Below are 115,343 nucleotides of genomic sequence, written 5' to 3' on the forward strand. Positions count from 1 at the left end.
AATAAGAATAACAAAGCGTAATCGATAAAGATAAGTCATAGAGTTTCGGATTATGTCTTAATGAACTTCAAAGCTACCAATAATAGTATTGTGTACAACTAATAGTACAATTATTACCTGCCTGTATATAGGTCACGATCAATCAATAGCCGTTTCATTCACAAACTTATCTCCGGCTTTTTGCAATTGTTCTACACTTCCCGAACCAGCTTTTGGTACTTCTCCTACCTGACCGCGATGATGCGAATCGGTCCAAATCGTTCGGGTCATGTTTACTCCATTTTTTCAATACCATCCGGTTCGGAGCGCCAGAAAACCCGGCAACCAACTAGGGCGCAAACCCGATAACAGTCCATGAATTAAAAAATATAGTCGAACCCTTGGAACTCATATACCGATCGGTATATATTTGCAATATGAAATTCACCCCACGATCGGAAGCAACCCGTCAGTTCATTATTGAGACTACCGCCGGTATTTTCAACAAGAAGGGCTATGCCGGTACGTCGCTGTCGGATCTGACCGAGGCAACCCGACTGACTAAGGGAAGCATTTACGGGAATTTCGAAAACAAGGAAGAAGTTGCCGTGGCGGTTTTTGCTTTCAACGCGGCCCGTCGCCGGGAAATTATCCAGAAAAAACTAAGCCAGGCCACCACCAACAAAGACAAACTACTGGCTTTTATTCACCTGTTCAGCAGCGCCGAAATTCAGGTATTTCCGGAAGGAGGTTGTCCGCTTTTAAACGCTGGAACCGAAGCCGACGATACGCACGAACCATTACGGCAGCGGGTGGCCGACGAGTTGCGGGAAACGCAGAATGATTTGACGGCACTCATTCAGGCAGGAATAGCCAGCCAGGAGTTTCGCGAGGATACCGATGCCCGACAAATTGCTTTATCGATTCTGGCCCTTATTCAAGGGGGTATTTTCGTGGCCCGAACAACCCGAAATGCGGATAGCCTGGACACCATCATCCAAACCGCCAGGAACCTTGTTCAACAAATTTCGATAAAACCGTTAACCTAATTTTTTTACCCTATTATATACCGATCGGTATATGACTTATCTTGATTCTTTTACCAATAGATTTAAAATGAAAACGAAACACAACACCGTTTTGATCACGGGTGGAAGCGCCGGAATCGGTTTCGAAATCGCCAGACTTTTTGCTCAACAGGGCAATCAGGTCATTATCACGGGCCGCGATGCCGACCGACTGCAACGGGCGGTGGCCCAACTCCCCAACACCTCGGGGATCGTGTCTGATGTCAGCCAGCCAGCCGATGTCGATCGGTTGGTCACCCAACTTCAGCAGTATTTTCCGACACTGAATCTGGTTGTCAACAACGCCGGACGGGCTTTTGCCTATACCCTGTCCACCGACGGCATCAACGCGATGGCGAAAGCCACGGAAGAAATTACGACCAACTACCTCGCCATTATAGGGCTGACGGAAAAACTTCTTCCTCTGCTGAAACAGCAACCCGAAGCGGCTTTGGTCAACGTCTCGTCCATTGTCGCTTTTGTGCCCGGTTCGCTGACGGCAACGTACTCGGCCAGCAAAGCCGCGCTGCACTCTTATACCCAGGCACTGCGCTACACGCTGGCAAAAGATACCTCCATCAAAGTATTCGAATTGATGCCTCCGCTGGTCAATACCGACTTCTCGCAGGAGATTGGTGGCGCCAACGGTATTTCACCTACTCTCGTAGCCGAAGCATTGCTCCAGGGGCTTGAAACCGATACGTTCGAGATTCATGTTGGTAATACGGTGAACCTGTACAAGCTCTTTCTATCGTCGCCCGCCGATGCTTTGCTCACGTTGAATAACGGTCGATAAAAGAAGTTACGTTGCCGTTTTCCGACCCCGGTTTGTTCCTATCTTTGAGGCTATATTACCTGCATCGTCATGGAAAAACCGTTGGTCGACGGGCCGTACCGGCTGAAGAAATTTCCGGGCAAAGGGGGCTGGACCTATGCCGAACTACCCGAAGTTTCGCCGGACAAAAAAGCTTACTTCAACTGGGTAAAGGTCAGGGGCCTAATTGATGATTACGAGATCAAAAGCGCGCAGTTGATGCCGATGGGAAACGGTAGACTGTTCCTGGCGGTCAAGACCGAAATTCGGAAGCAAATTGGCAAACAGGAAGGGGATTGGGTACACATTACGCTGTATCCCGAACAGCTACCGGTGGACACCCGGAAAGACCTGCTGATCTGCCTGGAAGATGAACCCGCTGCCCAGCGGGCTTTTCTCAACGCTACAGCTGACGAGCAAAAGGCTTATATCGACTGGATTGATGCGGTGAAAAGCGACGATGCCAAAATAGAGCGCATGGCTCAAACCATAGAACGCTTGTTGAAAAGGCAGAAGATCTAAAATTGGTATACGGTTTTCGGTTTACAACCGAAAACCGTATACCCTACACCATTAAATTTTCACCGCCTGACGAGCCAGCAGTTTCCACTCGCCTTTTTGTTTTACCCAGACCATCAAAACCGCTAGTTTGGCCGTGCCGGGAACGCCCTTGTTATTCGTGTTTCCCGCCAGCTTGTGGCGCACCCAGGCCGCATTATCCACCACCGTCACGGTTTGTTCCGTTAAATCAATGGATGTAAAATCCGACTCACCGCTTGTTAATGCTTTGACAAAAGCCGCTTTATCCTCCACCAAACCGTTGGAGTGCCCATACGTCAGCTGATCGGTCGTGATGGATTCCAGAACGGTTTTATCGGCATCGACGATGGCTTTCCGCAATTTTTCAACGGCTTGTTCCACCGCCTGTTTTTCATCTTTTTTGACAGGCTCGGTCGCCATCACAGTTCCGGTAACAAGCAACAACAGAATGAGGCTTCTCAGGATTTTCATAAGTAACTGAATTTGAATTGATAAAAGGATAGATAGAGCCGCAACGGCGGACCATTGAGAAAAGCGAATAAAGATTTCGTACGATACCTTTACCGGCCTCTCTTGTCTAAAAATTAGTTAGTTTCCAGCAATACCAATACATATTCCTTACCGGATTCGGTGGCCAGGTCGTACAGCCAGACGCCGTTGGCGGGCGTTTCCGGTGTAGCGGTTTGGAATTGGTTTTCCGGCTGCTGGTAAAAAGGGTTCGTATTCTTACCGCTGGCGGTTTGCAGACGGGTTTTTCCATCGCCTTTCAGTGCGTTCGTCACCCGCAACCGACAGTTGCCGCCCAGCGCCGAACGAACAGCCACACGGGTTAGCTTTCCGGCTTTCCAGCTGAGGTCCAGTTCGAAACCACCCCGCGCTTTCAGTCCTTTCACCTCGCCCGTGGCCCAGGCATCGGGCCGGGCGGGCAGCAGGTTCAACAACCCGTCGTGGCTTTGCAGCAGCATTTCGCCAATGCCCGACGTACCACCAAAATTTCCGTCGATCTGGAACGGTGGATGAGCACAGAAAAGATTCGGATACGTGCCTCCCCCTTTGGCATAATCGGTGCCCTCCATACCGGTCAGTTTCAGCAATTCGCGCAGCAGTTTGTAGGCATGATTGCCATCGTGCAGCCGCGCCCAGAAGTTAATTTTCCAGGACTTGCTCCAGCCCGTTCCGCCATCACCCCGGATTTCGAGCGTTTTGCGGGCAGCATCGGCCAACGTTGGTGTTGTCAACGGAGAAACTTCCCGGCCCGGATGCAACACGTACAGGTGCGAAACATGACGGTGCTGCGGGTCTTCGTCTTCCCAGTCTTTATACCACTCCTGCAAATTGCCTTTTTTCCCGATCTGCAACGGAAATAACTTGCTTTTTTTTGCCGCCAACTCGTTGCGAAAATCCGCATCCACGCCCAACTGAGACGACGCCTGAATGACATTGGAAAACAAATCCCAGATCAGGCCCATATCCATCGTGGTGGCCACCGAAACCGATTGCTTGACACCCTGATCGGTGATAAAAACGTTCTCGGGAGAGGTTGCCGGTGCGGTTACCAACCGTCCCTGCTTGTCTTCCACCAGCCAGTCGAGGCAAAACAAGGCAGCGTCTTTCATCAGCGGATACGCGTAGTCGCGCAGGTATTTCTGATTGCCGGTATAAAGATAGTGGTCGTACAGATGCTGACAGAGCCAGGGACCGCCCACGGCCCAGTTGGCCCACGACGGACTGCCTTTGCCTTTGTCGCCCACCGGATTGCTGGTTGCCCAGAGATCGGAGTTGTGGTGAACGGTCCAGCCGCGGGCGTTGTAAAAGTTCTTCGTGGTTTCACGACCGGTGACTGCCATATAACCAATCCAGTCCAGCAGCGGTTGATGCAATTCCGACAGATTGACCATTTCTGCCGGCCAATAATTCATTTCGGTATTGATGTTGGTGGTGTAGTTACTGCTCCAGGGTGGGCGAACCATCGGGTTCCAAAGCCCCTGCAAGTTGGCCGGTATGCCACCGGGCCGCGAACTTGAGATCAACAAATACCGACCGAACTGAAAATACAACGCTTCCAGTTCGGGGTCAGCCCCGCCCTCCGCGTAGCGTTTCAGCCGTTCGTCCATCGGCAAAGTAAGCGCTGGCGACGCGCCCAGCGAAAACGTCATCCGTTTGAAAAACCGGTTGTAATCCGCCACGTGATCCCGCCGAAGTACAGCAACGGTTTTGGTCAGGGCTTTTTTCAGGTACTTATCGGCCAGTTGCTTTTCATCCCGTCCGTCACGATCCGGGCATTTATCGAAACCGTTGAAACTCGTGGCCGCCGTCAGCAGCAAAACCGCTTCGGTCGCGTTCTGAATCCGGATGCCAGCGGTGTCGGCCGAAACCGTTCCATCGGTCGAACGGACCTTTACACGCCAATCGAACCGCATGCCCCGGCAGCCCGTTGGGTCATTATAGCTGACTGGTTGCGCATTGTAATTGACATAATTGGGGTCAGCGTGCGCCGGTGCTTTTCCGCGAACAATTACGCCATCGCGTCCGGACACGGTTTTTGTAATTGGGTGAACACTCCGCACCGCGGCTGTCACGTTGAGTGCCCCTTTTTTACTGGCCGTCAGACGCAGCACAATGACTTCATCCGGTGCCGAAGCAAAAATTTCGCGGGTGTAGGTGACGCCATCGGATCGGAAACGGGTGGTTGTGCTGGCGTTTGTGATGTCCAGCTCCCGGGTATACTCCGTGGGCGCACCCGTCACGTTTTGTTTCAATACCAGATCTCCCAGCGGCTGGTAGGCTTCGGTATACAAGCCCTGTACTTGCTGCGTTAGCGTAGCCGCCTTGGCATAATCTTCCCGAAAAAGGGCTTCTCGGATTTGGGGCAGGTAGTTGGCCGCGCCGGGGTTGGGGTTGCGGTTGACCGGCCCGCCCGACCAGAGCGACGATTCGTTCAGCTGAATCAACTCATCCGTCACCCGTCCAAACACCATAGCACCCAGTCGGCCGTTCCCCACCGGCAACGCTTCATTCCAGTTTCGGGCGGGCTGGCGGTACCAGATCGGGGCTGTTTTTTGGGCAATAACCGGAAAAACCGTCAGTCCGAGCAGACTAATGCCAATCGTTTTCCGGATCAGGAATAACAAGGTACGCGTTCGAATAAAATGCATGATTATAAAAGCGGCCAGATCAACAGAATTACTTGCATCGCGCGCACGCTCATGCTTTGTTATATACTTTCAAAATTGGCTCCCGCAGCATCTTTCCGGCTCCGAAGGTTACAAAATCCACCAATTTGGCAATGTCATCGGGGCTAACCCAATCGGAAGGATTGGCATCCGGCATGGCTTCCCGGTTGGCGGGCGTATCGATGACGCTCGGTACCAGAACCGTTGAAACAACATTCTTATTCTTTCCGGCAGCGTTGAGAATTTCGGACAACTGAATGACCAGCGCTTTCGATAAAGCGTAGGCCACCATGTGTTGCCCCGCCGATGACACGAGCGCCGGACGAGCCCCCACCAGCACCAGCCGTCCGCCGTCCGGTTGCCGGCTCATCTGATCAAAAACCGGGCGGGCCATCTGATACGTTGTCTGAAAATTCAGGCGGATCATGTGGTCGATGGCCGAAAAATCCGTTTCTTCCAATGAACCCATTGCAAAACCGCCCACCAATAAAACCGCAGCATCGATGCTTCCGTAGTCGGCCGTCACTTGCTCCACCAGCGACCGGCAACCGGCTTCGTCAGTTAAGTTCAGTTCGTGCGTAACCAGATTGGATTGTGGTTCGAGCGAACGCCCACCGGGTTCGAGGGTTGCCACAACGTTGTGCCCGTTGTTCAAAAGGTTTTGCGTAATGGAGCGCCCTAGCCCACCGGCTCCGCCGGTCAATAAAACGGTAGACATGTGCTTCGGATAATGGGTGAAAGCTCAAAATAACGGACTTCTCGCCAAATAAAAAACCAGACCTTTGTGGTTAGCGTCCCGGCCAAACAAACCGTTAATACATTTGGCCGACCCGGTTTCAGCAGAAAATTGACTCTTCTACCGGTCCCGGCTCTCGCTTCGGTGGAGTCCGATACGGAGAACCGAGACCAAACCGTTCGTCCCTATTTACCCGTCACTTTTCCAGCTTACTCAGGCCGGAATCACCGTAACGACAATTGACTTGGACGTGGGCGTCAGACTACCTTCGGCCATGTGGTTGAGCGGCAACAGCACGTTGGTTTCCGGAAAATAAGCCGCGGCACAGCCACGCGGAATATTGTAAGGAACCACCAGAAACCGTTCGGCCTTCCGGACTTTTCCTTCGTACCGGCTTTGCAGGTTCACCACCTGCTGCGGTTTCAGGCCCCGTTGCGCAATGTCGTCGGTGTGCATAAACACAATCCGTCGCTCGTTGTGAATTCCCCGGTAGCGGTCATCAAGACCATAGACCGTTGTATTGAACTGATCATGACTCCGGATGGTCATCAGCAGCAATTCATCGGGTTGTAGTGCGTGCTTCTCGGGCACGTTCACCGAGAAGTGTGCTTTGCCATCTTTGGTCGTAAATTTCCGTTCGCGGGGACCATTGGGCAGGTAAAAACCGCCCGGTTTCCGGACGCGCTCATTGTATTGGTCAAAACCGGGGACAACCTGTTCGATCAAATCGCGGATGTGGTCGTAGTTGCCCATCAGCTTGTCCCAATTGACGGTATTTGGCCGCCCCCGAAAAACCGCTTTAGCCAGCTCCGCCACGATTGCCGGTTCGCTTTTCAGATGCCGGGAAACCGGTTCCAACGTTCCGTGCGATTGCTGCACCACACCGGTGGTGGCTTCGGTTGTCACAAACTGATCGCCTGATGCCTGGGTGTCGCGGTCGGAGCGCGCCAGACAGGGCAAAATCAGCGCCGTTTCGCCGTGAATCAGGTGACTGCGATTTAGTTTGGTTGAAACATGAACGGTCAACCGACATTTCTGGAGCGCTTCGGCGGTGTAATTTGTATCCGAAACCGCCATCAGAAAATTCCCGCCCATCCCAACGAAAACCTTGGCTCGCCCCTCGTGCATGGCCTGCACGGCATCAACCGCACTAAAACCGTGCTCGCGGGGCGGCTCAAAACCAAAGACGGTTTTCAATTTATCCAGAAACTCGGGTTTTGGCCTTTCCCAGATGCCCATCGTCCGGTCGCCCTGCACATTGCTGTGCCCCCGAATTGGAGCGGCCCCGCCCCCTTCAATGCCAATACTACCTTTCATCAACAGCAGGTTAATAACCTCGTTGATCGTCTGAACGGAATTGCGGTGCTGCGTGAGCCCCATCGCCCAGCAAATAATGATTTTCTTTTTGTGTTTGATGGCATCCACCGCCTGTTGAACCTCTTCCAGCGACAGGCCGGTTTGCCCCACCAGGTCGCTCAGGTCGAAGTGCTCCAGGCTGTTGACAAAGTCGTCGTAACCCGAGGTGTATTTTTCGATAAACGGTGCATTAATCACCAGCCCCGGCGTTTTCTTTTCTTCCTCCAGCAGGAGCTTGCAAATCGCCTTCAAAAAAGCCAGGTCCGAGTTGATCCGGATTTGCAGGTACAGATCGGTTAGTTTCTGCCCACCCAGGATCATGTCACGGGGACTTTGCGGGTATTTAAAAGCCAACAACCCCGTCTCGATCAGCGGATTGACGGCGATGATGGTTGCTCCGTTGCGCTTGGCCTGTTCCAATGGAGTCAGCATACGCGGAGCGTTGGTGCCCGGATTTTGCCCCATGATCATGATCACTTCGGCTTTTTCCAAATCCTCGTAAACAATCGAAGCCTTACCCAGACCGATGGTTTCGGCCAGCGCCACCGAGGTCGATTCGTGACACATGTTGGAGCAGTCGGGCAGGTTGTTTGTTCCGAACTGCCGCACGAAAAGCTGGTACAGAAAAGCCGCTTCGTTGCTGGTCCGGCCGGAGGTATAAAACGCGGCTTCGTTGGGCGAATCAAGCGCGTTCAGCTCGTCAGCAATTAGTTGAAAAGCATCGTCCCAACTGATCGCTTCATAGTGTGTTTGTCCTTTCCGAATCACCAGCGGTTGCGTCAACCGGCCTTGCTGCCCGAGCCAGAAATCGTCTTTTTGGAGCAGTTCCTGCACAGCGTAACGCTGAAACAAAACCGGAGAGGCCGTGTGCCGGGTCATGACCTCGTCGGCGACGGCTTTGGCCCCGCTTTCACAGTATTCGGCAATAGAAGATCGATGACCGTCGGGGTCAGGCCAGGCACAGCTTGGGCAGTCGTACCCGTCTTTCTGATTCAACTCAATCAGTGCTTTCCACCCCCGCACCAATTCTGTATTGCGAAAAACATGGCGAAACGATTGAGTGATGGCTGTCAGGCCAGCAGCGGTTTCGGTGGGCTTGGTAATTTTTAAGCCCGTTAAGGTATCAGGAGCAAGTTTCATCAAGTTTGTGGTCTGGAAAAAAAGGGTCGGCTGGGTAGCAGCCGGGCTTCTTCAGGAATGAACACGGGTAGGTAAAAGCGTATACTGATTGTACCGATTGTCGCGAACAAAACCGAGCAGGGTGATACCCGCTTCCTGGGCCAGTTCAACGGCCAGGCTCGATGGCGCGCCCACAGCCGCCAGCAACGGCACGCCCGCCATCCAGCATTTTTGCACCAGTTCGAAGGCCACGCGCCCACTAACCAACACACCAAACCGGCTCAGGGGCAACCAATTTTGCCAGAAAGCCGCCCCGATGAGTTTGTCCAGCGCATTATGCCGGCCAATGTCTTCCCGGACCAGTAGCAACGCTCCCGCTTCGTCAAACAGGGCCGCTGCGTGCAGCCCGCCCGTGTGAGCAAAAGCCCGCTGTGCCTGCCGAAGTTTTTCGGGTAACCCGTGGATCACGGCCGAATCCACCGAAAAATCGCCGGGTAACGGCCCTGAACAAACCGTCTGTACGGCTTCAATCGACGCTTTGCCGCAGATACCACAACTGGATGCCGTATAGCTGTGCCGTTCGAGCCGGTGCCAGTCAACGTCGACGTCCGGTTGCAGTTCCACCCGCAGCACGTTTCCTTTCTTTTCGGAATCGGTAACACAATGTCGAATCGATACGATCTGAGACGGTTTTTGGACGATGGATTCGGTAAAAAGAAACCCCAGGGCCAGTTCTTCATCGTGCCCCGGCGTTCGCATGGTAACGGCTACGCTGCGCTGCTGTCGGTCATTGAGCGGTCCGTACCCCAGCCGGATTTCCAGCGGTTCTTCCACCGCCAGCAAATCAGCGGCTTCCTGTGGCTCAGCATCTTGGGTGATTTTATGGAGCGTTACGGGGGAGACGGCCTGCATAATTGTATGATTTATACTAAAAACTCCGTTTGTAAAAAAGAGTTTACCCGCGTCTGAATGATGGTGGAACTCAATACAATAACGGAATTAACCGTCATAAAAATAATTTTTCGTGCACAAAATAGGACAGTACATGAAAGTCAGCCTATGATTCGCCTTTATCTTTGGGTATAAGTTCGATAAAATCATCTTATAGGATTCGATATAACGCTCAGAAGAATCAATCGCGTCGGCGTTCCGACATCAATTCGATATGCTCAGTACGAACAACACACGGCAGGCGAACGAGTTTCGTCATGTAAGTTATTTGTGGGACGAAGCCAAAGCCGCCGAACTGGCCGGTGACGAAGTGGCCCTCCTTATCTATCGTTCCAACCTCTTAGGAGCCGACCTCCGGCTGACCAATTACGGTGGAGGAAACACGTCCTGCAAAACCGTGGCGAAAGATCCACTGACGGGCAAAGAAACCGAAGTGATGTGGATCAAAGGATCGGGTGGCGACCTGGGTACGATGAAGCGTAGCGGTTTGGCGGCCCTGTACGTCGACCGGTTGCGGAGTCTGAAAAATATCTACCGGGGTATCGAATTCGAAGATGAGATGGTCGAGTTGTTCAACCACTGCATTTTCGATCTGTCGTCCAAAGCGCCATCGATTGATACGCCCCTGCACGGTTTTCTGCCGTTTGCGCACATCGACCACCTGCACCCGGATGCGGCCATTGCCATTGCAGCCGCTAAAGATGGTAAAAAAATTACGCAGGAGTTGTTCAACGGTACCATCGGCTGGGTTGACTGGCAACGTCCGGGCTTCGATCTGGGGCTGAAGCTGGCCGAATGCCTGGAGCAGAACCCCGGCATCCGGGGCATCATGCTGGGCTCGCACGGTTTGTTCACCTGGGGCGATACGGCGTACGAAAGCTACATCAATACGCTGGAAGTCATTGAGCGTTGCGCAGAATACCTGGAAGAAAACTACGGTAAAAACCGTCCGGTTTTTGGCGGAGCCAAACTGGAGAGTCTCGAGAAAGAAGCCCGTCTGCAACAGGCCGCTACACTGGCGCCGGTGCTGCGCGGTTTCTGCTCGAACAGAACGTCGATGATCGGCCACTTCACGGACGATGAACGGGTGCTGGAATTCATCAACTCCAACGACCTCGATCGGCTGGCTCCGCTCGGCACCTCCTGCCCCGACCACTTCCTGCGGACCAAAATCAGCCCGCTCGTGCTCGATCTGAAACCGGACGAAGACGTGACGGATACCAAAGCAATTCAGGAAAAACTGACCCCGGCTTTTGAAGCGTACCGGGCGATGTACGAAGACTATTACGAAACCTGCAAACACCCGAACAGCCCCGCCATCCGCGACAAAAACCCGGTGGTGATTCTGTGGCCGGGCGTGGGCATGTTTGCTTTTGCCAAAGACAAGCAGACGGCACGTGTGGCGGCTGAGTTTTACACCAATGCCATTAACGTGATGAAGGGTGCCGAAGCTATTTCGGAATACACCTCGCTGCCCCGTCAGGAAGCGTTTGATATTGAATACTGGCTGCTGGAAGAAGCAAAACTGCAACGGATGCCGAAACCCAAACCGTTGTCGGGCAAGATTGCCCTGATCACCGGCAGCGCGGGCGGTATCGGCAAAGCCATCGCCAAGAAATTTGTGGCCGAAGGTGCGGTGGTGGTCATTAACGATAACGACCCCGAACGGCTAAAAGGTGCTGATGACGAATTCCGCCAGCAATACGGCCGGGATACGCACACGGCGGCCACGCTGGATGTAACCAGTGCCGACACCATCAGCAAGGCGTTTGACGCGGCTGCGGTATCGTTCGGCGGGGTTGACATTGTGGTCAACTGCGCTGGTCTGTCGATCTCGAAACCGATCGAAGAACATACCGAAAAAGACTGGGATCTGCTGTACGACGTCCTGGTGAAAGGCCAGTTCCTGGTGACGCAGAAGGGCGTCGAAATTATGCGGAAGCAAAAACTCGGTGGCGACGTGATCAACATTGCCAGCAAGAACGGGCTGGTGTCCGGCCCGAACAACGCGGGATACGGTTCGGCCAAAGCCGCTCAATTGCACCTCAGCCGCCTGAATGCCGCTGAATTGGGCAAAGATCACATTCGGGTTAATGTAGTGAATCCGGATGCGGTGATTTCCGACAGTAAAATCTGGGCGGGTGCTTGGGCCGAAGGCCGCGCCAAAGCATACGGTGTGACGGTGGAAGAACTGCCGGCTTACTACGCCAAACGGACCTTACTGAACGAAATCATTCTGCCCGATGATATCGCCAATGCTTGTTTCGCGCTGGTGGGCGGTTTGCTGAACAAATCTACCGGTAACGTCCTGAATGTAGACGGCGGAGTAGCGATGTCATTTGTGAGATAAAACAAGTTGTTACACAGGGTTAATCAGAGACCATCAGAGGTTACCAGGTTTTTTCTCTGATTAACCCTGATCAACTCCGATTAACTCTGTGTAACAACTCCCCTAAACCCCTAACCTCGTATGCAACTCGAAGGTTATCAGATTGCAGATCATAACAACAAGCTTCAGGATGCGCACCAGCGCAAACTTTCCTACTGGACGGATGAAATCGCCAATGCCGAAACGATCATCCAGAAACTGATTGATTTCCAGATTGCCATTCCAAGCTGGGCGCTGGGAACGGGTGGCACGCGCTTCGGCCGCTTTCCGGGCGGTGGCGAACCCCGTTCGCTGGAGGAAAAAATTCAGGATGTTGGTTTGCTGCACGCGTTGAACAAGTCGAGCGGGGCTATTTCACTGCATATTCCGTGGGATATTCCGAAAGACGGGGAAGCCATCAAGAGCCTGGCCGCCAGCTACGGGTTGCAGTTTGATGCAATGAACTCTAACACGTTTCAGGATCAACCCGACCAACCACTGAGCTACAAGTTTGGCTCGTTGCAGCACGTCGACCGGGCGGTTCGGCAACAGGCGATTGAGCACAATATTGAGGTCATCAAACACGGTGTTGCGCTGGGGTCCAAATCACTAACGGTTTGGCTATCTGACGGTTCCTGTTTCCCCGGTCAGTTAAATTTCCGGAAAGCGTTCGAACGCACGCTGGAAAGTTTGCAGGAAATTTACGCGGCTCTGCCCGACGACTGGAAGGTCTTCGTGGAATATAAAGCCTTCGAGCCCAATTTTTATTCGATGACTGTTGGCGACTGGGGTTCTTCTCTGTTGTTTGCCAACAAGCTCGGCCCAAAAGCCTACACCCTGGTTGACCTGGGTCACCATTTGCCCAATGCCAATATCGAACAGATTGTTGCGTTGCTGCTGATGGAAGGCAAACTGGGCGGCTTCCATTTCAACGACTCCAAGTACGGCGACGATGATTTGACCGTGGGCAGCATTCGCCCTTACCAGCTCTTCCTGATCTTCAATGAACTGATCGATGGAATGGATAGCAAAGGCATGAATCATGCAACCGATCTGGGCTGGATGATCGACGCAAGCCACAACGTCAAAGACCCCCTGGAAGATCTGCTGCAATCGGTTGAAGCCATTCAACTAGCGTATGCCCAGGCCTTGCTGGTCGACCGGGCCGCGCTGGAAGAAGCCCGTGAAGCCAACGATGTGGTCCGGGCTCAGGAAATTTTGCAGGAAGCGTTCCGCACAGACGTCCGCCCGCTGGTCGCCGAAGCCCGACGCCGGGCCGGTGGTGCCCTGCAACCCCTCGCTTTATTCCGCCAACTGGACGTTCGCCAGCAACTCATTGGCGAACGCGGACTGAAAACTATTGCAACAGGTCTTTAATCAAAGAGCGAACGAATGAAAGAGTGAAAGAGCGGCAGATTAACGCGGCAGCCACTCTTTCGCTCTTTCGCTCATTTACTCTTTCACTTTATGAAAACGCCAGTTATTGCCATCTTTGACATCGGGAAGACGAATAAGAAACTGTTTCTTTTCAACGAGCGGTACGAAATTGTCTGGGAACGATCCGAACCGTTTACCGATATTGTGGATGATGACGGCGACTCCTGCGAAGACCTTACCCGTTTGACAAACTGGGTACAAACGCTGTTGCGGGAGGTACTCACCTTGCCTGAATTTGAGGTTAAGGCGCTGAATTTTTCAACGTACGGCGCCAGCTTTGTGTACCTGGACGAAGAAAGCCGCCCAATTGGCTATCTTTACAACTACCTAAAACCGTATCCGGCGACCATTCGCAAAAAATTCTACGATACCTACGGAGATGAAGCAAAGCTCGCCATGGAAACGGCTTCTCCGGCGCTGGACAGTCTGAATTCAGGCCTGATGCTGTACCGAATCAAATACGACAAACCGAAGCTGTTCCGCCGGATCTGGTACTCCCTGCATTTGCCCCAGTTTTTGAGCTACTTGTTTACGGGCCAGGTGCTAACCGATGTAACCAGCATTGGTTGCCACACGATGCTTTGGGATTATACCCAAAACGAGTACCACAACTGGGTTGTTAGCGAAAAGCTCGACAAGCTCTTTGGTCCGATTTTTACGTCCGACAGCGTGCTTAACGCGATCTGGCTCAATCACCCGCTCAAGGTTGGCGTAGGTTTGCACGACAGCTCGGCGGCCCTGATACCGTACCTGGCCTCTTTCCAGGAACCGTTCGTGCTGATTTCAACCGGTACCTGGTCGATCAGCCTGAACCCATTCAACACCGTTCCCCTCACGGCGGAGGAGTTGCAGTACGACTGCCTGTGTTACATGCACTACAAAGGCCAGCCCGTCAAAGCTTCGCGATTATTTGCCGGTTATGAACACGAGCAGCAGACGAAGCGATTAGCCGCCCATTTTCAAACCGCCGACAACTATTACAAACAGATTGATTACAACGCAGACACAATCCACTACCTGCGCGAATCACGCCCCAATGCCGATAACCGGTTCGATGAAGTGAAAGCTCCTCCTCTCCAGGAGTCGCTGTTCCGGCACCGTGATCTGGCAGCTTTCCGGAACTACGAAGAAGCATACCACCAACTCATGCTGGACATTGTTGCCCAGCAGTTGGTCTCAACCAACCTGGTGATGGATAATTCGCCCGTCAAGCGCATTTTTGTCGACGGCGGATTTAGCAAAAACCCAATATACATGAACCTGCTGGCGGCTGCATTCCCGCAAACCGAAGTTTTTGCGGCTTCTATGGCGCAAGCCACGGCGTTGGGGTCAGCCCTGGCCATTCACCACCACTGGAACACCAAACCGCTTCCCGGTGATACCATTGAACTGAAACATTACGCAACCGCCGGGCGATACGCCGTTTGATGGTTTTTGCAGATCAGCAGTCTGATCGTCCGGCTTTCCCATTCTGTTCTGAAAGACCTCTTTTTCAGCCGCGTTTCCACGCGCTAAAATCCGTGGAAACGCGGCTACTACCGTTTATCCCCGCTACTGACCGTATCCTTAAAAAATGCAAAACTTTTTTTGAGAATATTTGGTTGATATATCAACCTATTATAAGTTTGCGACCATGATTACGAAAGTAGAAAATGATATAAAGGAAAAGATCGTCGGTTTGATGGACAAACTTGTGGTGTTCAACATCACCCATGTTTCGCACATGTTTGCCAAGAAAACGAATCGGGATCTGGCAAAATCCGGAATTTCGCTCCAGCTCGAACAACTTCCGGTTCTTTTTGTGGTAAACTGCTCGGTAGACGGTTTGCTGTCTCAACAAGACATTGCCAACATCCTACAAAAAGACAAATCGGGCATACAGCGTTCAATTCGGACCCTGGAGCGCGATGGTTACTTACGAATCACCCCCGATCATGTTGACCGCCGGAAGAACCTGATCCAGATGACACCAGCCGGAAAAATGATTGTCGACAAGATACTCGATACCGCCAAACAGTTTGATCAGGAAGTTACGAGTAAACTCGAACCCGAAGAAGTCGATACCCTATTAAGGCTTTTACGGAAAATCACGGCCCTGATCGAAGCTTGATTTTTTTTGAAGAAATAGTTGACATATCTACTGTTGACATATCCACAATTTAAGTTTTTCTTTTTTTAGTACAATTATGAAAAGGCTATTTGCTTTTGTTGCCTCCTTTCTGCTGACAGCTTCTGCTCCCAGCTGGGCACAGACGGACTGGACGCTAAAAAAATGCATCGATTACGGTCTGCAACATTTTGGCACCGTACGGATTGCGCAGTATCAGGTAGAAACGGCCAACCAACAGGCCCGGCAGGCATTAGGACTTTACTTGCCGCAGGTATCGGGGTCGGCAACCTTTACGGATAACGTCAAGCTGCAAACCTCAATTTTACCGGCAGGACCGCTGAATCCGGAACCGATTCGGATTACTTTTGGGCAGAAATACCAGAATAACATCGTTGCTCAGGCGAGCCAGCCGATCTATGATCGTTCGCTCTTGCTGGGTTTGAAAGCCGCCAAGCCGAATCAGCAACTGGCCGAGCTGAACACGCGCCAAACCCGGGAAGACGTTATTTATAACATCGCCAGCAACTACTACCAGGTTTTTATCAGCCAGCAGCAGATTGCGCTTTTGAAAGACAATCTGGAGCGTACCCAGCAGGTTTTGAACGTGCTGAAACTGCAACGCGATAATGGCGTAATTCAACCCGTCGATTATACCAACACGGAGGTCAGCTTCAACAACACGCGCTCGCAGCTGACGTTGGCCGAAAATGACCTGAATCTGGCCCTGAACCGGCTGAAATACCAGATGGGTCTTCCGCAGGATCAATCCCTAACGTTGTCGGACTCCTTGTTGATGAAAGTGGCACCGGCGCTTGAACCAAGCCAGTTTGACGCTAAAAGTCTGGTTACTTTTCAGCAGGGCGAAACGAATCTGGAATTGCAACGCCTGCAATTGCAACGCATTCGGGCTGGTTATCTGCCAACCCTGAACTTATCAGCGAATTACGGTACGCTCAACTTCGCCAATCAGTTTGAGAATGCGTTTAAAAACTTCCTCGGTTTTGGGAGCATCGGTTTGCGGTTGAACGTCCCCATCTTCGACGGTTTTCAGCGGGATGCGCAGGTTCAGCAGCAAAAGCTAACGGTGTTGACCCAAGAAGAGCAACAACGCCTGAACACGGCGGCTTATCAACTTCAGTTCAACAACGCCCAATCGCAGATTCAACGCGCCCAGGCAAATGTTCAGAACGACGACCGGAACGTGAAACTTGCTCAGGAAGTGTATAACATCACCACTTTGCAGTACAAGCAGGGCACCAAACCGTTGACCGACCTGATCAATGCCGATAACTCCTACCGGCAATCCCAGTCGAACTACATCAATTCGCTCATTAATTTCTACCAGGCCCGGCTGGATTTAGAACAATCACAGGGCACTTTGTTAAACTTCTATAATCAACTCTAAGAATACAACCGAAGCAATATCATGAAAAAGTCAACCATCATCGTTGTACTAGCCTTTGTGGCCATTACCGCGCTCATCGGCTTCCGACTGGCTTCCAACAAGAAGACCATCGATGAGAAAAACAAGCAGCCGACGAACACGAACGTTGCCATTCCGGTGACGATTACACGGGTTGAAGAAGGTGAGGTAAACCAGCAACTCGTTAAAACCGGTAACCTGATTCCCTTCAAGGAAGCCAGTATCACGGCCACCACAGCCGGTCGTGTGACCCAGGTTAACTTTAATCTGGGCTCACAAGTGCGCCAGGGATCGGTTCTGGTGCAACTAGACAACAAACTGAAAGAACTGTCGCTGGAAGCAACCGAGCTGAACATCGGTAAACTGAAAAAAGACGTTGCCCGGTATAACACGCTGCTGGCCGGAAACGCCACAACGGAAATTCAGGTAAACGAGACCAAATACAACTACGAGAACGCGGTCAATCAGGCTGAGCAAATCAAAAAGCAGATTCAGGATGCGAACGTAAAAGCCCCGATTAGCGGTCAGATCGTAAAGAAAGACATCGAACCAGGCGAATACATCTCTCCGGGCACGGTGCTGGGTACGGTTTTGGACGTGAACCGTTTGAAAGTGAACGTACTGGTCAATGAAAGCGACGTGTATCAGCTGCGTAAAGGGCAGTCGGTACGCATTACAGCCGATGTTTTCCCGGGTAAAACCTTCAGCGGCCAAATCTCATACATTGCCCCGCAGGGCACTGAAGAGCACAACTACCCCGTCGAAATCACGATGGCTTCGGCAGGCGGTCTGAAAGCTGGTACGTTTGTCAACGTCGATTTCTCGCAGAAATCCAATCAGAAGGCGCTGCAAATTCCGCGTACGGCTCTGGTAGAAAGCATCAAAAACCCGTATGTATACGTGGTGGAAGGAAACGTGGCGAAACAACGCAAGATTAAAGTTGGCCGGGAGTTTGGCGATACCATTGAAGTGCTGGAAGGCTTGTCGGCTGGCGACCAGGTGGTCGCTACGGGTCAATTGAACCTGAGCGACGGTAAAGCCGTACAAATTACAAAATAAGAGGTACAAATTAACAAGTAAGTGTATGGGCTAAGGCCCGCACGTACCATACAATTACCATTATGTCTATATCCGAAATAGCCGTCAAACGACCCCTGCTGGTTATCACGGTCTTTATCGTACTGATTCTGTTCGGTGCGTTGAGCTACCAGCAGTTGTCCTATAATTTGTTGCCGAAGTTTGAGGCCAACGTAATCAGTGTGGCTACAACTTACCGGGGTGCTTCGGCTGATGAGGTCGAAACTAACGTGACCAAACGCATCGAAGACGCTCTGTCGTCGCTCGAAGGACTGGACCGCATGACGTCAACGTCGCAGGAAGGTGCTTCCATCGTGATCGTTCAGTTGAAAAACGGCGTCAGTACCACGCTCGCTCAACAGGATGCACAGCGGAAGGTCGAACAAATCCTGAACTTGCTGCCCGACGATACCGATCGACCCATTATCAATAAGTTCTCCACCGACGAACTTCCGGTATTGCGGATGGGAGTCACGGCAGATTTGCCCCCCACGGCTCTCTATGACCTGGTTGATGACAACATCAAACCCCAGTTGTCAAACGTAGCAGGTGTGGGGCAGATCAACATCATTGGCGGAAACGAGCGTGAAATCCAGGTCAACGTTAACCAGGAAAAACTCCGGGCTTACGGTTTGTCAATCGGGCAGGTATCGCAGGCCATTGCGGCTGCCAACACCAGCTACCCCGCCGGTCAGGTCGAAACCCGGGATGCACAGTATTCCATTCGCTTTGATGCGTCCGTGGAAACCACCAATCGGATGCGGAATCTGATTGTGGCCCGCCGGGCCAACGGTAGCCAGATTTTGCTGAAAGATGTAGCCGAGGTAGTTGACGCCACCACCAAACCGACCGCCATCAACCACATCAACGCCCAGCCGTCGATCGGCTTGCAGGTTCAGAAGCAATCGGATGCCAACGCCGTATCGGTGAGCCAGCTGACCCAGGAGCGAATCAAGCAACTCGAGAAGCAGTACAGCAACGTTAATCTGAAGTTTAACATTGCCGCCGATCAGTCGGTCTATACCCTGGCTTCGGCCGATGCGGTGGTGTTTGATATGGGGCTGGCCATCCTGATTGTATCGGTCGTGATGCTGTTGTTTCTGCACAGCTTCCGGTCGGCCATGTTCGTTCTGGTGGCGCTGCCTTCGTCCATGATTCCGACCTTTGCGCTCATGTATTTGATGGGCTTCTCACTGAATTTGATGACATTGATGGCCCTTTCGCTGGTGGTAGGGATTCTGGTCGATGACTCGATTGTGGTTTTGGAGAACATCAACCGTCACCTCGAAATGGGGAAAGACAAGCGCACGGCGGCTCTGGACGGGCGGAGTGAGATCGGTTTTACGGCCCTGGCTATTACGCTGGTCGACGTGGTGGTATTCGTACCGCTGGCGATGACGGGGGGCCTGATCGGGAACATCCTCCGCGAGTTTGCGCTTGTGGTCGTATTCTCTACCCTGATGAGTCTGCTGGTATCGTTTACGCTGACGCCGTTGCTGGCCTCGCGGTTTGGTAAAGTTGAAATTCTGAGCCGAAGCTCACTCTGGGGCCGCCTGAACCTGGGCTTCGAAAACATGATTACGCGGTTGACCGAAGCATACGGCCGGATTCTGGCGTGGGTGCTGGGCCACAAACGGTATATTTTCCTGGCGACCATCGCTCTGCTGGTGGGCTCCATAGCCCTGGTTCCTGCCGGTTTCATCGGCGGTGCTTTCATGCCGCAAAGCGATATGGGTGAAATGGCCGTCAACATCGAACTGGCGCCAACGGCTTCGATCTATCAGACCAACGCCGTTGCGCAACGGGCCGAGCAGATCATCATGAAACACCCGGAAGTCACCAACGTCTTCACCAACGTTGGCTATACCAGCAGTGGAATTGCTACGTCCTCAAACAGTAACATCGCGGATATCAACGTAAAACTGACCGACAAAAAAAACCGTACCATTTCAACGGAAGAGTTTGGCCAGATTCTGAAAGAGGAAGTTGGCAAGATTCCGGGCACAAAAGTAACGGTGAGTCCAGTTGGTATTGTGGGGGCGCAACAGGCTCCGATTCAGATTGCCGTAAAAGGAACGAACCTGAAAGATATCCGGGAAGCAGCCGCTCTTGTGATGAACGTCACCAAATCGGTGCCGGGAACACAGGACGTGAAGTATTCGGTGAAAGACCCGAAACCGGAAGTAACCGTGAACCTCGACCGCGAGAAGATGGCGCAACTGGGGATCAATGCTTCCGATGTCGGTATGGCGCTCCAAAATGCCTTCCGGGGTAACGACCAGTCGAAGTTCAAACAGAACGGCAACGAGTACGATATCTTGATTAGCCTCGATAGATTCGATCGCACGAATGCACAGGATATCAGCCGCCTGACGTTTGTCAACAACCAGGGTAAATCATTCGAACTCTCGCAGTTTGCTCAGGTTCAGGAACAGATTGGTGAAAGTGTTCTGGAGCGAATTGACCGGCTATCGTCGGTAACCGTCAACGCCCAGGTTGTGGGTCGTCCGGTGGGCACGGTGGGTACTGATATTCAGACCAAGATGGCGCAGCAAAAACTGCCGGAAGGTGTTTCAATCCAATATTTAGGTCAGCTGCAACAACAGGGCGAAGCCTTCGGTAGCTTGGGTCTGGCGTTGATGATCGCCATCCTGCTGGTGTACTTCATCATGGTAGCGCTGTACGAAAGCGTGGTTTATCCGTTCGTCGTCTTGTTCTCAATCCCGGTAGCCCTGATTGGTGCCTTGCTGGCGCTGGCACTGACGATGGAAAGTCTGACGGTTTTCTCGATTGTCGGGATGATCATGTTGCTCGGTCTGGTGGCCAAAAACGCCATTCTGATCGTTGACTTTGCCAACCAGTTGAAAGCCGAAGGCCACGATGTCATTCACGCGCTGATTGAAGCCGGTAAAGAACGTCTGCGCCCGATTCTGATGACAACGCTGGCGATGATTCTGGGGATGTTGCCAATTGCTCTGGCGAGTGGTGCCGGTGCCGAAACCAAAAACGGAATGGCCTGGGTCATCATCGGCGGTCTGACGTCTTCGATGCTGCTCACGCTCCTGGTGGTACCGTCTATGTATCTGGTCGTTGACCGGCTGATGGCCCGCTTCAGTGGCAAAAAAGTAAAGCCGAAAAAACCGCAGGAACTGGAAGTTGCGAAAGCCATAGACTGATCCTGCACAAGAAGAATAGCTAAAAGCCCGCAAACCGCCCTAAGTGGTTTGCGGGCTTTTTAGTTGGTTTGTAGCTATCCAATGACTGTTTTTTCATCCATCCATCAACTATCTTAGGGTCTGCTTTCTTAACCGAATTTTTAGTTCAACTTATGACAACCCAACCTCTAACCATTCCAAGCCTCAAAGCCCAGATGTACGGCGGCCTCGCTTTTTTAGTAGGACTGCCTTTGCTAATTCTGCCCTTTTACCTGCTTTGGTCCTTTGATCTGTCGGCCTGGAGCCAAGCGTCGCTGGCTGACTATGCCTTACTGATCGTCGGTTTCTTTGTTGGAACCATCATTCATGAGTTAATTCATGGCCTGACGGCCCTTTGGTATGGTCGGTTGAGCTGGGCCGACATCAAGTTTGGCATTCAATGGAAAAGCTTCACACCGTATTGCCATCCCAATAAGCCTTTGCCCGCCCGAATTTACCGGGTTGTGGTTGTGATGCCGCTGATCGTGCTGGGTCTTCTGCCGTACCTGGTGGCCCTGGTTACCGGACACACCCTTCTGTTAGGTCTGGGAATATTTTTCACCCTGGCTGCCAGCGGTGACCTGATGATTTTGTGGCTGATGCGCTCCCTAAATGCTGACGAGTGGGTGCAGGATCACCCCTCCCAAGTTGGGTTGCTGGTGCTTGAAGAACCTCCTCAGTCGAAACTAGGTTAACCTTTTTGATTTTACTGATCCGGCCCGCCGGGCTAACTTTTTCCGATGTTTACGGAAAACTGCTTCCTCCGCTTACCAACAAACAAGCACCCATCATGCAAAAGCGCGGGCTTGCCCAGCAGTAGCAAGCCCGCGCTTTTACGCTCTAATTTTCAAAAAGCGGCTTAATCTTGCCGAACCGTGCTGGAACCCGACAGGCGGGATTTCAGTTCAGGTGCTCCCCGATACCGTACGCTGCTGGCTCCGCTGGCGATTACATCCAGCCGTTTCGAAACCCGAATGCGGGCCGTGCTGGCACCGGATAAATCCAGTTCGGCTTCGTCCACGGGATAGTCGTAAGCTTCCAGTTTGCTGGCCCCCGACAGATCGCCGTATAACAACCCACCCGCTCCTTTCAGATCCAGGTCCGATGCACCCGATAAATCGATATTCGTCCGGGCGGCATCAACATCGAAGCTCGCACGGGAAGCACCCGACAACCGGATATCCAATTCGCGCAACCTCTGAAAACCAATCACCTCCGAACGCGATGCGCCGGAAAAATCAACGCCCCGCAGCGTTGGCATCGTGATCATAAATGACACATCGTAGCGACGGTTGCGCAGGTTGTTCCGGTATTTGGCATACAGTGTACCGTTGCGGGTATAAATATCCAGATCATCCAGATCCCGACGGTTTCCACGAACTTCAATATCGAAACGGCTCCCCTCCTGAACGGTTATCTGGAAAGCGCTTCCCATATCAAGTCGGTCAAAATTGGATAGTCCGTACGAACGCTCATCTTCTTCATAAGGCCCAACCCGTTCAAAATCGCAGGAGGTCAGCGACACCAGGGTTAGAATAAACAATGCGGATAAAATGGACGAAATTTTCATGACTGTCATAGCGGTTTTTAAACGGTATCTGTTGTTTTATGCAGCTATGACCCGCGCCCAGAGCCATACCCCTATCCGGCAAGAAAAAAAATAACAGCCGATAAGGCGAAATAAGAAAAAGGCCCAACTCAGCACTATATGGCTAAATTGGGCCTCTTCGATTAAGCAACGTAATTTGGGACTTGTATCAATCTAAATCTGGTCAGGCAACGGCTTGTTCTGCCCGCCGTTCAGCTTCAAAGATTACCGCAGTTTTGGTAAGGCAGTAGCCCTGCTTTTCAATGGTTTTAGCAAACGTCGATTCGTCCATCAAATCCGCCGAACCAATTTTTTCCAATGACCCCAACTGGGTCCGAACATCGTCAGGTATAACCGTAAAATCGGGCTGTGGTGTGTGTTTCAGCCAAACCTGACATTTTTTTTTCGTACAATAATACCCGCGAATATGCATGACCTAATGAAATTTGGCGCCCCGAACGATAAGCTCCAGGGCATTTATAATTAATTACAATCGATTTCAAGTATCATTTCTGCTAAATCCGCCACCAAACTGCACGCAAACCATTCTCCTCTTCTTTCAGCCTTTATTTATCAGACATTAAATTAAACAAAACAAGTGGTATTTGTTCTCATTTTGCTCAAATAGCACCAGTTAACCTTAATTATCTTTAAATCAGGCAAACTATCCCCCGAATCTTCACAAGGGAAAAGAAATTTCCTTATGAGCTTTGTTTCGGAATAGAACTCTTACTGGGTAAGGTATAACCCGATTGGGACCCAAATGTTTGGAACGATTCTCTATTTTTTCCTCCTTGATGCAATGGACCACACACCTCTGGGACCTATTACGGGCATTTTGTAGCTTCTGATCTCCAAAAGCATTAAAAAGGAATTAAGTGGGCAGAAACGAATTAGAACGTAATTAAAAAAAGAGGCTTTTCAACCTCTTTTTTGATACCCAGGAAGGATTTGGACAAGTTTGTCCCATCAAACACAAACTCCTTGCAGCCATGTCACTCGCCCTCATTATTCTCACCGTCTTACTGGTTATTCTCACCGGCATTGTTCTCGATAGCCTGATCGCTTACCATTTCCGCGTGAAAAATGAAGTCGTCAATGCCATGATACAGGTCTGCATTAAGATGGTTGACGATCCAGGCTTATTGATGGTGCTGACCACGCGGAGCAAAGATTACTCCGACGAGCAGGCCTTAAATCAGATTAACCATTGGCTACAAGCCAATGAAAACCGTTATTTACATACTATAATGAGCCACGCGAAGGAACGGGCAATGTGGTAGGCGACTCGTCACTCAGACCACTCCCGCGCTATTCCATCAGCCAGATGCGATCGGTTTCGGCCCCCTGTTCCGTCCATTCCACCAACACCCGCTGCGATTCCAGCGTATTGACCCGTTTGCCGCTGTAATCGGGTTTGATCGGCAAGTCACGGTTGTAGCGCCGGTCAACCAACACCAGCAGTTCAACGGATAAGGGTCTGCCAAACGCCGTCATGGCATCTAGGGCAGCTCGTACCATCCGACCGGTTGCAATAACATCGTCGATCAGAATCACTTTTTTATTTTCGATCAGGAAAGGGACCAACGTATTGTTGGGGCGCAAGGGTAGTTCGCGCCGACGGAAATCGTCCCGATAAAACGTTGCGTCTAAAAAACCCAGCGGAATTTCTTTCTTTAAGGTTTGATTCAGTTCAGCCACGATACGCTTGGCAAAATGAATACCACGCGGCTGCATGCCTAACACAACGGTATCAGTAAAATCCTGGTGATTTTCAATCAGTTCCTGGCACAATCGGCTGATCACAATCTCCAGCAACGGGCTGGCAAGAATAAGACGTTTCTGATTCATGAACGAAAGATAGTAGTCGGTTTTCAGTTTTCGGTTTTCAATGGGTGTTTTTTGTTGATTTGTTTCTGCGAACTTTGCAGGCTACTAACAGGACCGACGGAAACTTAAAAACCGTTTCTTATGAAATTTCTCATTGCTGGGCTCGGCAACATCGGGCCGGAATATATGTTTACTCGTCACAATGCCGGATTTATGGTAGTGGATCGCCTTGCTGCGCAATACGGTTTCAGCTTTAGTCTGAATCGACTGGCGTACACGGCCGAGTGGCGGCATAAAGGAAAAATCATTCACCTGATCAAACCCACCACTTACATGAACCTCAGTGGGCGGGCCGTAAGCTCGTATTTAAAGCAGTTTGCTATCCCGACTGAGAATCTGCTGGTTGTTACGGATGACAAGGATCTGCCATTCGGCAAACTACGCCTGAAACCCAAAGGTTCGGCAGGCGGCCACAACGGATTACGAAATATTGATGAAGTGTTAGGCTCGCAGGAATACGCCCGGTTACGGTTTGGTATTGGCAACGATTTTATGAAAGGACGGCAAGTTGATTTTGTTTTGGGCAAATTTCCGGAGGACGAAATGGAGCAATTACCCCAACACCTCGACCGGGCCGGTGATGCCGTAATCAGTTTTTGTACTTCCGGACTACAACACACGATGAATTTTTTCAACCAATAATATAAATTTTTGAAGATTTTTCAGAAATTTTGAATAAAAATTTCCTTTGGCAGAATTGTGCATTTTGAAGTATTTTGTTTTAAAATACGCCCTAAAAAGCACACAGAAGACCCTATAAATAGTTACAAATCAATACCATACCGTACCGATAATTTAAAATATTTTAAAAATAAAATTTGTACTCTTAAAATTTATTGCGATATTTGCATTGTCCTTAAACGAAAGGGCAATTGAACAAAATCAGGAAATTATCAGTTAATTTAGAAATTCTGATTTTGATTTGTTACTTCTGAAAACAAGTTACGTCTTAAGTAAGGTTGCCACGAAAAATAGCACCGATTGATGTAAAGAAACAGAAGGAAAACAGTAAAAAGAAGAAAAGGTTAAGGGTTTAGGAATAGTCAGTATAAAGCCTCTCGCAGTGATCGGGAGGCTTTATCTTTTTATAGACATTTGATGACACCGATTAAAGGATAGCCTTGTATTGCAGCAGCGAATCCTAATTCATCCTTTAATCGGTGTCATCTTACAGGAGCCGCCCGGCAGTTCTAAACTAGGACACCGTTCCGCCGTTCCAGACCGCTTTATCCGGGCTGATTAATGACAGGCTACCATCACGGTCTTCGGCCATCAGAATCATGCCCTGCGATTCAAGGCCCATCATCTTGCGAGGGGCCAGGTTCGCCAGGAACGTCACTTGCGTACCGATGAGCTTTTCGGGTTCAAAATGCTTGGCGATTCCACTCAAAATCTGGCGCTGACCGGTTCCGTCATCCACCTTCAGTTTCAGCAACTTGTCACTTTTCGGAACGCGTTCCGCTTCCACGATGGTCCCGATCCGAATGTCCATCTTGGCAAAATCGTCGTATTGAATCACCGGTTTAGCTTCCGGTACGGTTTTAACGGCTAGTTCGTTCATGCGTTTGGCTTCGTGCAGTTTAACTATTTGTTGGTTAATCACATCATCTTCCAGCTTCTCGAACAGCAGCACCGGTTCGCCCAGGGCATGGCCTGCAGGCAGCAAATCTGCCTTCCCTGCGTTGATCCAGTGGAAGGCCGTGCCGGTGGCATCTTCCCGCGTTATATTCGCGGCATTCAGCAGGTTACGGAGTTTTTCCGCCGTGAACGGCATGAACGGTTCGCAAACGATACTCAGATTGGCCGAAATCTGTAGGGCAATATTCAGGATTGTGTTGACGCGCAGCGGGTCGGTTTTGGCAACTTTCCAGGGTTCCGTTTCGGCCAGGTATTTATTGCCCAGCCGTGCCAGATCCAGCAAATAGCCCAATGCTTCGCGGAAACGGTATTGTTCAATAGCCTGCCCAATACGGTCCGGAAACTGCGCCAGTTCGTTCAGTACCGCCTGATCAACTTCTTCCAACTGGCCTTTGGGCGGCACTTTTCCTTCGCAGAACTTCTGGGTCAGTACCATCGCCCGGTTTACAAAATTGCCAAACACCCCAACGAGTTCGCTGTTGTTGCGGGTCTGAAAATCCTTCCAGGTGAATTCGCTGTCTTTGGTTTCGGGTGCGTTGGCCGCCAGTACATAACGCAGAATATCCTGCTTGCCCGGCAATTCCTCCAGGTATTCGTGCAGCCAGACGGCCCAGTTGCGCGAAGTCGAAATCTTGTCACCTTCCAGGTTCATGAATTCGTTGGCGGGTACGTTATCGGCCAGAATATAGGAGCCTTCGTGCATCAGCATCGCCGGGAAAATGATGCAGTGAAACACAATGTTGTCTTTCCCGATGAAGTGAACAAGTTTCGTGTCTTTATCGCGCCAGTACAGCTCCCAGTCGCGGCCCTGCTGCTCGGCCCATTCCTTGGTCATCGAGATGTACCCGATCGGCGCATCAAACCAGACGTACAACACCTTCCCGTCCGTATCCGGTAGCGGCACTTTGATACCCCAGTCGAGGTCGCGCGTCATGGCGCGCGGCCGCAGCCCTTCTTTCAGCCACGACTGACACTGCCCCATCACGTTGGTTTTCCACTCGGGGTGGCTGTTGACGTATTCCTCAATACGCGGCTGCATCCGGTCGAGGGGCAAATACCAGTTTTTAGTTGCTTTCAGCACGGGTTTGGAACCGGAAAGCATCGAGCGCAACGGTTCTTTCAACTCCGTTGGGCTGAGCGTTGAACCGCAGCGTTCGCACTGATCGCCGTACGCATTCTCGTTGCCACAAACCGGGCAGACACCGATAATGTAGCGGTCGGCCAGAAACTGCTTGGCGGTTTCGTCGTAATACTGTTCCGTAATTTCTTCCGTGAAATTGCCGCTCTCGTGCAGCTTCGTAAAAAACTCCCGTGACGTTTCGTGATGAATCGGTTTGGACGTCCGGGAATAAATGTCAAATGAAATTCCGAACTCCTCAAACGACCGTTTGATCTGAACGTAGTATTTATCAACCACTTCCTGCGGAGTGATGCCTTCTTTTTGCGCGCGGATGGTAATCGGGACACCGTGTTCGTCGGTGCCACTAATGAAGGCCACGTCCTTGCCCGTTGCCCGGAGGTACCGCACGTAAATATCGGCGGGCAGGTAACAACCAGCGATGTGTCCGATGTGAATCGGGCCGTTGGCATAGATCAGGGCCGCCGTGACGGTATAGCGTTGCGGATTTTCTAATGACATGTGATTTGGTTTACGGTTTTCGATTTACGGTTTTGGCACCGAAACAACGGCCGGGCCAGCTTGCCACCAGCGTCTGAAGCGTGAATCCCCAACCTATATTTTGGCGCGAAATTAGCAAATCGGCGGCAAACGTTGTTATGTTTACAAATCGGATGATGCGGCCCGGGTCAAAGTGAATGCAAAACAACGGGCCGGTTATGGATAACAACATGGAAACCACGAATAATTTCCTGAACTGGGTTGAAAACCGTTAAATGACTTCATCACTGCCTGACATTACCCTCATCACCGGTGCCAATGGCCTCATCGGCAGCCATATCATTCGACGGTATCTGGAAGCGGGCCGAAAAGTAGCCGCGCTCCGCCGGACCGGCAGCGATTTGCACCTACTGAACGATATTCAGGGTCAGATTACCTGGCTCGAAGGCGATATTCTCGATATTCCGGCGCTGGAAGAAGCCCTGCAAACCGTTCAGGCCCACGGCACCGTCGACGTGGTACACGTAGCCGCCATGATTTCGTACGCACCTAAAGACCGTAAGCGCATGGAGAAGGTCAACGTGGAAGGCACGGCCAATGTGGTGAATATGTGTTTGTCGAAAGGAATTCGGAAACTAGGCTATGTTAGCTCCGTGGCCGCCGTGGGCCGCCCGGCTGTCAAGGGAGATGCGAATAAAACCATGCTGATTGACGAAAAACAGCGCTGGGAGGAATCTCCGCAAAACTCCTTTTACGGGCAAACCAAATACCGGGCAGAACTGGAAGTCTGGCGCGGAATTGCCGAAGGGCTGGATGCCGTCGTGGTCAACCCGTCGCTGGTGCTGGGCGAGGGCGACTGGACGCGCAGCAGTACGCAACTGTTCAAATATGCGTTCGACGAAAAACCGTTTTATCCGGCGGGTATCGTCAACCTGGTCGACGTGCAGGACGTGGCCGAAGCAGTTTTTCAATTGATGCAAAGCCCGATCACCGCCGAACGGTTTATTCTGGCCGCTGTCAGCCTGCCTTACAAATCGTTTCTGGATAAACTGGCGGATGCCTTTCATAAAAAAAAGCCCCAATACGCTGTCTCACCGAAGCTGACCAAACTCTTGTGGCCCCTTGAAGCGGTCCGTTCCTGGTTTACGGGAAAGGCCCCGCTGATCACGCGTGAAACCGCCCGCTCGGCGTCGGGCCTGTACCAATACGACGGCCGGAAGATTGAAAAGATGCTCCCTTTTCGCTACCGCCCCATTGACGAAACGATTCAGCGAATTTGTATGTTCTTCCTACGTAACCACGGCCAAAAACCGTAGGTGTTTGACGGCCAAAATGGTTAAAATCCTGATCACCAATTCGTGTCGAAAAAGGATAAAAACCAGTGGCTACATTTTTTGCCGGAATGGTTGCGAAATAGATTATTAGTTGTATATTTCTACTACATTTCCACGCCCAAGAGAGGTGTATAGTATATACGTAACCCCTGTACGATGTGAATATGGAGCAAGAGTTTGAGGAAAGAGAAAGCGAAATAAAGGCCTCACTACAGCGGTTTGAAAGTATGCTGGAAGGCACTGAATCCCAATTTTTCGACCTGGATGTTTACGAGCAGATGGTCGAACATTACATGGAAGAAGGCGATCTGGAAAAAGCCATGAAAGCCTGTGAATCCGGCCTTGAAAATTTCCCCTACTCGCTGGAACTGATGTTGGACAAAGCCCAGTTACTCGCCACCAACGGCAAGTTTGACCAGGCCCTGAATCTTCTCGATCAAGCCGCCCTGTATAATCCGAGTGATCCCGATCTTCAGTATATGCAGGGTACGATCAGTAACCTGGCGGGCAACTACGAACAATCGGTGGAAATTCTGAGCGATTTACTCGAGCGGGCTGACGAAAAAGACGACATTCATTTTCAGATCGGGCAGACCTACCAGAACTGGGGCAAATACGAGCAGGCCATTGAGAATTACAAGCAATCAATTCACTACAACATTAACAACGAGAACTCCCTGTACGAACTGGCTTTTTGCCTGGACTTGATGGGAGAACTGGAAAACAGCCTGGATTACTACCAGCAATTGATCGATCGGGACCCGTATTCCCACAATGCCTGGTACAACATCGGTATTGCTTACAGCAAGCTCAACCGTTATAAAGAAGCCGCCGAAGCGTACGACTACGCAACAATTATCAAGGAAGACTTTGCGTCGGCTTACTTTAACCTGGGCAACACGTACATGAACCTGGCCGAGTATGTCAAAGCCGAGGAAGCGTACCGAAACACCTTGAAGTACGAAGACGCCACGCCGGAAACCTATTGTTACCTGGGTGCCAGCCTGGAAAAGCAAAACCGGTACGGTGAAGCTATCACCCGCTACCGCGACGCCGTTCATCTGGATAACCTCTGGGACGAAGGCTATTACGGTATTGGCGTATGTTTGAGCGAACTGGGTAAATGGCACGAATCCATTCCGTTTCTGCGCAAAGCCCTCAAACTGAATGAAAAAAACGCCGAATACTGGCTGGCGCTGGCCGAAACCGAATACAAATTAGGCAACGGAATTTCGAGCATTGAAGCGTTTGAAAAAGCCGTTGAAGCGGACCCCACCAACGTGGATGTCTACCTGCAATGGTCGCTGGTGCTGTTTGATCAGGGGGATTTTGGCCGGGCGCACGAAATCATTGAAATGGGCATTGAAGAGCTGCCGCAGGAAGCGGACCTGTATTACCGGGCCGTGATTTACCTCATTCACGCTGGCTCATACCGCGAAGCCCTGGTCAGTCTGGAAGCCGCGCTGACGCTCAATTACGAACAGCACATTCAACTGTTCGATTTTTTTCCGGAGCTGGAAAAACAAAAAGCGCTCTACAAAATCATCGAGCAATACCGCAAAAACTAACATAACGGCAAAAAAGCCACTCTTTTCGGGGTGGCTTTTTTGATGGGCATAGTTTTTGCAATCGACTGGGCAAGACTACTCCCAACATCGTTATGACTAAGACGGTTTGCTCACTTTTCTTTATCTTCCTTATCGGCCTTGCCACTTCACCTTCTCTTTTAGCCCAGAACAGGCTCAAAAAAGTCACCTATTCCGACGGCAGCGTTCGGCAGTTCTTTTATGATGCAACCGGCAAACTAACGCGGGAAGAACTCACCCGCAACCAGGAAGCGTTGAGCCAGATTCAGCACAGTTTCGGTAGCACGGGTAAACTGGCCACCTATTCAATGCAGTACACGCATCCCGAAGCCCCCTGGAACTACGGTTATGCGGAGCAATACAAGTACAGTCCAGAGGGACGTTTGAATGCCAAAGAGCGCTATGTGCTTCGCAAAAACGCACTCTCAAACCAGCCGGATAGAACGTTATTTTTTACCGACTCGCTGATTTACAGCACTACCGGCAAGGTTGTGGGCCGTCAACGATATACCTACGCCGTTCGGGGAGAGGCCGCAGGCTCCTCGCCCATCACGATGGCAACCCACCAGTACCGGTACGATGATAAGAATAATCTGGTTGAGGAAACCATCACCACAGTACCCCTGCAACGCAGCGCAGCTGCCAGCACCCAGACCCGCCGGATTGTATACGACTATGATACCCGGCCCAACCCATACGGCCTGAACGATTGCCCGGTTTTTGACCAGGTGAGCTGGTCGAAAAATAACTGCGTCCGGGCTTCCACTTATCAGGTCAACGCAGGAACACAGACCAAGCCCGAGGTGAGCGAATTCCGTTATGTATACAATAACAACCTGCCGATTAGAAGAGTACAGGCTGCCAACTCAACGGTTCTGGAGCAATACGAATACGAAGCGGTTTCAAAGTAACTACGGCTCGGTCGGCGACTGAGCCCGTTTTTTCAATTCGTACGTGTGGGCCGGAAAAACCATCAGAATATCGTTTTCGTCAAACGCTTTCTTGACGGCTTTGATGGCTTCGCTCAGGGCCCTGGTTGCATCGGCTTTGGTTGGATCGATCCAGAACCACACCAGAAACTGAATCATTTCGAGCGAAACGCCCTTGTAATGCATTTCGACCGGCTTGTCTTTGCGGATGAACGGCAATGCTTTCACGGCGCTGATGGCCACTTGCTGGCCTTGCTCAAATCATCAAGGTGCGAAACGCCCGCGTTCAATTCGATGCGTCGGCCCCCGGTGCGGGAGAAATTGATAATCGGCTTCTGGAAAACATCCTTACTCGGTATTTCAATGGTTTGGCCCCCGCCATTATCGAGCACAATCGAGCGGAGCTTAATGCTGACAACCCGCCCCTGAAACCCGTTCGTGTCGACACTATCGCCGACTTCGATGGGGCGCTGAATGGCGATAATGGTACCTGAAATAAAGTTGGCCGTCAGATCCTGGAAGGCAAAACCGATAGCCAGCGCCAGCACCCCGGCTCCGGCCAGCAGGGAAGCGACGGTTTTTTCCAGCCCCAGAATGTCCAGCGCAATGAACAGTCCAAGGGTCATCACCACCACCTGAGCAACCGTTCCGGTCAGGTTAATCAGGGAGAGGTTGTTGCTAAACCGATCAAAGCCCCGTACAACCAGCCGACGAAAATACCGGGAGATGAAGTTGAAGACAAAAACAACCAACAGCGCCACGATCAGATTCGGCACCAGTACCACGGCCGTTTTCCCCCACCCTTCCAATCGTTCAAAAATGAGTCGCGCTACTTCTCCCAAATTTACCATATGATAAAAAACGTTCTATACGACCTTCACAACGAAGCCAGTACCGATCTGTTTCACAAAGTCAATGCCGCCTACATATAGCCTCAAACCCATTCCAGCAGTTGCTCCGTCCGGATGCCGTGAGCACAGTAAAAATGGCCCAGCGGGCATTTTTTTCGGCCGTGTAAGCTACAGGGACGGCATTCAAGGAGTTCTTCAATCTCAACCAGGTGCGAATCGTCGGCCAACGGCCCAAAGCCAAACTGAGGAACTGTTGAACAAAAGATAGCCGTTGTGGGGGCATTGACCGCCGACGCCAGATGCAGCGGAGCCGAATCGTTGACAAAATTCATCTGCGCCCCCTTCATCAAAGCTGCCGACGCCAGCAACGATAGCTTCCCCGCCAGATTCACCACTTTTTCCCGGCTTCCTCCTTTTCGAATCCGTTCAATAGCCTCCGAATCTGTCGGAGCGCCCAACATATAAACGGTCAGATGCTCCGGCAGCCGTTGCAGGAAATCAATCCAACGGACTTCCGGATATTGTTTCGTATACCAAACCGAAGTAGGGGCCAGACAGATGTAGGGCTCCGACTGATACAGCTCAACCTGGTCAAAATCAGCGGATGACGGGTACAATTTAGGCTTAAACGCGGATCGATTGGTAAACCAACTCACCAGCTCGGTATTGCGATCTACTTCGTGGATGCCGGGTGCAATCCGGTGTTCAATGCGGTGCGTAAAAAAACGGGAAAACGGATTTTTGCTGAATCCGACGGTTTCGGCAGCCCCCGATAAAGCCGTCAGCAAGCCGGTTGCCCCAAACCGTTGAAGATTGATAATTTTATCATACCGGCGGGCCCGAATCAGGCGCAGCAACCGCATCAAATCGCGGTATTTGCCATTTTTTTTGTTCCAAATTAGCACTTCGCTCAGGTGAGGATGATTTTTCAGCAGCCCCTCATTACCCTTACGAAGCAAAAAATCGATGGTCGCATCCGGAAAATGAGCGCGCAGTTTTTCCACCAGCGAAGTGGCCAGAATAACGTCACCAATAAAAGCGGTTTGAATAATTAAAAACCGAGCAGGTTGGTTCATTGGGCAAGTTTCGGAAACGATGGGCTGGGAAACAACCCCTAGCGCCCTTTTAATGTATATTGAACCGACGCAACGCCTTGAATAGGCCTTCGGCCATAAGCCGGAATATAGATAGCCGTATTTTGTAAGTCCGGTTTGTTCTCAAAAAACCGGTTAGCCTGTATACCCACATCTAACGTCACTTGCGGCAGAATGTTCACACGAAAACCGCCGGTAATGCCAGCACTTAGTAAATATTTCCCGGATTTCCCTTCGGCTTCCCAAGGCGGACAAGGCCCTATAATACAATTGATAACGTTCACGGATTTTCCGGCCTGTTCAAGATAGCCAGCAGTTAGATGGGGGCTGATAAAAAAACGGAATCGTCCCGTTGGGTTAAAATACGCTTTTGCGCCCACCCGCAAATACCCCCCCCTGGATTTGCCCTCCCAATAATAGGACCCGCTCTCCCAGTTTGGGGAATGATATTGGGGAAATGTATAGCCCGCGTGTATAAACAACTCCCGTTCGGCATTGCGCAGGAGGGTCGCGTTGAGTTCGATGGTCCGGTCGAACAACGGAAAGAGATTGAGACCGATCTGCGGAGCCATTCGCTGCGCCATCAATCCGTAACTCAGTAGAAAAAAACCGGCGAACAGAGTAGAGATTGTCTTCATCGTTTCTATGTGATGAAATTTTCTTTGACTAAATTTAGTTCTTAATTCTATACCAGTCACGGCACCGTGCGGGAAATTACTCATCGGTGTTTTGTCGTCAGACTCTGTGTATCAAACAGGGTTCATCAGAATGGAAGATTACGAATTATATACATTACCGAACGGAATCCGGATTGTTCATAAACAAGTACCGCATACCCAAATTGCCCACTGCGGCATCATGCTCGACATTGGCAGCCGCGACGAACTACCCCAACAGGAAGGCCTGGCTCACTTCTGGGAACACATGGCTTTTAAGGGCACGAAAAAGCGCAAGTCGTTTCACATTATCAATCGGCTCGAAACCGTCGGGGGCGAATTGAATGCCTACACGACGAAGGAGAAGGTCTGTTTTCACGCGTCGGTGCTGGGTCTGCATTTCGAAAAAGCCACCGAGTTACTGGCCGATATCTCGTTTCATTCGGTTTTTCCCGAAAAACAGATCGAGAAAGAACGGAGCGTGATTCTGGAAGAAATGGCGATGTATTACGATTCGCCCGAAGATGCTCTCCAGGACGATTTCGATCAGGTGGTGTTCAAAAACCATCCGCTGGGTGGCAACATCCTCGGCACGCCCGAAACCGTCCGCTCCTTTACCCGCGACCAGCTTCAGCAATTTATCAGCGAAAACCTGGACACTGAGCGAGTGGTCTTCTCGTCGGTCAGTAACTTGCCGTTTAGCAAGGTCAAGAAAATTGCGGCCAAGTACCTCAGCGACATTCCACACCGAACGTCCGAACGGAAACGACTGGCCCCGGGCCTCTACGAGCCGCAGCGGGTCACCGTTGAACGTCCCATCACGCAGGCTCAATGCGCTATCGGTCGTCCTTCCTACGCGCTGGCCGACACCCGCCGGCTGCCGTTTTTCATGCTGGTCAACCTTCTTGGTGGGCCGGGCATGAACTCCCGGCTCAACATGAACCTGCGGGAAAAATACGGCCTGGTGTATTCCATCGAAGCCAGCTATACGCCTTTTCTGGACACCGGTTTTCTGGGGCTCTATTTCGGAACTGATCAGAAGCACCTCGACCGCAGCATCACACTGATTGGCCGGGAGATGAAAAACCTGCGCGAAAAAACGCTCACTAAATTGCAGTTGCATAACACCAAAGAGCAGTTGATGGGTCAGCTGGCCATGTCCGAAGAAAGCAACCAGAGTTTTATGCTGACGATGGCCAAGAGCATTCTGGATACGGGCAAGCTGGACTCTCTCGAGGAGATTTTCGGCGAAATCCGTCAGGTCGATGCCGACTTGTTGCAGCACCTGGCGAATGAAATGTTTGACGAAACCCAATTGAGCCACCTGATTTTCGTGCCAGAACCGGACGAAAACGAATAATTTTTGTCAAAATCCCGGCGTAAATTCCGTTCACCAGAGCGCCAACAAAATAGGACCGGCGCATTCCCGTTAACAGAATAATCGTACTTTTACAAAACCACCGGATTCGTTTCGCTGGCTCAAAGCAACCCCCGTAAACAGGCATGGATTTTTTGCCACCTGATATTTTAGCTTATTCCGAAGCGCATACCTCCCCCGAAAGCGAGCTATTGCGTCAACTCAACCGGAACACCAACGCCCGGATGCTCTATCCCCGAATGTTGTCGGGGCATATGCAGGGGCGGTTTCTGTCGATGATTTCCCGCATGCTCCGCCCCCGGCGGATTCTCGAAATTGGAACATTTACCGGCTATTCGGCCCTTTGCCTGGCCGAGGGAATGAGCAGCGACGGAACGCTTATTACCCTTGAAAAAGACGACGAACTGGAAGACTTCGCCCGTTCGCACTGGAATCAATCGCCCGTTGGGCATCTCATCGATTTACGACTAGGCAAGGCCGTTGAACTGATCCCCACCCTCGACGGGCCGTTCGATCTGGTGTTCATCGATGCCGACAAAGAAAACTACAGTTTGTATTACGATCTGGTTTTCGACAAAGTGCGAACCGGTGGCATCATTTTAGCTGATAATGTGCTGTGGAGCGGGAAGGTCGTCCGCCCAATTGGCAACGGACGAACCGCAGCCAAACGACGGGCTGACAAAGACACGCAGGCTGTGCTTGATTTTAACCGCAAAGTGAGTGAAGATCCACGAGTTGAGCAGATTCTGCTGCCGGTTCGGGATGGAATAATGATGATTTACAAACAATAACAGCGTATGAAAAAGAGATTATCCCTTCTCTCTCTCCTTCTTTTCGTTAGCTCTTCCCTCCTTTTTGCCGGCTATCCGCCGGTTCCTGCCGATGTGCCCAACTCGGTTCGTTTTGCGGACCTGAACGTCCGTTTCGATGAAGGGGCCCGGCGGATTATCAAACAAGATATGATGGCGTTGATCCAGTCGAATAAGAAATACTGGGATGCCAAGCTCGACCGAGTCCTACTTTATTTTCCGCTCATCGAATCCATTTTGCTGGAAGAAGAAGTGCCGGTCGATTTAAAATACCTGGCGGTGCAGGAAAGCTCGCTCACGCCCGATGCCGTCTCGGCTTCGACAGCCGTTGGCTACTGGCAGTTCAAAAAAGAAACTGCCACGGACCACGGCATGCGCGTCGACGACGAAGTGGACGAACGCAAAAGCATCGTGGCCTCCACCCGTGGCGCTGCTCGCTATTTCAAACGCAACAATACGGTATACAACAACTGGGTTTCTTCGCTGTATTCGTATTACCTGGGTACCACGGGTATCAGCAAACTCGTACCGCCCGATTGGGCGTATGCCAGAGAAGTAACCTTGAATGAAAAAACGGATCGGTACATCCTTCGGTTTTTTGCGCACAAATTTGCCCTGGAAAGCGCCTTACCTGACTACCGCTCCAGCAATGTACTGACCCTGGTGGAGTACCCACACGGCAGTGGAAAAAAGGTCAACCAAATTGCCAGTGACCTCAACATCAATGAAATAGAGCTTCGCAAATACAACCGCTGGATTCTGGGTGATGACATTCCGGCCGATAAGGAGTACGTACTGGCCATTCCGGCCACAGGTGACCAGGCCGCTGCACTCCGCCGTTACGTAAAACAAACCAAACCCGCGCCCGCTCTTCCGCCGAAAGCACCCGTAGCCGCCAAATTTGATACGGGCTTTCCTATTCTGCGGAAGGTGAACTACTCGCGTGGCAAACCGGATGTGGTTCTGTACGAAATTAACGGGTTACCGGGTATCCAGGCGCTGGCAGGCGACAATGCTGCGACGCTGGCACGAAAAGCCCGGATCAGTGTTTCGAGTTTCCTACGTTATAACGACCTGACTGACCGTGATCCGATTACGGAAAATGAAGTCTATTACCTGTCGAAAAAAATGCGGAAAGCAACGGTTCCTTACCACACGGTACAGGTGGGCGAAACCGTCCGCAGTATTTCGCACATGTACGGGCTCCGCCTGAAAAAACTGCTGCGTTACAACCGCATCGACCGTTCTGACCGGTTGCAGGTGGGTCGGGTGATGTGGTTACGCGAACGGCGTCCGGGTAATAAACCGGTTGAAATCATCAAAACGCCGACCAATCCCGCACCCGCACCGACGTCGAGCCCCATTGCATCGCAACCCAGCGCGGATGATTCCCGCTTGAGCCAATCGTCGTCTGCGGAACGGCCCGCCAACACCATTCCCCGAAATGCTTCGGAGCGGAAACGGTACACGCCCAAGCTGGTAGAATCGAAAGATGCACCCGCTCCGGCAAACACAAGTCCGCAGGTAGCAGCCAACAGCCAGCCCGCAGAACCCGTAACCAGCCCGGCTCCCGAGCCTTCCTCTGCCCCGGTAGAACCTGCCACGGTTACCACGCAAACCAGCGGCTCGACGCAACGTGTGGTGATTGTTCGGCCAGAAAAAGCGAATGCAAGCGATTCAGATTGGGGGCCAACTCCGACCCAAACGTCTTCGCCCTCGACTACGGCAAGCCGCCAACCCGCGCGCAAACCCGTCGAGTCGGCCCCGGCAACCGCCAGTGCCCGGCGTCCAGTGAGTGAATCCCCGTCGACGGAGATAACTTCCAGTACAAGCCGTTCTACGTCGGTAACGCCCACGACCAGCCGCCCCGCCAGTTCCCGTTCGTTGACCCACAAAGTGGAACCCGGGCAAACCTATTATAGCATTTCACGGCTGTATGGTGTATCCGTCAATGATCTGCTCGCCTGGAACAACCTGACCCAGAACGACAAACTGGCGGTTGGACAACACCTAACCATTAAGTCAGAAAACGGGGCTTCAAGCTCCGCCCCGGCCGCTGTCAGCACCAACAACAGTCGCTCGGCGGATACGAAGGTATCGGAAGAGATTTTGTACCATACCGTTCAGAAAGGCGAAACCCTGTACCGGATCTCAAAACAGTACGACGTAACGGTTGAGCAGATTCAGACCTGGAACCAGCTATCATCTGGTGGTGTTAATGTGGGTCAGCAATTGAAAATAATTAAGAAATAAGCGTACATGATTCTCATCGACAATACTTGCATCAGTGATGACGTAGCCGAGAAGTTTTTTGTCTGTAATCTCGAAAAGTGCAAAGGAGCCTGCTGCGTGGAAGGTGATATGGGAGCTCCGCTGGAAGAGTCAGAGTTGGCGGTTTTGGAGGATATTTATCCGCAGGTAAAACCGTACCTGATGCCGGAAGGCGTTAAAGCCATTGAAAAACAAGGCATGTACGAATCCGACGGTGACGACGGTTTTGTAACGACTACCATTGACGGCCGTGAATGCGTTTTTGCCACTTACAATGAACGGGGTATTTTGAAATGCGGTATTGAGGAGGCTTACAACGACGGAAAAGTTGAGTTTAAGAAACCGATTTCGTGCCACCTTTATCCAATCCGTATCACCAAATACGATAGTTTTCACGCGCTCAATTATGACCGCTGGCCCATTTGCAGCCCGGCCTGCGGTTTTGGCGAACAGTTGGGTGTTCAAGTGTACAAGTTTCTGAAAGAACCCCTGATCCGAATGTACGGACCTAAGTGGTACGGCGAGCTGGTGCAGGAGATCGAAAACAAGTAATAGTGATTTTGGATGGCCCAGCGCGATTACTTTGCAGATGTTTACGACGTGGTCCGGCTTATTCCGCCGGGCCGCGTAACTACCTACGGAGCGATTGCCCGTTACCTCAGTTTACAGGCGGGAGCACGCATGGTAGGCTGGGCCATGAATGCCGCACACGGCCACGACGTACCGGCCCACCGGGTTGTAAACCGCATTGGGGTCTTATCGGGCAAACATTTTTTTGGCAGCCCAACCGCCATGCAGGATTTGCTGGCAGCCGAAGGAGTGACGGTAAAAGACGATCAGGTTGAGCAGTTTGATCAGGTACTCTGGGACCCTTCCACCGAACTCCTGCAGTAAGGCATCAAAGGAGCTGAGACCAACGCAGACTGGGCACTTCCAGAAAGCAGGTTTGCATACTGATCACCAGGTGATTATAATCGTCCATCAGATTTGGCTTCTGCAAATAACCGTTTGCCCCCAAGCTATAGGCTTTCTGCACCAGATCTTCCTCAATGGAAGTAGATAACATCACCGTCGGAATGTGTTTCAATGCCGGGTTGGTTTTGATGGCTTCCAATACTTCAATGCCGCTGATCCGGTGCATATTAACATCCAGAATAATCAAGCCACATTTGGTTACGTCTTCAGTGGCACCTTCCTTACTAAGCAGACTTTGCATCAACTGATCGCCATCCTCAAATTGAATGACCTGATACTTGGACCCGATATTCTGGAAAGCCCGAAGTATGAACTGGCGGTCGTCTTCGTCATCATCAACGATAAAGACCGAAATTTTGCGTTGTAAAGAAGGGGTGTTCAAATATCTGGCCGATTGTGGCATTATCGTATGATCGTTCAGGGGCGTAAAACCGATTAGTAGAAACAAAAAGGCGTAACTCACTGGATAATGAAATATCGAACCAACCAAATGCGATTGTTCTCAAGGATTCACTAACCTATTTGTTAGAAATGCCTTTACTTAATAACCGTCCCAGTTCCAGTTTGTTTTGAACTAAAAATACAATTATTTCAACCATTTCACAAATTATCCAGGTACTTGCGCCCTCCCAGATACCGCATCTGACGGCTGATCTGACGAGTACGTTTCTGGATATAAGCCGACGGTTTTTTAATCGAGAACAGGCGGGGATTGGGCAACACAGCAGCAATGCGGGCAGCTTCCGGGCGGGTAAGTGTCTGGGAAGAGTGACCGTAATAACGTTGGGAAGCGGCTTCAACCCCAAACGTTAACGGGCCAGTTTCGGCCACGTTCAGGTAAACTTCCAGAATGCGTTTTTTTCCCCAGATCAACTCAATTAGAAACGTAAAATAGACTTCGAGGCCTTTCCGGACGTAGCTACGTCCATTCCAGAGAAACACGTTTTTGGCCACCTGCTGGGAAATGGTACTGGCCCCCCGTGGCCGTTTCCGGCGCTGGTTTTCCTTGATGGCATCCTGAATTTCGTCAAAATCAAAACCCCAGTGGGTGGGGAATGCCTGATCCTCCGATGCAACCACCGCCAGAGCCACTTCTTTGGAAATTTCGTCGTAGGATGTCCAGTCTTTGTATAGCTTGCTATCCTGATTCTCCGACGCGGCTTCCAGTTTTCGCGAAATCATCAGGGGTGTGATCGAAACCGGTAGGTATTTCAATAAAACCACCCAACCCAGCGAGGTTAAAAACAAAAACAGAATCAGTTTGACCACGAAACGAGCCGCCGTTTCCAGCCACGGAAGCTGGCGAATGGCACTACCAGCGCGCAGGGAGCGCCCCGAACGGGGAGGAATCGGATGAGGAGTTGACGAACGCAAGCGATTAACCGGACGAGGAGTATTCATGTAACGTAAAACTAATGAGGAATGATGAGTTGTGAAGGATGATTTTTGTTGAAACCGGTTCCTTCATTGTTCCTCACTCACCATTCGGCATCTATAACCCATCATTTACAAAGAGTTCCGCAGCCACGCGGTCGGCAAAGAGCTTACCCGATTCGGTTAAAGTTAGCGTACGGTTTTCGCACGAGAGCCAGCCCAACTGGTATAAGTTCTGTAATTCGGTCTGCTGTAAAGCCTCAAAACTGGTTCCGGCTAAAACCGTCAATTCGTGCAGATCGCACCCCCATTTGGTTCGCAAACCGGTCAGCAGGTATTCATTCACCCGGTCAGCACGCGACAACACCTCAACTGTCCCGGGAATTTCGCCCTGGCTGATAGCCCTAATATACTGCGCATTGTTGGCAACATTGTACTGACGGCTTCGTCCATTGAACGAGTGCGCACTCGGGCCGATACCGAGGTAAGGGCGTTGCTTCCAGTAACTACTGTTGTGCCGGGCTTCCCAGCCCGACTGCGCAAAATTCGAAATTTCATACTGCTCGTATCCGTGCTCAGCCAGCGTTTTTACCAGCATGGCAAACTGCTCAGCCGCAAAGTCATCCTCGGCCGCCTGAAATTTCCCTTTTTTCAGCCAGTTGCCAAAAACCGTACCCGATTCAATAGTGAGGCAATATGCCGAGATATGCGGCACCGAGAGCGCCAGAGCTTTGGTGAGATCAGCCTGCCAGGTTTCGTGCGTTTCGGCTGGAACACCGTATATCAAATCGATGGTCAGGTTGCTAAACCCGGCTTCCTGCGTCAGTGCCACGCACCGCTCCGCTTCGGTGGCCGAATGGGCCCGATTCATCAGACGAAGCGTAGGCTCATGAAAGGATTGAATACCAATGCTCAACCGATTGACATATTGGCGAAACGCGTACAATCGACGCAACGGATCCGATGGGGGCCCGATCAGATCATCCGGATTGGCTTCGAGCGTGATTTCGGCATCTGGTGCCACGGTGTAATGCCGGTGAATGGTTTCAAAAAGCTGACCAAGCTCGGCATCCGACAACAGCGACGGCGTTCCTCCTCCTAAATAAATAGTTTCCAGGTGCTGAGTGGGCAAATACGTTTTTTGCAGCTCAATTTCCCGGCAAAGTGCATCAACCAGGGCACTCTTCTGCTTCAGGCTCGTACTGAAATGAAAATCGCAGTAATGGCAGGCTTGTTTACAAAAAGGAATATGAACGTACAGATGCATCGGCCCCATTACAAATCTTACGCTCATCCAGTTCCCCAACCACGACTCTTCGCCCTTAATCGAGTTTTTTCTCCAGAATCAGTGTGGTATGGCTGTTGGGGTTAGCGATGGTACCAATGATGTCAAAACCGTGCCGCAGGTTCAGAATCAGCATATCACGCCATTGGTTCCGGGTATGTGTTCGAATGGTATGGTATCCGTTGTTTTTGCACCAGTCGTGCTGCCGGTGCATCAGCTCGCCCGCAATACCCTGCCGCCGGTACGCTGGATCCACGCAACCCAGCCAACTGTAGAAATGCCCCGGTTTCCGCTGGTAGCCCATTTTGTAGCCCACTACGGTTTGTCCGTCAAGGGCCATCTCCGTCAGTAGACTCCGAGTTCGAACGTCTTCAAATTCCTGAAGAAGCTCTTCCGGCTTCTGTCCGGAAAAAATACGTTGATGTACTTCAATAAGGCCCCGGAGCAGGGGTTCGGGAGGAAGCCCGTTGTAACGTTCATATCGAATTTGCATGCTGCAAAATTGGTACAAATCGGCTACGATTACCTTATCGAACGGTCCTAAAAAAGTATTCTGACTGGTGTAGCAGCTTACTTATCGGGACATTTTTTGCAGTGTTTCCCCTTCTTCTTCCACTTTTTGCAACACTTTTTGAACACGCAGTCGGTGTCACCCAGAAAAGGATTGAAGCCCAATTCTTTGGAAGAATCTGTCAATAAGGAAAATTCAGGCGATTTTTCAAGTATTTCGTTCATGGCGCTTTCAACATGGCATAACAAAAGTAGTGCTTATTTAGAATAAGTACAAATATTGTTTTCCACGAATGATTGCTAAAAGGCACCAACTTCAGAACTACAATTCAAATTCGCCCTTCATGTACAACCTGACCTGACCGCCAATTTCGACCCGCTCGTCGACCAGCTTGCACCGCAGGTAGCCTCCACGTTTGGACACCTGGCGCGCCGTCAACTCCGTCTTGCCCAGCTTCTGCGCCCAGTACGGAATCAGGGTGGTGTGCGCCGATCCCGTTACCGGATCTTCATCGATTCCTGATTGCGGACCAAAAAACCGGGAAACGAAATCAACCGGATTCTCTTCGGTTGGGTCACCGGGAGCGGTCACAATGATGCCGCGCGCCGGAATGGTGGCCAGCTCCCGGAAATCAGGCTGCATCTCCTGAATCGATTGGGCATCCTCAAACACAATCAGGTAATCGGTTTTTCCTTTCAGGACCTCAATAGGCTTGCTCTCGCCCAGACTCGTTTCCAGCGCGGGTGGTTGAATGGCAATGTGGGTGCTATCAATTGGAAAGTCCAGAATCAGCCAGTCTGCTTCGCGCCGAACGTTCAGGACCCCACTCCGAGAGTCAAAGGAAATAAAGTCTCCTTCCTCCGTTTTTTCGAGGGAAAAAATCACGTGGGCCGTTGCCAGCGTCGCATGACCGCACAAATCCACCTCCACCGTGGGCGTGAACCAGCGAATGTGGTAGCGGGAACTGGCCGGATCGACCGGTACGTAAAAAGCCGTTTCAGCCAGGTTATTTTCAGCCGCAATGGCCAGCATGGTTTCGTCGGGAAGCCAGTCAGTTAACGGACAAACGGCCGCCGGATTGCCACCAAAAAGCTGATCGGTAAACGCATCAAGTTGATAAAGGCGCATGGGCATAAGGTTGTGTGATGGTGTCAGCGAGTTGCCAATGACAGTTGATTTTCTAGATCCCGCAACCGGGACAGGGTAAACTCTTTCAAAGACGGAATTTTAAGCGTTGCCAGCGCAAACTTCGGGTCATCGAATTCGTAGTCGGCTGGTACCGACACGGTCAGCATCTCGGCGGCATGCGCGGCTTTCAGGCCATTACCGGAATCTTCAAACGCCACGCAGGCCCGGGGATCGACACCCAGTTTGGTAGCGGCTCCCAAATACACGTCTGGATGCGGTTTGTTGCGTTTTTCCAGCGTAGCCGAATGCCAAACCGTAAAATACGGTCGAATATTGAGCCGATCAATGACCACTTCAATCAAGTGCATGGGCGACGCCGACGCAATGGCCATCGGAATACCCTGCTGCCGAAACAACTCCAGCACTTCCGGAACACCCGGCATCGGTCCCGCATGTCTGCCAATGGCGTCATACGCCCCCTGAATGATATCCGTATTTACTTCTTCCAGAGTACGGTTACTCCACGGGTGTTTTTCGTACCAATACCGAACCACGGTATCCGTCGGTAACCCTGTCGTTCGTTTGCACATTTCGTCGTCCATTTCCAGGCCAACCGTGCGAAATACCTCAATTTCTACCTCCCGCCAATACGGCTCTGAATCGACCAACAGGCCGTCCATGTCAAATATCGCTGCTTGAATCATTTCTTTTACTATACGCTGTTTACGGTTTTTGGTTTGCAGTTGACTATGAATTCGTGCACGAGCCATCCCGTATGCCGCAATCCGTAAACCAATCCTTGGAATTTAAACGTCCGCTTGTCGAAACGGTTTTATGTCGATCCGCTCCCAGACTTTATTTGTAACATAAACTTCATTTTTCAGCCAATCGTTTAGCTGCTCTTCCGAATCAAAGTCCAGCAGCAGCATCGAACCAATCATTTTGCCGTCGGGGTCCAGCAAAGCACCGCCCAGGATGAACTGATGGCTGGCTTTTAAACGGCGGGCTCCCTCAAAATGGCTTGGCCGAACCGCCATACGCCGATCTATTGCCTGATCATCCGTGTAATCATAAGCGTGCAGTACGTATAACATAAGTGCAATCAATTCTCAAAAAAGGGTACATAAACCAACAAACTGCCTCTGTTTCTGATCAAATCTAATCCTTTTCCCATTTTCTCGCTAATTTCATCATCGAAAAGCCAACAAGCGTCTCACTCATCAATGAAACAACATTTAATTGTCCTGGGTTGCCTGCTACGTATCACCGCAACAGCCCAAATGCCCCCGAATACTTCACCCCAACTTACCGTTGAAAAAATTATGCAGGACCCCAAGGGGTGGATTGGGACATCGCCCTCCGCTATTTTCTGGGCGGAGGATTCGAAAACCATTTATTTCAACTGGAATCCGGTGCAAGCCAAAGCGGATTCGCTGTATAAAATAACGCTGACGGGCAATCGTCAGCCCGTTAAAGTTTCTCCCGCCGACCGAACCGCTCTCCCTCCGGCTACGGGCGGAACGTATAACCGTGCACGTACCCGTAAGCTGTATGAAAAAGACGGAGACCTCTTTGTACTCGACTGCAAAATCGGCAAAAATAACTCATCCACGCTGCGTCAGCTCACCAATACCGTAGAACGGGAAAGTAATCCTGCATTCAGCGGTGACGAGAAAAAAGTCATTTTTACGCGGGCAAATAACCTGTTTGCCATCACACTGGCAACCGGTAAATTGACGCAACTCACCCACCTCGATCCGGGAACCAAAAAAGCCGACCCAAAAGCCAATGACCAGGAAGCCTGGCTCCGACGCGATCAGCTAGCCTTGTTTGACGTTCTGAAAGAGCGCAAAGCCAAGAAGGACGAAGGCGAAAAAATCACCAAAAATGGCCCGCCGAAGCGTCCGAAACAATTCTATACGGAAGGCAAAACCGTGCAAAACCCTCAACTCAGCCCCGACGGCCGGTTTGTCACCTTTTCGCTCGTTAAATCGGCGCAAGGAGCTAAAACTGCCATTGTTCCCAACTACGTAACCGAATCGGGGTTTACGGAAGACCTCACAACCCGCACCAAAGTGGGAGCGCCATTTTCGAGCGCCGAGCTATATGTTTATGACATTCAACGCGATACCATCCAGGCGGTTTCTACCAAAACGCTGCCCGGTATTACGGATCTGCCAGATTACCGCCAAACCGCAGCATCACCCGTTCCCGACAGTAGCTTCCGGCGCAACCCGGCAAACCGTGGAACGACTCTCACCGACACTACCCAAAAAAGTCAGAAACCGTCGGAGCGCAGCGTTACAATCAGTGGGCCAATCTGGTCGGAAGACGGAAAATACGCCGTTCTCATCGTCCGTGCCCACGACAACAAGGACCGCTGGATTGTGCGGCTCGACCCGGTGACCCGGACCCTTAAAGTACTGGATCGACAACGCGACGAAGCCTGGGTGGGCGGCTTTGGAGCTTCCATCGCAACAACGGGCTTTCTGGCTGACAACCAGACGTTGTATTTCCTGTCGGAGGTAGATGGGTACTCCCATGTTTACACCGTCAATGTCGAAACGGGAGCGAAAAAGCAGCTTACCAAAGGCAAATTTGAAGTGCAGCAAATCCAGCTATCCAACGATAAAAAACACTTCTACCTGACTACCAATGAAGTGCACCCCGGTGAGCAGCATTTTTACCGTATGACCGTCGACGGCGGAGCGCGCGTGAAACTCACCACCATGACCGGTGCCAACGATGTGACATTCTCGCCCGACGAAACCAAGCTGGCCATCCGCTATTCCTACAGCAACAAACCGTGGGAGTTGTACGTAATGGACAATCAAGCCGTGACCACGAAGACAAAACAACAGAAAGCGGAAAATGCTACGCAACCGGTTCAGTTGACACAGTCCCTAACGCCGGAATTTAAGGCGTATCCCTGGCGAGACCCCGAACTGGTGACTATTCCGGCCCGCGATGGGCAGACTATTTACGGACGGCTTTACAAACCCGCCAAACCTAATGGCAAAGCCGTTCTGTTTGTGCACGGAGCGGGGTATCTGCAAAATGCCCACAAGTGGTGGAGTCAGTATTTTCGCGAATACATGTTCCATAACCTGCTGGCCGACAAAGGCTATACGGTTCTGGATATCGACTACCGGGCCAGCGCGGGCTACGGACGCGACTGGCGAACGGGGATTTACCGGCACATGGGCGGAAAAGACCTGACCGACAACGTGGATGCAGCTCAGTGGCTCATCAAAACGCAGGGTGTCGACGCGAAACGGATCGGCCTATACGGCGGTTCGTACGGCGGTTTTATTACACTCATGGCCCTATTTACCACCCCTGATGTGTTTGCCGCCGGGGCCGCGCTACGTCCTGTTACCGACTGGGCGGCCTACAACCACGGGTATACGGCCAATATTCTGAACGAACCCTACGCCGATACCCTATCCTACCGACGCAGTTCGCCAATTTATTTTGCAAATGGTTTGAAAGGCCACTTGCTGATCTGCCACGGCATGGTTGATGTCAATGTGCATTATCAGGATGTTGTTCGGCTCACCCAGCGGCTGATCGAACTGCGAAAAGAAAACTGGGAAGTTGCCTCGTATCCCGTTGAAGATCACGCCTTTGTTGAGCCAACCAGTTGGATGGATGAATACAAGCGCATCCTCAAATTATTTGAAGAGCGGCTTTGACGGGCACGAACTAAGCTCCATGTAGCGTTGTTATAAAAATAGGCGTTTCGAAACCGGGAACGCCCTTTTTTTACCCTTTTTCCACTCAACTTTTTCGCATGACCATTAACCGCAAGGAGTTTCTGCTGTCACTCCTCCTGTCCACCACGCTCTTTCTGTCGGGGTGCAAGACCAACGCGCCCGGAAACGAACCGGACCCCGAACCGGATGCTTATCTGGTCAGCAGTTCTGAGGTTCGTTCCTTGACCCGGGCACAGTTGCAAGCTCAAATTGGTCAGCAGCTTCCGGCCCAGCTAAATGCTCTTATCGGAAGTTTTCTGCGCAACGATGTAAAGGTTTACAAGCTGGTTTATAACACCAAATTACCCGATGGCACGGCCACCAAAGCATCAGGTGCGGTGATTGTTCCATCGTCTACAACCGCCGTTCCCATGCTCAGCCAGCAACACGGCACCATTCTGAGCGATGCCGATGCGCCGTCCAATTTTGGCCCGAACAGCGATGCCGCTTTTGGCGGTACGTTGTTTGCCTCAACCGGTTTTATTCTAGCTTGTCCGGATTACATCGGCTACGGTGAGTCGAAGGACGTTCCGCACACTTACGAACACCGCGAAGGGTTGGCCAAAGCCTCAATTGATATGCTCCGGGCGACGAAGGAGTTTATCAAGAAAAATAATATTAAGTGGGATGAGCGTCTGTTTTTGACCGGCTACTCCGAAGGGGGCTATGCGACGATGGCGCTGCAAAAGAAGATTGAAGAAGAATTTCCGTCGGAATTCAACCTGGTGGCTTCCAGCGTCGGAGCGGGTGCCTACCACAAATCCGCGTTCATGAAGTACATCATCAACGAAAAAACGCACGGCATTGCGACTTATAATCGCCTGTATCTGTGGACCATGCTGACGTACAACACCCTTTACAAGCTCGGCAAACCGATGAGCTATTACCTGAAAGAGCCGTATGCGTCGCAGGTGGCCCAGAACGGTACGAACGTCAATATCAATGTCAGCATCAGTGACATCTTTACCGATAGTTTTAAGAAAGCGATCAACGACGGAACTGACAAAGGTTTTCTGGATGCGGTGAAGGACAATGATGTGCACGACTGGAAGCCGAAAACGCCAACTTACCTGTACCACGGAACTGCCGACAATCTGGTGTTTTATTTCAATTCCAAAGATGCCCACGATGCCATGAAAGCCCGGGGGGCAGCAACGGTTGAATTAACCCCACTTGACGGGAAAAACCACAGCACGGCGGTCATGGACTATTTGAGCTACACGTTTCTGAGATTTAGCAGCCTCCAGTGAGTCTACCTGCTAGCCTAATTCTTACCAAAAACCTTCCGCAGCCGGAAGGTTTTTGTTTTTTTACCCAACAATTCACCACGCAAGCTGGTTATAAGCGGAGACTCATATATCATACCAACCATTAGTCATGAAAAAATTGTGGATAGCAGCATTGCTGGTCACCTTCGGGTTTGCCGCCAATGCACAGACGGTGAAAGAGGAAGCAAAAGAAAGCGCACACCATGCCGGCCAGGCCGTAAACAAGGCTGCCGATAATGTTGCCGACGAAACGCGCGAAACTTCGCAGGAAGTAAAACAGAAAGCGAAGAAAGCCGGGAAGAAAATAAATAAAGCCGCTGATGATGCGGGCGACGAGATTCGGGAAACCTCGAAAGAAACGAAGCAAAAAGCCCGTGAAGCCAAACGCAAAACCGGTAAAAAAATAGAAGAAACCGGCGAGAAAATGCAGGAAAACTAAAAGTAGTTGAATACTGAAAGGGAGAAAAAGAATTTGGGAGGAGTGTAATTACCTTCCCTGGATTCTTCTTCTCCCTTTCGCTTTTTAATTCCTTTTACCCGTCATCTTCTTGATAAACGCCGTTTCAGCCGGAATATAGGGCTGGCCGTTTTCGCGGAAGATATCGTGGAACCAGACAGGCGGCTCAGCCGTGTATTGCTTCTGCCACGAATCCCACGGATAAATAGTATTTGACTTACCGGAGACAAAGCCCCAGTTCATCATTCCTACTTTTTCGGTTTTCGCAATGGGCAGGAAACCTTCAAATGTGCTGCCCGCCGGACGTGCCATGTACTCCGTACAAATCAGGGGTCGCCCAAACTTCTGGAGATCCTGCACCCGTTTTTTAAATTCTTCGGGCTTGCCATAGTTGTGAAACGTGATGACGTCGGAGTTTTGAACCAGAAACCGGTTCATGTCATCCATTTTTTCGAGCGACGACCAATCACCTTTCCAGGGACCGGCGGTAATGGGTTGCGTTGGTTTCGCTTCGCGCGCCCAGCCAAAACCCGCCTTGACCAGTTCAACGCCCAGTTGGGCCTTGTTGGGTAACTCGGTTTTGATTTTGCCGTTCCGACCGTAGCTGTTGGCATTGTCATTATCCGGTTCGTTCACAATGTCCCAGGCCAGAATTCGCTGGTCATTGCGGAATGTGCTGACAATATCCTTCACGTAGCTACGAAGACTTTCCCACTTGCTTTTGTCGCTCAGGATAGCCGAACCCGGGCCCTGTACCCAGCCTGAATTGTGCCGTCCCAAAATGGGTTCGCGCTGTTTGCCAAGTTTCGGCTGTGGATCCCAGCACGAATCGAACAACACCATCATCGGTTTGATTTTGTGCTTGGCGCACAGGGCCAGAAACTGGTCAATCCGCTTTTTGAAACCCGCAGCGTCCTGACGCCATACCATATCGTGCAGGAAAACCCGCATGGTATTCATGCCCAGTCCTTCGGCATAGCCCAATTCTTTGTCGATTGTTTTCGGATCAAAACTTTCGGCCTGCCACATTTCCAGCTGGTTGATGGCCGTAGCCGGCATGTAGTTGCTCCCAACCAGCCAGGGCTGGCGGTTGTACCAGTCATTAGCCTGTTTCACCGTCCATTGCTGAGCTGTCGCCGTCAAAGACCAGACCGTCAGGAGTGCGACCAATACGGTTTTTATGCTAAATTCTATTCTGTATTTCATTCTGAAGCAGCAGGTTCAAACGACAAATTTATTTCACCGAAAAGCGGTATTCTGTGGTGGTTTTATACGTTTCGCCCGGTTTCAGCACCGTGCTGGGAAACTTTGACTGATTAGGCGAATCGGGAAAATGCTGGGTTTCCAGGCAGAAAGCATGCCGCTTTTCGTACGATTTTCCAGCTTTGCCCGTTACTTTCCCGTTCAAGAAGTTACCACCGTAAAACTGCACACCGGGTTCGGTTGTCAACACGTCCATGCTGATTCCCGTTTGCGGAGATGTGACGGTTGCAATCAGGCGCGGCTCGGCGGTCTGTCCACCATTCAACACAAAATTATGATCGAAGCCTCCGCCGTTTTTAATCTGCGGATGGTCAGCATCCTGACGCTCGCCAATAGCTACCGGTTTGCGCAGATCAAACGGTGTTCCGGCCACGGGTGCCAGCTCACCCGTCGGGATCAGGGTGGCATCTACCGGTGTGTAGCGGTCAGCATTGATCTGGATCAGGTGGTCGGCAACCGAGCCGGCCCCTTCGCCGTTCAGGTTGAAGTACGCGTGGTTGGTCAGGTTGACAACGGTGGCTTTGTCCGTTGTAGCCTGATAGTCAATCCGGATACCGTTATCATCGGTCAGGGTGTAAGTGACGTCAACAGTCAGCGTTCCGGGGTAATTTTCTTCCCCATCGAGCGAGACATAACGCAGTTTTAGGCTGTTGTTTCCGGCCGGTGTAGCTTCCCACATTCGGGCGTTAAAGCCTTTTTTGCCGCCGTGCAACGAATTCGGACCGTTGTTCGTGGCCAGCTTGTACGTTTTGCCATCGAGCGTAAACTGACCTTTGGCGATCCGATTTCCGTACCGTCCGACCAGTGTGCCGAAGAACGATTCATTCGCCAGGTAATCATCAATGCTGCTGTGGCCCAGGTTCACATCCACCATCTTACCGGTTTTATCCGGAACCAGGATACTTACAATCCGTCCGCCGTAATTGGTGATGGCGACCTTCATGCCCTTGGCATTGGTCAAGACGTATAAATCATTGGATTTGCCATCGACCTCTTTCTGAAAACGCGATCGTTCGGGTAAACCACTGGCAGAATCAGCGGCCGCTGTGCTTGTACTATCCGACATAGTTGAGGATTCTTGTTGCTTTTGAGAGTTATTACAACCGACCAGCATGCCCAGCAGGACGGCGGAGAGAATATATTGTTTCATAGTAAAAGGTATTGGATTATTGGTACGACGGCCCCGCGAAACCGTTGAATCGATCCGGAAACCAAGCGCCAAATATCCAACTTATTTTATAAAATCTACAATCCTAGTTCGTTTGGGTTGACGCCGGTATCGCGGGCCGACATCCGGAAAATCGCCAATATTTCTTCGTAGCTAACCAACCGACCGCTGATATAATCCTGTTCTTCAGGATCGGCAAAGCCCTGCTTTTCGTGCAAATCCCGAATGTTGGCGTAAACCGTTATCAGCACATCCTGAAAAAAATCCTTGAATTGTTGCTCCGTTGCCATGATACCAAAAGGAAATTTTAGACAAAATTACTCGTTTCGCCCCGGTGGATCTTCAGCTGAACGGGATTCGTGAATCTAGCGTTAGACCAGTAGCAACAGCCGGACAACCTTCCGGTTTATTTCGTGGTCATTTCCCATTCCGTTTGTATCTTTGAGTATGAGCAACCCCGTTTCTGTTCAACTTTTTGGAATTACCCGTGAGATTGTCGGTGCGTCCGCGCTTACGGTCGACCTGCCCGCGACTGGTCAGGTTGGCGGTTTATTGGCGCAGTTAAAAGAACAATACCCCGCCCTGACAGGCCTCCGTTCGCTGCTGGTAGCCGTCAACGGCGAATACGCTGAGATCGACCAACTGATTCACCCCAACGACGAAATCGCCCTCATTCCTCCCGTCAGCGGAGGCTAGAATCAATTAAAAATTAAGAGTGAAGAATGAAAAGTTGGCTGACGCACGAGCGGCCCGGATAATCTTTTCTTTTAACTTTTAACTCTTCTATGGTTACAATTACAACAGAGCCTATTGATATGAATGCGGCCTACCGACAGGTCTCGTCGGATGCCGCTGGGGCCATAACGTTCTTTTTCGGAACGGTTCGCGACAATACCCAAAATCGTCCCGTTGAACGGCTGGAATACGAAGCCTATGACCGAATGGCGCTGGCCAAAATGCAGGAAATTGCCGACGAAGCCTGCCAGCGCTGGGATGTCCGGAACTACGTAATCATTCACCGCAAAGGCAATCTGGCGATTGGCGACATTGCTGTCTTGATTGCCGTCGCAACGCCCCACCGGGCCGACGCTTTTGATGCCTGCCGCTACATTATCGATACCCTCAAACAACAGGTGCCGATCTGGAAAAAAGAGATTTTTGAAGACGGTCAGGTCTGGGTGGATGCTCACCCCTGACCTGCCAGCAGCAACGGTTTAGAAATCAAACTCAATATGGGTTCGGGGCGTCCGGTCTTTGCTGACCTCACGCGGCTTGATGGCATAGCGCGCCATAATCGGATAATGATCCGAGTATTTAACATCCTGGTAAGTGACGAAGTTGACGGGTTCCAGAAACCGTGCGTTATAAAACTGATTATCAATGCGCAAGTATCCCGGAGCCTTGTTGTAACTGAACCCAAATCCCTGGCCAGCATCCTCAAAGGCATTGCGCAGCAGTCGGCGTAATTTGCCGTATGTATAGCTATAGGGCGTATCGTTAAAATCACCACAGATGATAACGGGATGCGGGCTGTTGCGATAATATTCTTCGATGCGGGCAATCTGATTCCGGCGATGGGTGAAGCCCTGCCGCAGCTGGCGCAGAACGCCCTGCGTATTTTCTTTTACCCGATTGGTTTCCCGTTCGTTCAGCATACCGCCCACCCGGATTCCCATCGACTGCAAGTGAACGCTGATGACCCGAACGGTATCGGGGCCCACTTTTACATCGGCCCAGACCAGGCCGTTAAAATTGTCGAAAACCTCATCTCCCCGCTTTACGATCGGGTACCGCGAGAATAAGGCAACGCCGATAAACTTACCGTCTTTTTCTTTCAGGTCTTCCCGCTCGGGTGAGTGCAGAACGGCGTAATACGGATAACCGGCCCGTTCCAGCCGCCGGATGGTCTTAAATACCACCGACGAACTGTTGTCATAAAACTCCTGAAAGCATTTCACGTCCGACGGTTCTTTCAACACCCAGTCAATCATGCGGTTGGCATCGTCGGGGCGCTCGGTATCCACCAGATCGTATTTGTTAAAGCCCATGACGTTGTAACTCATGACCTGCAACGTCAAGCGTTTTTCTTCCTTCCCGCCCGATTTCCCCAGCGCGAAAGTACGTCGCCAGAACGGAATGCCGATCAGCATCGTAACGACGGGCAATAACACCCGCCAGGGATGAGTCAATGCCCAGAATAGGATAAAAACCAGATTGACCCCCCACGCTATCGGCAACGAAATCATCAACACACTTGCTGTCCAGTGACCGGTTGGCACTTCATAGAGTAAGTAATAAACCAGCAACGTATACAGGAATAGCAACAGGTTTAGAGACCAGAACAGCGATAAAAAAAACGAAGAAACCAGTACGCCAAGCCTAAGCGAAAATTTCATACGAACGAATCAGATGGGTGCGGATCACGCAAACCGAACTATTTCAGTAACGACGGATCTAGGGCGTAGAGGTACAAAGGTACGAACGTTTGTTCGGAAAACAGCCCGTTTGCTCAGGAGTTAAAATTGTTCTGATCCGATCTACAAAAATTGATTGGGAAACAATTTAGAAAATTCATATCTTTGCAAGACTTAGCAGCATTTATGCATGTCAGGGAGTTATTAACTCCCTTTTTTGTTAATTTATGGATGTAAAGGCGAAAGTTAACGAACTGTTACAGCCGTATCTGAACGAAGATCAGTATTTTGTCGTTGATATCCAGGTATCTCCTTCCCGTACTCGTGCTAAAATAACCGTTTTGCTGGACAGTGATACCGGGATTACGATTGATGAGTGTGCATCGATCAGTCGTCGGTTAGGCAACCAATTGGAAGAGCTGGAAGTTTTTGACGGCCAAGCTTTTACGCTGGAGGTATCGTCGCCGGGTGTGGATGAACCCCTGGTGATGAAGCGGCAATATCTGAAAAACGTAGGTCGGGAGATCGACGTGTTACTCCATGATGGCCAGACCCGGAGAGGGAAATTGGAAACCGTTGCGGACGATCACATCGTGATTACGGAAAAACTGCTTAAAAAGCCCAAGAAGAACGATCCGCCGATTGAACCAACGGCCATTCCGTTTACCGAAATAAAGAAAAGCACAATACAAGTTTCATTTAAATGAAAGGCGGTTTTCAAGTACGTTTTCAGTTGGTTTTTCTGTTCCCTCTGACTGAAAACCCGTAACTGATTACTACAAACTGAAAAAACTGAAGACTGAAATTATGGATAGCGGAATACTCATTGAGTCGTTTGCAGACTTTGCACGGTCGAAAAATATTGACCGCCCGACCATGATCAAAATTCTGGAAGATGTTTTCCGGACAATGATTCGCAAAAAATACGGTACCGACGAGAACTTTGATGTCATTATCAACGCCGAAAGCGGTGACCTCGAAATGTGGCGCACCCGCGAGATTGTAGACGACAACTCGGAGGATATCTGGGATTACGACAAAATTCCGCTGGCCGAAGCCCGCAAAATTCAGTCTGACTTTGAAGTAGGCGAGGAAGTAGCCGAAGAAGTAAAACTGGAAGATTTTGGCCGCCGGGTAGTGCAAACCGCCCGTCAGACGCTCATTCAGAAAATCAAAGATTTAGAAAAAGAGCTTCTTTACGATAAATATAAGAATCAGGTAGGTGATTTGGTAAACGCTGAAGTCTACCAATTGCTAAAAAATGAAGTAATTTTGCTCGACAATGAAGGCAATGAAATCAGCCTTCCGAAGAATGAGCAGATTCCGAAAGACCGCTATCGCAAAGGGGAACCCACGAAAGCCGTTGTTCACCGCGTGGAAATGATCAATGGTACACCCAAGATTGTTCTGTCACGCACGTCGCCCGTGTTTCTGGAGCGCTTGTTCGAAAACGAGATTCCGGAAATCTACGACGGCCTGATTTCGATTCGCCGGATTGTTCGCGAGCCTGGCGAACGGGCCAAAGTTGCCGTTGAATCGTACGACGACCGGATTGACCCGGTAGGTGCCTGCGTTGGGATGAAGGGATCCCGGATTCACAGCATCGTCCGGGAATTGGGCAACGAAAATATTGACGTCATTAATTATACCGATAACTTTGAACTCTTGATCAGCCGGGCGTTGAGCCCCGCCAAGATCAGCACGATGCAGGTTGACCGCGATGCCAAACGCGTATCGGTTTTCCTGAAACCCGATCAGGTGTCGCTGGCCATCGGTAAAGGTGGTCAGAATATTAAACTGGCGGGCCGCTTAGTCGGAATGGAAATCGATGTCTTCCGGGACGTTGAAGGGCAGGAAGACGACGAAGATGTCGATCTGTCTGAATTCAGTGACGAAATCGATACCTGGATGATCGATGAGTTGCGCCGGGTTGGTCTGGATACGGCCAAAAGTGTGCTGGCCCGTACGAAAGACGAGCTAGTTCGGATGACCGATCTGGAAGAAGACACGATTGAGGAAATTCTGGCCATCTTACGCCAGGAATTTGAGTAATAATGATGAATGATAAAGGGTGGAGGATGAATTAAGTTGATCCATTCATCGTTCCTCATATAGATGCATCATTTAAAAGTTTTTTTCATTCTAAACCATTTGTATGGCAGAAGATAAATCCATGCGCCTTAGCCAAGTGGCAAAAATACTCGGAGTAGGTTCGTCTACTGTGGTGAGTCGTCTTTCTGCCAAAGGGATTAAGGTTGATAGTAACCCCAATGGCAAGATTTCCAATGAACAGGTGGAAATCTTGGCAAAGGAATTCGGTAATACTGAACTATTGAATGGTGGAACGGTCCGCAAACCCGCTCCTGAACCTGTTGTACCCGAGCCCAAACGCCGGGACGACGATGATTTGCCGCAATATTTCCGTAACGAACCCGTGCGGCCGTCGCAACCGACTCCTCCTGTGCCCCCCCAACCGGCACCAGTACAGGAGGCCCCTGCGGCACCAAAGCCCCAACCCGTTGTTCAGCCCCAAACGGTTGTAGCGGAAAAAGTTGAGGCCCCGGCTCCAAGCCAACCCAAGCCTGAACCGGCTCCAGCACCGGCCCCTGTGCCTCAACCCGCTCCGGCGCCCGTTGAAGCGCGTCAGCAGCCTGCGCCTGTGCCACCCGCTCCCGCGGCAGAGCCGCGTGAAACACCCGTGGCTAAACCGGAAGCAACAGCACCGATTATTGAAAATAAACCGGAGCCGACGCAGCCAGCGGCTACACCCCCGGTTGCAGAACCAACGCGTCCGGCTGAACCAACTCAGGCAGAAACACGTCCGCAAGTGACTCAACCGGAAACCAAGGAACCCGCTGCGCCGGAATTATCCTCTCCCCGATTACCAGGATTAACGGTATTGGGAAAAATCGATCTAGATCGAAATAAACAGAGTCAGCAACGTTCGAACGACCCCAATGCTCGTCAGCAGCATCCTAATCGGGGAGACGGCAATCGGCCTCATGGTGGTCGCCCGGATCGTCCGGACAACCGATCTGGCCAGGGCCCCAATCGGCCAGATGGCGGTTCACGCGACCGTCGCCCCGACCGTCCGAACGATAATCGTGGCGATCAAAACCGGAACCGTCCGAATGATAACCGCGGGCAGCAACCTGCCCGTCCGGCAGAACCACGGCCCGTTGTTCCCCCAACTCCCCCACCACCGGTTCAACCGGAGCCGGTTACGGAGTTGCAGGAACCGGTTGAAACCATTCGGGCACGCGGTGAGCAACTGCGCGGTCTGACGGTTCTGGGAACCATTGAACTTCCTTCTGACCGTAATAAGCGTCAAAATGGCCCGGTGGCTTCTACCGACGACCGGGATAAAAAACGGAAGCGGAAACGGCTCCGTCGTGATCCAGTAGGCGGGCCTTCAACCGGCACGCAACCACAAACGGGTCCGGGTGGAGCTCCGCGCAACCGCGATGCCAACGCCCCCAACAATCGGAACCAGCAACAAGGGCAGGGACAAGGCCAGGGCAATAAGCCAGCTACCCCAGCAACCGGTGGTGGTGCGGCTAATGCAAACAAAGGAAAAACCGGTCGGAACAACCGCGATCGTCGGGAGGAACCAACCGAACGCGAAGTAAAAGATTCGATCAAAGCGACGCAGGCCCGGATGACCGGTAACAGACCCAATCGGGGTGCCGATCGTCGCCGGGATCGTCGTCAGGAGCGGGCTGAACGCGAACGCGAGCGGCTTGACCTCGAAAACGAAGAAGCAAAAATCCTGAAGGTGACGGAGTTTGTGTCGGCCAACGACCTGGCTTCACTGATGGATGTTTCGGTCAATGAAGTCATTGCAACCTGTATGAGTCTGGGGATGTTTGTCTCCATTAACCAACGACTGGATGCAGAAGCCATTACCGTTATTGCCGATGAATTTGGTTACGAAGTACAATTTGTATCAGCAGAAGAAGAGATCGAATCAGGTCTGGTTGAAGAACCGGATGCCGAAGAAGATCTGGTTACCCGGGCACCCATTGTTACCATTATGGGTCACGTTGACCACGGTAAAACGTCGTTGCTTGACTATATTCGCCGGACGCGCGTTGCCGCTGGTGAAGCTGGGGGTATTACGCAGCACATTGGTGCTTATAGCGTAAAAACCGCCGACGATCGGATGATTACATTCCTTGATACGCCGGGTCACGAAGCCTTTACGGCTATGCGGGCACGGGGAGCAAAGGTAACCGACGTTGTTATCATCGTGATTGCGGCCGACGACAGCGTCATGCCTCAAACCCGGGAAGCCATCAACCACGCTCAAGTAGCGGGTAGCCCAATTGTCTTTGCTTTTAGCAAAATTGATAAACCAGGCGCCAATACGGAGAAAATTCGGGAAGAGCTGTCGCAGATGAACATGCTTGTTGAGGAGTGGGGCGGTAAATACCAGACGCAGGAAATCTCATCGAAATCTGGCCAGGGTATTTCAGAACTACTCGAAAAAGTACTGCTCGAAGCTGAATTGCTCGAACTGAAAGCCAACCCGAACAAGCGGGCCTCCGGTACGGTTATTGAAGCCGAGTTGGACAAAGGCCGGGGCTATGTTACCACCATGCTCGTGCAGACCGGGACACTCCGGCAGGGCGATATCGTGCTGGTAGGAGCTCACTTTGGCCGCATTCGGGCTATGACCAGCGACATCGGCCTGCGCATGAAAGAAGCGGGCCCATCAACACCGGTCCAGATTCTGGGTTTACCCGGTGCACCGCAGTCCGGTGATAAGTTTAACGTGATGGAAACGGAGCGTGAAGCCCGCGAAATTGCCAACAAACGGGAGCAATTGCTGCGTGAACAGAACCTCCGCACTCGCAAGCACATCACGCTGGAAGAAATTGGCCGCCGGAAAGCGATCGGTAACTTCAAAGAACTGAACGTGATTGTCAAAGGTGACGTAGACGGCTCAGTGGAAGCCCTGTCCGACTCGTTGCTGCAATTGTCAACGGAAGAAGTACAGGTCAATATCATCCACAAAGCGGTGGGTCAGATTTCCGAATCGGATATTCTGCTTGCCTCGGCATCGGATGCCATTATCGTCGGCTTCCAGGTGCGCCCCTCCGTCAGCGCCCGTCGCCTGGCCGAACAGGAACAGATCGAGATCCGCCTGTACTCAATTATTTACGACGCGATTAACGAAGTTCGGGATGCCATGGAAGGTCTGTTGGCCCCCACTACTGAAGAAGTCATTGTGGGTAACATTGATGTTCGGGAGGTCTTCAAGATCAGCCGTATAGGAACTGTAGCGGGTTGTATGGTAACGGAAGGGATTATCCGCCGAAACAACAAAGTTCGGGTGGTTCGCGACTTTATCGTAGTACATACCGGCGAAATCAGCGCCTTGAAACGTTTCAAAGACGACGTCAATGAAGTCCGGAACGGTTACGAATGTGGTTTGAGCATCAAAAACTTCAACGATATTCAGGTCGGTGATACGATTGAAAGCTTCGAACTGAAAGAAGTAAAACGGACGCTGTAAGCGCTTCCATTATAATTGCTGAAAAAGCCTTTATCCCGTTTGGGGTAAAGGCTTTTTTGATATATTGATTCGATGAAGATTATAACCATTTCGGATCTCCACGGCCGTACCAACTGGCGCCAGATCAATATCGATCAGCATGATAAAGTGATTTTTCTGGGGGATTATACGGACAGTTATAACCTGGACGATGCGGTAATTCTCGAAAACTTACAGCATATCATTGCGCTCAAAGAAGCTCATCCTGAGAAGGTTATTTTACTCATTGGTAATCATGATGCCCAGTACCTGCATTTTCCGCTTTACCGTTGCTCGGGCTTCCGGGCCGCCATGCAATCTGCCCTGACAGTGTTGTTCACGACCCATAATGATCTGTTTCAGATTGCCCATCAGGAAGGACCTTACCTGTTTACCCACGCCGGACTATCCGGAGGCTGGCTAGCCCGGCTAAACATTCCCGGATTTAATTTAAAACTGGAATTAAATTTGCTGGCTTGGGGTCAGTGGAGTAAGTTAAACCAGTTGGATCAATTGTTAAATACGATGCATCAGGACCGAATCAAGCAAACCGCGCTCTTTGATGTGAGTTACCTGCGGGGCGGTTTCCAAAACTCGGGAGGACCACTCTGGGCCGATAAGCAAGAAACTTCAACGGATTATATAATGGGTCTTCACCAGGTTGTAGGGCATACTCCCGTTCCGGATTTTTTAACTATTGGAAACCGATTGGGCTCCATCACGTATACGGACGTTTTGCAAACCAAAGAGGATTTTTACACGCTGGTTATTGATTAACACCAACGCTTTTTCAAACGTTTAACTGGTAATTCTATTTAAATCATGTAATCCGTATACGATTCTTGCTAAATTCGTTACTACCGCCACAACATTGTTTTGTTTGGCCGTTATAAAAGAAAATAATCGTTCCAGCGAACCGTCTGAATGAGTTTCCTATATCCTTCGTTCCTGTTTGGGCTACTGGCGGTCTCTGTGCCGGTGGCCATCCATTTATTCAATTTTCGTCGGACGCGCCGGGTATTTTTTACCAATGTCGCGCTGCTAAAAACCGTACAAACCGAAACCAAGTCGTTCCGGCGGTTGAAACATTACCTGATCCTGCTGTTTCGGTCGCTGTTTATCATTTGTCTGGTCCTGGCTTTTGCCCAGCCCTTTATTCCCAGCAAAAGCAAACTGGGCTTATCCCGAACGGGACTCACGAGTTTGTACCTCGACAATTCATACAGCATGCAGAATGAGTTGAACGAGAAGCGCTACCTGGACATTGCCACCAGCAAACTCGACCAGCTTCTGGGTCTGTTTCGCAATGCAACTTCCCTGCAACTGGTTACGAATGATTTCAGCAGTCAGGAACAAACCGTTGGAACCGCCGACGCCCTGCGCGACCGCGTCACAACCATCCGGTTTGCTCATACTTCCCGTACACTGCCCGATGTTTACCGGCGCCAGCTCAATCTACTGGCCACCAACAACCCCACCGGACCGAACCAACTCTTCTGGTTTTCCGATTTCCAGAAAAGCACGGCGGGCGATTTATCCCGGCTGAAAATCGACACCACCAACCGGCTGTTTCTGGTTCCGCTGGAAACGCAGCCTACCAAAAACGTTTTTGTGGATTCCGTCTGGTTGAGTACGCCCTTTATCCGGGAACTCCAGAATAATACGCTCAACGTTCGGGTCCGCAACAGCGGTGAGGAGTCCGTGCGCAATTTACCCATCAAACTCTTTATTGATCAGACGCAGGTTTCTACCGCTTCGGTTACCCTGCCGGGCAAAGGGGCCGCCACGGCAGCGCTCAATTTCAACGTCACCCAAAAAGGATTCCGGCGTGGACGCATCACGTTTGAGGATTACCCGATCACCTTCGACAATGAATATTATTTTGTTATTCAGGCCTCCCCTTCCATTCAGGTATTACACCTGTTTGGCCAGAAAAACGAAGCCAATTATGTCGAGAACGTGTACGGTAACGACAGCCTGTTTGTCCGCCGGAGTTTTAACGCCCAGAATGTAGACATTGGTCAGTTGAAAAACGCCGATCTGGTGGTGTTGGAAGGGCTTGATCAGGTGAGTGGCACTTTGCGAAGCGAGCTGGAACGGTTTGTTCGTCAGGGTGGCAGCCTGATCATCATTCCACCCAAAACCCCAAATGCCACGGCCTGGTCGTCATTCCTGGCCAGTTTGGGCGTTGGCGGTCTGCAAACGCAGACGTCTCCCCTGCCCGCTTCGCAGCCGCTTTCACCCCCTAATCGCCAGAGTCCATTCTTTCGTGACATTTTTGAGCAAACCAGCCAACAGGGTATCGAAAATCTTCCCAATGCCGTGCCGGTCTGGCAATGGCGGGTGGTGGGTGACCGGCTTTTGACGCTGCGCAACGGTACCCCTTTCCTTACCCAATCCCGCATCAGCGGCTCAACAACAGGACAGGTATACATTTTTGCCAGCCCGCTTGATACCGACTATGGCAACCTGGCCCAACACGCGCTGTTCGTTCCGACCATGTATAAAATTGCCGCGCTGAGCGTCCGGCCCGAACGTACTGCCTATTCGTTTGATGACAATACCGTTGAAGTACCCGTCAGCAATGTCTCGCCCAATGCGGTCTATAAACTGAAGCGTGATAAACTGGAAATTATTCCCATCCAGCGCATTAACGGTAACCAGTTGCTGATGGAGCTTCCAAAAAGTAACCAGCTGAACGAAGGCCAACAGCTGACATCGGGGTATTACGAGCTACAGCTAAACGACAAAACCGAGAAACTGCTGGCGTTTAATCATGGCAACCGGGAATCGCAAATGGACTTTTACAAAGCCGACGACCTTCGGCGGATTTTTGCCAATCAACCCAACGTTCAGATTTTCGACAGCATTCAGGATGATGACTTTGTCGAGGAACTGCGGCAGCAAAACCTCGGCACCAACCTCTGGAAGTATTTCGTCATTGCCGCACTGGTGTTTCTCCTGGCGGAGATTGCCGTTATCCGGCTAATGAAAGGATAACCTCGTTGGAGACAACGGTTTTTGAGAGAATAAAAACCGTTCAAAATGGATGATTGACGGTTCGAAGGACCCAAACCGTCAATTCAGTTATACCTTTTCGGCCAGTGAGCGGCCTATTTCCGCTCCCAAATTACAAAATCAAAAGGAACGGCGTGTCGTTCGTCGGCAGGATGAGGCCGTCGGCTGAGTTCTTCCCAATCGGATTGATTGAAATCCGGAAAACGAGCGTCGCCCTCAAACGAGGCTTTCACTTCCGTTAGGTACAGTCGGTCGGCGAAGGGAATAGCCTGGCGATAAATTTCGGCACCACCAATGACAAACGCTTCAGCAATGCCGGTTTTTCGGGCTTCTTCGAGGGCTTTGTCCAGCGAATCAACCACGATAGTGCCTTCCGGTTGGTAGTTGGCATTGCGGGTAATCACCACATTCAGCCGGTTCGGTAACGGTTTTCCGAGCGACTCAAACGTTTTGCGGCCCATCAGGATTGGGTGACCAGAGGTGGTTTGTTTGAAGTATTTAAAATCATCGGGCAGCAGCCAGACCAAATCATTATCGCGGCCAATAACCCCGTTTTCGGCTACAGCCGCAATTAGACTAATTTGCATTCGCTCAAATTTTATTTCCCCTAAAATAGTCCTCAATGCTCATTTTCCGCTTTCCTTCGGCTTGCAACTCATCCACCGATAACCAGCCGTCTTCGGCTTTGATCAGGAGCGTCTTTTTTCCATCGGAATACGCTTCGCCGGGTTCAGCCGAGAAAGGGGACTGATCGACCACCGAAACTGCGTATAATTTATACGATTTCCCATTGATTTTTGTCCAAGCCGCCGGGTAAGGCGACATACCCCGTACAAAATCGCGAACGGCTTTGGCCGGTTGAAACCAATTGATTTCACAGGTTTCACGGTGAATTTTCGGGGCCATTTTTAGCTCGCTAACCTGGGGTTGCGGTTTCCGCGGATACTCGCCCGCTTCAATGGCCCGAACGGTTTTTAAAACCAGGGCAGCCCCTTTGTCCATCAATCGGTCGTGCAATGTTCCGGCAGTATCCGTAGGATGGATAGGTTCTGTATCCTGAAAAATCATTTGCCCGGTATCGATTTCCTTTTCAATAAAAAAGGTCGTTACACCGGTTTCTTTTTCGCCATTAATAATGGCCCAGTTGATGGGAGCGGCTCCCCGATACTGCGGCAGCAACGATGCGTGCAGATTGAACGTACCGATCCGGGGCATGGACCAGACTACTTCGGGTAACATCCGGAATGCCACCACTACCTGCAAATCAGCCTGATAGCTCAGCAATTGTTCCAAAAAAACCGGATCACGTAGTTTTTCAGGCTGAAGCACCGGGATACCGGCAGCCACCGCAGCTTGTTTTACCGGCGACTCCGTCAATTGTTGTCCACGACCGGAAGGCCGGTCGGGCGCTGTCACAACCGCAACGACCTGGCAGCCATCATCCAGCAGTCGACGCAGGCTGGCTACCGCAAAGTCGGGCGTTCCCATAAATACTATCCGAAAAGAATCGCTTCTCAAAACCGTAAATTGTTATTTGCTCGAAATGCTACTTAGGGCATTGGGAGAATGCTACGGAATTGTTATTTTTGTTCTCCTGAGTTCCACTATGAGTAGTCGAACAGCTATACATACAATTCCGCAGAAAGGCTCCTGACGCTTCCTACAAAGAAACACTATTTTGTATGGAGAACGGTCAGCGAACCGTTCTTTTCTTTTTTGTAACCAATGCCAACGCTGGCATCGGTTGTAGTGGAACTTGTAGGGTCTTGGGAGCAATGAAACCAAAGGCAAAAGACATTTTATAGAGTAGATGTAACATGGGTAAAATTTCGTATTACACCGAAGAAGGACTTGCGAGGCTAAAAGCCGAACTAAATGACCTCAAAACCAAAGGCCGGACCGATATTGCCCGCCAAATAGCCGAAGCCCGCGACAAAGGTGATTTGAGTGAGAACGCCGAATACGATGCGGCCAAGGATGCGCAGGGATTGCTGGAGATGAAGATTTCCAAGATGGAAGAAATCATTTCCAACGCCCGACTTCTGGACGAATCTTCCATCGACACATCGCAGGTATCCGTTCTCTCGACGGTTAAGATCAAAAACCGTAAAAACGGAGCTACCGTTACCTACACGCTGGTTTCGGAGGAAGAAGCAGACCTCAAGCTTGGTAAAATCTCCGTCGGTTCGCCAATTGGCAAAGGCCTTCTGGGAAAGAAAGTGGGCGACACCACCGAAATCAAAGTACCCGCCGGTACCATGGAATTCGAAGTACTGGAAATTGGACGTTAAGGGTTATAATTAACCGTGAATAATGCACAATGAATGATTGCTTTCATTGTGCATTATTTATTAAAACCACGCTATGGCTTCTATCTTCTCCCGCATTGTCAACGGTGAAATTCCGGCGCATAAGATTGCTGAAACCGACAACTACCTGGCCTTTCTAGATGTATTCCCAATTGTTAAAGGGCACACACTCGTGATTCCCAAAAAGGAGATCGATTACCTGTTTGATCTGGATGATGAGCTGTATCTCGGCCTGATGAAATTTGCCAAACAGATTGCACCAGCCATTGAAAAGGCTATTCCCTGTCAACGGATCGGTGTTTCGGTCATTGGGCTGGAAGTGCCGCACGCGCACGTTCACCTGATTCCGATGAACAGCATGGCCGATATGAATTTTAACAATAAACTGAAAATGAGTCCGGAAGAACTCGCCGACGTGGCCGCTCACATCCGGAGTTTTCTTTGAAATCGCTACAAGCCAGCGTTTCGGGGCGTATCACTTCAGGACGGTTTTCAACGCATTTGTCGCCAATACCGGCGACATTTTTTCGTATAACACCTGATAAACCATATCCACAATCGGCATCAAAACATGGTGTTGCTGGTTAATTTCGTGGATGCTTTTCACGGCGTAATACCCTTCCGCAATCATATTCATCTCCATTTGGGCGGCCTGAACGCTATAGCCCCGGCCAATCAAATGTCCGAATGTCCGGTTGCGACTAAACGGGGAGTACGCCGTCACCAGCAAGTCGCCCAGATACGCCGACCCGCTGAGATCGCGGGGCATGGGATAAACTGTGTCTACAAAACGTCGGATTTCCTGCATCGCGTTGGAGACCAGCACAGCCTGAAAATTATCACCGTACCCCAGACCGTGCGTAATTCCGCAGGCCAGGGCAATGATATTTTTCATAACTGCGCAGTACTCGACCCCATAGATATCATCCAGCGGAGAAGCCTGCACAAAGCGGCTGTTGAGCAACCGGGTCACGTCCGCTGCAAAGTCCAGGTTCTGCGAAGCAATGGTCAGGTAGGATTGTTTTTCGAGCGCCACTTCCTCGGCATGGCACGGTCCGGCAATAACGGCAATCCGGCTCGCCGGTACATCATATTGCTGCTCGGCCCAATCCGTTATGAGCAGATTATTCTCCGGAATCATGCCTTTAATGGCCGAAATCACGCTCTTTCCGGCCAGCTGCGACGGTTTTACACCCTGCAAGGCATCTCCGATAAAAGCCGCCGGAACGGCCAGAATAATGTGATCACTCACCCCCAGCGCGTCTTTGATCCGGGTGCAGACCCGCACCTTACGCGGACTGATCTGAACATCGCTCAGGTAACTGGGATTGTGGTGAAATTTCTTGATGTGCTCGGCATCGCGCGGACTCCGCAGCCACCAGCGAATCTGGTTATTTCCTTCCGACAGAATTTTAATGAGTGCTGTGGCCCAACTGCCACCGCCCACGACGGTAATCCGAGCGGGTTGATTCATGGTTATGAGAAAATAGATACGAGAATAAAGAGAAAAAGATTTTTGACTGCCAAATAGTTATTTCTCTATTCTTATGTCTATACGCTTGCATCTCTGAATTCGAGAACGCAAAAATACAAAAAACGCCCGCACCTCTCAATTGGGCGAGCGTTTTCGCTTTCTCAACCTTATCGCTTATTCAAATCTTATTCGCCGGGCTTTTCCGCTTTTTTCTCTTTTTTCGGATCTTGTTTGGCCACCGGATCGCCATCTTTCAGGCGCTTCGAAACCGCAATGAAGGGCCCGGAAACGACTACATCGCCTTCTTTCAATCCTGACCGAATTTCAATGTTGTCAAAGTCACTGATCCCCGTTTTGACTTCGCGCTGAGCAACTTTGCCATTCTGGTGAACAAACACAATCTCTTTCACCACTTCTTTTTTAGGAGTTCCCTGATTAGCGGGGGCTCCAGCGTTGTTAGCATTGTTATTGCCATCACCGGGACTCTGATTCATGGCTTCCTGAGCGGCTCCGCGCGTTGTAACGGCGGCAATCGGAACGGCCAGCACTCCCGGTCGGCGGTCGGTAATTACCTCAACGGAAGCCGTCATGCCCGGCTTTAGCGGATAGCTGCGCTTGGCCCGCTGCACCATCAGGTCTTTGTACGAACTGTTCAGCACCTTAATCCGAACCTCGAATTCGGTGACGGCGTCCGTTGACATGCTGGAGGAGGCACCACTGGTCGTACCAGTCGCTGCCAGGCCGTTGGCGGTGTTTGAAATCTGGGTTACGATGCCCTTGAATTTGCGGCCCGTCGTGGAGTAAGAATCAACATCAATATCGGCCGTATCGCCCATACTCACGCGGATAATGTCATTTTCGTTGACGTTAACCCGGACTTCCATGTTATTCAGGTTCGCTATCCGGAGCATTTCCGTACCCGCCATCTGCGACGTTCCGACGACGCGCTCGCCCAACTCAACGTTGAGTTTGGAAACCGTTCCGTTTACGGGCGCATAAATAGTCGTTTTACGAAGGTTTTCTGAGGCATCCCGCAATCCGGCTTCGGCACCGGCTACATTAAATTCGGCAGCTTTGATATTGGCCTGAGCGGACTCTATTTCCTGCCGGGCTACGTTGTAATCTGCTTCGATCTGCTCAAAATCGGAAGTCGAAATAACTTTGTCAGCCAGCAATTTCCGATTTCGGTCGTAGGTGGCTTTGGCCCGAATCATCCGCGCCTGAGACTGGGCCGCTACTGCTTTGGTCTGTTCATACTGCGCGCGGCTGGAGTTGACGGTTGCGCGGGCGCGGGCCAGCAGCGATTCGTAGTTGTCAGGGCGAATCTTGAGGAGCAACTGCCCTTTCTTAACCGAGTCACCTTCGGCAACATAAAGAGCAATAATTTCGCCTGATACGTCCGGACTAATTTTAACTTCTACTTCGGGTTGTACACGGCCCGACGCACTGACCCGTTCGATGATGTCTACTTTTTTGACGGTGGTCAGCTCAACCTCCGTTGGTTTGGCCTGACCGATCAGCCCGGCTTGCTTGGCGGCTACCAACCCACCAACTAACAGAACAACAATAATACCTAATATCCACCAGAGACGGTTCGATTTACGTTTCATACACGAATGGTCAAGAATGAATAATGAATTTGAGTTAATGTATAGACGATCAACCTGTTACAGTATACGTCTACAAATTATTCATTCGGAACTATCCGCGTCATTCATTATTCGTTAAAAAGATAACGGTTTATTTTGGTAAAAATCAAGGATTTTCGTCCGGAAAATATAATCAAACTTGGCCAGTACCAGATTAGCGCGGGCGGTGTCCAGGTTATTCTTGGCAATATTATAATCCACTGAATTAAGCGCTCCGGCATTAAAGCGGCTTTCAGCAGCCTGAAAGGCTTTCTCCAATGACTCCACCTGAATCTGGGTGGCCCGATAGCGATTGGCGCCCGCCAGCATACTTGTGTAGGCGGTTTCGATGTTCTGACGCAGCGTCAGGCGAGCATTATCAGCGGTAACTTCCGACGTTTTTTGGGTAATGATCGCTGTTGTTATCTGGTTCCGATTTTGGAAGCGGTTGAAGAGCGGTATCTGTAACTGAATGGAAGCTGCCCGGTTCAGGTTATTTTTCAATTGCTGCCCAAAGGTAAAAGGTATAGCCGATAAAAGGGTTGCTTCCGGCGTGAACACACTATATTGAACACCACCAACCGTGACAAAAGATTTTGTTTCCCTCGCCACCTCTTCTCCCCGAGTGACATTTGGTGCCCCGAGGCTGGAATACAACGTTGTCAAGCCGCCATTCAACGATAAAGTTGGTAAAAGTCGTCCTTTCGCCACCTGCACCCCCATTGCATCCGCTTTAACCTGCAAATCAGCCGCTTTTACATCAGGCATAATTTGTAAAGCCGTTTCGTAGATTTGCTGAGCGCTTGCCGGATACGCTTCGATCGAAGGATCTGGAAATTCGTAGCGCTCTACCTCAATCGAACTGGGAGCGGGCGTTCCATTGGTCGTAGCAGGCAGGTTCATCGCTTGCAAAAGCGCGAGCTTAGCTAAATCCAGGTTGTTTTGCGCATTGACGATAGCCAATTCATCATTGGCCAGCTGGGCCCGTATCGTGTAGAGTTCTGCTTCAGCCAGGGTTCCGGCTGTTACTAATTTACCCGTCCGATCCAGCTGGTTACGTGAGGTTTCAGCCTGCCGACGAGCAATCGTCAATTGTTCATCGTAAGTCAGTACGTTCAGGTAATTTTGAACCACCGTCAGGGCGACTGTATTCTGATTGGCCAGCAAATTCTGCTGGGCCGCCTGTAAACCCAGGCTGTTTTGTTTAATAGCATTCTGCAACGTAAACCCATTAAACAGAATTACACTAGCTGAAGCCTGAATGTTGTTTGAACTGATTTTCTGGTCAACGAATGTGTTGGTCGTTGGGTTGATGGTAAAACCCGCATTAAATGCCTGCGAGGCAAATATATTCGCTGTTGGGTAGCGATTTAGTTTGGCCTGACGCAGGGCGAGTTCATTGCCCTGCACATTCAGTTGCCCCTGTTTTACCTGCAGGTTATTCTGCAGCGCAATATCAATACACTGACGCAGCGAAAACCGATTGGATGCTGGCGCCGTTGCCGGTGTGTTTTGTACAGTTGATTGCGCATCCGCGGAGTGAACGACAAGCCCCAGTAGCGATGCCAGGATCGTCAATTTAATCCGGATCACCGGGCCGTTGTTAGTAATAAATCGCTTCATGGTTGTTCAATGTTACAAAGTATCTTGCGTACTCTTTACTTATTTTAGATAAACGGTGAAAATGCAAATGAACGTGGTTTTAAACGGGGATATACTGCGGGAAGAAGCCGTTTGGCTGTTGCCCGACAACCGGGCATTCCAATACGGCGACGGTTTGTTTGAAACCGTCCGCTACGAAGCCCACGATGTTCGTTTCTGGCCCGATCATTACGACCGGCTCACCCGCGGGATGAGGGCGCTTGCCTTGCATCCGCATCCGCTATTCGATCAGGGCCTCCTCCGCACGCAGATCACCGATCTTTTGAGTGCTAACCACCTCCGTGATCAGGCCGCCCGCATCAAACTCCAGGTCTGGCGCCAACCTGGCGGACTGTATACACCCACCAGCTTTCAGAGCCACTACCTGATTACTGCCCGGTCTGGGCCGGCATTTGCCCTAACCGAAAAAAACAAAGTCGGCTTTTTCGAGGCAGTCCGTCTATCGCCTTCGCCAGTTTCGGCTTATAAAACGCTAAATGCTCTCCCCTATGTATTGGCCGGCATTGCCAGACAGCACCAACAGACGGAGGACATGATTCTGCTTGACACGCACGGCCATCTGGCCGAGTGCATCGCTTCAAACCTGTTCTGGTTACAAGGAAATCAACTCTTTACCCCGTCACTCGAAAGCGGTTGCATCGATGGCATTCTGCGCCGGCAAATCCTGCGTTTGGCTCCCCAACATGGTGTTGTGATCCGCGAGGGACTTTTTAGACCAACAGTTTTAGCCCATGCCGATGCGGTTTTCTGCACCAATGTTGCCGGTATTCAGTGGTTCCGCCAAGTGGGTGATGCGCTGCTGTTCGACGAAAAACCGCTGGATCGAATCAAAGCTATATACGCAGATTTGTAGGCAACGGTTTTATTCGCGTTCCACCGAAACCGGGAATGATTCAAGCCAACCGTCTTTCAACCGCAAAATTCGGTTGCCGTATTCCGCATTGACTTCCGAGTGTGTCACCTGCACGATCGTTACCCCGTCTTCCTTGTTCAGTTTTTTGAACAATTCCATAATTTCCTTCGCCTGATCCGAATGCAGGTTACCCGTGGGTTCATCGGCAAAGATCACTTTCGGTTGGGAAGCAACGGCGCGGGCAATTCCAACCAGCTGCTGCTGACCACCCGAAAGCTGCGTCGGGAAAAGGTCTTTTTTGGCCACCATATTGAACCGGTCGAGCAGTTCGGCCACCCGGCTTTTACGCTCCGACGACGACATGCCTTTGTACAACAGGGGCGTTTCGATGTTTTCATAAACCGTCAGTTCATCGATTAGGTGGTAGGCCTGAAAAACAAACCCGATGTAGTTACGGTGTAACTCGGTCCGGCGTTTTTCCGATAACTTCTGCACCGGTTGGTCGAAGAAGAGGTATTCCCCCTCCGATGGTTCTTCCAGCATGCCCAGAATGTGCAGCAACGTCGACTTGCCCGAACCCGAAGGCCCCATGATGGACACAAACTCGCCTTCGTTAATTTCGAGTGAGATGTTGCGCAGCACGTACGTTTTACCGAAACCCGCCGGGTAATACTTGGAAATATTATGTAGCGAAATCATACTTTGGTATAGTTGAAAACCGTAAATTCCTCTTTTAGAAGGGTGAATGAGTTCATTGCTCTTCCCTTTTCACCCTCTTTACTCATTTCGCAGGCTGTCGGACGGATTGGCCAATGCCGCCCGGTACGTCCGAAACCCAATGGTTAATCCGCCCAGGCCCAGCAGCAGAATGATGCAGCCGCCCAGGGTCTCAAAACCGACCGACACGTGGTACGCAAAATTGATCAGAAAAGCCATGCTCGCCGTGTAGCCCAGTGGAATTGCAATTGCTCCGGCAATTAGCAGTAATTTAACAAAATCCCAAGACAGCAGCCAGATAATTTGTGCGACCTGAGCGCCCATCACTTTTCGGATGCCAACTTCTTTCACACGGGTTTCGGTGGTGTAGGTGACCATGCCGAGCAGGCCCAGACAGGCAATTGAAAACGCCAGACCGGCCAGCAAGCCCATAAAATCAACATCTTCTTTGTGGCTGTGACGCTGGTACAAATAATCATTGTACCATTGCCCATCAAACGGTTGATAAGGATTCAGACGTTTCCAGACACGCCGTATTTCCGCCAAAGTCTGATCCGAAGCGCCGTCGGCAATCCGAACGCTTATAAACCGAAACTGCTTCGGCTGGTAGCTTAGAATGAGGGGTCTGATCGCCCATTTGAACGTTGTGAACCGAAAATCCTTTACCACGCCGGCAACCTGCACTTCCGTACTATCATTCAGCCAGAGCAACTGCCCCACCATATCGCGACTGTTACCAACCCGAAACACGCGGGCGGCTTCTTCGTTGATCAACACAAACCGGCCAAATGCCCCCTTTCCGACGGTATCCGCTACCATCGCTGGCAGATTCTGACCGGCCAAAACCGTCAGTTCCATGTTGGCAACAAAGTTCTGGTCGACCGCAAGCACATTGGCGATTGTCGAATCGCCCCCCGATCGCTGTTGCCGCCGAATTATTTGTAGATCGCCCCCGTAATTCCCCAATAAGTCCGAAGTGGCCGATACCCGCTCCACACCCGCTACCTGGTTTAACTCATGGGCCATTTGCGGATACGACGCACCGTTCGGAAGGGTAATGTTTAGGATTTGCTCGCGCCGAAAACCGTAGTCCGATGTGGCCATGTAATGCTGCTGCCGGGCCATGGATACCAGGGCAATCATGGCAATAAGAGCGATCGAAAACTGCGCAACAATCAATGTTTTGCGTAACGTAATGCCTTTGAAAACTTTTAAACCCGTCTGACTGCGCAGCACCTGGGCCGGTTTGAAACCCGAAAGTACCCGCGCTGGCACAAACCCAGCCAGCAAACCTGCTCCCAAGCTGAACCCAATGAACATCGCCCAGACCGCTGCTGTGATGGTCACTCCGCCAGTCAGCCATTGCTGCACAAATGGCATGGGTTCAATCAACAGCAACATTCCGTAGGCCACCACCAGCGACAGCAGTGACAACACCACCGACTCGGCCATGAACTGCGCCATCAACTGCCAACGGATCGCCCCGGAGACTTTCCGGATGCCTACCTCGCGGGCACGACTCAGCGAGCGGGCCAGCGTTAAATTGACGTAATTGAAAACCGCCAGCAACAGCGTGATCAGGCCAACGCCCACTTCGGCGGCTTTTCCTCGCCAGGTTGGCTCCCAGGTTCCCATTTGCAGCTCCTCGCGGGAAGGCGAAAGTGCCGTCATCGGCTGGGCCCGGAACGTGTAGCCCTTCTCCGACCGGAACCGCAGGCCCTGTGTATTTCTGGCAGCAATGGCCGGTAATGCTTTTTCAAATGCGTCTGTGGATATGCCTTTTTTGAGCAGGACATAGGTGTACCCGGCCCGGTAATCCCGCCAATCGGTTTGCCGCTGGGTTGAGGATGACCACGTTGCCATCGAAAGCACCATGTCAAAGCGCAAGTGCGAACGACTTGGCAACGGTTGAAAAACACCCGTCACCATTATTTCCCCCAATTCTTCGTGGTGAAAAACTTTGCCAATCGGGTTTGCCAGTCCGAAAAACTGTTCGGCCGTCTGCGGTGTCAGCACGGCAGTACGGGGCGCCAACGCGGGCCGACCGCTGGCCAGGTTGTAGCCTAAAATCGTGAAAAATCCCGGATCAACGGCACAGTACGCTTCAAGCGATTTTTTCCCATTGACTACAAATTCCGCATACTCCCGAACAACGCGGGTGGTTTGCTCCACAAAACCGTACTCCCGCTTCAGGGCGTCGGCCAGGGGCAGGGGTGTGGATGCAAAACCGATCTCCTGGTTGTCTGACGTCGTTACATCGGTCAACACCCGGTAGGTACGGTCCGAGTTGGGATGAAAATCTCCGTAATCGAAAGCGCCTTTGATATCGATCAGCGCCAGCAGACACACCATCATCCCCGATGCCAGACCAAAGATGTTGATAAACGAAAACAACCGGTGTTTCCAGAGATTTCGAAACGCAATGATGATGTAATTACGCAGCATACGGGCTTTGGGCAGCTAATTCGCTAACGAAGACTCAAGGCTTATGCCAGAAAAGCAAATGACTGTTAATTAATCAAATAAGCCGATTAAAAGCAAAAGAGTGTCCGTCACCGGACACTCTTTTGTTCACAAACGGACAGGAAGAAGTTATGAGGTAAGCCTTAAAAATGAAGAGTTGGCTTTGCCAGTTTATTACTATCAGGCGGAGCCAATTCTTCACTTTTCACTCTTCTTTTCAACTATCTGTTTACGCGTACTGTGCCGCTGCCCGCCGAAATCCGAACCGGAACTCCGCCCCCGTTCAGACGGCCACGAACCCGATCCTTTTCAACGGTTCCGTCAAATTTACTCAGCGGAATATCCACCCGATTGCCCGACAGATCCAGATCGATGCCCTGATCGAGCGGCATTTTAACGTTCACGCTCCCCGGACCACCCGACAGACGAACATAATCACCCAATTTGGTAATCTCAACATCCATACCGCCCCCGCTCGTGCTGGCTTCCACGCTGCCCGAAATATCCGACAACCGGACGGAGCCTCCTGAGGTCCCGGCCATCAGCTCACCTTTCACCCCAACGGCTTTCACGCTACCTCCGCTGGTGCGGGCGTTGATCCGGCCACTCAACCCCGCCAGGTGAACGCTTCCGCCCGAGGTCCGCAAGTCCAGGTTACCATCCGAATCTTCCGCGTGAATGGAACCTCCGCTGGTTGACAGATCAATATCTTTTCGGCAACGGGTCAGGTGAATGCTCCCGCCCGAGGTGCGGCCTTTGATCAACCCTTCAACGCCGGTCAGGTGCAGACTCCCTCCGCTGGTGGCAAAATTCTGGCTACCGACCAGATTGTTCAGGCGGATACTGCCCCCGCTGGTGTGCAGATCGGTGGCAAAATTTCTGGGTGTGTACACTTTAAACGAAATGCTCAGGGAGCGCTTCCAGTCCCAGTTATCGTTCCGTTTCCGTTTGGCCGTTGCCACCACGGTATTGTTTTCAACGCCCAATTTGACGTCGTATTCTTTCAAACGCTCTTCGATTTCTTCTTTGGAGAGTTTGTTACTCGGCCAGTTGTTGGGCCGCACGTACATTTCGACTTTGACTCCGCTCGACTGGGTTCCTTCCACCAGGATGCTGCCGCCCGACGTTTCAACCCGCAGGGTACTCAGGCTACCGGAAAAGTTTTTGGTATCGTAAGGGGTTTCGTCCCGGTCCTGGGCCTGACTGCTAAAAGCCAGGGGTAAAGCGCAAAGTGCTGTTAGGAGGAAAGATGAACGTTTCATGGTATTTGTCTTGTGAGATTATGGAAGAGTTTGCTCAAAGGATGCAGAAACCGCTTCGAACGTTGCACGCATCCTATCCATACCATTTCAAAGAATATACCATAACCAACAATTCATTCACTGTCAAACACTTGCCACCAAATACATCGTTTCAATTTGTCCGGGAGCGGACGGTTTTGGTTTGAAACCGGACACAGTGAGTCTAGCCGTGAAATCGACTCACGACCTGACTCACTGTTATAACCACCGGTTTTTATTCTGCCCGTAAACTCTTGACGGGGTTCATCAGAGCGGCCCGGATGGATTGGAATGAAACTGTTGCCAGGGCAATCAAAACGGCCACCAAACCAGCCAGCCCAAACACCCACCAGGGTACGTCAATTTTATACGCAAAGTCTTCCAGCCACTGGGTCATGCCGTACCAGGCAACCGGTGTTGCCATTACGATAGCAATCAACACCAGTTTCAGAAAGTCTTTCGATAGCAAACCAATAATGCTGACGGTACTGGCCCCCAGTACCTTGCGGACTCCAATTTCTTTAGTGCGCTGCTCGGCCATGAAAGCCGCCAGGCCAAATAGCCCCAGGCAGGCAATCAGAATAGCCAGCACCGAAAACGTCAGCACAATCTGACCAACACGCTGTTCGGCGCGGTACATCGAGTCGAAGCTGTCTTCCAGAAAGGAGTAATTGAACGGCATACCCGGTGCCATTTGCCGCCATTTCGCTTCCACCTGTTTGACCAGCTCAGGAATATCCTGACCACTGAGCCGGAATGAAACCGCGCCACGGGATGGCTCCATGAAAAAGGCCACCGAACCGATGTTCTGCCGCAGGGACTCAAAATGGAAGTTTTTCACGACGCCAATAACCGTGTAGGTCTTGAAAACCTTGCCTTCATCGTCGAGCATTCGCGCCACCCGCTGGCCAATCGGGTCCTTAAAGCCAAAGATTTTGACGGCGGTTTCGTTCAGAATAATTGCGGAAGAGTCGGCCCCAAACTCCCGTGAGAAGTTCCGGCCCTGCGCCATTTCCATCCCCAGCGTCGGGATATAGTTATGATCGACGGCCCACAGTTGGGAAGAAACCGCCTTGGCGTGATCAACCTGGCCTTCTGGAAACAGCGGGCTATCACTCCGGTCCGACGGTACGGGCAGGTAGCCTGATAACGTACCCGATACCACACCCGGAAGCTTTACTATCTCCTCTTTAAACGCCTGCGCCTGATTATCCAGTGCGTAGGCTTCATTGATGGTCAGCACCTGATCGCGTTTGAAACCCACTTTGGTGGTCTGGATGAAGTTAATCTGTCGATACACTACCATCGTGCCGATAATCAGAATAACCGACATCATGAACTGAAAAACCACCAGACCACTGCGCAAACCGGCGCTTTTCAGCCCCAGGTTGACCTTTCCTTTCAACACGCTGATGGGCCGGAACGACGACAGAAAGAATGCCGGATAACTGCCCGCCAACAAACCCACCACCAGCGGCAAAATCAGTAAAACCGGCAGAAACTGCGGTACCAATAAACTATCAATGGTCAGTTGCTTGGCCGAAACCTGATTGAAGAAAGGTACAGCCAGGGCCACAATAACCAGCGCCAAGCCCATTGCCAGAATGGACATCAACACCGATTCGGTCATGAATTGCCCGATCAGTTGCCGCTGCACCGATCCCAGCACTTTCCGCACGCCCACTTCCTTCGCCCGGTTGGCCGAGCGGGCCGTCGAAAGATTCATGAAATTAATACAGGCAATCAGCAGAATAAATACCGCCACCGCCGAAAAAACGTAAACGTACTGAATGTCGCTGTTGGGTGCCAGTTCGATGTTCTGCCTGGAACGCAGATGAATGTCGGTCATCGGAATCAGCGAATAACTGATTCGGTTACCCGATTGCCGAAGCTGTTTAACGGATATTCCCAGAAAGGCTACCAGCTGCGTTCCGACGTATTTTTGAATGACGGTTTCAAAGTTCTGATTAAACGCCCGGTAGTATACTCCCTCCTTCAGCAAAATATACGTTTGGTGGTTGTTGCTCAACCACCGGCCCCACTCGTAGTTGTCGCTCCGCATGCTGATGAAGTAATCCGTCCGGAAATGCGAATTCGCGGGCATATCCTGCATGACACCCGTTACCCGGCAGGTCAATTGATTATCAAACACCAGCGATTGCCCCATCGGGTTCTGGTTGCCGAACTGCCGTTTGGCGGCCGATTCACTGATGACAACGGTATTGGGTTCGACCAGCGCCCGTTTCGGAGTTCCGGCCACCAGCGGCAACGTAAAGACATCAAAAAGCGTGGAATCCGCAAAAATGATGTCTCTTTCCCGCAGGCTGTTCAGCTGTCCCGCCCGTTTGACCAGCCACGTGCCCCGCCCATGTAACCGCACAAAGTTCTCCACCTGCGGATAATCTTTCAGCAAGGTGGGGCCCATCGGATCGGGCGACACGGCCATGTGCATGTCATTGCCGCCAAACTTGATGTCGGTGTTGATCCGGTAAATCCGGTCCGCTTTTTCGTGGAACCGGTCGTAGCGGAGTTCATCGATCACGTAGAGTGTAATCAACAGACAGCAGGCCAGTCCCACGGCCAGCCCAAAGATGTTGATGAATGTAAAACCCCGCTGTTTGCGAAGGTTTCGAATGGCGATTTTAAGGTAATTACGAAACATAAGAAAACGGATTTCTGAGCCAGGATTGCGTAACTCCTGTTCAGGCATTTTTATTCAGAACGCAATGATTTTACAGGATTCATAGATGCGGATTGGTAGGACCGAACAGAAACCGTCACCAGTGTGATGCAGGTTACTACGAGTGCGGTGGCCCCAAACATCCACCATTCGAGCTGGATCCGGTACGTATAGTCCTGCAACCAGGTGCGCATAAGCCACCAGCCCACTGGCGCTGCCAGGGCGAATCCTAACAGAATCAGCCGCCCGAACTCCCGGCCAAACAGCCAGAGAATTTGCCCAACCGTGGCACCCAGCACTTTCCGGACACCAATTTCCTTCGTTTTCGATTCGGCCATGAACGACACCAGCCCGTACAGGCCCAGGCAACCAATCAGAATCGCAATGGCCGAAAAGACCTGCACAAAACCCAGCATAATGGTTTCAGCCGTATAAAACCGGTCCAAAACTTCATCCATGAACTGGTAGTAGAAGACTTGCTCCGGAAACAGCTCGTTCCAGATGGCCTCCACCTGTTTGACGGTTTCGGGAAGTCGATCCGGGCTGATTTTCAGCGCGGCCATTTGATTCTCCGCGGGACTCTTGAAAATAACCGTGGGTGCTACCGCCATCCGCAGTGAATTAACATGGAAATCCTTCACCACGCCTACCACCGTCCGGTCGCCCCCCCCAATACGGATGCGTTTCGACAATATTTCATTGGGGTCTTTCAATCCCAGCCGCTTTACCATCATCTCATTGACAATGACCTCCTTCGATACGGTGTCATCCGTCCGGAAATTACTTCCGGCCAGCAATTTCAAATCAAACAGCGGCAGGTAGTTACGGTCACCAATTTTGGTTCGGGCTTCAAAATTCTCCGGTTCGGCCCGGTTTTCGTAGGTAAAAGTGGCCTGGTTGATGATGCTGGATGCCGGGGGCGCATTGCCCAAAGCAACCTCCTGCACGGTTTCAAGCTGCTTCAACCGATTTCGTAAGGTTTGCTGCTTGAGCGGATCAGGCGTCGACACCGGAATTGTTAGAACGGTTTCTTTGGTAAAACCCAGGTCGGCATTTTGGATGTACCGCAGTTGCGACATGATAACGATGACGCTGATCACAAACAGCTGCGTCATAAAAAACTGGCCAACCACCAGCCCCCGCCGTACCGAAATGCCGCCCACCTGCTCTGTCGTCATTTTCCGGCGTAGCGTCGCCATCGGGCTGAAACCGGATAAAACCAGCGACGGATAAAAACCGGCCATGCCAATAACACAACCGATGAGCAACACCAGCAAGGCCAGTGGTTTGGGTTGAGCGAGATCCCATAACAACAAATTGGCGTTAAAAACCGCCATCGCTTTATTCACCAGCGGTATCGCCGTTTGACTCAAGCCCAGCGCCACCACCACCGCGGTCCCGGTAATCAGGGCGGTTTCAAACATAAACTGCCTAAATAGCTGGCTGCGGGTGCTGCCCATGGCTTTCCGGACGCCCACCTCCTTCGACCGCCGAAGCGCCTGCGCCGTGGCCATGTTGACGAAGTTGATACAAGCCGCCACAATCAGAAACAAACCCACCGTCGCCATGGCGTAGAGCAGCTTTTTCTGCATTCGTCCACCATAGTTGACATTGAAATGCACGTCGTTCAACGGCTGGGCGCGAAAATGATAAATTCCGGCATTTTCGGGGTTGTAGTATTTTTGGACAATGGCCGGAAAAACCGCTTCGAGTTGTTCAACGGGCCTCCCTGCCGGCAAGGCCACAAAAGTCATCTCTTCGCTGTTGAGATCCTCCCAATCCTGAAGCGACCGGGCCGCCCACTCCCCCAACCCCGCTACGCTAGTGTACGAAATATACACCTCATCGCTCAGGTTTGTAGTCACGGGATGATCCTTTAACACGCCCCGAACCGTCAGATTCAGGTGGTTATCCAGGCGCAATGTCTGCCCAATCGGATTGGCATCACCGAAGTATTTCCGCACATATTTCTCCGTCAGCACCACAGAATTGGGAATTGCCAGGGCAGTTTGGGGACTGCCGTACTTCCACTGAAAATCGAACGCGTCAAACAGCTGCGGTTCCGCAAAACCGATCGTCCGCTCTTCCTGAAATTTCTTACGATACCCGCCCCCCGTGTTGGGTACACTCAGCAGACCGCTTCGCACGCGCTTGATACGCGCAACCGTCTCCAGAAACGGGTATTCCCGGCGCAATACCTCCGCCAACGGTTTCGGGGTTCCTCGGGAGTAACTGGTATTTTCGTGAACCAGGTCCGTCACTATTCGGTAAATCCGATCGGCTTTCGGATGATAGGCATCAAAACGCAGTTGAAACCCAACCACCAGAAAGATAAGGATCCCGCAAGTCAGCCCGACCGCTAGCCCAATAATATTCAGCAGGCTGTATGTCCGGTGCCGCAGCAACGAGCGAAAGGCGATTTTGAGGTAGTTTGTTAGCATAAAAAAGATCCAGAACCGGGATTACACGGATTAAGACGGTTATCATTCACTCCGCAGCGACGTCACCGGGTTAGCAACGGCAGCTTTCAGGGATTGGTAAATAACCGTTATCCAGCAAATCAGTAACGTCAGTGCACAGGCCGCCAAAAAGACACCAATGCCGATGCTGATTTTGTAGGGAAAATGTTGCAGCCAGCGATCCATCGAATACCAGGCAATCGGAATCGCAATCGGGAACGAGAACAGGACCAGTTTCGTAAAATCTTTGGAAAGCAGCATGACTACGCTCGAAACCGATGCCCCCATTACTTTCCGAACGCCAATTTCCTTGAAGCGCTGCTCGGTGGTGAATGTCGCCAGGCCAAACAGACCCAGGCAGGCAATCAGAATCGTCAGGCCCGAAAACGCCGTAAAAACCCGACCTCGAAGCTCATCAGCGCGGTAGGCCGATTCAAAATCCTGATCCAGAAACCGGTACTCAAACAAGCGGTCGGGGTACGTTGCCTGCCATTGCTTCCCGATAAATTCCACGGTTTTTTCGGCATTTTTCGCGTCGATTTTAATGTGTACCACGGAATTATTCGGTCGGTACAGCATAATCATCGGCTCGATGGGGCTGTAGAGCGACTGCTGGTGAAAATCCTTCACCACGCCCACTACCTTCGCCGTGGGCGGAGCAGGCTGTCCGGCCTGGGGCAAACTGCCCAACACCACTTTTTTGCCCAATGGCTCCTTCCAGCCCATCCGCTTGACAGCCGCCTGGTTAATTAAAACGCCGTTCGAGGTATCAGCCGGAATATCAGCCGAAAAATCGCGTCCGCTGACCACCTTCATGCCCATCGTTTTCAGGTAATCATGGTCAATCCCCATCGGTTTGAAACCCATTTCTTTCAATCCTGCGTTGGATTCCACCGCAAAAATGATCCGTCCACCGATGTTGCTGGTGGGAGACGAAGCCGTGCCCACACTCCGAATAGTCGGGTTCGCCAGCAGGGCACTCCGCAGGGCATCGTAACGTGCTCTGGGCTGCCCTCCCTGATAATCAACCGTCAGGACCTGTTCCCGGTTGTAACCCAGATCCTTGCTGCGCATGTAATTGAGTTGCTGGTAAACAATCCAGGTACAGATGAGCATGATCAGCGAAATTGAGAACTGCGCCACCACCAGCGTTTTCCGGAAAAAACTTCCTCCTTTGGTATTGAACGAACCTTTCAAGACCGTTGCAGGCTCAAACGAAGAGAGGTAAAAAGCCGGATAACTGCCACTCACAAAACCGGTAAAAACCACAATGGACAGCGCAATGAGAAGAAATTGCGGCTGGAGTAATTCGCGGAACTGAATCGATTTTCCGGAAACCGTATTGAAAAACGGCAATAACAACGCCACAAAAACCAAGCTGGCGGTCAACGCTAAAACCGTCATCAGGACCGATTCGGTCAGGAATTGGCCCATCAAAGCGTTACGAAGCGACCCCATCGTTTTCCGCAAACCGACTTCCTTGGCGCGCTTGGCAGAACGGGCCGTGGCCAGATTCATGTAATTGATACTGGCAATCAGCAGCATAAAAAACGCAACGGCACTAAAAATGTATACGTAACTAATATCGCCCCCCGCTTCGCCGTCCATTTTAGAGTGTAGGTGAATGTCGGTCAATGGTTGCAGCTCGTACGTAATTTTGATGCCCATGCGCTGGAAAATCGACGCCATATGCTTGTCGTAGAGCTGCGGAAATTTGCTTTCCAGGATCTTCGTATCGAAATGCTCGGGCAGCAGCAGATAACTGACAATGTAAAAACCGCCCCAGCCGTTGGCCTGACGCGCATCCGTGCTGAGCGAGAACAGCGCATTGAAGGTGAAATGCGAATTTTTCGGAACATCTTCGATCACGCCGGTTACTTTGTAGAACGTCGTATCGCTGGTTTGCAGCGACTGACCGAGTGCCGGACGGTTCCCGAAGAATTTCTGGGCCGTTGTCTGCGTAAGAACAACACTACCCGGCTGATCGAGAGCGGTTTTGGGGTCTCCTTCTACGAATTTGTGCGTAAATACCTCGAAGACCGTCGAGTCGGCGGCATAGACGTCCGTTTCATAGAACCGCTTTTCACCCTGCCGGAACATCACCCGGCCGTTCGGAAAAAACCGGACGTAGTTTTCGACAAACGGATAATCCTGCTTCAAGGTTTTCACCAGCGGGGGCTGCGTGCTCACCCAGTGATTAATTTTATCCGGTTCCGTAATGTTCGAAACGATGCGGTAAATCCGGTTTCCTTTTTCGTGGTGCCGGTCAAAGCTCAGCTCATCGGTCACGTAGAGCAACAGCAGCAACCCGCAGGTGACGCCAATGGTCAGGCCCAGAATATTGATCAGGCTGTAGAACTTGTCCTTCAGGATATTCCGCCAGGCAATGGTCAAATAATTTTTCAACATAGAAAGTCTTCGAAATAGGTTAGGATTCCAACTCTCGTTCAACTTTCATGCCGCAGCACGCAATATATTGATTATCAATCCAATAGCTCCACAAAAGCATCTCTATTGTACGATTTCGGACAACACATTGTCCGCGGATGAACACCTACAGAAATGAAGAGTTAAGAGTTAAAAATAGGCTCCGCCAGGAATGAATGCGTCAGCCTACTTTTAACCGCCGGGCGGCCCGGTCCTTATTCCGAGCGCAGCGAGGTCACCGGGTTTATTAACGCGGCTTTGATGGATTGAAACGAAACCGTCAGGAAGGCAATCAGCAGCACCAGCACACCCGCCAGCGCAAACACCCACCACGGTAATCCAACCCGGAATTCAAAGTTTTGCTGCCATTCATTCATGGCATACCAGGCCACCGGCACGGCAATCAGCAGTGCCACCAGCACCGGTTTCAGGAAGTCTTTCGACAGCAGGATGACAATACTGCTCACCGACGCACCCAGCACCTTCCGAACGCCCACTTCCTTGGTGCGTTGCTCGGCCATAAAAGACGCCAATCCGAACAGGCCCAGACAGGCAATCAGAATGGCCAAAACCGTAGCGATTCCGATCAAATTCCCCGTGCGGTTTTCGGATTGGTAAGCCTGCGCCAGGGTTTCATCGAGAAACTGGTATTCAAACACCTGATCCGGATACGTGGCAGTCCAGGCGATTTCGATGTCGGTTAAAGCCGTTCGCAGTGATTCGGTCGTGGCCTGCTCCGGCCGTAATTTGATCCCGGCCTGGTAAAACCGTTTCGGAACCACCTGAATCAGCGTCGGATCAATTTTCTGGTGCAGCGAGTTGACGTGAAAGTTTTTAACCACCCCAACGATGGGCACCCACTCTTCGCTTTCGCCGTAATACACCCGCTGACCGATGGCGTCTTCAGGCCGACCTATGCCCATCCTATTGATAAACACTTCATTGGCAATCACTTTTGGTAACGTATCGCCTTCCCGAACGGCCTCACCCGCCAACAACTGAATACCGTACACATCCAGGTAATGCGCATCGCCCATCTTCAGCTGGGTCTTGATGTCGTTCACTTTGGTTCCTTTCCGGTATTGCATGAGCTGCATCCAGTTCGTTTCTGCCGACGCGCTGTTGAACGAAAAACTAACCTCCTTAATCTGGGTCGACTGCATCAGCTGATTCCGCAACACCTGCAATTTGTTGGAACTATTGTCCGGTAACCCCACCGTAATAACAGCCTCCTTGTTAAAGCCCAGGTCGGCATTCTGGAAAAACCGTAGTTGCTGCCGGATCAACAATGTACTGCTGATCAACACCAGCGAAACCGTAAACTGCACCACCACCAGCCCCTGCCGCAACGAAAGAGCCTGGCTGCTCTGCGGTATTTTATTGATTCGCAAAGCCCAGATTGGCTTCATCCCTGATAAGCGAAAAGCCGGGTAGAAGCCTGCCAGCACGGCTGTCAGCACAAACAGAGCGCCCAGAAATAACGCGGATTTAACGGACAACAGATCGACGGGCAACAACGGCACTTCCAGCGTTTCGGCCAACAGTGGCAGGCTCAGCCACACCAGCAACACCGATAAAAGCGTAGCGGCAAACGTAATGAGTCCGGCTTCGGTCAGAAACTGATAAACCAGCGCCCGGCGGTTGCTGCCCACGGCTTTCCGAATCCCGACTTCCTTGCCCCGCTTGAAGGCCTGCGCCGTGGTCAGGTTGATAAAATTGATGCACCCGATCAGCAGCACGAAGACGCCGATGAGCGACAGAATCGTGAGTAATTTGACGTTAGCCGTCCGTCCGCCCAGATTGCCCGAATAGTGAATTTCGGTCAGCGGGTTTAGCAAAAAAGCCTGCTCTCTGGCGTGCTCCGCATCACGGTATTTGGTCAAAAGAGCCGCTGATCGCTGCGTTACCTGCTCGGGTCTGGCGTTTTTGTCCAGCAAAACAAGAATCTGAAAATTATCCCCCCAACCGTTCCATTTGTTCAGATCAAAGTCGGGATTGGCGCTTTTGAGGGTCGGAAAAGACACCAGCATATTGAACGGGAAACTCGTCGTTTTCGGATAATCTTCCAGTACGCCCGCTACCTGTAAGTCCAGTTTGTTGTCGAGCCGAAGGGTTTGACCCAGCACGGCGGTCGTGCCAAAATACTTTTCGGCATAGGCACGGGTCAGCACAACGGTATTGGGTTGCGACAAAACCGTCCGGGGATCGCCCGCCAGCCATTGGTAATCCAGCAGCCGAAACAGTTCATTTCCGGCAAATACCAACGATTCTTTAAACCGTTTCCCGGACGACGGCATGGCGACAGTGCTACCTCCCACTTTGAACATCGGCACCACCAGCTCGACTTCGGGTACTTCGGTCCGGAGCGCGCTAACCATGCCCGTATACGTTCCCGGATAGCTGTGTCCTTCGCTCACGTTATGGTTCTCGACCCGGTAAATCCGGTCACCCCTGGTGTGCGATTGATCGTAGCCTGTTTCGTGGGCAATCACCAGAAAAATAACCAGCGAGCAACTCATGCCCAGCACCAGACCAACCAGGTTAATGGCCCCAAAAGCCACGTTTCGACTCAAATTGCGCCAGGCAATTTTGACATAATTTCGAAGCATAGAAGGATTTAGCAAAACGGGTGAAGAAAAAACTCTTGATTGGGCAAAGGGTCGAAGTAACTTCAACACACTCAAGCCATAGCGCCAGCGCGCCTTCCGCACACCGACGGTTTTGACCCAGTAATCGTACAATTCCAGCAGATCACCCTCCACTTCCTCCAGTGTATCAGGATGACCGAACGTCTTCAGAAGCCAAACAACCCAGCGCGGAGGAGACATTTGAGTGATCAGTTATGAGTTATGAATAATGAGCTATTCATAACAAGTGTGAAAGACGGTCGGGGTTCTGGGCAGAGCATTTCGCTTTTTAATTCATCAGTCTGAACTCATAACTCTTCACTCCGAGCGCAGCGAGGTCACCGGATTCATTAACGCGGCTTTGATGGCCTGGAAACTGACCGTCAGCAGCGTGATCAGTAACGCCCCCAAACCCGCAGCGCCAAACACCCACCCCGATAATTCGGTACGGTATTCGTATTTCTGTAGCCAGGATAGCAGAAAATACGATGCAGTCGGGACGGCAATCCCAAAGGCAATAATCACTAGTACCACAAACTCTTTCGACAACAGGCCCCACAGGCTGAGCACAGAAGCTCCCATTACTTTCCGTACACCAATCTCTTTGGTCCGCTGTTCGGCGACGAACGACGCCAGGCCAAACAGCCCCAGGCAGGAAATAAAAATGGCCAAAACCGCAAAGAACGACGCCAGTTTTCCGATGCGTTCCTCGGCCCGGAACTTGGCGTCGTATTCGGCATCGGCAAATTTGTATTCAAAAGGCGCAGCAGGAATCAGCCGTTTGAAAACCGCTTCGATTTTGGGCAAAGCATCGCTGGCACTCACCGCCGGATTGATTTTGATGTTGATCCAGTTGGGATCGCCAAACAAAAAGAAAACCGTGGGACGAATGGGTTCAAACGGCGACTCCATCACCATGTCTTTTACCACCCCAATCACCCGAAACTGCTTTTCGAGGTTGTTCGTCATCCACTGGCTTTTCCAACGGACGGTTTCGCCCACGGGATTTGCAAAGCCCATGAGCCGGGCGGCCGTTTCGTTGAGGATAAAACCGCTGGAATCAGAGGCAAATTCTGGCGAGAAATTACGGCCGGTCACAAACTTCCAACCTACGGTTTTCGCGTATTCGGGCGTCACGGTTAAGGTGGCAAAATTTTTGTTCAGTCCGGCGGGCATTCCTTTCCAGCTAAATCCTTCGTTGGATGACCAAACCCCCGTAACCGGACTTTGTGATTCGGCCAGCTCCATAACGACGCCGGTATTTTTCAATTCCTCCCGCAACACCTTCGCTTTCCCGGCAAAATCGCCGGTTTGCATGGGAATCATCAGCAACCCATCCCGGGAATACCCGACCGGACGGTTTTTCGCAAACTGAATCTGTTGATAAACGATAACCGTACCGATCATGAGCGTGATGGAAACCGTAAACTGCATCACCACCAGCACCTTGCGGGGCAGAGAGGCAAACCGGCCCACCGACAACCGCCCCAGCCCCGACCCTTTCAGAACCTTCACCGGCTGGAAGGAAGTCAGATACAAAGCCGGATAACTCCCTGCCAGCAGCCCCGTCAACCCTATAAAACCGAAGCTAAATAACCAGAAATAGCCATTGGTCCAGGGAATTTTCATCTGCTTGGCAGCCAGCTCATTAAATCCCGGCAGCGAAACCAGTACGAGGACCAGTGCCAGCAGAAACGCCAGGAACGTCACGAGCAACGACTCGCTGAAAAACTGACCGATCAGCTGCCCGCGCAACGAACCGATGGCTTTCCGGATGCCCACTTCTTTGGCCCGTTTTTCGGAACGCGCCGTGGTCAGGTTCATGAAATTGATGCAGGCCAGCAGCAATACCACAAAACCGATCAGGCCCACGGTCCGGATGTACGAGACCGGCCCCGTATTGACCGAACCATTTTTAAAACCGGAATACAAATGCCAGTCGCGCATGGGATGCAGCCACATCTGCGGGTTGGTAGCCGCTTCTTCCTGCATACCGTCCAGATGCCGGATGACCTTAATTTCGGAATCTTTGATGCTCGCCGTAACCTGGTCAAAATCCGTTTCCGGCTGGAGTTCGACAAAAATCCAGAGGGCGTGGTTATCCCATTTTTTTTCTTTCATGAATGGATTCGTCGCCAGAAAATACTCCCAGGAGGCCAGAAACTGGACATCCTGGAATTGGGTATTTTGCGGTAAATCTTCGTAAACACCGGTCACCTTCACCAGCAAATCGGTATCGATTTTCACCTGCTTCCCCATTGGGTTTTCTTCGCCAAAAAGCGCCCGGGCCGTCGAAGCTGCCAGTAAAATCGATTGCGGGTCCTGCAAACCGGCCCAGGAGCCCTGCAACATGTTCAGTGTAAACATTTCCGGCGCATCGGCCCCAATGTATTGCCCTCTTTTTGTCAGTTTGGTATCGCCAGCTGTCAGTACGCAATCCCGGTTTTGTGACGAGACAACAATATGCTTAAAATGCCTTTTGTAGTTCGTTTTTAATTCATTAACGTACGGATAAGGCAACGAATAGGAGGTGTGTATTTCGCCATTCCGTTGTTGATTCTGCACGATCTGCGCAATACGCGGGTAATGTTGATGGTAGGTATTGAACGACAATTCATCGTAAATCCAGAGTCCAACCAGCAGTGCCACCGCCATTCCGACGGCCAGTCCACCAATGTTGATAATCGAATAAACCTTGTGTCTGGCCAGATTACGGAGAGCGATTTTCAGATAATTGCGAATCATAGCAGGACTTAGAAAAAACGGGGTTGAATAGTCAGCTTGTTTTTGTCGGGCGAACGGTCGCAACAACCGCAACACACTCAGGCAATACCGCCAGCGGGCTTCACGCTCCCCCCCGGTTTTTACCCAGTAATCGTACAATTCCAGCAGATCACCCTCCACTTCCTCCAGTGTATCAGGATGACCAAAAGTCTTCAGGAGCCAAACAGCCCAGCGGGGAGGAGACATTGGAGTGATGAATTGTAAATGCTGCGTTTTAAAACAGATCAGGATGGCTGAGTGCATTTACTTTTGACCGCTCAGGCATCGGACGGCCAATGCCGCCCCGTTTTACTTCGTCACTCCGACCGCAATGATTTCACGGGGTTCATCAACGCGGCCTTGATGCTTTGAAAACTGACTGTCAGCAAAGTAACCATCAACACACCCGCGCCGGAAACGACAAAGACCCACCACGAAATGTCGGAACGGTATTCGTATTTTTGCAGCCAGTTGTTCATGAAATACCAGGCCGCCGGAGTAGCAATGCAGAAGGCAATCAGGGTTAGCACAACAAAATCTTTCGATAAGAGCCCCCATAGATTCAGCACACTGGCACCCAGTACTTTCCGGACGCCAATTTCCTTGGTCCGCTGCTCAGCCACAAACGACGCCAACCCGAACAGCCCCAGGCAACTGATGAAAATGGCCAATCCCGCAAAAAACGTCGCCAACTTTCCGATCCGCTCTTCGTGGGCAAATTTCTTTCCGAATTCCACGTCGGCAAACTGATACTCGAACGGGGCCGACGGGATGTATTTTTTGAAAGTGGCTTCAATGGTTGTCAGGCATTCGCGGGCACTTTTGTTCGGGTTTAGCTTGAGATTGATCCAGTTGACATTGTCGTAAGTCAATAAATACATCGACTGCTTGACCGGTTCGTAGGGCGACGACATCAGCATGTCTTTGATTACCCCCACCACTTTCAACTGCCGGCTGTTTTCATCGTCCCCCCAGCGGATGATGGTTCCAACCGGATTTTTGATGTTCATAAATTTGACCGCGGCTTCGTTCAGCACAACCGATGACGAATCCGACGAAAACTCCCGCGAGAAATCCCGCCCTTCCTTAAACTGCCAGCCGACGGTTTTTCCGTATTCGTGCGTCACCCAGATCGTCGCAAAGTCGGTATCCAGATTGGGATCTTTGCCCGGCCAGCGAAAACCGCCACTGTTGGACCAAACATCCGTAATAGGGCTGGAAGATTCGGACAATTCCTGGATGGCGCCCGCGTTTTTGAGCTCGGTCCGGAGTACATCAAATTTGCCGTAGAAATCCGGTGACTTCATCAGAATCATTACCAAACCGTCGCGGTTGTAGCCAATCGGCCGATCTTTGGAATACTGAATCTGGTTGTAAACAATGATGGTGCCGATGATCAGCGCCAGCGAAACCGTAAACTGTACCACCACCAGCACCTTGCGGGGCAAAGAAGCAAACCGCCCCGCCCGGAACGTACCTTTCAGCACCTTAACCGGCTGGAATGACGATAGATATAGCGCCGGATAACTACCCGCAACAAATCCCGTAAACAGCGTAAACCCAATTCCCAACAACCAGAACAACGGATTATCCCACAAAAGCGTCATTCGTTTGTCGGCCATCAGGTTAAACCAGGGCATCAGGAGCAACGCCAGCAGCAAGGCCATCACAAAAGCGCAGGCTACCACCAGGAACGATTCGCTGAAAAACTGGCTGACCAATTGGCTGCGAATTGAACCAATCGCTTTTCGAATCCCGACTTCTTTTGCCCGTTTCTCACTCCGGGCCGTCGATAAGTTCATGAAATTAATGCAGGCCAGCAGCAATACAAAGGCCCCGATAAAGCCAAACAACCAGATGTATTCAATCATACCGCCGGTCTGAACCCCATTGTCCCAATGAGACCGCAACCGCCAGTCTTGCATCGGATGCAGAAAAATTTCGGCCTTGTACTTTTTTTCTTCCGGGGCTACGTTGTTGAGTTTCGAATGCAGAATGCTTTTGTTGACCGACGCAAAATCCGTGTTATCAGCGATCTGGACGAAAAGCTGAAACGAGTTATTGTCCCACTGCCGGTTATCCCGCGCCCGTTGAATCCACTTCTCCGATGAAACGTACAAATCCCAGGGAGCAATAAAGGTTACATCCTTAAATCGGGCGTTGTGCGGCACATCTTCGTAAACGCCGGTAACCCGCACATCCATTTTATTGTCGATCTTCAGCAATTGGTTCAGCGGATCGCGCTCACCGAAAAGCGCCCGGGCAACGGTTTCAGAAAGCAGGATGGAATTGGGTTCTTTCAGCCCGTCTTGCGTGCCTTTGAGCATGTGGAGGGCGAGCATCCGGGGGGCATCCACGTCCATGAAACAACCGGCCTGGGAAATTTTCTTATCGCCCAGCGACAGAAAGTGGTCACCTTCCCAAGAAGCCATCACGACATACTTGAAGTTGTTGCTGTACCGATTTTGTAACTCTTTGCCCAGCGGAAATGGGATAGCCATTCCCGAATAGACTTTCCCGTTGCTGGTCTGGTGCTGCATCACCTGCGCAACCTGATCGTAGCTTTTGTGGTATTTGTTATACGAAAGCTCATCGTAAATCCATAAGCCAATGAGCATAGCCACCGCCATTCCGACGGCCAGCCCGGCAATGTTAATGGCCGAATAGCCTTTGTGCTTGACCAGGTTCCGCAGGGCAACTTTGAAATAATTCCGGATCATCATAAAACTGAGAGAAGAAGGTGTTGAATAGTATTGTGTTGTTCGTTTGGCAAAAGGTCGTACTAATTTCAGGGCACTCAGGCCATACCGCCAGCGGGCTTCACGCACACCGACGGTTTTTACCCAGTAATCGTACAATTCCAACAGATCACCCTGCACTTCTTCCAGCGTGTCGGGATGACCGAAAACGTCCAAAAGCCAGGTAGCCCAGCGGGGTGGTTTCATGGGGTGTGATGAATTAAGAAAGATGACGTGGCCGCCCGAGCGGTTAAGAATAGCAGAAGGGCAAGGCCGTCGGATTTCATTGTCATTTTACTAGTACGTTTTTTTATTCATCACTCTTACTTCATAACGCCAACCTTTTCATTCGGACCGCAGTGACTTCACCGGGTTGAGCAACGCAGCTTTGACGCTTTGAAAGCTGATCGTGAGTAAGGCAATGCCCATCGACAGCCCACCCGCCAGCGCAAACACCCACCACTCAATTCCGATTTTGTAGGCAAAATTCCGGAGCCATTCGTTCATGGCATACCACGCAATGGGCGATGCAATCAGAATGGCAATCAGCACCAGTTTCAGAAAATCCCGCGACAACAGAGCTACAATACTGCCCACCGAAGCCCCGAGCACTTTCCGCACGCCGATTTCTTTGGTACGCTGCTCGGCCATAAAAGCCGCCAGCCCAAACAGCCCCAGGCAGGCAATGAAAATGGCTAAAACCGTAAAAAGAGAAGCCAGTTTTCCCACAACGGTTTCACTTTTGTACAGTTTCTCATACCCCGCATCGACGAACGAATACGTAAATGGAAACTTCGGATTGAGCCGCTGGCAAAGCGTTTCCAGGCTGGCGAGTGCTTCGTGGGTTTGGCCGGGCTGGGTGCGCACCAGAATGTTGCCGTAATGATTATCTGCCAGCCGAATAATCAGCGGCCGGATGGATTCGTGGAGAGAATTGAAATGAAAATCTTCCACCAGCCCAATGATCTTACCCGGTTTATTCCAGAAAGTCAGGGGTTGTCCGACCGGATTCGGGTAGCCCATGCGCCGGGCCGCGGCTTCATTGATCAGGTAATTGGTAGAATCGGTACCGAAAGCGGGCGAAAAATCGCGCCCCTGCACCAGCCTCACTTTCAGGGCACTCACAAAATCATAGCCCACGGCAGTATTGTTGAACGAAATCACGGCGTTAGGATCTTTGCCCGTCCAGGACACGCTTTCTGTGGTATTGCCATTGTGCAACGGACTCGTCTGCATAGTCGAAACCGTCTGAATACCGGCCATCTGTCCCAATTCTCGTTTAAACAGCGCAAACTTCTGCGCAATCTCGCCTTCACTCGGAATCATGATGAGGTTTTCCCGCTCAAAGCCCAGGTTTTTGGTCTGGATATACTGAAGTTGCCGGTAAATAATCACCGTTCCGATGATCAGCAGCATCGACAAGACAAACTGAAATACCACCAGCCCGCGCCGGAACAATTGTGCCCCCGCCCCAAACCGCAACGTACCTTTCAAAACCCGCACCGGATTGAGCGCCGACAGAAACAGTGCCGGGTAACTTCCGGCCAGCCCGCCGGTTCCGATCAGAATTCCGGACAAGACCATCCAGAACATCGGCTCATCAAACGGCAGCGTCAACCGTTTATCCGTCAGCTGATTGAATGTGGGCAACAGCACCGCCACCAGGCCAACAGCCAGCGCGAGCGCGAGCGCCGTCAGCAGCAGGGCTTCCCCCATAAACTGCCCAACCAGCGCGGAACGTTCGGCACCCACGACTTTCCGGACGCCCACTTCGCGCGCCCGCTTGACCGAACGGGCCGTGGCCAGATTCATGAAGTTGATGCAGGCAATGAACAGCAGAAAAACCGCCACGACAATAAATAACCGCACGTATTCGATGCGTCCGCCATCGCGGTGTCCGTCTTTGAAGTTGCTGTATAAATACGCTTCGGTTTCGGGTTGCAAAAACAAATCGATCTTGAAACCAGGACCAAAGTCCTTGTTGCGCCCTTTCAGAAACGTTTTGAGTTTGGCCCCCACCCGGGCCGGATCAGCGTCGGGCCGGAGCATCAGGCGGGTGCTGGGGCCGGCATTTTCCCACGCCCGGAGCCAGGGCTCCCGGTTCAGAAAATTCTCCCAATTCAGCAGGTAATCATACTGGTCCAGCGAATGGATGGGCAAATCTTCAAAAACCGTGGTTACCTGATAATCCCTCGAATTGTCAAACCGAACGGATTTACCCAGCGCCATTTGCGGGTTTCCAAAGTATAGTTCCGCCAGTTTTCGGGAAATGGCAATCTGGTTGGGGGCCGAAAGTGCCCCATCGGGGGTTCCGGCCAACAGCGGAATATTGTATAGCTTGAACCAGTCGGCCCCCGCGAAACGCCCCTCCTGCCGGGCAGTTTTCTCACCCACCGTCATCACGTGCCGTTCTCCCCACGAAAAACCAGCGGCATAAACGACTTCCGGAATCTCCCGTTTTAACTCTTCAGCCAGTATGCCGGGGGTGTCTTCGTCCGTGGCAATGCGGCCATCGGTCATTTCGTGTTCCATTACCCGGTAAAGCTGCGCACTGTTGGCGTACTGGCGGCCCATGCTCAGCTCATCCTGAATCCACAGCAAAATCAATAAGCTGGAAGCCATGCCGAGCGCCAGGCCCACGATATTAATTACCGAGAACGTCTGGTTGCGGATCAGGTTCCGCCAGGTTATTGTCCAGTAATTTCGTAGCATATCCGAGTGTTGAAAAAGTAGCAATGGATCGTTTTCTGAGCGGTTGCGCCGGGCGAGCGGTCGCATTAGTTTCAGGGCATTGAGGCAATACCGCTGGCGGGCACGCCGTTCGCCGACGGTTTTTACCCAGTAAGCATATAATTCCTGCAAATCCCCCCCAACTTCTTCGCGGGTAGCAGGATGACCGAACGTCTCCAGAAGCCAGGTTGCCCAACGAGGTGGTTGCATGGTCGTTTTAATTTCCCATTAGTTGCAGCGTCTGCGGGGGCAGCGCATCCCACAATTGTTCCCGGACGTGTTTCACTTCGACCAGTGCTTTGCGGCCCGCCATCGTCACCGTAAAAAACCGTTTCCGCCGACCTCCGCGTTCAGCCGTGGCACCACTCATTCTCGACGACAGATATCCTTTTTCTTCCAGCCGCTGCAACGTGGTATGAACCGTACTGAAGCCCACCACCCGGCCCGTTTTCCGCTCGATTTCCTGCGTAATGGTGACGCCATAGGCGCTTTCGTCCAGAACGGCCACCGTCAGTAAAACAACCTCTTCAAACTCCCCCAAAAAAGCCCTTTTCATGGCGCTTGTATTTTATACGATAATGCCGAACAAATGGAATGCCAAGTAGAAAAAAACCGCCTGGAACGGTTTTAAATGACCTTTCCACGTGCTAATGCCATAGAAAGGTGTCCGCTTTTGGACAACAGGACGTACCAAAACGGACAGGAAGATGAAGGATTAGAATTAGACGGATTCAGGGATTAACTACGATTCACTTTTATAGCGCATCAATCCCTGAATCCATGTAACCTCATCGCGTTGGGGGCTCGATCAGGCTAGTCCGTTTTCAGGCTCTTTACCGGATTAGCCAGCGAGGCTTTGAGCGATTCGTAAGAAACCGTCAGCAGGGTAATGAGAACCGTCGTCAACAGGGCCAGGGCGAAAATCCACCAGCTTAACGCGATCCGGTATTCGTAATTTTGCAGCCAGACACGCATGATCCAGCCGCCCAGCGGGGCCGCCACCAAAAAGCCGATCAGCGCCAGTTTGCCAAACTCCCGGCCAAACAGCCAGAGCAGTTGCGACCGCGTAGCCCCGAGCACTTTCCGTACGCCAATTTCCCGGGTCTTTGATTCGGCCATGAAAACCACCAAGCCATAAATGCCCAGACAGCCGATCAGAATGGCCACCAGCGAAAACGCCTGAATAAGTGCCAGCAGAATGCGTTCCGTGAGGTAAAACTGATTCACCAGCTCGTCCACAAACGAAGCCCGGTAGACGTTTTCCGGAAATAGCTCATTCCAGACTTTCTCAACAGCCGCCACCGTTGCGGGCAAATTGGCGGGAGACACTTTCAGGGCCGCCATCGAATTTTCGGTGTGCAGATTCAGCAACGCCGTAGCCGGAATACTGCCGTGCATCTCGCCCAGTGAAAAATCATTCACAACGCCAACCACGGTTTTTTCGGTCCCAAAAACCGTCAACCGTTTCCCCAGAATCGCACCGGGAGACGGCAACCCCAATTGGCTGATAAGCGCCTGGTTGACCAACACTTCGTTATTCGTGGTATCGTTCGTTCGGAAATTTCGCCCGGCGACCAGTTTCAGACGAAACAGCGGAACGTAATCTCGATCCCCTACTTTAACACTGACCGGAAACTTCTCCGGCTCCGTCCGGCTGTCGTACGTAAACGGAACCGGTGGGCGCCGGTGCGAAGCGGGCGGAGAGCCGCCCAGCGCGACCTGCTCCACGCCGGGAATCCGGGCCAATTGCTCGCGCAAGGTTTGCTGCTTGAGCGGATTCCGAGTGGGCACCGGAACCGTCAGAATAGATTCTTTATTGAAGCCCAGATCGGCCTGTTGCAGATGTTTCACCTGCTGCGTCATAACGATGGCACCAATCACGAAAAACTGCGTAATGAAAAACTGCACCACCACCAGTGCCCGCCGAACCGACACACCGCCCACCTGCTGCGTAGTCAGCCGCCCACGCAAAGCCGCCACCGGGTTAAGTCTCGCCAACACGACCGAAGGATACAACCCCGCCAGTAAAATGACACCCATAATCAAACCGCCAAACCACAGCAACGAATCGGGTCGAAACACATCCAGAACTGAGAGATCGGCCCGCAATACCGCCAACGCGTTATTCAGCAGCGGTACATTGAGTTGAGCCAGCAACAGAGCCAGCCCCACCGCTCCCATCGTAACCAGGGCAGTTTCGGTCAGAAATTGCCCGATCAGTTGCCCGCGCGTACTGCCTACGGCTTTCCGAACGCCCACTTCCCGCGACCGCCGAATAGCCCGTGCCGTAGCGACGTTGATGAAATTGATGCAGGAAGCCACCACCAGAAACACACCGACGACAATCAATGCGTACAAAATGGGCCGGGGAGCGCTACCACCGTACTGCGGATTGTGGTTCAGATCGCTCAGCGGCAGGGCATGAAAATCCAGCAATCTGGCATCCTGTTTAGACAGGTATTTCTGGCCAATAGTCGGAAAAGCCTGCGCCAGTCGCTCCACGGGCGTCCCTTCGCGCAGGGCCACAAAACAAAGCGTGCCGGGATTACCCCACTGCTCCATCAGGTGTGGATTTCCCGTCAGGGTGGGTAACGTGCTGTATGAAACCAGCATTTCAAGGCCAAGTTTGGTATTGGACGGCGGATTTTTGATGATGCCCGTAACCGTCAGACTCGTCTGGTTGTCAAACTGCAACGTTCGGCCAATGGGGTCCAGGCCATCAAAATACCGTTGGACGTATCGTTCCGAAAGAACGACCGTGTTGGGGGCTGCCAGTGCGGTTTTTGCATTGCCTTTAACCCAATCAACATCAAACACCTCGAAAAACTGGGGCTCTACAAAACCGACGTTTCGGGATTCTTCAAACTTTTTGGCCAACCCGCCTTTGCCATCCGGTACGCCAACGATTTTCCCGAAAGCCAGCTCCAGGCGAACCGCGCTCTCCACAAACGGAAAATCCCGGCGCAGCACGTCACCCAGCGGTCGGGGCGTCGCATCACTCGGAACCACGTTTTCGTGCTTCACATCGGTTACAATCCAGTAAATACGGTCGGCTTTGGCATGATAGCGGTCAAAGCTGAACAACCAGTTCACCAGCAGAAAAATCAGCAGTCCGCTGGTGAGTCCAATAGCCAGTCCGACGGTGCTGATCGTGGTGGAAAGACGGTTGCGCCAGAGATTGCGCAGGGACGTTTTAAGGTAGTTGTTTAGCATCATCTGTTTACGTAAAGAATAGTCAGCGGTTTTTCGTTGAATGGCGAACGGTTTCAGAAACCCCAGCACGTCGCGCCAGTACCGCAGCCGGGCGCGTCGTTCACCCACCCGCCGAACCTGGTAAGCAAACTCCTCGTGCAAATCCCCCTGCACCTCCTCCAGTCGGTCAGCAGCGCAGAAGAATTTCAAAAACTGGTCGGCGGAACGGGGCGGAAGGGGCATCAGCAAGAATGATGAGTTAAGAGTGATGAATGACGAATGGTACCGAATCATCACAGTATGACCGGCTGGTAGTAGTACACTTTTAACTCTTATCACTCCGAGCGCAACGAGCGAACCGGGTTTACCAGCGCGGCTTTGATGCTTTGATAACTGACGGTCAGCAGGGCCACCAGAACCGCCACCAACCCAGCCAGCGCGAACACCCACCATGACAACTCCACACGGTAAGCAAAATCGGCCAGCCACTGGTTCATGGCGTACCAGCCCAACGGGGTAGCAATCAGGATGGCGATTCCCACCAGCCGTATAAAGTCTTTGGACAGCAGGGCGACAATGCTTGTAACGGATGCTCCCAAAACCTTCCGAACACCGATTTCTTTGGTTCGCTGAAGGGTTGTGAAAGCCGCCAGTCCGAACAGGCCCAGGCAAGCGATGATCACCGCAAGCCCCGCAAAAATGCCAAACAGCTCCCCGATCCGTTGTTCGGACTGATACATCTTGTTAAACCGCTCATTCAGAAACGAATAAGAGAAAGGGCTATCGGTTTCGACTTTCCAGCTGTGCTCCAGTTTTTTGAGCAGGGCCGGCAGGTCGTCCGTACGAATTCGCAGCGCCAGCTGGTAATTATCCCCACCGTACTTCATAATCAAAGGCGCAATGTGCTGGTGCAGGGATTCAAAATGAAAGTCTTTGGTGACGCCCACCACCGTATAGGTTCGTCGGTCGCCCGGGCTGCCGTTACCCACGTTGACAAGGCGCTGCCCAATCGGGTTTTTCCAGCCAAACTGCCGAACGGCGGCTTCATTGACTAGCACTGCAGCGCTGTCTGTTGCAAAAGCTCTGGAGAAATTTCGCCCCTGGGCCAGGCCAATACCCAACGTTTTTAGATAGTCTTCGTCGATCCGGTAGGTTCTCAGCCGGAAGGGGGTGGCTTCCGCCGGAGCGTTGGCATCGCTAAAACCGTCGACACCGTTGTTGGAATTTCCCGCCGGTACATAACCCGCCAGACTAGCGTTAACAATCTGCGTCTGCTTCGCCAGTTCGTTTCGGAACGCGTTCAGTTTGTCACCCAAAACGTAGGTGTCGTGCAAAATCAACACCTGTTCTTTGTCAAAACCGACTTTTTTGTTCTGAATAAACCGCAGTTGCTGATAAACTACCAGCGTGCCGATAATCATACCGATGGATACCACAAACTGAATCGTAACCAGGGCGTTCCGCAGCCAGCCACTCCGCATTCCGGCTTGCAACCGTCCTTTCAGCACACTAACTGGCCGGAACGACGCCAGGAAAAAAGCCGGATAACTCCCCGCCAGCAGCCCCACCAGCAGACAACCCGCCAGCGTGTAAGCAATCATTCGGGCGTTCAGCAGTGTTCCCAGTTCAAACTCTTTATTGGCCAGTTGATTGAACGTCGGCAGCACGGCAGCTACCAAACCGAAGGCCACCAGCAACGCCAGAAAGGTAATCAACATCGATTCGGACAAAAACTGCGCCATCAGTTGCTGCTGAACGGAACCCAGCGCCTTCCGAATACCAACTTCTTTTGCCCGGTTGGCCGACCCCGCCGTGGAAAGGTTCATGAAATTGATACAAGCCAGCAGCAGAATAAAAACCGCAATGGCCGAAAAGATATAAACGTATTTTCGATCGCTGTTGGGCTCGAGCTCACCCTCCCAGGCCGACCCCAGATGCAGGTCGGTAATGGGCTGAAACTGAAACCCAAACCGGTCTCCTTTCCGGAGGTATTCGTCGTAGCTCATCCCCAGAAATTCCTGTATTTCGGGGCCGATGTATTTCCGGATAATCTGCGGAGTCTGGGCCGCCAGCTGCTCAATCGGATAGTCCTTCCGGAGTAGAAAATACGTATTGGCTCCGCTCGACAGCCACTTTTCGCCGGAGCGAAGCGAGCGGAAGGAACCAAAAAAGTCGTAGTGAAAGTGCGTATTGGATGGCACATCCTGGCAAACGCCCGTGACCCGGAAAAGGCCCATTGTTCCCATCGTCAGGCTTTTACCAATGGGGTCCTGATTGCCAAAGTACTTCCGGGCGGTTGATTCCGTCAGTACCACGGTATTGGGTTCGGTCAAAACCGTGGTACGATTTCCTTTCAGCAACGGAATCGAAAAAACCGTAAAGAAACTGGAATCCGTAAATACGACCCCTTCTTCTTTGAAGCTTTCCTTTCCCTGTTTGATTACAAACGTTCCTTGTTCTTCCAGCCGCGTGAAGGCTTCCACGCCCGGATAATCGTGCTGGATGGCGGGCCCAGCGGGTGAGGGTGCATACGCCATGTTGATCTCCTTGCCACCCATTCGTCCGTGGAGCGTCATGCGGTAAATCCGGTCGGCATTTGCGTGGTAGCGGTCGTAGCTTAGTTCATGCTGTACAAACAGGACAATAAGCAGGCAGGTTGCCAGACCAATGGCCAGACCAACAATGTTGATGGCCGAAAAACCTTTTTTTCGCCAGAGATTCCGCCAGGCGATTTTGAAATAATTCTGAAGCATAGCGAACGGAACGTTTTTTTGATAATCTCCTGATGTTCTTTTCCTGGCAAAGGGCCATCCAGCCTGGGGCCGAATGAACCCCAGCACGTCGCGCCAGTACCGCAGCCGGGCGCGTCGTTCACCCACCCGCCGAACCTGGTAAGCAAACTCCTCGTGCAAATCCCCCTGCACCTCCTCCAGTCGGTCAGCAGCGCAGAAGAATTTCAAAAACTGGTCGGCGGAACGGGGCGGAGCAGGCATAATGGTGATCTATGAGTGATGAATTTAGGCTGTCGGCCTACGCTTGCTTTACTTTTAATTTTTAATTCCTTATTCCGAGCGCAGCGAGCGAACCGGATTGGTGAGCGCAGCTTTGATGCTCTGAAAACTCACCGTCACGGCAGCCACGATGATTGTTGCCAGCAGTGCTATCGCAAAAATGCCGGGCCCAATGTCAATGCGGTAAACGAAATCCTGCAACCAACGGCTCATTAGCCACCAGGAAACCGGCGTCGCGACCACAAAAGCCACGGCAATCAGTCGGGCGAACTCTTTACCAAATAGCCACAAAATCTGGCCAATGCTGGCTCCCAGCACCTTCCGAACCCCAATTTCTTTGGTTTTTTGCGCAGCCATGAACAGAACCAGCCCGTACAACCCCAGGCAACCGATAACGACGGCAATACCGGCAAAGAAGTTGACCAGTTTGGCCATTGTTTGCTCCTGGATATAATCCTGCTGCAATTGCTCGTCAACAAATTGAGCCGTGAAGTAGCTATCCGGATAAATCTGGTTAAAATTCGCTTCAAGCTGCCGAATTACGCGCCCGAAGTTACCGCTGTGCAGTTCCAGGTTGGCGTAGTGATACCGAGACGCCCAGGTAGTCATAAACACGGGCGCAATGGTATTTCTCAGGTTGTTCAGATTGAAGTCTTTCAGCACCCCCACGATTTCAAGTCCTCGTCCGTTATGGATAAGCTTGCCCAGTACCTTCGCTGGGTCACGAATTCCCAGCGCCTTGACAAATGCTTCGTTCACCAATACTTCCCGCGAGGTGTCGGCGGGTTGCAGGTTGCGCCCGGCCAGCAGTTTCAAACCGTATACATCCACATAATCGGCATCGATAAACCGCTGCTGGGTAGCGAATTTTTCGGGCTCGGGACGGGTATCAAATTTGATCATCGTCTGACTGATCCAGCCCGACTGGGGTGGCCCACTGACGGAATAACTCACCTTTTTCACTTCCGGAATGGCCATGACCTGCTGCCGGAACCGATTCATTTTGCCGATGTCCTGCTGCGGCAAATCGGGGAGCCTAACCGTTAGAATCGCCTGCTGGCGGAAGCCCAAATCTTTCGTCTGGATGTATTGCAATTGATTCGCCACAACCACCATCCCGACAATCAGCATCTGGGAGATGGCAAATTGGGTGACAACCAGACTCCGGCGAACGGAAAACCCGCCCATCTGCTGCGTGGTGATTCGACCAGCCAGCGCGAGCGCCGGTTTGAAGCCCGCCAACACCAGCGCCGGGTAAAATCCAGCCAGGAAAATGACTCCTACCATAATCAGCGTCAGCCAGCCAATAACGGATGCATCGTAGTAGAACGTAAACCGAAATACGCCGTGTAACTTTTCCTGCGCAAATTGCTGGCCGATTTGAAAAAACAGCAGCGCAATGGTCGTTGCGGCCAGAGTCAGCAAAGCGGTTTCACCGATAAATTGCCAGAACAACTGCCCACGGGTACTGCCCAGCACTTTCCGGACGCCCACTTCCCGGGAACGATTCAGCGCCTGGGCCGTGGCCAGGTTAACAAAATTAATACTGGCCGTCAGGATGAGAAAAACGCCAATAGCAAACAACGACCAGATCAGGCCCTGACTGACTCCGCCGGTATCGGTCGAGAAGTGAATATCGTGCAACGGCTGCATCAGAAATTGGGTATCCTTCACGCCATGCGGCTTGTATTTCTTCACGAAAGCCAGCATCTGGCGATCCCAGTCGGCTTTGGTAAAACGGCTGTTCAGGCTCACAAAGCACTGGGTATCGCCATTGATCCCGTCAAAATCTTCGGGAAGCGAATGCCCGTAAAACTCCTTCAGGCTGGCCCAGGAAGCCATAATCGGGTAAGCGAAATCGGTGTTGTCCCGGTAATCTTCAAAAACGCCAACAATCCGGGCATTCAGTAGCGCATTGAGCCGGATCAGTTTACCGATCACCTGCGTTGTACCAAAGTATTTTGTCGCGTTTTCGGCACTAATCACCACGGTGTTAGGCTGCGCCAGTTCGTCGGATCCACCCGCTACCCACTGATAATCAAAAATTTTAAAATACGCCGGCTGAACGAAAGCGCCCAGCTGGTGCGCTTCTTTGAACTTTCGATCAGCTTTACCATGCTCCGGTATAGTCACCAGAGGATCCCGGTACCGATCAATCATCGCAATGGTTTCGATCTCGGGATAATCGTTTTGGAGTGCCCTCCCCAACGGGTAAGGAACGCCAGCTATATTAAAATTTCCTTCGGGCGTCACAAACTGGGTGGTTACCCGGTAAATATGGTCGTGCTTCTGATGGTGTTTATCAATCGAATGATGGTAACGCACCAACGCAAAGATCAACAAGGCCGCCCCGATTCCCAATGCTAATCCGGCGACATTGATAAAGGCGTAGGTCTGGTTTTTCGTCAGGTTGCGCCAGGCAATTTTCAAATAACTTTGGATCATAAACGGGGTTACGAGATTACTAGTTAAATGCTTATTTGATAGTCGCTTACGCAAAAACCGTGGCTTTAAAAACCCCAGCACATCGCGCCAGTATTGCCAGCGTGCCCGCCGTTGGCCCACATGCCGTACCTGATAGGCAAATTCTTCGTGCAAATCACCTTTCACCTCCTCCAGCCGATCGGATGAGCAGAAAAGTTCGAGCAATCGATCGGCGAAATGGGGCGGTTTCAAACGAGTTATAAATTATGAGTCCGGAATGAAGAGTTAGGGAGGGTAAGGCGACAGTGTTTCTTCTCAGTCATGATACATTCATTTTTAACTCACAACTCATAACTTTTCACTCCCAAAGGTTTGAATGGATTCAGCAGGCGGGTCCAGAAACTGGCGCGAACTTCCTGAATTTCCTCCAGCGTCCGCCGACCGTAGGCCGTGACGGTAAACAAGCGTTTCCGCCGTCCACCGCGCTCAGCCGTGGGTTCGCCCATTTCCGACTTCACCATGCCTTTGTCTTCCAGCCGTTCCAGCGCCGAATGAATCTGATTCAGCCGTACTGAGCGCCCCGTCTGCTCGATAATTTCGTGCGTAATCGCCACGCCATATGCCCCCCCCTCCATGACAGCGACGGTTAGTAAAACGATCTCCTCAAACTCGCCTAAATAGCTGCGTTTCATCACGATTAATTAGTTCTATTTTTGCTGATCAAATCTCTTGCCAACTCCCGAAAATAGCCATAGAAGTCCGCCGAAGCGGGTTAACCAAAAAACGTTGTACGATTTCGGACAGTTTTTGTCCGGTTGCGAACAAACCATTCAATGTTTAAAAGCAGTATGCCAGCCGGATTTCCGGCTTTCGTTTTTAATTCCTCACCCCATTTGTCTGCGACCACAATGAAACCGTTGTTCCTGCTTTTCCTGCTCGGTATTACGACGGGCTTTGCTCAGAAAAAAACCGTTCCGGTGATTGATGCCCGCGTACTCAAAGTCGATTCGTTGTTGTGGGACTTGAAAGCCCTGAGTAAAGCCCCGGCAGCCGAGTGGCTAACCCCGACTGGAACCGTTCGCAAGCTGCGCTACCAGAGTGTGAATTACGAAGGACGCCCAACGCAGGTGTTTGCGTATTACTCCAATCCGGACCTGATCCGGGGCAAGGCGCCAAGCAAACACCCGTTTCCGGGTGTGGTGCTGATTCACGGCGGAGGAGGTAAAGCCTTTAAAGAATGGGTGGAAAAATGGGCCGCCGACGGCTATGCCGCCATTGCAATGGATCTGGCCGGGAAAGACGACAGCAGCCAGAAACTGCCGCAGGGTGGCCCCGATCAGGGCGATGTAGACAAATTTTTCAAGCTGGAAAAAGCCAATTTAAACGACATGTGGACTTATCAGGCGGTATCGAGCGCCATTCTGGCGCATTCGCTGCTGCTGAGCCTGCCCGAAGTCGATGCGTCCCGAACGGCGGTGACCGGCATCAGCTGGGGCGGTTACTTAACCTGCCTCGTGGGTAGTCTGGACAATCGCTTCAAGGCCGCTGCGCCGGTTTACGGCTGCGGGTTTTACAACGAATCGGATGTTTTCAAGAAACCGATCAGCCAGCTTTCGGCGGGCAGCCAGCGAAAGTGGATGAAATTTTTCGATCCGTCAACGTACCTGCCGTTTGCCAAACCCCGGTTTTTATTCGTGAATGGCAATACTGACCGGTTTTACAACGTCGTGCCGTACCACAAAACGTACAGCCTGGTGCCCGCCAGCCAGCGAACGATGTGCCTGATTCCAGACATGAAGCACGGTCACGAAGCGGGCTGGATTCCCCACGAAATCCGGTATTTTTTTGAGAGTGTGCTCAACGACGGTGTTCCACTGGTACAGGCGGCACCCGTAACGGTTCAGGACTCAACCCTACGGTTTTCTTATCAGTCGCCGGTTTCCATCCTGACGGCCGAATTTCATTATTCCAACGATACCACGGCACTGAATGAACAGCGGGTCTGGCTGAAACAGAAAGCAACGGTTGATGAGAAAAACCGTACCGTCACCAGCCCTATACCAAAAGAAGGATTCAAATACGGTTTTTTCGCCCTGAAAGATCACCGGAACGTATCGGCGTCAACGGTGTTTCTGCTACGATAAAATCAGGATTTATTGGTAGCCGGTGCCTTCCCATCGCTGTCCTGCATGGCCAGGTAAATTCCGTTGGTCCAGCCAAAACCGTCCTGGTTGGGATATTCTCCCCCACCTGCTGTCAATTCGGTATCCACCACGTTGTATTTTTCCATCATTTTACCCGTCTCCCGAAATACCTTATCATTGAGCGCCATCCAGCGTTTTTTTATGTCAGCGGCTGTTTCTGTAAATCCATACCTCAAAAGCCCCTGATACGTAATCCACTGCAACGGTGCCCAACCATTCGGAAAATCCCACTGCTGGCCGCTTTCCTGAAGCGTTGACACCACCCCGCCTTCTTTCAAAAAGTCTTTTTTGATGTGTTCATGAACGTGAGCCGCCTGCTCATCCGTTGCCAGTCCGAAGAACAACGGAAACAGGGCCGCCAACGACCATATCGGTGTCGACTTATGCAATACAATGTCGTAATCCATAAAAAACTGCCGTTGGTCATCCCACAGGTAGGTAATGATTGCCTTGCGCCGTGTTGCTGCTTTCTGCCGGTAATGTTCACACGGCTCTCGAAACGAACGCTGGAGGTAAGCGTCCGCCAGGGTCAATTCCACATCGTACAGCAGACAGTTCAGATCCACCGGAATGATATCCGTGGTATGAATGGTGGCCAGGCGCTCCGGATCGCCAAACCAGCGGCAACTAAAGTCCCAGCCCGATTCGCAGGCCGCCCGGATGTGCCGGTACAACGTTGTCGGCGAAATTCGGTACGGCGCGGCTTCGTGAGCCAGTTCCACATCCTCGCGGTAGGATTCGGGGCGGGGGGCCGCCATATCGTCCCAGTAACGATTTAGAATACTACAATCGGGCAACAATACCACGCGTCGGAAAGAACCGTCCTGATCATCGAGCCGGAAATAACCGTCCATCCAGTAATTGTATTCTTTCTGCATGTGCGGCAAGTAGCGAACCAGGATGTCCGGACCGTCAATTTCAGCCAGCAACCGAACCATCATCGCAAAAAACGGCGGCTGTGACCGGGTCAGGTAATAGCTCCGGTTGGCGTTGGGAATGTGGCCGTAGGTATCAATCAGATGGGCGAAATTCTCGACCATGTTTCGAATCAGTTCGTTCTCACCCGACACCCGCAGCCCCAACATGGTAAAGTAGCTATCCCAGTAATAAAGCCCCCGAAAGCGTCCACCCGGAACAATATAAGGCTTGGGCAACGGCAACATGGAACAGAGCGGCTCGGACTGTCGCCGGAAAAGCGGCCACATCTGGTTCAGGTGTTCCGCCGTTGGCAACGACTGGTCGCTGGTATGATCCGTTTCCAGGTTCTTCGGTAATTGAAAATAGGTATGGACAAAATCCGCTAGCTTAAACCCATCCTGGTGTTTTTCAATTTCGTACTGATTCAGAATTTCTTCCGGTGCCCGCCGGGGGTAGCAGTCGGCGAAGGTGATGGAATCGTCGAACACCGGCTGCATCTGGACATCGTGAAACAAAGGTCCGAATAGCTGATCGGGGGGTAATATGGCGGGTACTACATTGTATACGTGAGATGAGTCTTGAGATGGTTCTGTCATAAAAATGAAGTCGGAGTTTATTCAGTAAACCCCATAGAACCGGGTTGGTTTATGAATTGTCGTACTGCCCGCTTCCGGATGAGGCAGAACAAGAGGCCATTTGGTCTGACCGCCCCCCCTTCTCTGTATGAACCCGAAAGCACAAAATGGACGGACGCATCCATCGCTACTGGCTCCTCATGCTTACGCTTTTTGGCGGCTGACGGCTTCCAGAAGCCCGCGCATGTAACCCAGCGCATACAGGGTACCGATGGTACTGTAACCGGGATGCTGGTTGCTGTCGCCAAACATGGTCGGAACGTGGTCCGGGCGAATGGGCCCTTTGAAACCGATGTCGTAGTAGGCTTTCATGCTGGCGTACATGTCAATGATGCCTTCGTCGTGGAAGGTTTCCTCAAAGGCAAACTTGTCGCCCCGGACGTTGCGAAAATGCACAAAATGGATTTTCTTCCGTTTCCCGAAGTACTCGATAAGGTTCGGAATATCGTCGCCCATCAGCGCAAAATTTCCCTGACACATCGTAATACCGTTGCTGGGGCTGGGGTGAAGTTCCAGCAATCGTTTGAAGGAATCGACGGTGTTCATGATACGGGCAATCCCACGAATACTGTCTACCTGCGGATCATCGGGATGCATCGCCAGCTTCATGCCGACGTTCTCGGCTTCCGGCACCACGGCTTTCAGAAAATATTCCAGGTTTTTCCAGAGCGTTTCCTTTGATACGTCACCGTACTGCGTCGGCGGCAGTTTTTTAACGGCTTCGTAGTCAAATGCCGTTACCAACGCCCCACCCCGACCGGGCTTATCATTCTGCGTGCGGTACCAGCCGATAACCGGCATCCAGTTGTAACAAATTGTATCAATCCCAACCTGCGTCAGGTTTTTCATGAGGGTAATGAAGTTTGCAATTTCCTCGTCCCGCCCCGGTAGTCCCAGCTTCGTTTTTTCACCCAGCGATGGTGGTCCTTCAATGACGCGTAGCTTCAACCCGACCTTATCCCAGGCTTCCTTGACCGCCCGCACGGCTTTGAGCTCCCACGGCTTCACCTCGTGAAGTCCTGCCAGAGCCGGGTTGATGCCACCCACGGCGCCCAGCACGTCCATCTGCTTCGTGAGGGCAATTTTCTGTTCCTCGAACCCCCAGAAATAGGCCTCGCACAATTGCATCCCCGCATCCCGGACCACCTCGGTCGTTGCCCTGTTTTTCTCAACGAGTGACGGAATAGGTGTGCCGCCCCCAACGGTCAGGGCAGCCAGAGAAGTACTTTTCCGGAGGAAGGTTCTGCGGGAATTCGGCTTCATTGTCTTGAACGGAGATTATACCGATGAAAGGATAGACGGGAAGTAAAATACTGCTGGCGGAGCTCGGTATAGTTGATCCGTTAGCGGGTCTTTCAAACCTGAACACAGTTAAATGTTAAAAAATATTAATCGATTCTCATGTGTTGGGCGGCAGTGCTACTTTTGGGCATGACTTGGTTCATAAACATCTTCGCCCGACTCATTCAAACAGCAAAACGGGCCGGGTTCCGGCTGAATAGCTTACCGATCGCTTTCACGGCAGCATGTATGGGATTCAATACAACCGGTCAATCCCAGTCCCTCATCAAAGGCCGTGTCGTTGATTCGTCTACGACAAAACCGCTGGCTTACGTCAACATAGGCATCAAAAAGAAAAACCTGGGAACGGTTTCTCTGACGGATGGCACCTTTTCATTGCCACTGCCGAACGATCACCTGAATGACACCCTCACCTTTTCACTCGTCGGTTTCTTCGAAAACCGTATTCCCATCAAACGGCTCCTGGCCAGCCCTGCATCGACCATCAAATTGTCCGAACGGATAGCTACCCTGGATGAAGTGAAAATCACGGCGAAAAAGCCCGTCGAGAAGAAATTCGGAATCCGAAAACGCAACCTGCTCTTGCATTTTACGGATGGAATGTTTTCCCAAAAAGACATTTTTGAGATCGGGCAGCTCATTAAATTAGGCGATGTTCCCTCGCAAGTCACTTCGATCAACCTGCACCTGAATGCCAGCAGGGACGACAGTGCCACTTTTCGAATCAACTTTTACCGCATGGATGGCGACCAGCCCGGTGAACGAGTCATCGAAAAAAGCATCATTCAGCGCCGGGAAATCAGGGAAGGCTGGCTAACATTTGATCTGAAAGCGTACAATCTATTCTTGAAAGGGAATTTTTTAGCGGCCATCGAGTTCATTCCGGAAACCGCATTGCCACCGCCACCGCCGATTGCTTATGAAGTAAAACTTGGTGGTGCTTCCCGAAGCTTTTACCGGAAAAATAGCCTCGGCCAGTGGAATACGCCACCGCATCATTATTGCCTGTACGTAACAGCCTTAGTCGATCAATCGGCTCCCGAAGACCCTGACGATCAGGAAGCCAGCCCTGAATTCAGCTACCACTCCAGAACTGTAAATGACACCTATTCCATCTTTGTCAGATTACCGTCCGATTACAATCAAAACACAACCAAACGGTATCCTGTCGTGTACCATCTGGACGGGAATGCCTATTTTGATCACATCAGTTCTTCGCTCCAGCGACTCACCAAAAAGAAAAAATTGAAGACTGAACCCATCGTCGTTGGAATAGGCTATCGGGATGCGTATCAGATGGATTCGCTTCGGGTTCGTGACTACACGTATCCGGCGGCCTTGCCCGCTGACAGCTTCGCGGTTAGCGGAAGAGGAGAACGATTTTACCGGTTTATAACCACCGAATTGATCCCCGAGGTTGAAAAACGCTACCGGGCAGATACCAGCCACCGAACCCTGATGGGCCATTCGTTCGGCGGATACTTTGCGTTGTTTGCTTTACACAAGAACTTGACTGGCGGGCCGGTTTTTAACCAGCTGGTAGCCGCCAGTCCCTCCCTGGGGTATCACCATAATTATCTTTTGAAACAGTTCGAGTCAACTCCCGACCCAACTCCTTCTCGTAAAAGCTACAAACTTTTTTTAACCGTTGGCGGGCTGGAAATGGCCGAATACCCGCCCAACACCTTCTCCAACCTGGTTCAAACCCTCCAAAAAAATGGTGCCGTACAAGTCCAGTACAAAAACTACCAACAACTGGAACACATGGGTACTGCCGTTCCTTCTTTCGAAGACGGTATTGAGTTTCTTTTCGGGAAATAAGCCGTTTACGTTCATCGGCAGGCTTTTGCAGAGGCCAAACACCTATTCCGTTTTCAGGCTCTTCACCGGGTTCATCAGGGCGGCTTTGATGCTCTGGAAACTGATGGTAAAAAAGGCGATGAAAAGGGCCGCGACGACGGCAACGGCATACATCCACCACTCGATGTCGATGCGGTTGGCGTATTTTTCCAGCCAGCTGCTCATCGTCCACCAGGCCACGGGCAGCGCCACCAGCGACGACAGCAACACCAGCAGCAAGAAGTCTTTCGAGAGCATCAGCACGATGTTGGTTACACTGGCTCCCAACACTTTCCGGATGCCAATTTCCTTGGTACGCTGTTCGGCTGTAAAAGCCGCCAGGCCAAACAGGCCCAGGCAGGAAATGAAAATTGCCAGAAAGGCAAAGTAGTTGGCCAGTTTGCTGATGATGTTCTCACTCTTATACGTATTGCCAAACTCCTGATCGGTAAACTTGTACTCAAACGGATACCGTGGATTAAACGTCCGGAACGTTTTTTCGAGGCTCGTCAGCGCTTCCTGCGTTCGACCGGCTTCGGTCCGGACCATCACAAAACCGTCAAACCCGCCCCGCTGCATGTGTAAAATCAGCGGCTCGATGGCCACTTGCAAGGAGTTGATGTGGTAATCTTTCACCACGCCCACGATAATACCCTTCCGCCCCCAGAATGTCAGTTCCTTTCCCACCGGATTTTTGTACCCGATCTTGCGGGCTGCGGCTTCATTGATGAGGTAATTCGTTGTGTCGAGCGTATAAGCCGGGGAAAAGTCCCGGCCTTCTTTCAGCCGGATGCCCATGGCTTTCAGATACCCGTAGTGCACTGCGGAATGGTTAAACAGAATCCGTTGCGTGGTGTCTTTGCCGGGCCAGCTAACCCCAATGCTGGAGTTTCCCACTTCCAGCGGATCGGACCACGAAACCGAGACATCCTTAATGCCGGTTTGTGTGAGCAGTTCGCTGCGGAAGGTTTCGTAATTCTTTCTCAGATCACCTTCCAGCGGCATATACACCAGGTTTTCCCGGTCGAATCCCAGGTTTTTGGTCTGGATATACCGAATCTGGCGGTAAATCACGATCATGCCCACGATGAGCAGAATGGACAGCGAAAACTGAAAAATCACCAGCCCTTTCCGAAAAACCGTAGCACTCGGCTTGAATTTCAGAACGCCTTTCAACACCACCACGGGTTTGAGCGACGACAGAAACAAGGCCGGATAACTGCCCGAAAGGAAACCCGTTAGCAAAGTCAACCCCAGCAGCAGCAACCACAATGAAAGGTCCGTAACCTGGAACACCAGCTTTTTCCCGGTCAGTTCATTGAAAATGGGCAGCAGCCCCATCACAAGTAAAACCGCCACGCAGGATGCCAGCAACGAAATGAGGAGCGATTCGCCCATAAACTGCGCCATGAGCGATTGCCGCCCCGCCCCCACCACTTTCCGAACCCCCACTTCCTTCGCCCGCTTGACCGACCGGGCCGTGGACAGATTCATGAAGTTGATGCAGGCAATGATCAGAATGAAAACCGCCACGATGACAAACATCCGCACGTACTCGATCCGTCCGCCGTTGGGCTTACCATTCTTGAAATTGGAATACAGATACGAATCACTGCGTTTTTGCAGAAACAACGCGATGTTGCTCGTCTGTCTGTTGGTTTTCTGGGTGATATAATTCTGGATTTTTGCCGAAAACTTCTCCGGATCAGCGTTCGCATTTAGCAGCACGAACGTTCGCGGGCCGTTGTTGCTCCACTGCTCCACCCAGGCATTGTATTTCGTGAATAACTCCCACGAAGCCAGGTAATCAAACTTCAGGGAGCTATTTTCCGGCAAATCGGCCACAACGCCCGTTACCATCAGATCGTCGCTGTTGTTCAGTCGAACGATTTTACCAAGGGCATTCTGGTTCGGGAAATACTTGCGGGCCATCTTTTCCGAAAGCACGATGGCATTCGGGCGCGCCAACGCCGTTCGTAGATCCCCCTGCCGGAGCGGGAAGGAAAAAACACGCAGAAAATCCGCACTGACAAACCGTCCGTTTTCCTTGCCAAAGGTGTTGCCCACCGTCAGCAGATAACTGTGCTCCCAGGTCATCACGGTAGCGAGCTCTACTTCCGGAAAATCCTTCTTCAGGTTTTCGGCCAGAATACCGGGGGTCGCCGGGGTCGTACTCACATCCTGCCCCGCCCAGCTCTGGTTTTCCATCACCTGAAAAAGCCGATCGCCATTGCCGTGAAACCGGTCGATGGCCCGTTCATCCTGCACCCACAGCAAAATAATCAGACTACAGGCCATGCCTAATGCCAGGCCGAGCACGTTAATCAGCGAAAACGTTGTGTTGCGCAAGAGATTGCGCCAGGCGATTTTGAGGTAGTTCGTGAGCATAGTTGTCAGATTAAAATGCACGATGAATGAAGCGTGCGTTAGCCGATTCATTCATCGTGTATCACTCTTAACTCATCATTCGGAACGAAGCGAGGTTACCGGATTCGTCAAAGCCGCCCGGATCGACTGGTACGAAACCGTTAACAGGGCAATCAGGATAGCCAGACCGCCAGCCAGCGCAAACACCCACCACGCAATCTCGATCCGGTAGGCGAAATCCTGCAACCACCGGTGAATGGCGTACCAGGCGATGGGCGACGCAATCAGAATGGCAATCAGCACCAGTTTCAGAAAATCTTTGGAAAGCAGGGCCACAATGCCGGTCACGGAGGCACCCAGCACTTTGCGAATTCCGATCTCCTTGACCCGCCGTTCGGCTGAGAACGAAGCCAGACCAAATAAGCCCAGACAGGAGATAAAAATCGCCAGCGACGCCAGAATGCCTACTATTTCGCTCACCTGCCCATCGGCCCGGTAGAGTTCCGCAAAGTGATCGTCCAGGAACGTGTATTCAAACGTCTGGCCGGGTGCAATCTTCGTCCAAACCGCCTGAATATGGGCAATAGCCGCCGACGCATTTTTCCCGTTAATCCGAACCGATATTTCACTGTACCCCCAATCTTTCTGGTTAAAAATGCAGAGGGTTTCAATTTTATGGTGGAGCGAGTTAAAGTTGAAATCTTTCGCAATCCCAACAATCCGACCCAGCGAATCCAGACCGCCGAAACCAAAATTGCGGCCTATCAGCGATTGCATCGTGGCTTTCGGTTGTTCTTTCAGCAGCTCCCGCGCCAGGGTTTCGTTGATGATGTACGCTTTGCCGTTGTCGGTTTCGCTGTCTTTCAGGAAATTCCGGCCCGCAATAATCGGAATCTGGTAAAGCGTCAGGTAATCCGGATCGACAATCACCTGCGAAGTCGCCATTTCGCGCACCGGTCCATCACCGTGAAACCGAACGCCGGTCTGGTGCAGGTTGTTTCCCAGCCGCTGCTGCGACCCCGTGACGCCCGTCACCAGGGGACTCGTCAGCAACTCCTGCTTGATGGCAGCGTACTTCGGATTGGTCAGGGAATTCAGCGGAATAACCACCACCTGCTCGCGGGAAAACCCCGGGTCCTGCTGCTGCATGTACCGCAATTGGCGAACGACAAACGCCGTGGCAATGATCAGAAAAACCGCTCCGGTAAACTGGCCCACCACCAGCATGTTTCGAAATGAGCCTTTGTTGCGACCGGTTTCCAGCGCGCCTTTCAACACCTTGACCGGCTGAAAAGCGGAGAGAAAAAAGGCTGGATAAAGGCCCGATACGACCCCGATCAGAGCCGCAAAGCCAATCAGCCAGAGCAGCCGCACCGGGTTGCTGAGCAGCGCCAGATCCAGCTCACGCTGGCTTAGGTTATTCACGAAAGGCAAACACACTGTTACCAGCAAAACCGCTAAACATAAGGCAATCAGCGACAGCAGCATCGACTCTCCAACAAACTGCATGGACAACTGAACCCGTTCGGCCCCGACGGATTTCCGAATCCCCACTTCCTTGGCCCGCCCGGTGGATTTAGCCGTGGACAGGTTCATGAAATTGATGCAGGCAATCAGCAGAACGATCAGGGCAATGACCAGAAAAATGTACGTATACGTCTGATCGAATTTTTGAAAATTTATGTAGTCATGCGTGATCGCCGTCGAGTTGTCGTGTACCTCACTCAGGGGCTGGAGAAATAGTTCGTAAAAGGTTGCCCCCTCGCCCTTGATGTACTTTTTCAGAAACGCCGGGAATTTCTTTTCCAAAGCAGCGATGTTTGTATTGTCTGCCAGCTCCAGGTACGTGACTAGCCAGTTGCCGCCCCAGTTGTTCATGGCATCGGCTTTGACAAACGTATTGAACGACACCAGCCCGTCAAACTGCAAATGCGAGTTTTTCGGCGTATTTTCAATAACGCCGGTTACGTTGAAGGTCGTTGTATCCGAACTGTACTGGATAAGTGTTTTCCCGATCGGGTTTTCCTTTCCAAAAAATGCAGTTGCCTTTTCTTCCGTCAGCACGATGCTGCCCGGACTTTTTAAAACCGTTTCCCGGTCACCCTTCAGCAGTTTAAAATCAAACAGTTGGAGGAACGTAGAATCGGCCCACAGCATCTGGGGCATCACGATCTTTTTCTCCCCCTGCGTCAGCGGAGTTTTCTGGGACAGATGGATTCGGGTAAAATTGCGCACCTCCGGGTATTCTTTTTGCAGCATTGGTCCCATCGGAAACATGGACAAAGCGACGTTTTGAGGGGCCACCATTCCGGGAAATTTCTGCACTTCATCCAGCCGGTAGATGTTCTTTTGGTGCATGCCATCGAAACTGTTTTCGAACGATACAAACAACAGAATCAGAATACAGGCCGCCATACCCACCGCCAGTCCGACAATGTTAATGGCCGAAAAAACCTTGTTTTTCCACAGGTTCCGCCAGGCAATTTTGAGGTAATTCTGGAGCATAATTTTACAGGAGTTAAGAGTCAGGGATGATGAGTTGATAGTTTGTGACGAGACCGCTTGACTGAAGGAAACTGTTTTTTTATTCTTAGCTCATCATTTTTACCTAATTCATTCCGACCGTAGGGAGGTAACGGGATTCGTCAGGGCGGCTTTGATGGACTGGACCGAAACCGTGATGAGCGCAACCAGACCAGCCAGACCACCCGCCAGTGCAAACGTCCACCACTCAATGTCGATTTTATAGGTGTATTCTTCTAAAAACCGACTCATGCCGTACCAGCCAATCGGAACCGCAATCGCAAAAGCAACCAGAACGAGTTTTAGAAAATCTTTTGACAACAGCGAGACAATGCTGGTAACCGTGGCACCCAGTACTTTTCGGACACCAATTTCTTTCGTGCGTTGGGTCACCACAAACGATACCAGACCGAATAACCCCAGGCAGCCGATCAGAATACCGACGGTGGCAAAAAGCGTCATAAAATTGGTAATCTTGCGTTCGTCGTCGTAAAACGCTTTGATATCCTGCTCCAAAAACTGAGACTCGAAATAGTGATTGGGAAAAACGGCTTTCCAATCCTGTTCGATATGCTGCAAGGCCATCGGTTGCTGGCGTGGATCAATCCGAATGCTGGCCTGCTGAAAGTTCCAGTCGGCATACAGGAAGATATGCGGCACAATGGACGAACGCAGGCTCTGCGAATGATAATCCTTCACTACGCCCATCACCGTAACCAACTGATTATCGCCCAGATTGACCCGTTCGCCCACAGCTTTTTCCGGATTTTTATACCCTAGATCGCGGGCGGCTTTTTCGTTGATAACCGCAACGGCATTTGTATCCGCCCGCGTCCACGACCGTCCGGCAACCAGTGGAATCTTGAAAAAATGGAAGTAATTCGTATCAACGTATTGCATTCGAAACTCATGCATGCCATTGGGCAAATTACGGTGATGGACGGTCCGCCACCACCAGTTATGGTTGCTTGAGGGCGTGG

General features: G+C 51.5%; 87 protein-coding genes (2 of these 87 only partly in view). 36 read left to right on the top strand and 51 right to left on the bottom strand.

Features of this window, described 5'->3' with window-relative positions:
* Together ACYVH9_RS15080 and ACYVH9_RS15085 are read right to left on the bottom strand one after the other, a co-directional pair.
* Positions 1-39 carry the 5' portion of a hypothetical protein gene (locus tag ACYVH9_RS15080; RefSeq protein WP_460637191.1) on the bottom strand. It extends 831 nt beyond the left edge of the window, so 39 of the gene's 870 nt are visible here — the first part of the coding sequence; the start codon lies at positions 37-39; its stop codon lies off the left edge, out of view.
* Positions 40-138: 99 nt separating this feature from the next.
* Positions 139-270 carry a hypothetical protein gene (locus ACYVH9_RS15085; RefSeq protein WP_460637192.1) on the bottom strand — a complete coding sequence of 44 codons (132 nt, stop codon included), beginning with the start codon at positions 268-270 and terminating at the stop codon, positions 139-141.
* Between the two features lie 146 nt (positions 271-416).
* On the opposite strand from ACYVH9_RS15085, the gene ACYVH9_RS15090 reads away from it, so the two are divergent.
* From ACYVH9_RS15090 to ACYVH9_RS15100, 3 genes are all read left to right on the top strand, one after another.
* The gene (locus ACYVH9_RS15090; protein ID WP_460637193.1) at positions 417-1,028 is read left to right on the top strand and encodes a TetR/AcrR family transcriptional regulator; all 612 of its coding nucleotides are present in this window, start codon (positions 417-419) and stop codon (positions 1,026-1,028) included.
* A 67-nt stretch (positions 1,029-1,095) separates the two neighbouring features.
* The gene (locus tag ACYVH9_RS15095; RefSeq protein ID WP_460637194.1) at positions 1,096-1,842 is read left to right on the top strand and encodes an SDR family oxidoreductase; all 747 of its coding nucleotides are present in this window, start codon (positions 1,096-1,098) and stop codon (positions 1,840-1,842) included.
* A 69-nt stretch (positions 1,843-1,911) separates the two neighbouring features.
* Positions 1,912-2,382, top strand: coding sequence for a YdeI/OmpD-associated family protein (locus tag ACYVH9_RS15100; protein ID WP_460637195.1), 471 nt, complete (start codon positions 1,912-1,914; stop codon positions 2,380-2,382).
* Positions 2,383-2,433: 51 nt separating this feature from the next.
* On the opposite strand, the gene ACYVH9_RS15105 is transcribed toward ACYVH9_RS15100, so the two are convergent.
* The 5 genes from ACYVH9_RS15105 to fdhD form a co-directional block, all read right to left on the bottom strand.
* The gene (locus tag ACYVH9_RS15105; RefSeq protein WP_460637196.1) at positions 2,434-2,871 is read right to left on the bottom strand and encodes a nuclear transport factor 2 family protein; all 438 of its coding nucleotides are present in this window, start codon (positions 2,869-2,871) and stop codon (positions 2,434-2,436) included.
* A gap of 113 nt (positions 2,872-2,984) precedes the next feature.
* Positions 2,985-5,555, bottom strand: a complete 2,571-nt coding sequence (locus ACYVH9_RS15110) for a glycoside hydrolase family 95 protein (RefSeq protein WP_460637197.1) — start codon at positions 5,553-5,555, stop codon at positions 2,985-2,987.
* A 49-nt stretch (positions 5,556-5,604) separates the two neighbouring features.
* A complete protein-coding gene (locus ACYVH9_RS15115) occupies positions 5,605-6,291 on the bottom strand; it encodes an SDR family NAD(P)-dependent oxidoreductase (RefSeq protein WP_460637198.1) in 687 nt (228 codons plus the stop codon).
* A 231-nt stretch (positions 6,292-6,522) separates the two neighbouring features.
* Entirely contained in the window at positions 6,523-8,805 is a 2,283-nt protein-coding gene (locus tag ACYVH9_RS15120; RefSeq protein WP_460637199.1) for an FdhF/YdeP family oxidoreductase, read from the bottom strand.
* A gap of 51 nt (positions 8,806-8,856) precedes the next feature.
* Complete coding sequence (gene fdhD / locus ACYVH9_RS15125; RefSeq protein ID WP_460637200.1) at positions 8,857-9,696, bottom strand: formate dehydrogenase accessory sulfurtransferase FdhD; 840 nt, start codon at positions 9,694-9,696, stop codon at positions 8,857-8,859.
* Between the two features lie 253 nt (positions 9,697-9,949).
* On the opposite strand from fdhD, the gene ACYVH9_RS15130 reads away from it, so the two are divergent.
* The 8 genes from ACYVH9_RS15130 to ACYVH9_RS15165 all read left to right on the top strand — a co-directional run bounded on the left by ACYVH9_RS15130 (position 9,950) and on the right by ACYVH9_RS15165 (position 22,039).
* The gene (locus ACYVH9_RS15130; RefSeq protein WP_460637201.1) at positions 9,950-12,085 is read left to right on the top strand and encodes a bifunctional aldolase/short-chain dehydrogenase; all 2,136 of its coding nucleotides are present in this window, start codon (positions 9,950-9,952) and stop codon (positions 12,083-12,085) included.
* Between the two features lie 120 nt (positions 12,086-12,205).
* Positions 12,206-13,480, top strand: coding sequence for a sugar isomerase (locus ACYVH9_RS15135; protein WP_460637202.1), 1,275 nt, complete (start codon positions 12,206-12,208; stop codon positions 13,478-13,480).
* A 90-nt stretch (positions 13,481-13,570) separates the two neighbouring features.
* Positions 13,571-14,968, top strand: coding sequence for an FGGY-family carbohydrate kinase (locus ACYVH9_RS15140; RefSeq protein ID WP_460637203.1), 1,398 nt, complete (start codon positions 13,571-13,573; stop codon positions 14,966-14,968).
* 205 nt (positions 14,969-15,173) lie between these two features.
* Complete coding sequence (locus tag ACYVH9_RS15145; protein WP_460637204.1) at positions 15,174-15,650, top strand: MarR family winged helix-turn-helix transcriptional regulator; 477 nt, start codon at positions 15,174-15,176, stop codon at positions 15,648-15,650.
* Between the two features lie 76 nt (positions 15,651-15,726).
* The gene (locus ACYVH9_RS15150) at positions 15,727-17,055 is read left to right on the top strand and encodes a TolC family protein (RefSeq protein ID WP_460637205.1); all 1,329 of its coding nucleotides are present in this window, start codon (positions 15,727-15,729) and stop codon (positions 17,053-17,055) included.
* Positions 17,056-17,076: 21 nt separating this feature from the next.
* Positions 17,077-18,132 carry an efflux RND transporter periplasmic adaptor subunit gene (locus ACYVH9_RS15155; protein ID WP_460637206.1) on the top strand — a complete coding sequence of 352 codons (1,056 nt, stop codon included), beginning with the start codon at positions 17,077-17,079 and terminating at the stop codon, positions 18,130-18,132.
* A 62-nt stretch (positions 18,133-18,194) separates the two neighbouring features.
* Positions 18,195-21,326, top strand: coding sequence for an efflux RND transporter permease subunit (locus ACYVH9_RS15160; RefSeq protein WP_460637207.1), 3,132 nt, complete (start codon positions 18,195-18,197; stop codon positions 21,324-21,326).
* A gap of 152 nt (positions 21,327-21,478) precedes the next feature.
* Positions 21,479-22,039 carry a DUF3267 domain-containing protein gene (locus ACYVH9_RS15165; protein ID WP_460637208.1) on the top strand — a complete coding sequence of 187 codons (561 nt, stop codon included), beginning with the start codon at positions 21,479-21,481 and terminating at the stop codon, positions 22,037-22,039.
* A 164-nt stretch (positions 22,040-22,203) separates the two neighbouring features.
* On the opposite strand, the gene ACYVH9_RS15170 is transcribed toward ACYVH9_RS15165, so the two are convergent.
* On the bottom strand, positions 22,204-22,914 hold the full coding sequence (locus tag ACYVH9_RS15170) for a head GIN domain-containing protein (protein ID WP_460637209.1): 711 nt from the start codon (positions 22,912-22,914) through the stop codon (positions 22,204-22,206).
* A 202-nt stretch (positions 22,915-23,116) separates the two neighbouring features.
* Entirely contained in the window at positions 23,117-23,365 is a 249-nt protein-coding gene (locus tag ACYVH9_RS15175) for a hypothetical protein (RefSeq protein WP_460637210.1), read from the bottom strand.
* Positions 23,366-23,924: 559 nt separating this feature from the next.
* Between ACYVH9_RS15175 and ACYVH9_RS15180 the strand changes: the two genes are divergently transcribed.
* Positions 23,925-24,215: a hypothetical protein gene (locus ACYVH9_RS15180; RefSeq protein ID WP_460637211.1), complete on the top strand. Its 291-nt coding sequence runs from the start codon at positions 23,925-23,927 to the stop codon at positions 24,213-24,215.
* A gap of 28 nt (positions 24,216-24,243) precedes the next feature.
* On the opposite strand, the gene pyrR is transcribed toward ACYVH9_RS15180, so the two are convergent.
* On the bottom strand, positions 24,244-24,783 hold the full coding sequence (pyrR, locus tag ACYVH9_RS15185) for a bifunctional pyr operon transcriptional regulator/uracil phosphoribosyltransferase PyrR (RefSeq protein ID WP_460637212.1): 540 nt from the start codon (positions 24,781-24,783) through the stop codon (positions 24,244-24,246).
* A 120-nt stretch (positions 24,784-24,903) separates the two neighbouring features.
* Here pyrR and pth point away from each other — a divergent pair, with 120 nt between their 5' ends.
* Positions 24,904-25,464 carry an aminoacyl-tRNA hydrolase gene (gene pth, locus ACYVH9_RS15190; protein ID WP_460637213.1) on the top strand — a complete coding sequence of 187 codons (561 nt, stop codon included), beginning with the start codon at positions 24,904-24,906 and terminating at the stop codon, positions 25,462-25,464.
* Between the two features lie 553 nt (positions 25,465-26,017).
* Here the strand turns inward: pth and metG are convergent.
* Positions 26,018-28,099, bottom strand: a complete 2,082-nt coding sequence (gene metG / locus ACYVH9_RS15195; RefSeq protein WP_460637214.1) for a methionine--tRNA ligase — start codon at positions 28,097-28,099, stop codon at positions 26,018-26,020.
* A gap of 254 nt (positions 28,100-28,353) precedes the next feature.
* On the opposite strand from metG, the gene ACYVH9_RS15200 reads away from it, so the two are divergent.
* From ACYVH9_RS15200 to ACYVH9_RS15210, 3 genes are all read left to right on the top strand, one after another.
* The gene (locus ACYVH9_RS15200) at positions 28,354-29,394 is read left to right on the top strand and encodes an SDR family NAD(P)-dependent oxidoreductase (RefSeq protein ID WP_460637215.1); all 1,041 of its coding nucleotides are present in this window, start codon (positions 28,354-28,356) and stop codon (positions 29,392-29,394) included.
* A gap of 182 nt (positions 29,395-29,576) precedes the next feature.
* Positions 29,577-30,980 (top strand): tetratricopeptide repeat protein, encoded by a 1,404-nt coding sequence (locus tag ACYVH9_RS15205; protein WP_460637216.1) that lies wholly within the window; start codon positions 29,577-29,579, stop codon positions 30,978-30,980.
* A gap of 92 nt (positions 30,981-31,072) precedes the next feature.
* Complete coding sequence (locus ACYVH9_RS15210) at positions 31,073-31,909, top strand: hypothetical protein (protein ID WP_460637217.1); 837 nt, start codon at positions 31,073-31,075, stop codon at positions 31,907-31,909.
* Here ACYVH9_RS15210 and ACYVH9_RS15215 read toward each other — a convergent pair whose 3' ends face one another.
* The 4 genes from ACYVH9_RS15215 to ACYVH9_RS15230 form a co-directional block, all read right to left on the bottom strand.
* Positions 31,910-32,155 carry a hypothetical protein gene (locus ACYVH9_RS15215; protein ID WP_460637218.1) on the bottom strand — a complete coding sequence of 82 codons (246 nt, stop codon included), beginning with the start codon at positions 32,153-32,155 and terminating at the stop codon, positions 31,910-31,912.
* Positions 32,152-32,778: a mechanosensitive ion channel family protein gene (locus tag ACYVH9_RS15220; RefSeq protein ID WP_460637219.1), complete on the bottom strand. Its 627-nt coding sequence runs from the start codon at positions 32,776-32,778 to the stop codon at positions 32,152-32,154. Before ACYVH9_RS15220 ends, ACYVH9_RS15215 begins: the two co-directional genes overlap by 4 nt.
* A gap of 83 nt (positions 32,779-32,861) precedes the next feature.
* On the bottom strand, positions 32,862-33,854 hold the full coding sequence (locus ACYVH9_RS15225; protein WP_460637220.1) for a glycosyltransferase family 9 protein: 993 nt from the start codon (positions 33,852-33,854) through the stop codon (positions 32,862-32,864).
* Positions 33,855-33,892: 38 nt separating this feature from the next.
* Positions 33,893-34,510 (bottom strand): hypothetical protein, encoded by a 618-nt coding sequence (locus ACYVH9_RS15230; protein WP_460637221.1) that lies wholly within the window; start codon positions 34,508-34,510, stop codon positions 33,893-33,895.
* A gap of 130 nt (positions 34,511-34,640) precedes the next feature.
* On the opposite strand from ACYVH9_RS15230, the gene ACYVH9_RS15235 reads away from it, so the two are divergent.
* From ACYVH9_RS15235 to ACYVH9_RS15255, 5 genes are all read left to right on the top strand, one after another.
* A complete protein-coding gene (locus ACYVH9_RS15235; RefSeq protein ID WP_460637222.1) occupies positions 34,641-35,888 on the top strand; it encodes a M16 family metallopeptidase in 1,248 nt (415 codons plus the stop codon).
* Positions 35,889-36,031: 143 nt separating this feature from the next.
* Complete coding sequence (locus ACYVH9_RS15240; RefSeq protein ID WP_460637223.1) at positions 36,032-36,697, top strand: O-methyltransferase; 666 nt, start codon at positions 36,032-36,034, stop codon at positions 36,695-36,697.
* Between the two features lie 6 nt (positions 36,698-36,703).
* Entirely contained in the window at positions 36,704-38,968 is a 2,265-nt protein-coding gene (locus tag ACYVH9_RS15245; RefSeq protein ID WP_460637224.1) for a LysM peptidoglycan-binding domain-containing protein, read from the top strand.
* A gap of 6 nt (positions 38,969-38,974) precedes the next feature.
* The gene (locus ACYVH9_RS15250) at positions 38,975-39,538 is read left to right on the top strand and encodes a DUF3109 family protein (RefSeq protein ID WP_460637225.1); all 564 of its coding nucleotides are present in this window, start codon (positions 38,975-38,977) and stop codon (positions 39,536-39,538) included.
* 12 nt (positions 39,539-39,550) lie between these two features.
* The gene (locus tag ACYVH9_RS15255) at positions 39,551-39,880 is read left to right on the top strand and encodes an MGMT family protein (protein ID WP_460637226.1); all 330 of its coding nucleotides are present in this window, start codon (positions 39,551-39,553) and stop codon (positions 39,878-39,880) included.
* Positions 39,881-39,884: 4 nt separating this feature from the next.
* Here ACYVH9_RS15255 and ACYVH9_RS15260 read toward each other — a convergent pair whose 3' ends face one another.
* The 7 genes from ACYVH9_RS15260 to ACYVH9_RS15290 form a co-directional block, all read right to left on the bottom strand.
* Positions 39,885-40,424, bottom strand: coding sequence for a response regulator (locus ACYVH9_RS15260; protein ID WP_460637227.1), 540 nt, complete (start codon positions 40,422-40,424; stop codon positions 39,885-39,887).
* 137 nt (positions 40,425-40,561) lie between these two features.
* The gene (mtgA, locus tag ACYVH9_RS15265) at positions 40,562-41,362 is read right to left on the bottom strand and encodes a monofunctional biosynthetic peptidoglycan transglycosylase (protein WP_460637228.1); all 801 of its coding nucleotides are present in this window, start codon (positions 41,360-41,362) and stop codon (positions 40,562-40,564) included.
* A 91-nt stretch (positions 41,363-41,453) separates the two neighbouring features.
* Complete coding sequence (gene hemW / locus ACYVH9_RS15270; protein WP_460637597.1) at positions 41,454-42,602, bottom strand: radical SAM family heme chaperone HemW; 1,149 nt, start codon at positions 42,600-42,602, stop codon at positions 41,454-41,456.
* A gap of 55 nt (positions 42,603-42,657) precedes the next feature.
* Entirely contained in the window at positions 42,658-43,113 is a 456-nt protein-coding gene (locus ACYVH9_RS15275; protein WP_460637229.1) for a GNAT family N-acetyltransferase, read from the bottom strand.
* 339 nt (positions 43,114-43,452) lie between these two features.
* A complete protein-coding gene (locus ACYVH9_RS15280) occupies positions 43,453-44,259 on the bottom strand; it encodes a PhzF family phenazine biosynthesis protein (RefSeq protein WP_460637230.1) in 807 nt (268 codons plus the stop codon).
* A 23-nt stretch (positions 44,260-44,282) separates the two neighbouring features.
* A complete protein-coding gene (gene hxpB, locus ACYVH9_RS15285) occupies positions 44,283-44,963 on the bottom strand; it encodes a hexitol phosphatase HxpB (protein ID WP_460637231.1) in 681 nt (226 codons plus the stop codon).
* 102 nt (positions 44,964-45,065) lie between these two features.
* Positions 45,066-45,353, bottom strand: coding sequence for a YciI family protein (locus ACYVH9_RS15290; RefSeq protein WP_460637232.1), 288 nt, complete (start codon positions 45,351-45,353; stop codon positions 45,066-45,068).
* A 129-nt stretch (positions 45,354-45,482) separates the two neighbouring features.
* Here ACYVH9_RS15290 and ACYVH9_RS15295 point away from each other — a divergent pair, with 129 nt between their 5' ends.
* From ACYVH9_RS15295 to ACYVH9_RS15305, 3 genes are all read left to right on the top strand, one after another.
* A complete protein-coding gene (locus ACYVH9_RS15295) occupies positions 45,483-47,954 on the top strand; it encodes a S9 family peptidase (RefSeq protein ID WP_460637233.1) in 2,472 nt (823 codons plus the stop codon).
* 98 nt (positions 47,955-48,052) lie between these two features.
* A complete protein-coding gene (locus tag ACYVH9_RS15300) occupies positions 48,053-49,264 on the top strand; it encodes an alpha/beta hydrolase family protein (protein ID WP_460637234.1) in 1,212 nt (403 codons plus the stop codon).
* Between the two features lie 127 nt (positions 49,265-49,391).
* Complete coding sequence (locus tag ACYVH9_RS15305) at positions 49,392-49,721, top strand: hypothetical protein (RefSeq protein WP_460637235.1); 330 nt, start codon at positions 49,392-49,394, stop codon at positions 49,719-49,721.
* Positions 49,722-49,805: 84 nt separating this feature from the next.
* Here ACYVH9_RS15305 and ACYVH9_RS15310 read toward each other — a convergent pair whose 3' ends face one another.
* From ACYVH9_RS15310 to ACYVH9_RS15320, 3 genes are all read right to left on the bottom strand, one after another.
* Complete coding sequence (locus ACYVH9_RS15310; RefSeq protein WP_460637236.1) at positions 49,806-50,945, bottom strand: cellulase family glycosylhydrolase; 1,140 nt, start codon at positions 50,943-50,945, stop codon at positions 49,806-49,808.
* Positions 50,946-50,973: 28 nt separating this feature from the next.
* A complete protein-coding gene (locus tag ACYVH9_RS15315; protein ID WP_460637237.1) occupies positions 50,974-52,068 on the bottom strand; it encodes an aldose epimerase family protein in 1,095 nt (364 codons plus the stop codon).
* A 179-nt stretch (positions 52,069-52,247) separates the two neighbouring features.
* Positions 52,248-52,460 carry a hypothetical protein gene (locus ACYVH9_RS15320; protein WP_460637238.1) on the bottom strand — a complete coding sequence of 71 codons (213 nt, stop codon included), beginning with the start codon at positions 52,458-52,460 and terminating at the stop codon, positions 52,248-52,250.
* Positions 52,461-52,617: 157 nt separating this feature from the next.
* Between ACYVH9_RS15320 and ACYVH9_RS15325 the strand changes: the two genes are divergently transcribed.
* Both ACYVH9_RS15325 and ACYVH9_RS15330 read left to right on the top strand, forming a co-directional pair.
* Positions 52,618-52,866, top strand: coding sequence for a MoaD/ThiS family protein (locus ACYVH9_RS15325; RefSeq protein WP_460637239.1), 249 nt, complete (start codon positions 52,618-52,620; stop codon positions 52,864-52,866).
* A gap of 89 nt (positions 52,867-52,955) precedes the next feature.
* A complete protein-coding gene (locus ACYVH9_RS15330; RefSeq protein ID WP_460637240.1) occupies positions 52,956-53,366 on the top strand; it encodes a molybdenum cofactor biosynthesis protein MoaE in 411 nt (136 codons plus the stop codon).
* A gap of 18 nt (positions 53,367-53,384) precedes the next feature.
* Here the strand turns inward: ACYVH9_RS15330 and ACYVH9_RS15335 are convergent, their stop codons facing one another.
* Positions 53,385-54,566 carry an endonuclease/exonuclease/phosphatase family protein gene (locus ACYVH9_RS15335; protein WP_460637241.1) on the bottom strand — a complete coding sequence of 394 codons (1,182 nt, stop codon included), beginning with the start codon at positions 54,564-54,566 and terminating at the stop codon, positions 53,385-53,387.
* 245 nt (positions 54,567-54,811) lie between these two features.
* Here ACYVH9_RS15335 and ACYVH9_RS15340 point away from each other — a divergent pair, with 245 nt between their 5' ends.
* The 5 genes from ACYVH9_RS15340 to ACYVH9_RS15360 all read left to right on the top strand — a co-directional run bounded on the left by ACYVH9_RS15340 (position 54,812) and on the right by ACYVH9_RS15360 (position 63,120).
* A complete protein-coding gene (locus ACYVH9_RS15340) occupies positions 54,812-55,291 on the top strand; it encodes a ribosome maturation factor RimP (RefSeq protein ID WP_460637242.1) in 480 nt (159 codons plus the stop codon).
* Positions 55,292-55,391: 100 nt separating this feature from the next.
* Positions 55,392-56,636 carry a transcription termination factor NusA gene (gene nusA / locus ACYVH9_RS15345; RefSeq protein WP_460637243.1) on the top strand — a complete coding sequence of 415 codons (1,245 nt, stop codon included), beginning with the start codon at positions 55,392-55,394 and terminating at the stop codon, positions 56,634-56,636.
* Positions 56,637-56,739: 103 nt separating this feature from the next.
* The gene (gene infB / locus ACYVH9_RS15350) at positions 56,740-60,102 is read left to right on the top strand and encodes a translation initiation factor IF-2 (protein ID WP_460637244.1); all 3,363 of its coding nucleotides are present in this window, start codon (positions 56,740-56,742) and stop codon (positions 60,100-60,102) included.
* Between the two features lie 72 nt (positions 60,103-60,174).
* The gene (locus ACYVH9_RS15355; RefSeq protein WP_460637245.1) at positions 60,175-60,897 is read left to right on the top strand and encodes a metallophosphoesterase; all 723 of its coding nucleotides are present in this window, start codon (positions 60,175-60,177) and stop codon (positions 60,895-60,897) included.
* A 147-nt stretch (positions 60,898-61,044) separates the two neighbouring features.
* Positions 61,045-63,120 carry a BatA domain-containing protein gene (locus tag ACYVH9_RS15360; RefSeq protein ID WP_460637246.1) on the top strand — a complete coding sequence of 692 codons (2,076 nt, stop codon included), beginning with the start codon at positions 61,045-61,047 and terminating at the stop codon, positions 63,118-63,120.
* A 113-nt stretch (positions 63,121-63,233) separates the two neighbouring features.
* On the opposite strand, the gene ACYVH9_RS15365 is transcribed toward ACYVH9_RS15360, so the two are convergent.
* Complete coding sequence (locus tag ACYVH9_RS15365; protein ID WP_460637247.1) at positions 63,234-63,725, bottom strand: dihydrofolate reductase; 492 nt, start codon at positions 63,723-63,725, stop codon at positions 63,234-63,236.
* 4 nt (positions 63,726-63,729) lie between these two features.
* A complete protein-coding gene (gene fmt / locus ACYVH9_RS15370) occupies positions 63,730-64,656 on the bottom strand; it encodes a methionyl-tRNA formyltransferase (protein WP_460637248.1) in 927 nt (308 codons plus the stop codon).
* 299 nt (positions 64,657-64,955) lie between these two features.
* Between fmt and greA the strand changes: the two genes are divergently transcribed.
* Together greA and ACYVH9_RS15380 are read left to right on the top strand one after the other, a co-directional pair.
* Positions 64,956-65,429: a transcription elongation factor GreA gene (gene greA / locus ACYVH9_RS15375; protein WP_134026078.1), complete on the top strand. Its 474-nt coding sequence runs from the start codon at positions 64,956-64,958 to the stop codon at positions 65,427-65,429.
* Positions 65,430-65,502: 73 nt separating this feature from the next.
* Positions 65,503-65,892 carry an HIT family protein gene (locus ACYVH9_RS15380; RefSeq protein ID WP_460637249.1) on the top strand — a complete coding sequence of 130 codons (390 nt, stop codon included), beginning with the start codon at positions 65,503-65,505 and terminating at the stop codon, positions 65,890-65,892.
* 30 nt (positions 65,893-65,922) lie between these two features.
* Here the strand turns inward: ACYVH9_RS15380 and ACYVH9_RS15385 are convergent, their stop codons facing one another.
* The 3 genes from ACYVH9_RS15385 to ACYVH9_RS15395 form a co-directional block, all read right to left on the bottom strand.
* Entirely contained in the window at positions 65,923-66,927 is a 1,005-nt protein-coding gene (locus ACYVH9_RS15385; protein WP_460637598.1) for an NAD(P)H-dependent glycerol-3-phosphate dehydrogenase, read from the bottom strand.
* A 179-nt stretch (positions 66,928-67,106) separates the two neighbouring features.
* A complete protein-coding gene (locus ACYVH9_RS15390) occupies positions 67,107-68,531 on the bottom strand; it encodes an efflux RND transporter periplasmic adaptor subunit (protein WP_460637250.1) in 1,425 nt (474 codons plus the stop codon).
* Positions 68,532-68,645: 114 nt separating this feature from the next.
* Positions 68,646-70,172 (bottom strand): TolC family protein, encoded by a 1,527-nt coding sequence (locus ACYVH9_RS15395; RefSeq protein WP_460637251.1) that lies wholly within the window; start codon positions 70,170-70,172, stop codon positions 68,646-68,648.
* A gap of 67 nt (positions 70,173-70,239) precedes the next feature.
* On the opposite strand from ACYVH9_RS15395, the gene ACYVH9_RS15400 reads away from it, so the two are divergent.
* Positions 70,240-71,064 carry an aminotransferase class IV gene (locus tag ACYVH9_RS15400; RefSeq protein ID WP_460637252.1) on the top strand — a complete coding sequence of 275 codons (825 nt, stop codon included), beginning with the start codon at positions 70,240-70,242 and terminating at the stop codon, positions 71,062-71,064.
* A 9-nt stretch (positions 71,065-71,073) separates the two neighbouring features.
* On the opposite strand, the gene ACYVH9_RS15405 is transcribed toward ACYVH9_RS15400, so the two are convergent.
* From ACYVH9_RS15405 to ACYVH9_RS15475, 15 genes are all read right to left on the bottom strand, one after another.
* Positions 71,074-71,763: an ABC transporter ATP-binding protein gene (locus ACYVH9_RS15405; RefSeq protein WP_460637253.1), complete on the bottom strand. Its 690-nt coding sequence runs from the start codon at positions 71,761-71,763 to the stop codon at positions 71,074-71,076.
* Between the two features lie 78 nt (positions 71,764-71,841).
* Entirely contained in the window at positions 71,842-74,226 is a 2,385-nt protein-coding gene (locus ACYVH9_RS15410; RefSeq protein WP_460637254.1) for an ABC transporter permease, read from the bottom strand.
* A gap of 239 nt (positions 74,227-74,465) precedes the next feature.
* Positions 74,466-75,506: a DUF4097 family beta strand repeat-containing protein gene (locus ACYVH9_RS15415; protein ID WP_460637255.1), complete on the bottom strand. Its 1,041-nt coding sequence runs from the start codon at positions 75,504-75,506 to the stop codon at positions 74,466-74,468.
* Positions 75,507-75,759: 253 nt separating this feature from the next.
* A complete protein-coding gene (locus ACYVH9_RS15420; protein ID WP_460637256.1) occupies positions 75,760-78,186 on the bottom strand; it encodes an ABC transporter permease in 2,427 nt (808 codons plus the stop codon).
* 50 nt (positions 78,187-78,236) lie between these two features.
* Positions 78,237-80,645 carry an ABC transporter permease gene (locus ACYVH9_RS15425; RefSeq protein WP_460637257.1) on the bottom strand — a complete coding sequence of 803 codons (2,409 nt, stop codon included), beginning with the start codon at positions 80,643-80,645 and terminating at the stop codon, positions 78,237-78,239.
* Positions 80,646-80,687: 42 nt separating this feature from the next.
* Positions 80,688-83,072: an ABC transporter permease gene (locus ACYVH9_RS15430; protein ID WP_460637258.1), complete on the bottom strand. Its 2,385-nt coding sequence runs from the start codon at positions 83,070-83,072 to the stop codon at positions 80,688-80,690.
* 233 nt (positions 83,073-83,305) lie between these two features.
* Positions 83,306-85,918 carry an ABC transporter permease gene (locus tag ACYVH9_RS15435; protein ID WP_460637259.1) on the bottom strand — a complete coding sequence of 871 codons (2,613 nt, stop codon included), beginning with the start codon at positions 85,916-85,918 and terminating at the stop codon, positions 83,306-83,308.
* 117 nt (positions 85,919-86,035) lie between these two features.
* Entirely contained in the window at positions 86,036-88,687 is a 2,652-nt protein-coding gene (locus tag ACYVH9_RS15440; RefSeq protein ID WP_460637260.1) for an ABC transporter permease, read from the bottom strand.
* A gap of 110 nt (positions 88,688-88,797) precedes the next feature.
* Positions 88,798-91,425, bottom strand: a complete 2,628-nt coding sequence (locus ACYVH9_RS15445; protein ID WP_460637261.1) for an ABC transporter permease — start codon at positions 91,423-91,425, stop codon at positions 88,798-88,800.
* Positions 91,426-91,563: 138 nt separating this feature from the next.
* The gene (locus ACYVH9_RS15450) at positions 91,564-94,158 is read right to left on the bottom strand and encodes an ABC transporter permease (RefSeq protein WP_460637262.1); all 2,595 of its coding nucleotides are present in this window, start codon (positions 94,156-94,158) and stop codon (positions 91,564-91,566) included.
* A 7-nt stretch (positions 94,159-94,165) separates the two neighbouring features.
* Positions 94,166-94,504: a PadR family transcriptional regulator gene (locus ACYVH9_RS15455; RefSeq protein ID WP_460637263.1), complete on the bottom strand. Its 339-nt coding sequence runs from the start codon at positions 94,502-94,504 to the stop codon at positions 94,166-94,168.
* Positions 94,505-94,761: 257 nt separating this feature from the next.
* A complete protein-coding gene (locus ACYVH9_RS15460; RefSeq protein ID WP_460637264.1) occupies positions 94,762-97,383 on the bottom strand; it encodes an ABC transporter permease in 2,622 nt (873 codons plus the stop codon).
* Between the two features lie 92 nt (positions 97,384-97,475).
* Entirely contained in the window at positions 97,476-100,133 is a 2,658-nt protein-coding gene (locus tag ACYVH9_RS15465) for an ABC transporter permease (RefSeq protein WP_460637265.1), read from the bottom strand.
* Positions 100,134-100,202: 69 nt separating this feature from the next.
* A complete protein-coding gene (locus tag ACYVH9_RS15470; RefSeq protein ID WP_460637266.1) occupies positions 100,203-102,827 on the bottom strand; it encodes an ABC transporter permease in 2,625 nt (874 codons plus the stop codon).
* A gap of 89 nt (positions 102,828-102,916) precedes the next feature.
* Positions 102,917-103,267 (bottom strand): PadR family transcriptional regulator, encoded by a 351-nt coding sequence (locus ACYVH9_RS15475; RefSeq protein WP_460637267.1) that lies wholly within the window; start codon positions 103,265-103,267, stop codon positions 102,917-102,919.
* Between the two features lie 216 nt (positions 103,268-103,483).
* Here ACYVH9_RS15475 and ACYVH9_RS15480 point away from each other — a divergent pair, with 216 nt between their 5' ends.
* The gene (locus ACYVH9_RS15480) at positions 103,484-104,719 is read left to right on the top strand and encodes an alpha/beta hydrolase family protein (RefSeq protein ID WP_460637268.1); all 1,236 of its coding nucleotides are present in this window, start codon (positions 103,484-103,486) and stop codon (positions 104,717-104,719) included.
* 2 nt (positions 104,720-104,721) lie between these two features.
* Here ACYVH9_RS15480 and treA read toward each other — a convergent pair whose 3' ends face one another.
* Positions 104,722-106,293 (bottom strand): alpha,alpha-trehalase TreA, encoded by a 1,572-nt coding sequence (gene treA / locus ACYVH9_RS15485; protein WP_460637269.1) that lies wholly within the window; start codon positions 106,291-106,293, stop codon positions 104,722-104,724.
* 183 nt (positions 106,294-106,476) lie between these two features.
* Positions 106,477-107,595 (bottom strand): mannonate dehydratase, encoded by a 1,119-nt coding sequence (locus ACYVH9_RS15490; RefSeq protein ID WP_460637270.1) that lies wholly within the window; start codon positions 107,593-107,595, stop codon positions 106,477-106,479.
* A gap of 267 nt (positions 107,596-107,862) precedes the next feature.
* On the opposite strand from ACYVH9_RS15490, the gene ACYVH9_RS15495 reads away from it, so the two are divergent.
* Positions 107,863-109,455, top strand: coding sequence for an alpha/beta hydrolase-fold protein (locus ACYVH9_RS15495; RefSeq protein ID WP_460637271.1), 1,593 nt, complete (start codon positions 107,863-107,865; stop codon positions 109,453-109,455).
* 42 nt (positions 109,456-109,497) lie between these two features.
* On the opposite strand, the gene ACYVH9_RS15500 is transcribed toward ACYVH9_RS15495, so the two are convergent.
* From ACYVH9_RS15500 to ACYVH9_RS15510, 3 genes are all read right to left on the bottom strand, one after another.
* On the bottom strand, positions 109,498-111,861 hold the full coding sequence (locus ACYVH9_RS15500; protein ID WP_460637272.1) for an ABC transporter permease: 2,364 nt from the start codon (positions 111,859-111,861) through the stop codon (positions 109,498-109,500).
* A gap of 75 nt (positions 111,862-111,936) precedes the next feature.
* The gene (locus tag ACYVH9_RS15505) at positions 111,937-114,345 is read right to left on the bottom strand and encodes an ABC transporter permease (RefSeq protein ID WP_460637273.1); all 2,409 of its coding nucleotides are present in this window, start codon (positions 114,343-114,345) and stop codon (positions 111,937-111,939) included.
* A 108-nt stretch (positions 114,346-114,453) separates the two neighbouring features.
* A protein-coding gene (locus tag ACYVH9_RS15510) for an ABC transporter permease (RefSeq protein ID WP_460637274.1) crosses the window boundary here: on the bottom strand, positions 114,454-115,343 show its 3' portion. It continues 1,492 nt past the right edge of the window; the window shows 890 of its 2,382 coding nt (coding positions 1,493-2,382); its start codon lies off the right edge, out of view; the stop codon is at positions 114,454-114,456.

This window comes from Larkinella harenae (assembly GCF_054780515.1).

What these genes read in the sequence shown, in the direction of transcription:
- nusA (WP_460637243.1), top strand. Translation starts at nt 55,392, where the DNA reads ATGGATAGCGGAATACTCATTGAGTCGTTTGCAGACTTTGCACGGTCG.
- ACYVH9_RS15450 (WP_460637262.1), bottom strand. Translation starts at nt 94,158, where the DNA reads ATGCAACCACCTCGTTGGGCAACCTGGCTTCTGGAGACGTTCGGTCAT.
- ACYVH9_RS15160 (WP_460637207.1), top strand. Translation starts at nt 18,195, where the DNA reads ATGTCTATATCCGAAATAGCCGTCAAACGACCCCTGCTGGTTATCACG.
- ACYVH9_RS15500 (WP_460637272.1), bottom strand. Translation starts at nt 111,861, where the DNA reads ATGCTCACGAACTACCTCAAAATCGCCTGGCGCAATCTCTTGCGCAAC.
- ACYVH9_RS15295 (WP_460637233.1), top strand. Translation starts at nt 45,483, where the DNA reads ATGAAACAACATTTAATTGTCCTGGGTTGCCTGCTACGTATCACCGCA.
- ACYVH9_RS15390 (WP_460637250.1), bottom strand. Translation starts at nt 68,531, where the DNA reads ATGAAACGTAAATCGAACCGTCTCTGGTGGATATTAGGTATTATTGTT.
- ACYVH9_RS15340 (WP_460637242.1), top strand. Translation starts at nt 54,812, where the DNA reads ATGGATGTAAAGGCGAAAGTTAACGAACTGTTACAGCCGTATCTGAAC.
- ACYVH9_RS15175 (WP_460637210.1), bottom strand. Translation starts at nt 23,365, where the DNA reads ATGCATATTCGCGGGTATTATTGTACGAAAAAAAAATGTCAGGTTTGG.
- ACYVH9_RS15100 (WP_460637195.1), top strand. Translation starts at nt 1,912, where the DNA reads ATGGAAAAACCGTTGGTCGACGGGCCGTACCGGCTGAAGAAATTTCCG.
- ACYVH9_RS15465 (WP_460637265.1), bottom strand. Translation starts at nt 100,133, where the DNA reads ATGCCTGCTCCGCCCCGTTCCGCCGACCAGTTTTTGAAATTCTTCTGC.
- ACYVH9_RS15305 (WP_460637235.1), top strand. Translation starts at nt 49,392, where the DNA reads ATGAAAAAATTGTGGATAGCAGCATTGCTGGTCACCTTCGGGTTTGCC.
- hxpB (WP_460637231.1), bottom strand. Translation starts at nt 44,963, where the DNA reads ATGATTCAAGCAGCGATATTTGACATGGACGGCCTGTTGGTCGATTCA.
- fdhD (WP_460637200.1), bottom strand. Translation starts at nt 9,696, where the DNA reads ATGCAGGCCGTCTCCCCCGTAACGCTCCATAAAATCACCCAAGATGCT.
- pyrR (WP_460637212.1), bottom strand. Translation starts at nt 24,783, where the DNA reads ATGAATCAGAAACGTCTTATTCTTGCCAGCCCGTTGCTGGAGATTGTG.
- ACYVH9_RS15090 (WP_460637193.1), top strand. Translation starts at nt 417, where the DNA reads ATGAAATTCACCCCACGATCGGAAGCAACCCGTCAGTTCATTATTGAG.
- ACYVH9_RS15460 (WP_460637264.1), bottom strand. Translation starts at nt 97,383, where the DNA reads ATGCCCCTTCCGCCCCGTTCCGCCGACCAGTTTTTGAAATTCTTCTGC.
- greA (WP_134026078.1), top strand. Translation starts at nt 64,956, where the DNA reads ATGGGTAAAATTTCGTATTACACCGAAGAAGGACTTGCGAGGCTAAAA.
- ACYVH9_RS15360 (WP_460637246.1), top strand. Translation starts at nt 61,045, where the DNA reads ATGAGTTTCCTATATCCTTCGTTCCTGTTTGGGCTACTGGCGGTCTCT.
- ACYVH9_RS15435 (WP_460637259.1), bottom strand. Translation starts at nt 85,918, where the DNA reads ATGTCTCCTCCGCGCTGGGTTGTTTGGCTTCTGAAGACGTTCGGTCAT.
- ACYVH9_RS15275 (WP_460637229.1), bottom strand. Translation starts at nt 43,113, where the DNA reads ATGCAAATTCGATATGAACGTTACAACGGGCTTCCTCCCGAACCCCTG.
- ACYVH9_RS15365 (WP_460637247.1), bottom strand. Translation starts at nt 63,725, where the DNA reads ATGCAAATTAGTCTAATTGCGGCTGTAGCCGAAAACGGGGTTATTGGC.
- ACYVH9_RS15445 (WP_460637261.1), bottom strand. Translation starts at nt 91,425, where the DNA reads ATGAAACCACCCCGCTGGGCTACCTGGCTTTTGGACGTTTTCGGTCAT.
- ACYVH9_RS15425 (WP_460637257.1), bottom strand. Translation starts at nt 80,645, where the DNA reads ATGCTAACAAACTACCTCAAAATCGCCTTTCGCTCGTTGCTGCGGCAC.
- ACYVH9_RS15405 (WP_460637253.1), bottom strand. Translation starts at nt 71,763, where the DNA reads ATGATTTCGCTACATAATATTTCCAAGTATTACCCGGCGGGTTTCGGT.
- ACYVH9_RS15395 (WP_460637251.1), bottom strand. Translation starts at nt 70,172, where the DNA reads ATGAAGCGATTTATTACTAACAACGGCCCGGTGATCCGGATTAAATTG.
- ACYVH9_RS15255 (WP_460637226.1), top strand. Translation starts at nt 39,551, where the DNA reads ATGGCCCAGCGCGATTACTTTGCAGATGTTTACGACGTGGTCCGGCTT.
- ACYVH9_RS15310 (WP_460637236.1), bottom strand. Translation starts at nt 50,945, where the DNA reads ATGAAATACAGAATAGAATTTAGCATAAAAACCGTATTGGTCGCACTC.
- ACYVH9_RS15150 (WP_460637205.1), top strand. Translation starts at nt 15,727, where the DNA reads ATGAAAAGGCTATTTGCTTTTGTTGCCTCCTTTCTGCTGACAGCTTCT.
- ACYVH9_RS15130 (WP_460637201.1), top strand. Translation starts at nt 9,950, where the DNA reads ATGCTCAGTACGAACAACACACGGCAGGCGAACGAGTTTCGTCATGTA.
- ACYVH9_RS15210 (WP_460637217.1), top strand. Translation starts at nt 31,073, where the DNA reads ATGACTAAGACGGTTTGCTCACTTTTCTTTATCTTCCTTATCGGCCTT.
- ACYVH9_RS15400 (WP_460637252.1), top strand. Translation starts at nt 70,240, where the DNA reads ATGAACGTGGTTTTAAACGGGGATATACTGCGGGAAGAAGCCGTTTGG.
- ACYVH9_RS15220 (WP_460637219.1), bottom strand. Translation starts at nt 32,778, where the DNA reads ATGGTAAATTTGGGAGAAGTAGCGCGACTCATTTTTGAACGATTGGAA.
- ACYVH9_RS15325 (WP_460637239.1), top strand. Translation starts at nt 52,618, where the DNA reads ATGAGCAACCCCGTTTCTGTTCAACTTTTTGGAATTACCCGTGAGATT.
- ACYVH9_RS15245 (WP_460637224.1), top strand. Translation starts at nt 36,704, where the DNA reads ATGAAAAAGAGATTATCCCTTCTCTCTCTCCTTCTTTTCGTTAGCTCT.
- ACYVH9_RS15490 (WP_460637270.1), bottom strand. Translation starts at nt 107,595, where the DNA reads ATGAAGCCGAATTCCCGCAGAACCTTCCTCCGGAAAAGTACTTCTCTG.
- ACYVH9_RS15475 (WP_460637267.1), bottom strand. Translation starts at nt 103,267, where the DNA reads ATGAAACGCAGCTATTTAGGCGAGTTTGAGGAGATCGTTTTACTAACC.
- ACYVH9_RS15145 (WP_460637204.1), top strand. Translation starts at nt 15,174, where the DNA reads ATGATTACGAAAGTAGAAAATGATATAAAGGAAAAGATCGTCGGTTTG.
- ACYVH9_RS15250 (WP_460637225.1), top strand. Translation starts at nt 38,975, where the DNA reads ATGATTCTCATCGACAATACTTGCATCAGTGATGACGTAGCCGAGAAG.
- ACYVH9_RS15205 (WP_460637216.1), top strand. Translation starts at nt 29,577, where the DNA reads ATGGAGCAAGAGTTTGAGGAAAGAGAAAGCGAAATAAAGGCCTCACTA.
- ACYVH9_RS15240 (WP_460637223.1), top strand. Translation starts at nt 36,032, where the DNA reads ATGGATTTTTTGCCACCTGATATTTTAGCTTATTCCGAAGCGCATACC.
- ACYVH9_RS15320 (WP_460637238.1), bottom strand. Translation starts at nt 52,460, where the DNA reads ATGGCAACGGAGCAACAATTCAAGGATTTTTTTCAGGATGTGCTGATA.
- ACYVH9_RS15505 (WP_460637273.1), bottom strand. Translation starts at nt 114,345, where the DNA reads ATGCTCCAGAATTACCTCAAAATTGCCTGGCGGAACCTGTGGAAAAAC.
- ACYVH9_RS15430 (WP_460637258.1), bottom strand. Translation starts at nt 83,072, where the DNA reads ATGTTGAAAAATTATTTGACCATTGCCTGGCGGAATATCCTGAAGGAC.
- ACYVH9_RS15165 (WP_460637208.1), top strand. Translation starts at nt 21,479, where the DNA reads ATGACAACCCAACCTCTAACCATTCCAAGCCTCAAAGCCCAGATGTAC.
- ACYVH9_RS15415 (WP_460637255.1), bottom strand. Translation starts at nt 75,506, where the DNA reads ATGAAACGTTCATCTTTCCTCCTAACAGCACTTTGCGCTTTACCCCTG.
- ACYVH9_RS15495 (WP_460637271.1), top strand. Translation starts at nt 107,863, where the DNA reads ATGGGATTCAATACAACCGGTCAATCCCAGTCCCTCATCAAAGGCCGT.
- ACYVH9_RS15135 (WP_460637202.1), top strand. Translation starts at nt 12,206, where the DNA reads ATGCAACTCGAAGGTTATCAGATTGCAGATCATAACAACAAGCTTCAG.
- ACYVH9_RS15330 (WP_460637240.1), top strand. Translation starts at nt 52,956, where the DNA reads ATGGTTACAATTACAACAGAGCCTATTGATATGAATGCGGCCTACCGA.
- ACYVH9_RS15410 (WP_460637254.1), bottom strand. Translation starts at nt 74,226, where the DNA reads ATGCTGCGTAATTACATCATCATTGCGTTTCGAAATCTCTGGAAACAC.
- treA (WP_460637269.1), bottom strand. Translation starts at nt 106,293, where the DNA reads ATGACAGAACCATCTCAAGACTCATCTCACGTATACAATGTAGTACCC.
- ACYVH9_RS15140 (WP_460637203.1), top strand. Translation starts at nt 13,571, where the DNA reads ATGAAAACGCCAGTTATTGCCATCTTTGACATCGGGAAGACGAATAAG.
- ACYVH9_RS15235 (WP_460637222.1), top strand. Translation starts at nt 34,641, where the DNA reads ATGGAAGATTACGAATTATATACATTACCGAACGGAATCCGGATTGTT.
- ACYVH9_RS15455 (WP_460637263.1), bottom strand. Translation starts at nt 94,504, where the DNA reads ATGAAAAGGGCTTTTTTGGGGGAGTTTGAAGAGGTTGTTTTACTGACG.
- ACYVH9_RS15180 (WP_460637211.1), top strand. Translation starts at nt 23,925, where the DNA reads ATGTCACTCGCCCTCATTATTCTCACCGTCTTACTGGTTATTCTCACC.
- ACYVH9_RS15105 (WP_460637196.1), bottom strand. Translation starts at nt 2,871, where the DNA reads ATGAAAATCCTGAGAAGCCTCATTCTGTTGTTGCTTGTTACCGGAACT.
- ACYVH9_RS15200 (WP_460637215.1), top strand. Translation starts at nt 28,354, where the DNA reads ATGACTTCATCACTGCCTGACATTACCCTCATCACCGGTGCCAATGGC.
- ACYVH9_RS15335 (WP_460637241.1), bottom strand. Translation starts at nt 54,566, where the DNA reads ATGAAATTTTCGCTTAGGCTTGGCGTACTGGTTTCTTCGTTTTTTTTA.
- ACYVH9_RS15230 (WP_460637221.1), bottom strand. Translation starts at nt 34,510, where the DNA reads ATGAAGACAATCTCTACTCTGTTCGCCGGTTTTTTTCTACTGAGTTAC.
- ACYVH9_RS15115 (WP_460637198.1), bottom strand. Translation starts at nt 6,291, where the DNA reads ATGTCTACCGTTTTATTGACCGGCGGAGCCGGTGGGCTAGGGCGCTCC.
- metG (WP_460637214.1), bottom strand. Translation starts at nt 28,099, where the DNA reads ATGTCATTAGAAAATCCGCAACGCTATACCGTCACGGCGGCCCTGATC.
- ACYVH9_RS15420 (WP_460637256.1), bottom strand. Translation starts at nt 78,186, where the DNA reads ATGTTTCGTAATTACCTTAAAATCGCCATTCGAAACCTTCGCAAACAG.
- ACYVH9_RS15110 (WP_460637197.1), bottom strand. Translation starts at nt 5,555, where the DNA reads ATGCATTTTATTCGAACGCGTACCTTGTTATTCCTGATCCGGAAAACG.
- pth (WP_460637213.1), top strand. Translation starts at nt 24,904, where the DNA reads ATGAAATTTCTCATTGCTGGGCTCGGCAACATCGGGCCGGAATATATG.
- ACYVH9_RS15095 (WP_460637194.1), top strand. Translation starts at nt 1,096, where the DNA reads ATGAAAACGAAACACAACACCGTTTTGATCACGGGTGGAAGCGCCGGA.
- ACYVH9_RS15155 (WP_460637206.1), top strand. Translation starts at nt 17,077, where the DNA reads ATGAAAAAGTCAACCATCATCGTTGTACTAGCCTTTGTGGCCATTACC.
- ACYVH9_RS15170 (WP_460637209.1), bottom strand. Translation starts at nt 22,914, where the DNA reads ATGAAAATTTCGTCCATTTTATCCGCATTGTTTATTCTAACCCTGGTG.
- infB (WP_460637244.1), top strand. Translation starts at nt 56,740, where the DNA reads ATGGCAGAAGATAAATCCATGCGCCTTAGCCAAGTGGCAAAAATACTC.
- ACYVH9_RS15315 (WP_460637237.1), bottom strand. Translation starts at nt 52,068, where the DNA reads ATGTCGGATAGTACAAGCACAGCGGCCGCTGATTCTGCCAGTGGTTTA.
- ACYVH9_RS15300 (WP_460637234.1), top strand. Translation starts at nt 48,053, where the DNA reads ATGACCATTAACCGCAAGGAGTTTCTGCTGTCACTCCTCCTGTCCACC.
- ACYVH9_RS15225 (WP_460637220.1), bottom strand. Translation starts at nt 33,854, where the DNA reads ATGAACCAACCTGCTCGGTTTTTAATTATTCAAACCGCTTTTATTGGT.
- ACYVH9_RS15290 (WP_460637232.1), bottom strand. Translation starts at nt 45,353, where the DNA reads ATGTTATACGTACTGCACGCTTATGATTACACGGATGATCAGGCAATA.
- mtgA (WP_460637228.1), bottom strand. Translation starts at nt 41,362, where the DNA reads ATGAATACTCCTCGTCCGGTTAATCGCTTGCGTTCGTCAACTCCTCAT.
- ACYVH9_RS15380 (WP_460637249.1), top strand. Translation starts at nt 65,503, where the DNA reads ATGGCTTCTATCTTCTCCCGCATTGTCAACGGTGAAATTCCGGCGCAT.
- hemW (WP_460637597.1), bottom strand. Translation starts at nt 42,602, where the DNA reads ATGCATCTGTACGTTCATATTCCTTTTTGTAAACAAGCCTGCCATTAC.
- ACYVH9_RS15355 (WP_460637245.1), top strand. Translation starts at nt 60,175, where the DNA reads ATGAAGATTATAACCATTTCGGATCTCCACGGCCGTACCAACTGGCGC.
- ACYVH9_RS15120 (WP_460637199.1), bottom strand. Translation starts at nt 8,805, where the DNA reads ATGAAACTTGCTCCTGATACCTTAACGGGCTTAAAAATTACCAAGCCC.
- ACYVH9_RS15280 (WP_460637230.1), bottom strand. Translation starts at nt 44,259, where the DNA reads ATGCGCCTTTATCAACTTGATGCGTTTACCGATCAGCTTTTTGGTGGC.
- ACYVH9_RS15440 (WP_460637260.1), bottom strand. Translation starts at nt 88,687, where the DNA reads ATGTCTCCTCCCCGCTGGGCTGTTTGGCTCCTGAAGACTTTTGGTCAT.
- ACYVH9_RS15085 (WP_460637192.1), bottom strand. Translation starts at nt 270, where the DNA reads ATGACCCGAACGATTTGGACCGATTCGCATCATCGCGGTCAGGTAGGA.
- ACYVH9_RS15480 (WP_460637268.1), top strand. Translation starts at nt 103,484, where the DNA reads ATGAAACCGTTGTTCCTGCTTTTCCTGCTCGGTATTACGACGGGCTTT.